General features: G+C 59.4%; 85 protein-coding genes, 3 pseudogenes and 1 CRISPR repeat array (1 of these 89 cut by a window edge). Of the genes and pseudogenes, 51 read left to right on the forward strand and 37 right to left on the reverse strand.

The genetic code is table 11. The features are described 5' to 3' along the window. The 4 genes from gudP to GVK32_RS04420 form a co-directional block, all read left to right on the forward strand. A protein-coding gene (gudP, locus tag GVK32_RS04405) for a galactarate/glucarate/glycerate transporter GudP (protein ID WP_159865570.1) crosses the window boundary here: on the forward strand, window positions 1-1020 show its 3' portion. 333 nt of this gene lie to the left of the window's left edge; 1020 of the gene's 1353 nt are visible here — the last part of the coding sequence; the start codon falls outside the window, past its left edge; it ends in the stop codon at window positions 1018-1020. A 2-nt stretch (window positions 1021-1022) separates the two neighbouring features. Continuing rightward, window positions 1023-2363 (forward strand): enolase C-terminal domain-like protein, encoded by a 1341-nt coding sequence (locus GVK32_RS04410; protein WP_159865573.1) that lies wholly within the window; start codon window positions 1023-1025, stop codon window positions 2361-2363. A gap of 18 nt (window positions 2364-2381) precedes the next feature. Beyond that, complete coding sequence (gene gudD / locus GVK32_RS04415; protein ID WP_045857523.1) at window positions 2382-3722, forward strand: glucarate dehydratase; 1341 nt, start codon at window positions 2382-2384, stop codon at window positions 3720-3722. A 70-nt stretch (window positions 3723-3792) separates the two neighbouring features. Next, a complete protein-coding gene (locus GVK32_RS04420; RefSeq protein WP_159865576.1) occupies window positions 3793-4932 on the forward strand; it encodes a glycerate kinase in 1140 nt (379 codons plus the stop codon). Window positions 4933-4983: 51 nt separating this feature from the next. Here GVK32_RS04420 and barA read toward each other — a convergent pair whose 3' ends face one another. Continuing rightward, the gene (gene barA / locus GVK32_RS04425) at window positions 4984-7737 is read right to left on the reverse strand and encodes a two-component sensor histidine kinase BarA (RefSeq protein ID WP_159865579.1); all 2754 of its coding nucleotides are present in this window, start codon (window positions 7735-7737) and stop codon (window positions 4984-4986) included. Between the two features lie 57 nt (window positions 7738-7794). Here barA and rlmD point away from each other — a divergent pair, with 57 nt between their 5' ends. The 5 genes from rlmD to eno all read left to right on the forward strand — a co-directional run bounded on the left by rlmD (window position 7795) and on the right by eno (window position 15664). After that, on the forward strand, window positions 7795-9135 hold the full coding sequence (gene rlmD, locus GVK32_RS04430; RefSeq protein WP_159865582.1) for a 23S rRNA (uracil(1939)-C(5))-methyltransferase RlmD: 1341 nt from the start codon (window positions 7795-7797) through the stop codon (window positions 9133-9135). Between the two features lie 115 nt (window positions 9136-9250). Continuing rightward, a complete protein-coding gene (gene relA, locus GVK32_RS04435) occupies window positions 9251-11488 on the forward strand; it encodes a GTP diphosphokinase (protein ID WP_041146976.1) in 2238 nt (745 codons plus the stop codon). A gap of 143 nt (window positions 11489-11631) precedes the next feature. Continuing rightward, window positions 11632-12423 (forward strand): nucleoside triphosphate pyrophosphohydrolase, encoded by a 792-nt coding sequence (gene mazG / locus GVK32_RS04440; protein WP_045857532.1) that lies wholly within the window; start codon window positions 11632-11634, stop codon window positions 12421-12423. A gap of 224 nt (window positions 12424-12647) precedes the next feature. After that, a complete protein-coding gene (gene pyrG / locus GVK32_RS04445; protein ID WP_159865585.1) occupies window positions 12648-14285 on the forward strand; it encodes a glutamine hydrolyzing CTP synthase in 1638 nt (545 codons plus the stop codon). An 80-nt stretch (window positions 14286-14365) separates the two neighbouring features. After that, the gene (eno, locus tag GVK32_RS04450; protein ID WP_159865588.1) at window positions 14366-15664 is read left to right on the forward strand and encodes a phosphopyruvate hydratase; all 1299 of its coding nucleotides are present in this window, start codon (window positions 14366-14368) and stop codon (window positions 15662-15664) included. Window positions 15665-15732: 68 nt separating this feature from the next. On the opposite strand, the gene GVK32_RS04455 is transcribed toward eno, so the two are convergent. Continuing rightward, on the reverse strand, window positions 15733-16842 hold the full coding sequence (locus GVK32_RS04455; protein WP_159865591.1) for an SDR family oxidoreductase: 1110 nt from the start codon (window positions 16840-16842) through the stop codon (window positions 15733-15735). A 480-nt stretch (window positions 16843-17322) separates the two neighbouring features. Between GVK32_RS04455 and queE the strand changes: the two genes are divergently transcribed. Then, the gene (gene queE, locus GVK32_RS04460) at window positions 17323-17994 is read left to right on the forward strand and encodes a 7-carboxy-7-deazaguanine synthase QueE (protein ID WP_041147731.1); all 672 of its coding nucleotides are present in this window, start codon (window positions 17323-17325) and stop codon (window positions 17992-17994) included. Between the two features lie 38 nt (window positions 17995-18032). Here queE and GVK32_RS04465 read toward each other — a convergent pair whose 3' ends face one another. After that, entirely contained in the window at window positions 18033-19511 is a 1479-nt protein-coding gene (locus GVK32_RS04465; protein ID WP_159865594.1) for an FGGY-family carbohydrate kinase, read from the reverse strand. A gap of 25 nt (window positions 19512-19536) precedes the next feature. Further along, the gene (locus GVK32_RS04470; protein ID WP_159865597.1) at window positions 19537-20835 is read right to left on the reverse strand and encodes a nitrate/nitrite transporter; all 1299 of its coding nucleotides are present in this window, start codon (window positions 20833-20835) and stop codon (window positions 19537-19539) included. Between the two features lie 318 nt (window positions 20836-21153). On the opposite strand from GVK32_RS04470, the gene GVK32_RS04475 reads away from it, so the two are divergent. The 5 genes from GVK32_RS04475 (at window position 21154) to GVK32_RS04495 (ending at window position 26721) form a co-directional block, all read left to right on the forward strand. Then, window positions 21154-21939: an SDR family oxidoreductase gene (locus GVK32_RS04475; RefSeq protein WP_159865600.1), complete on the forward strand. Its 786-nt coding sequence runs from the start codon at window positions 21154-21156 to the stop codon at window positions 21937-21939. A 193-nt stretch (window positions 21940-22132) separates the two neighbouring features. Then, the gene (locus GVK32_RS04480) at window positions 22133-23587 is read left to right on the forward strand and encodes an FAD-binding oxidoreductase (RefSeq protein ID WP_159865603.1); all 1455 of its coding nucleotides are present in this window, start codon (window positions 22133-22135) and stop codon (window positions 23585-23587) included. Window positions 23588-23760: 173 nt separating this feature from the next. Beyond that, window positions 23761-25110, forward strand: coding sequence for an MFS transporter (locus tag GVK32_RS04485; RefSeq protein ID WP_200842827.1), 1350 nt, complete (start codon window positions 23761-23763; stop codon window positions 25108-25110). Continuing rightward, the gene (locus GVK32_RS04490; RefSeq protein WP_159865606.1) at window positions 25088-25870 is read left to right on the forward strand and encodes an electron transfer flavoprotein subunit beta/FixA family protein; all 783 of its coding nucleotides are present in this window, start codon (window positions 25088-25090) and stop codon (window positions 25868-25870) included. Before GVK32_RS04485 ends, GVK32_RS04490 begins: the two co-directional genes overlap by 23 nt. Beyond that, on the forward strand, window positions 25867-26721 hold the full coding sequence (locus GVK32_RS04495) for an electron transfer flavoprotein subunit alpha/FixB family protein (RefSeq protein WP_159865609.1): 855 nt from the start codon (window positions 25867-25869) through the stop codon (window positions 26719-26721). Before GVK32_RS04490 ends, GVK32_RS04495 begins: the two co-directional genes overlap by 4 nt. Here GVK32_RS04495 and GVK32_RS04500 read toward each other — a convergent pair. The 4 genes from GVK32_RS04500 to queD all read right to left on the reverse strand — a co-directional run bounded on the left by GVK32_RS04500 (window position 26718) and on the right by queD (window position 29345). Beyond that, entirely contained in the window at window positions 26718-27293 is a 576-nt protein-coding gene (locus GVK32_RS04500; RefSeq protein ID WP_041146964.1) for a glycerol-3-phosphate responsive antiterminator, read from the reverse strand. The two genes, GVK32_RS04495 and GVK32_RS04500, sit on opposite strands and share 4 nt — an antisense overlap. Window positions 27294-27379: 86 nt before the next feature. Next, window positions 27380-27640: a ferredoxin family protein gene (locus tag GVK32_RS04505; RefSeq protein ID WP_133600399.1), complete on the reverse strand. Its 261-nt coding sequence runs from the start codon at window positions 27638-27640 to the stop codon at window positions 27380-27382. Continuing rightward, window positions 27631-28902, reverse strand: a complete 1272-nt coding sequence (locus GVK32_RS04510; RefSeq protein ID WP_159865612.1) for an FAD-dependent oxidoreductase — start codon at window positions 28900-28902, stop codon at window positions 27631-27633. The genes GVK32_RS04505 and GVK32_RS04510 overlap by 10 nt, the downstream gene beginning before the upstream one ends. A gap of 80 nt (window positions 28903-28982) precedes the next feature. Next, entirely contained in the window at window positions 28983-29345 is a 363-nt protein-coding gene (gene queD / locus GVK32_RS04515; protein ID WP_041146961.1) for a 6-carboxytetrahydropterin synthase QueD, read from the reverse strand. A 319-nt stretch (window positions 29346-29664) separates the two neighbouring features. On the opposite strand from queD, the gene cysJ reads away from it, so the two are divergent. From cysJ to cysH, 3 genes are all read left to right on the forward strand, one after another. Next, entirely contained in the window at window positions 29665-31464 is a 1800-nt protein-coding gene (gene cysJ / locus GVK32_RS04520) for an NADPH-dependent assimilatory sulfite reductase flavoprotein subunit (RefSeq protein WP_159865615.1), read from the forward strand. Continuing rightward, window positions 31464-33176 (forward strand): assimilatory sulfite reductase (NADPH) hemoprotein subunit, encoded by a 1713-nt coding sequence (gene cysI, locus GVK32_RS04525; protein WP_045857559.1) that lies wholly within the window; start codon window positions 31464-31466, stop codon window positions 33174-33176. Before cysJ ends, cysI begins: the two co-directional genes overlap by 1 nt. A gap of 78 nt (window positions 33177-33254) precedes the next feature. After that, window positions 33255-33989: a phosphoadenosine phosphosulfate reductase gene (cysH, locus tag GVK32_RS04530; protein ID WP_159865618.1), complete on the forward strand. Its 735-nt coding sequence runs from the start codon at window positions 33255-33257 to the stop codon at window positions 33987-33989. 42 nt (window positions 33990-34031) lie between these two features. On the opposite strand, the pseudogene cas3 reads toward cysH, so the two are convergent. Both cas3 and GVK32_RS04540 read right to left on the reverse strand, forming a co-directional pair. After that, window positions 34032-35054, reverse strand: a pseudogene (cas3, locus tag GVK32_RS04535) (CRISPR-associated helicase Cas3'); the annotation flags it as partial. A gap of 17 nt (window positions 35055-35071) precedes the next feature. Beyond that, a CRISPR array of direct repeats spans window positions 35072-35588; the repeat unit is 29 nt; unit sequence GCGTTCCCCGCGCCAGCGGGGATAAACCG. A gap of 63 nt (window positions 35589-35651) precedes the next feature. Further along, a complete protein-coding gene (locus GVK32_RS04540) occupies window positions 35652-36695 on the reverse strand; it encodes an aminopeptidase (protein WP_159865621.1) in 1044 nt (347 codons plus the stop codon). A gap of 247 nt (window positions 36696-36942) precedes the next feature. Between GVK32_RS04540 and cysG the strand changes: the two genes are divergently transcribed. The 13 genes from cysG (at window position 36943) to rpoS (ending at window position 48158) form a co-directional block, all read left to right on the forward strand. After that, complete coding sequence (gene cysG, locus GVK32_RS04545; protein WP_200842829.1) at window positions 36943-38349, forward strand: siroheme synthase CysG; 1407 nt, start codon at window positions 36943-36945, stop codon at window positions 38347-38349. A 32-nt stretch (window positions 38350-38381) separates the two neighbouring features. Beyond that, window positions 38382-39290 carry a sulfate adenylyltransferase subunit CysD gene (gene cysD, locus GVK32_RS04550; protein ID WP_159865627.1) on the forward strand — a complete coding sequence of 303 codons (909 nt, stop codon included), beginning with the start codon at window positions 38382-38384 and terminating at the stop codon, window positions 39288-39290. 9 nt (window positions 39291-39299) lie between these two features. Continuing rightward, complete coding sequence (gene cysN / locus GVK32_RS04555) at window positions 39300-40727, forward strand: sulfate adenylyltransferase subunit CysN (RefSeq protein WP_159865630.1); 1428 nt, start codon at window positions 39300-39302, stop codon at window positions 40725-40727. Further along, window positions 40727-41332 carry an adenylyl-sulfate kinase gene (gene cysC, locus GVK32_RS04560; protein WP_041146947.1) on the forward strand — a complete coding sequence of 202 codons (606 nt, stop codon included), beginning with the start codon at window positions 40727-40729 and terminating at the stop codon, window positions 41330-41332. The genes cysN and cysC overlap by 1 nt, the downstream gene beginning before the upstream one ends. Window positions 41333-41380: 48 nt before the next feature. Continuing rightward, a complete protein-coding gene (locus GVK32_RS04565; RefSeq protein ID WP_041146946.1) occupies window positions 41381-41707 on the forward strand; it encodes a DUF3561 family protein in 327 nt (108 codons plus the stop codon). A gap of 140 nt (window positions 41708-41847) precedes the next feature. After that, complete coding sequence (gene ftsB, locus GVK32_RS04570; protein ID WP_045857570.1) at window positions 41848-42159, forward strand: cell division protein FtsB; 312 nt, start codon at window positions 41848-41850, stop codon at window positions 42157-42159. 19 nt (window positions 42160-42178) lie between these two features. Beyond that, window positions 42179-42889 carry a 2-C-methyl-D-erythritol 4-phosphate cytidylyltransferase gene (gene ispD, locus GVK32_RS04575; protein WP_159865633.1) on the forward strand — a complete coding sequence of 237 codons (711 nt, stop codon included), beginning with the start codon at window positions 42179-42181 and terminating at the stop codon, window positions 42887-42889. Beyond that, window positions 42889-43368, forward strand: a complete 480-nt coding sequence (ispF, locus tag GVK32_RS04580; RefSeq protein ID WP_041146943.1) for a 2-C-methyl-D-erythritol 2,4-cyclodiphosphate synthase — start codon at window positions 42889-42891, stop codon at window positions 43366-43368. The genes ispD and ispF overlap by 1 nt, the downstream gene beginning before the upstream one ends. Next, window positions 43365-44414 carry a tRNA pseudouridine(13) synthase TruD gene (gene truD, locus GVK32_RS04585; RefSeq protein ID WP_159865636.1) on the forward strand — a complete coding sequence of 350 codons (1050 nt, stop codon included), beginning with the start codon at window positions 43365-43367 and terminating at the stop codon, window positions 44412-44414. Before ispF ends, truD begins: the two co-directional genes overlap by 4 nt. Continuing rightward, window positions 44395-45156, forward strand: coding sequence for a 5'/3'-nucleotidase SurE (surE, locus tag GVK32_RS04590; RefSeq protein WP_041146941.1), 762 nt, complete (start codon window positions 44395-44397; stop codon window positions 45154-45156). The genes truD and surE overlap by 20 nt, the downstream gene beginning before the upstream one ends. Next, on the forward strand, window positions 45150-45776 hold the full coding sequence (locus GVK32_RS04595; protein ID WP_159865639.1) for a protein-L-isoaspartate(D-aspartate) O-methyltransferase: 627 nt from the start codon (window positions 45150-45152) through the stop codon (window positions 45774-45776). Before surE ends, GVK32_RS04595 begins: the two co-directional genes overlap by 7 nt. A 124-nt stretch (window positions 45777-45900) precedes the next feature. Continuing rightward, on the forward strand, window positions 45901-47013 hold the full coding sequence (nlpD, locus tag GVK32_RS04600; RefSeq protein ID WP_159865642.1) for a murein hydrolase activator NlpD: 1113 nt from the start codon (window positions 45901-45903) through the stop codon (window positions 47011-47013). A 152-nt stretch (window positions 47014-47165) separates the two neighbouring features. After that, window positions 47166-48158, forward strand: a complete 993-nt coding sequence (gene rpoS, locus GVK32_RS04605) for an RNA polymerase sigma factor RpoS (protein ID WP_159865645.1) — start codon at window positions 47166-47168, stop codon at window positions 48156-48158. A 65-nt stretch (window positions 48159-48223) separates the two neighbouring features. Here rpoS and GVK32_RS04610 read toward each other — a convergent pair whose 3' ends face one another. Continuing rightward, entirely contained in the window at window positions 48224-48601 is a 378-nt protein-coding gene (locus GVK32_RS04610; RefSeq protein WP_159865648.1) for a DUF4440 domain-containing protein, read from the reverse strand. Next, window positions 48598-49002: pseudogene (locus GVK32_RS29040) on the reverse strand (MFS transporter); the annotation flags it as partial. The pseudogene GVK32_RS29040 and the gene GVK32_RS04610, both read right to left, overlap by 4 nt. On the opposite strand from GVK32_RS29040, the pseudogene GVK32_RS04620 reads away from it, so the two are divergent. Then, window positions 48950-49346 (forward strand): annotated as a pseudogene (locus GVK32_RS04620) (LysR substrate-binding domain-containing protein); the annotation flags it as partial. The pseudogenes GVK32_RS29040 and GVK32_RS04620 overlap by 53 nt on opposite strands. Window positions 49347-49430: 84 nt before the next feature. Here GVK32_RS04620 and mutS read toward each other — a convergent pair. From mutS to GVK32_RS04650, 6 genes are all read right to left on the reverse strand, one after another. Continuing rightward, window positions 49431-51992, reverse strand: coding sequence for a DNA mismatch repair protein MutS (gene mutS / locus GVK32_RS04625; RefSeq protein WP_159865654.1), 2562 nt, complete (start codon window positions 51990-51992; stop codon window positions 49431-49433). A gap of 184 nt (window positions 51993-52176) precedes the next feature. Continuing rightward, the gene (locus GVK32_RS04630) at window positions 52177-52956 is read right to left on the reverse strand and encodes a heme ABC transporter ATP-binding protein (protein ID WP_159865657.1); all 780 of its coding nucleotides are present in this window, start codon (window positions 52954-52956) and stop codon (window positions 52177-52179) included. Next, the gene (locus tag GVK32_RS04635; protein ID WP_159865660.1) at window positions 52949-53944 is read right to left on the reverse strand and encodes an iron ABC transporter permease; all 996 of its coding nucleotides are present in this window, start codon (window positions 53942-53944) and stop codon (window positions 52949-52951) included. Before GVK32_RS04635 ends, GVK32_RS04630 begins: the two co-directional genes overlap by 8 nt. Then, window positions 53944-54762, reverse strand: a complete 819-nt coding sequence (locus GVK32_RS04640; protein WP_159865663.1) for a hemin ABC transporter substrate-binding protein — start codon at window positions 54760-54762, stop codon at window positions 53944-53946. Before GVK32_RS04640 ends, GVK32_RS04635 begins: the two co-directional genes overlap by 1 nt. Further along, window positions 54759-55799: a hemin-degrading factor gene (locus GVK32_RS04645; protein WP_159865666.1), complete on the reverse strand. Its 1041-nt coding sequence runs from the start codon at window positions 55797-55799 to the stop codon at window positions 54759-54761. Before GVK32_RS04645 ends, GVK32_RS04640 begins: the two co-directional genes overlap by 4 nt. 72 nt (window positions 55800-55871) lie before the next feature. Then, complete coding sequence (locus GVK32_RS04650) at window positions 55872-58244, reverse strand: TonB-dependent receptor domain-containing protein (RefSeq protein ID WP_159865669.1); 2373 nt, start codon at window positions 58242-58244, stop codon at window positions 55872-55874. Between the two features lie 241 nt (window positions 58245-58485). On the opposite strand from GVK32_RS04650, the gene GVK32_RS04655 reads away from it, so the two are divergent. Both GVK32_RS04655 and GVK32_RS04660 read left to right on the forward strand, forming a co-directional pair. Beyond that, window positions 58486-58767: a SelT/SelW/SelH family protein gene (locus GVK32_RS04655; protein WP_128877340.1), complete on the forward strand. Its 282-nt coding sequence runs from the start codon at window positions 58486-58488 to the stop codon at window positions 58765-58767. Window positions 58768-58843: 76 nt separating this feature from the next. Beyond that, entirely contained in the window at window positions 58844-59188 is a 345-nt protein-coding gene (locus GVK32_RS04660; protein ID WP_159865672.1) for a nitrous oxide-stimulated promoter family protein, read from the forward strand. A 24-nt stretch (window positions 59189-59212) separates the two neighbouring features. Here GVK32_RS04660 and sitD read toward each other — a convergent pair whose 3' ends face one another. From sitD to GVK32_RS04705, 9 genes are all read right to left on the reverse strand, one after another. Beyond that, window positions 59213-60067, reverse strand: a complete 855-nt coding sequence (gene sitD / locus GVK32_RS04665) for an iron/manganese ABC transporter permease subunit SitD (protein ID WP_115192039.1) — start codon at window positions 60065-60067, stop codon at window positions 59213-59215. Then, entirely contained in the window at window positions 60061-60909 is an 849-nt protein-coding gene (sitC, locus tag GVK32_RS04670; RefSeq protein ID WP_041146920.1) for an iron/manganese ABC transporter permease subunit SitC, read from the reverse strand. The genes sitD and sitC overlap by 7 nt, the downstream gene beginning before the upstream one ends. Next, window positions 60906-61727 (reverse strand): manganese/iron ABC transporter ATP-binding protein, encoded by an 822-nt coding sequence (locus GVK32_RS04675; RefSeq protein ID WP_159865675.1) that lies wholly within the window; start codon window positions 61725-61727, stop codon window positions 60906-60908. Before GVK32_RS04675 ends, sitC begins: the two co-directional genes overlap by 4 nt. Continuing rightward, a complete protein-coding gene (locus GVK32_RS04680) occupies window positions 61724-62641 on the reverse strand; it encodes a metal ABC transporter substrate-binding protein (protein ID WP_159865678.1) in 918 nt (305 codons plus the stop codon). The genes GVK32_RS04675 and GVK32_RS04680 overlap by 4 nt, the downstream gene beginning before the upstream one ends. Before the next feature lie 260 nt (window positions 62642-62901). Next, complete coding sequence (locus GVK32_RS04685; RefSeq protein WP_159865681.1) at window positions 62902-63864, reverse strand: LacI family DNA-binding transcriptional regulator; 963 nt, start codon at window positions 63862-63864, stop codon at window positions 62902-62904. Window positions 63865-63920: 56 nt separating this feature from the next. Further along, entirely contained in the window at window positions 63921-64835 is a 915-nt protein-coding gene (locus tag GVK32_RS04690) for an ROK family protein (protein WP_159865684.1), read from the reverse strand. An 86-nt stretch (window positions 64836-64921) separates the two neighbouring features. After that, on the reverse strand, window positions 64922-65236 hold the full coding sequence (locus GVK32_RS04695; RefSeq protein ID WP_041146915.1) for a PTS lactose/cellobiose transporter subunit IIA: 315 nt from the start codon (window positions 65234-65236) through the stop codon (window positions 64922-64924). A gap of 23 nt (window positions 65237-65259) precedes the next feature. Further along, window positions 65260-66582: a PTS sugar transporter subunit IIC gene (locus GVK32_RS04700; protein ID WP_041146914.1), complete on the reverse strand. Its 1323-nt coding sequence runs from the start codon at window positions 66580-66582 to the stop codon at window positions 65260-65262. A gap of 10 nt (window positions 66583-66592) precedes the next feature. Beyond that, window positions 66593-66907 carry a PTS sugar transporter subunit IIB gene (locus tag GVK32_RS04705; RefSeq protein ID WP_159865687.1) on the reverse strand — a complete coding sequence of 105 codons (315 nt, stop codon included), beginning with the start codon at window positions 66905-66907 and terminating at the stop codon, window positions 66593-66595. A gap of 174 nt (window positions 66908-67081) precedes the next feature. Here GVK32_RS04705 and GVK32_RS04710 point away from each other — a divergent pair, with 174 nt between their 5' ends. From GVK32_RS04710 to GVK32_RS04725, 4 genes are all read left to right on the forward strand, one after another. Then, on the forward strand, window positions 67082-68353 hold the full coding sequence (locus GVK32_RS04710) for a PTS sugar transporter subunit IIC (RefSeq protein ID WP_123708590.1): 1272 nt from the start codon (window positions 67082-67084) through the stop codon (window positions 68351-68353). A 265-nt stretch (window positions 68354-68618) separates the two neighbouring features. Next, window positions 68619-69956 (forward strand): carbohydrate porin, encoded by a 1338-nt coding sequence (locus tag GVK32_RS04715; protein ID WP_132513087.1) that lies wholly within the window; start codon window positions 68619-68621, stop codon window positions 69954-69956. Window positions 69957-69967: 11 nt separating this feature from the next. Then, window positions 69968-72163, forward strand: coding sequence for a CBM35 domain-containing protein (locus GVK32_RS04720; RefSeq protein ID WP_159865690.1), 2196 nt, complete (start codon window positions 69968-69970; stop codon window positions 72161-72163). A gap of 55 nt (window positions 72164-72218) precedes the next feature. Beyond that, a complete protein-coding gene (locus tag GVK32_RS04725; RefSeq protein WP_123708587.1) occupies window positions 72219-73619 on the forward strand; it encodes a glycoside hydrolase family 1 protein in 1401 nt (466 codons plus the stop codon). 59 nt (window positions 73620-73678) lie between these two features. On the opposite strand, the gene GVK32_RS04730 is transcribed toward GVK32_RS04725, so the two are convergent. The 8 genes from GVK32_RS04730 to hypA all read right to left on the reverse strand — a co-directional run bounded on the left by GVK32_RS04730 (window position 73679) and on the right by hypA (window position 81255). Next, window positions 73679-74626: an alpha/beta hydrolase gene (locus GVK32_RS04730; RefSeq protein ID WP_159865693.1), complete on the reverse strand. Its 948-nt coding sequence runs from the start codon at window positions 74624-74626 to the stop codon at window positions 73679-73681. Window positions 74627-74742: 116 nt separating this feature from the next. Further along, window positions 74743-75171: a molybdopterin-binding protein gene (locus GVK32_RS04735; RefSeq protein WP_159865696.1), complete on the reverse strand. Its 429-nt coding sequence runs from the start codon at window positions 75169-75171 to the stop codon at window positions 74743-74745. A 38-nt stretch (window positions 75172-75209) separates the two neighbouring features. Then, window positions 75210-77282 (reverse strand): formate hydrogenlyase transcriptional activator FlhA, encoded by a 2073-nt coding sequence (flhA, locus tag GVK32_RS04740; RefSeq protein ID WP_159865699.1) that lies wholly within the window; start codon window positions 77280-77282, stop codon window positions 75210-75212. Window positions 77283-77553: 271 nt separating this feature from the next. Then, the gene (gene hypE / locus GVK32_RS04745) at window positions 77554-78564 is read right to left on the reverse strand and encodes a hydrogenase expression/formation protein HypE (protein ID WP_159865702.1); all 1011 of its coding nucleotides are present in this window, start codon (window positions 78562-78564) and stop codon (window positions 77554-77556) included. After that, on the reverse strand, window positions 78561-79682 hold the full coding sequence (hypD, locus tag GVK32_RS04750) for a hydrogenase formation protein HypD (protein ID WP_159865705.1): 1122 nt from the start codon (window positions 79680-79682) through the stop codon (window positions 78561-78563). The genes hypE and hypD overlap by 4 nt, the downstream gene beginning before the upstream one ends. Further along, window positions 79682-79954: a HypC/HybG/HupF family hydrogenase formation chaperone gene (locus tag GVK32_RS04755; protein WP_159865708.1), complete on the reverse strand. Its 273-nt coding sequence runs from the start codon at window positions 79952-79954 to the stop codon at window positions 79682-79684. Before GVK32_RS04755 ends, hypD begins: the two co-directional genes overlap by 1 nt. Next, window positions 79945-80817, reverse strand: a complete 873-nt coding sequence (hypB, locus tag GVK32_RS04760) for a hydrogenase nickel incorporation protein HypB (protein ID WP_159865711.1) — start codon at window positions 80815-80817, stop codon at window positions 79945-79947. The genes GVK32_RS04755 and hypB overlap by 10 nt, the downstream gene beginning before the upstream one ends. A gap of 87 nt (window positions 80818-80904) precedes the next feature. Beyond that, window positions 80905-81255, reverse strand: coding sequence for a hydrogenase maturation nickel metallochaperone HypA (hypA, locus tag GVK32_RS04765; RefSeq protein ID WP_041146902.1), 351 nt, complete (start codon window positions 81253-81255; stop codon window positions 80905-80907). Between the two features lie 214 nt (window positions 81256-81469). On the opposite strand from hypA, the gene hycA reads away from it, so the two are divergent. The 9 genes from hycA to hycI all read left to right on the forward strand — a co-directional run bounded on the left by hycA (window position 81470) and on the right by hycI (window position 89291). After that, window positions 81470-81919 (forward strand): formate hydrogenlyase regulator HycA, encoded by a 450-nt coding sequence (hycA, locus tag GVK32_RS04770; RefSeq protein ID WP_159865714.1) that lies wholly within the window; start codon window positions 81470-81472, stop codon window positions 81917-81919. A gap of 82 nt (window positions 81920-82001) precedes the next feature. Next, window positions 82002-82610 carry a 4Fe-4S dicluster domain-containing protein gene (locus tag GVK32_RS04775; protein WP_041146900.1) on the forward strand — a complete coding sequence of 203 codons (609 nt, stop codon included), beginning with the start codon at window positions 82002-82004 and terminating at the stop codon, window positions 82608-82610. Continuing rightward, window positions 82607-84433, forward strand: a complete 1827-nt coding sequence (gene hycC / locus GVK32_RS04780) for a formate hydrogenlyase subunit 3 (protein WP_159865717.1) — start codon at window positions 82607-82609, stop codon at window positions 84431-84433. The genes GVK32_RS04775 and hycC overlap by 4 nt, the downstream gene beginning before the upstream one ends. A gap of 2 nt (window positions 84434-84435) precedes the next feature. Beyond that, window positions 84436-85359, forward strand: a complete 924-nt coding sequence (locus GVK32_RS04785) for a respiratory chain complex I subunit 1 family protein (protein WP_123708575.1) — start codon at window positions 84436-84438, stop codon at window positions 85357-85359. An 18-nt stretch (window positions 85360-85377) separates the two neighbouring features. After that, window positions 85378-87087 carry a formate hydrogenlyase subunit HycE gene (gene hycE, locus GVK32_RS04790; RefSeq protein WP_159865720.1) on the forward strand — a complete coding sequence of 570 codons (1710 nt, stop codon included), beginning with the start codon at window positions 85378-85380 and terminating at the stop codon, window positions 87085-87087. A gap of 9 nt (window positions 87088-87096) precedes the next feature. Then, the gene (locus GVK32_RS04795) at window positions 87097-87639 is read left to right on the forward strand and encodes a formate hydrogenlyase complex iron-sulfur subunit (RefSeq protein WP_159865723.1); all 543 of its coding nucleotides are present in this window, start codon (window positions 87097-87099) and stop codon (window positions 87637-87639) included. Then, window positions 87639-88406 carry an NADH-quinone oxidoreductase subunit B family protein gene (locus tag GVK32_RS04800; RefSeq protein WP_159865726.1) on the forward strand — a complete coding sequence of 256 codons (768 nt, stop codon included), beginning with the start codon at window positions 87639-87641 and terminating at the stop codon, window positions 88404-88406. The genes GVK32_RS04795 and GVK32_RS04800 overlap by 1 nt, the downstream gene beginning before the upstream one ends. Beyond that, complete coding sequence (locus tag GVK32_RS04805) at window positions 88403-88813, forward strand: formate hydrogenlyase maturation HycH family protein (RefSeq protein ID WP_041146894.1); 411 nt, start codon at window positions 88403-88405, stop codon at window positions 88811-88813. Before GVK32_RS04800 ends, GVK32_RS04805 begins: the two co-directional genes overlap by 4 nt. Next, window positions 88806-89291 carry a hydrogenase maturation peptidase HycI gene (gene hycI, locus GVK32_RS04810; RefSeq protein ID WP_159865729.1) on the forward strand — a complete coding sequence of 162 codons (486 nt, stop codon included), beginning with the start codon at window positions 88806-88808 and terminating at the stop codon, window positions 89289-89291. The genes GVK32_RS04805 and hycI overlap by 8 nt, the downstream gene beginning before the upstream one ends. Window positions 89292-89384: 93 nt before the next feature. Here the strand turns inward: hycI and GVK32_RS04815 are convergent, their stop codons facing one another. Together GVK32_RS04815 and ascF are read right to left on the reverse strand one after the other, a co-directional pair. Beyond that, window positions 89385-90809: a 6-phospho-beta-glucosidase gene (locus tag GVK32_RS04815; protein WP_159865732.1), complete on the reverse strand. Its 1425-nt coding sequence runs from the start codon at window positions 90807-90809 to the stop codon at window positions 89385-89387. A gap of 27 nt (window positions 90810-90836) precedes the next feature. Further along, entirely contained in the window at window positions 90837-92279 is a 1443-nt protein-coding gene (gene ascF / locus GVK32_RS04820; protein ID WP_159865735.1) for a PTS cellobiose/arbutin/salicin transporter subunit IIBC, read from the reverse strand. Window positions 92280-92544: 265 nt separating this feature from the next. On the opposite strand from ascF, the gene GVK32_RS04825 reads away from it, so the two are divergent. From GVK32_RS04825 to GVK32_RS04840, 4 genes are all read left to right on the forward strand, one after another. Continuing rightward, on the forward strand, window positions 92545-93558 hold the full coding sequence (locus GVK32_RS04825) for a LacI family DNA-binding transcriptional regulator (protein WP_159865738.1): 1014 nt from the start codon (window positions 92545-92547) through the stop codon (window positions 93556-93558). Between the two features lie 134 nt (window positions 93559-93692). Continuing rightward, complete coding sequence (gene hydN / locus GVK32_RS04830) at window positions 93693-94220, forward strand: electron transport protein HydN (RefSeq protein WP_159865741.1); 528 nt, start codon at window positions 93693-93695, stop codon at window positions 94218-94220. 12 nt (window positions 94221-94232) lie between these two features. Further along, window positions 94233-96467: a carbamoyltransferase HypF gene (gene hypF / locus GVK32_RS04835; protein WP_159865744.1), complete on the forward strand. Its 2235-nt coding sequence runs from the start codon at window positions 94233-94235 to the stop codon at window positions 96465-96467. Beyond that, entirely contained in the window at window positions 96464-97477 is a 1014-nt protein-coding gene (locus GVK32_RS04840; RefSeq protein ID WP_159865747.1) for a HoxN/HupN/NixA family nickel/cobalt transporter, read from the forward strand. The genes hypF and GVK32_RS04840 overlap by 4 nt, the downstream gene beginning before the upstream one ends. Window positions 97478-97859 lie beyond the last annotated feature (382 nt).

Raw genomic sequence — 97859 nt, forward strand, 5'->3', positions numbered from 1 at the left:
GGCATCATCGTCGCGCTGTTTACCCTGCGATTCCTCGTCGGCTTAGCGGAAGCGCCATCCTTCCCCGGCAACAGCCGCATCGTCGCGGCCTGGTTCCCGGCGCAGGAGAGGGGTACCGCGGTCTCTATTTTTAACTCCGCCCAGTACTTTGCTACCGTTATCTTCGCGCCGATCATGGGCTGGCTAACCCATGAAGTCGGCTGGTCGCACGTCTTCTTCTTTATGGGAGGATTAGGGATTGTGATTAGCTTCGTGTGGTTGAAAGTGATCCACGAGCCGAATCAGCACCCCGGTGTGAACCAAAAAGAGCTGGACTATATCGCCGCCGGCGGGGCGCTGATCAATATGGATCAGAAGAAAAGCGTGCAGAAGGTGCCGTTCAGTGAAAAGTGGGGACAGATCAAACAGCTGATCGGATCGCGAATGATGGTCGGGATCTACATCGGCCAGTACTGCATCAACGCGTTGACCTACTTCTTTATCACCTGGTTCCCGGTCTATCTGGTGCAGGCGCGCGGCATGTCGATTCTGAAAGCCGGGTTTGTCGCCTCCGTTCCCGCCATTTGCGGCTTTGTCGGCGGCGTCTTAGGCGGCATTATCTCCGACTGGCTGATGCGCCGCACCGGCTCGCTGAATATTGCCCGCAAGACCCCCATCGTGCTTGGTATGCTGCTGTCGATGGTCATGGTGTTCTGTAACTACGTTAACGCGGAATGGATGATTATCGGCTTTATGGCGATGGCCTTCTTCGGCAAGGGTATCGGTGCGCTGGGCTGGGCGGTGATGGCGGATACCGCTCCGAAAGAGATAAGCGGCCTCTCCGGCGGTCTGTTCAATATGTTCGGCAATATTTCCGGTATCGTCACGCCTATTGCTATCGGCTACATCGTCGGGACGACGGGCTCGTTCAACGGGGCGCTGATTTATGTCGGGGTGCATGCGCTGGTGGCGGTACTGAGCTACCTGGTGTTGGTGGGGGATATTAAACGTATTGAACTGAAACCTGTTGGAGAACGCTAACGATGAATACTCAATCTACCCCGATCGTCACCGACATGAAGGTGATCCCGGTAGCCGGGCATGACAGCATGCTGTTGAATATCGGCGGCGCGCACGGCGCCTGGTTTACCCGCAATATCGTGATACTCACCGACAGCGCCGGCAACACCGGTATCGGTGAGGCCCCCGGCGGCGAGGTTATCTATCAGACGCTGGTAGACGCTATTCCGCAGGTGCTGGGGCAGGAAATTGCGCGCCTGAACAAGGTGGTTCAGCAGGTGCATAAAGGCAATCAGGCGGCGGATTTCGACACCTTCGGAAACGGCGCCTGGACCTTCGAACTGCGGGTTAACGCGGTCGCGGCGCTGGAGGCCGCGCTGCTGGATCTGCTGGGCAAAGCGCTGAATGTCCCGGTGTGCGAGCTGCTGGGGCCGGGCAAACAGCGCGACGCGGTGACCGTTCTGGGCTATCTCTTCTATATTGGCGATCGCCAGAAAACGGATCTGCCGTACCTTGAGACGACCCCTGGCCAGCACGACTGGTACCACCTGCGGCATCAGGAAGCGCTGAGCAGCGAAGCGGTGGTTCGCCTCGCTGAGGCCGCCCAGGACCGCTACGGCTTTAAAGATTTCAAGCTTAAGGGCGGCGTGCTGCCGGGCGAGCAGGAGATTGACACCGCTCGCGCGCTGAAAAAACGGTTCCCGGATGCGCGTATTACCGTCGATCCGAACGGCGCCTGGCTGCTGGATGAAGCCATTAATCTCTGCAAAGGCCTGCAGGACGTGCTGACCTACGCCGAGGATCCCTGCGGCGCCGAACAGGGCTTTTCCGGTCGCGAGGTGATGGCGGAATTCCGCCGCGCCACCGGGCTGCCGGTAGCAACCAATATGATTGCCACTAACTGGCGTGAAATGGGGCACGCGGTGATGCTCAACGCAGTGGATATCCCGCTCGCCGATCCGCACTTCTGGACCCTGTCCGGCGCGGTGCGGGTCGCGCAGCTGTGCGATGACTGGGGGCTGACGTGGGGCTGCCACTCAAATAACCACTTCGATATTTCACTGGCTATGTTTACCCACGTCGGCGCGGCGGCGCCGGGCAATCCGACCGCCATCGATACCCACTGGATTTGGCAGGAGGGCGACTGCCGCCTGACCAAAAATCCGCTGCAGATTGAAAACGGCAGGATTGCCGTACCGGACGCGCCGGGCCTGGGCGTGGAACTGGACTGGGAGCAGGTGCAAAAGGCGCACGAGGCCTATAAGACGCTGCCCGGAGGGGCGCGTAACGACGCCGCCCCAATGCAATACCTGATCCCAGGTTGGAAATTTGACCGCAAACGTCCCGTTTTCGGCCGCAATTAATTAGAAAAGGATTCAATCATGACGACGCAATTCTCAACGCCGGTAGTCGCCTCTATGCAGGTTATCCCGGTGGCCGGTCACGACAGCATGCTGATGAATCTCAGCGGCGCGCACGCACCGTACTTCACCCGCAATATCGTGATTATTAAAGATAACTCGGGTCACACCGGGGTGGGCGAAATTCCTGGCGGCGAGAAGATCCGCCAGACCCTGGAGGATGCCGCGGCGCTGGTTGTCGGCAAAACTCTCGGCGAATACAAAAACGTGCTGGGCGCCGTTCGCCAGCAGTTTGCCGACCGCGATGCCGGCGGCCGCGGTTTGCAAACCTTTGACCTGCGTACCACTATTCATGTGGTGACCGGGATTGAAGCGGCGCTGCTGGACCTGCTTGGGCAGCACCTTGGGGTGAACGTGGCTTCGCTGCTGGGCGACGGGCAGCAGCGTAGCGAAGTGGAAATGCTTGGCTACCTGTTCTTCGTCGGCAACCGCCAGGCCACGCCGCTGGCCTACCAGAGCCAAACGGATGAGAAGTGTGACTGGTATCGGCTGCGCCACGAAGAGGCCATGACCCCGGACGCCGTTGTGCGCCTGGCGGAAGCGGCCTATGAGAAGTACGGCTTCAACGATTTCAAACTCAAAGGCGGCGTGCTGGCCGGCGAGGAGGAGGCCGAGTCTATCGTCGCGCTGGCAAAGCGCTTCCCGCAGGCGCGGGTGACGCTTGACCCGAACGGCGCCTGGCTGCTCGACGAAGCCATCGCCATTGGTAAACAGCTGAAAGGCGTTCTGGCCTACGCGGAAGATCCGTGCGGGGCCGAGCAGGGCTACTCCGGTCGGGAGGTGATGGCGGAATTCCGCCGCGCCACCGGTCTGCCGACGGCGACCAATATGATTGCCACCGACTGGCGGCAGATGGGGCACACCCTGTCGCTGCAGTCGGTTGATATCCCGCTGGCCGATCCGCACTTCTGGACCATGCAGGGATCGGTGCGCGTTGCCCAAATGTGCCATGAGTTTGGCCTGACCTGGGGTTCGCACTCCAATAACCATTTTGATATCTCGCTGGCGATGTTCACCCACGTTGCGGCGGCGGCACCGGGTAAGATCACCGCCATTGATACCCACTGGATCTGGCAGGAAGGGAACCAGCGTTTGACCCGACAACCTTTTGAGATCAAAGGTGGTATGGTGCAGGTACCCTCGACGCCAGGCCTTGGCGTAGAGCTCGACATGGACCGCGTTATGCTGGCCAATGAGCTGTATAAAAAGCACGGCCTGGGCGCTCGCGACGATGCGATGGCGATGCAGTACCTGATCCCAGAGTGGACGTTTAATAACAAGCGCCCGTGCATGGTGCGCTGAGGACATACCGGCTCCTGCGGGGGCCGGTCGTTTTTTGATAACGGGCTTGTGTTCATGTTAAGGACAGCTGATGAAAATAGTCATTGCACCAGATTCATACAAGGAGAGCCTGAGTGCGCTGGGCGTAGCGACCGCGATTGAGCAGGGGTTCAGGGAGATTTATCCCGATGCAGAATACCTCAAGCTACCGGTCGCCGACGGCGGGGAGGGGACCGTCGAAGCGATGGTCGCCGCCACTCAGGGGCATCTGGTGCGGGTTGTCGTTACCGGCCCGCTCGGCGAGCCGGTGAACGCGTTTTATGGCCTTTCCGGCGACGAACGCTGCGCCTATATCGAAATGGCGGCGGCCAGCGGCCTGGAAAGCGTACCGCCGGCGCGCCGTAATCCGCTGCTCACCACCAGCTGGGGGACCGGGGAGCTTATCCGCCACGCGCTGGACAGCGGCGTGAAGCAGATTATTATCGGTATCGGCGGCAGCGCCACTAACGACGGCGGCGCCGGGATGGTGCAGGCGCTGGGCGGCAAGCTGCTGACGGAAGATAATCGGCAGCTAGCGGCCGGCGGCGCGGCGCTGGAGCAGCTGGCGAAGATTGACCTCAGCGAGCTGGATCAACGCTTAACGGATTGCCGCATCGAGGTTGCCTGCGACGTGACCAACCCGCTCACTGGCCCGGAAGGCGCGACGGCGGTATTTGGCCCGCAGAAAGGGGCGACGGAGGAGATGATCGCCCGCCTCGATCGCGCTCTGACGCATTTCGCGCAAATTATTCATCGCGATCTCGGCATTGATGTCCTGCACCTTGAGGGCGGCGGCGCGGCGGGCGGAATGGGCGCCGCGCTCTACGCGTTTTGCGGGGCGAAGCTGCGCCCGGGGATTGAGATTGTAACCGACGCCCTGCACCTCGCTGAGCGGGTGGCGGACGCTGACCTGGTTATCACCGGAGAGGGGCGCATTGACAGCCAGACTATTCACGGCAAGGTGCCGGTTGGGGTGGCTAGGGTGGCAAAAAGCTACAACATCCCGGTGATTGGCATTGCTGGCAGCCTGACTGCGGACGTGGGCGTTGTTCATCAGCACGGGCTGGATGCGGTTTTCAGCGTACTCTATTCGGTCTGCACCCTCGAAGAGGCGCTGGGAAATGCCGCCGATAACGTGCGCATGACGGCGCGCAACGTGGCGGCGATACTGAAAATGGGGCAAAAGCTGTAAGCCGCGCTCCGCGGGGCCGGGCTGGAGCCTGGACCCGCAGAGCTGCCGGGGCTAGATGCCCATTAGCTTGCAGGCTTCCCGCGTGACGTTGTTCATCTCATCCAGCAGTTCCAGAAGCTCGGGCTCAAGATCTTCGGCGGCGGTTCCTGCGCGCAGCTGGCTCTCGATAGTCTGACACAGCTTCTTCAGCCGCGGCACGCCGCTGTAGCTGCAGCTTCCGTGAAGCTTATGAATCAAATCCAGCAGCCCTTTCGGCGCTTCGCCCACCAGCTGCTCTTCAACCTTGTTACGAACCTCTGGCATAAAGGCGATCAGCATCTGCAGCATCTCCCGCGCCAGGTCCGGCTTCATCGCCGCCTGCCGCAGCGCCAGCTGCCAGCTGAGGGTAACGTTATGATCGACCGGGGGTTCAACCACTTCGGCCGCCAGCGGGGCGGCGGCGTGCATCCCCGGCTGATAGCGCAGCAGCAGGCTGTGCAGCTTATCCTCTTCAATCGGTTTTGCCAGGTAATCGTTCATGCCAGCGCTCAGCAGCTTCTCTTTCTGTCCCTCCAGCGCATGGGCCGTGACCGCGATGACCGGCGTTTGCTGGTGGTGAGGGAGATGGCGGATGAGCTCGCAGGCGCGAATGCCGTCCATGTCCGGCATCTGAATATCCATCAGCACCAGATCCAGCTGCATCTGCTTGGCCAGCTCTACCGAGCGCTGGCCGCTCTCGCAGAGCGTAACGTTCTGGACCAGGTCTTCCAGCAGCACGCCGATAAGCTTCAGGTTGGCCGGATTATCGTCAACCGCCATCACCGTCATCGGCAGCTTGCTGCTGTCCGTATGCGTCAGCATCACCGCGGGCTGCGTCCGACAGGAGGCCGTCAGCGCAGGGAGGAGCCGGGTTGAGGTCAGCGGTTTAAGCAGGCAGGCGGCCACGCCCTCGCGCTTCAGCGCTTCGGCGTTGATCTGCGCGTGGCAGGGGAGCGCGAGAAGTAAGTTATCGGCCATCGAACAGGCTTTGGTGAGCTTATCCTTTTGCTGGTTAAGGTCGCGCATGGAAACCGGAATACCGGCCAGCAGAATGTCGTAATGCGCCTCCGGCAGAGCGGAAAACGTCGGGCTGTAGACCACCTCCAGCGGCGTGTTGGCCAGCAGCTCCATCGTGCACTGGGCCGCCGCGGCGTTGGCTTCGATATAGGCCAGCGTTTTCCCGCGCAGGCAGTCGGTCAGCGGGCTGTCGGGAATGGCGTTCGGGTTAAGGTCGAGGCTGATATGGAACCAGAAGGTCGAGCCGCGATTAGGCTGGCTGTGGAAGGAGATATCGCCCCCCATCTCCTTCACCAGCCGCTGGGTAATGACCAGCCCCAGCCCGGTGCCGCCGTGGCGGCGAGAAATGCTGGCATCGGCCTGGCGGAAAGCCTGGAACAGCCGCGACTGGTCGCGCTCCGGAATGCCGATCCCGGTATCGTGGATTTGGATTTCGATCTGCACCCTGGAGTTGCTGATGGCGCGCTGCTCCACCAGCACGTCAATATTCCCGTGCTCGGTGAACTTGATGGCGTTACCCACCAGGTTGGTGATGATCTGCTGCAGGCGCAGCGGGTCGCCGATAATATTATCCGGCACGTCATTTTTGATATTGAGCGTCAGCTCCAGGCCTTTATCGTGCGCCGAGTGCGCCAGCAGGGTCACTACCTCATCCAGCGAATTGCGCAGCAGGAACGGGATGCTCTCGAGAATAAGCTTCCCGGCCTCCAGTTTGGAGAAGTCCAACACGTCGTTGATGATCGCCAGCAGGTTGTTGGCGGAGCGCTCGATGGTGGTCAGATGATCGCGCTGGGTGGTGTTTAAATCGGTTTTCAGCGTCAGGCGGGTAAAGCCAATCACGCCGTTCAGCGGCGTACGCAGCTCGTGGGACATATTGGCGAGGAACTCTGACTTGATACGCGCGGCTTCCTGAGCGCGTTTTTTCGCCAGATCCAGCTCCACGTTTTGGATCTCCATCTGCTCGAGGGTTTCGCGCAGATCGGACGTCGCCTGATCGATATTGTGCTGCATCTCTTCATGGTAGGCCGCCAGCGACATTGCCATGGAGTTGATGCCGTTCTTCAGCATATCCAGCTCGCCGAGCATAAAACCTTCGACGCGGCTATCCAGCTGCCCGCGGCGAATGCGGTCAACGGTATTGACCATATTGCGGATCGGCCCGGTGACGTCCCGCATCAGCCGCCAGCCGAAAATCAGCGCAATGCCGATACAAAACAGCATCATGACGCTGGAGATAAAAATCTCTTTGTACTGCTGCAGGCGTACCGATTTCAGATCCAGCTCGAGGGCCACGTAGCCCAGCATGTTGCCGGGCATTTTGGCATCGGTCACCGGCGACTCATCGGGCGAATAGCTCTCCGAGATGATAGGGGTACGCAAAATCATCACGTCGCCTTTGCGGGTCACGCTGAGCTGGTGGGGGAACTTTGCCCCTTTTTCCAGCCGCAGCTCGCTGGGGTTAAGCTGAAAATTGGACGTCACAAAGAGCTTATTTTGCGAATCATAGATCGAAATTGCGCGCACAATATCCGAGTGGCGGCGGTGCAGCACGCTTATCAGCTGGCCGATAGATTCGCGGTTCTGCAGATTCATGCCATATTCACTGGAGACCGCCAGCGGCTCGATAATACTGGCTCCGGCGTCTTCCAACTGCCGCTGCAGGTCGTGATAGCGATGTGCGACGAAGAAAATACTGAGCAGCAAACCAATAAGTACGGTGGGTGCCAGAATAAGAATCATCATGCGAGCACGTAGGCTGTAGTTGGTCATGCGGTTCCGTTATGGGAGAATAAGAGTCAGTATATTTGATTGAGACAAATCTCTACGATGGCGCAATTCTACTCTGCAAAACGGCGTGTGACGACGCGCCAGATCATAACCGTTACAGTCAATGACCTCGATCCCTTTGGTCAGGGCGTTGCGCGTCACCAGGGAAAAGCGCTGTTTGTTCGCGGCCTGCTGCCGCAGGAGCAGGCCGAGGTCGTGCTGGTTGACGAGAAAAAACAGTACGCGCACGCCACGGTAAAACGCCGCCTCAACGACAGCCCGCAGCGCCAGACGCCGCGCTGCCCGCATTTTGGCGTCTGCGGCGGCTGCCAGCAGCAGCATGCCAGCGTTGAGCTGCAGCAGCAAAGCAAACGCGCCGCGCTCGGTCGCCTGATGAAACGCGATGTCGATGAGATTATAGCCGCTTCGCCGTGGGGCTATCGTCGACGCGCGCGCCTGAGCTTGAATTATCAGCCAAAGACCCAACAATTACGCATGGGCTTTCGCCAGGCCAGCTCTAACGACATTGTCGAAGTGGTGCAGTGCCCCGTTTTGGTGCCCGCTCTTGAGGCATTGCTGCCTGCGGTACGCGAATGTCTGAGCAGCCTGAAATCCGTGCGTCAGCTGGGCCACGTTGAGCTGGTGCAGGCCGATAACGGGCCGCTGATGGTATTGCGTCATACCGCAGCGCTGCCCGCCGGCGATAAAGAAAAACTGGAACGATTTTCGCAATCTCACGGTCTTTCCCTGTTCCTGGCGCCGCAAAGCGAGATACTTGAACATATTAGCGGCGAAGCGCCATGGTATACGTCAGACGGACTACGCTTAGTGTTCAGTCCGCGCGACTTTATTCAGGTTAACGACGGCGTTAATCAGCTGATGGTGCGCACGGCCCTCGAGTGGCTGGATATTCAGCCGCAGGACCGGGTGCTGGATCTGTTCTGCGGAATGGGCAATTTTACCCTACCGCTGGCGCAGCGCGCCGCGCAGGTTGTGGGCGTTGAGGGCGTTCCTGCTCTGGTGGGAAAGGGGCGCGAGAACGCCGCGCTTAACCATCTGCATAACGTCACATTCTTCCATGAAAATCTGGAAGAGGACGTCACGCGCCAGGCCTGGGCGCAGCATGGCTTTGATAAAATACTGCTCGATCCGGCAAGAGCCGGTGCGGCTGGCGTGATGTTACACATTATAAAATTAGCCCCGCAGCGCGTAGTCTATGTCTCCTGTAACCCGGCGACGCTGGCGCGCGATAGCGAACTGCTTTTAGCGGCGGGGTATGAGATCCAACGCCTGGCGATGCTGGATATGTTCCCGCATACCGGGCATCTGGAATCAATGGTGCTGTTTGAGCACAAGCTTGCACAAAATCATACGAATCGCATCGAGGCGGCAGTAGAGTAAATCCTCAGCGGCCCGCTTAGCCCAGAAACTGAGGTGAGCGACACGATTTGCAGGATGACGTGTAAAAGTTGAGGCTTGCCGACTTCGGCAGGCCAGGTCCCTTAAGGAGAGGACAATGGTTGCGGTAAGAAGTGCACATCTAAATAAAGCTGGTGAATTTGACCCGAATAAATGGATCGCGAGTCTGGGAATTTCCAGCCAGCAGTCGTGTGAACGCTTAGCCGAAACCTGGGACTATTGTCGCGAGCAAACGCAGGGGCATCCGCGTGCGGATATCCTGCTATGGCGCGGCGTGGAGATGGTAGAAATCCTCTCCACATTGAGCATGGACATCGATACGCTGCGGGCGGCGATGCTGTTCCCTCTGGCGGACGGCGAGGTCGTCAGCGAAGAGGTGATGCAGGAGAGCGTCGGTAAATCGGTGGTGACCCTGATCCACGGCGTACGCGATATGGCGGCCATCCGCCAGCTCAAGGCCACCCATACCGACTCCGTCTCCTCAGAACAGGTGGATAACATTCGCCGCATGCTGCTGGCGATGGTCGACGATTTCCGCTGCGTGGTCATCAAGCTCGCCGAACGTATCGCCCACCTGCGGGAAGTCAAAGACGAGCCTGAAGATGAGCGTGTACTGGCGGCAAAAGAGTGCACCAATATCTACGCCCCGCTGGCCAACCGCTTAGGGATCGGCCAGCTGAAGTGGGAGCTGGAGGATTACTGCTTCCGCTACCTGCATCCGGACGAATATAAGCGCATCGCCAAACTGCTGCACGAGCGGCGAATCGACCGCGAACACTACATTGACGAATTCGTCGGCCACCTGCGCTCGGAAATGAAAACGGAAGGCGTTAAGGCCGAAGTGTACGGCCGGCCGAAGCACATCTACAGTATCTGGCGCAAAATGCAGAAAAAACATCTCACCTTTGATGAGCTGTTTGACGTGCGGGCGGTGCGTATTGTCGCTGAGCGCCTGCAGGACTGCTACGCCGCGTTGGGGATAGTACATACTCACTATCGTCATCTGCCGGATGAGTTCGATGATTACGTTGCTAACCCAAAACCGAACGGCTACCAGTCTATTCATACCGTAGTGCTGGGTCCCGGCGGCAAAACGGTGGAAATTCAAATTCGTACTCGCCAGATGCATGAAGATGCCGAGCTGGGCGTCGCCGCGCACTGGAAGTACAAAGAGGGCGCTGGCGCAGTGGTGGGCGGCGGCCGCGGTTACGAAGATCGTATCGCCTGGCTGCGTAAGCTGATCGCCTGGCAGGAAGAGATGGCGGATTCTGGCGAAATGCTGGATGAAGTGCGTAGCCAGGTCTTTGACGACCGGGTTTACGTCTTTACGCCGAAAGGTGACGTTGTCGATTTACCCGCCGGCTCGACGCCGCTCGATTTCGCCTACCACATCCACAGCGATGTCGGGCATCGCTGCATCGGGGCGAAAATCAGCGGACGCATTGTGCCGTTTACCTATCAGCTGCAAATGGGCGATCAGATTGAAATCATCACCCAGAAGCAGCCCAATCCAAGCCGCGACTGGCTGAACCCGAACCTTGGCTACGTTACCACCAGCCGCGGGCGCTCGAAAATTCACGCCTGGTTCCGCAAGCAGGATCGCGACAAAAATATTATCGCCGGGCGGCAGATCCTTGACGATGAGCTTGAGCATCTCGGTATCAGCCTGAAGGACGCAGAAAAGCATCTGCTGCCGCGCTACAACTTCAACGAGCTGGATGAGCTGCTGGCGGCCATTGGCGGCGGAGATATTCGCCTTAACCAGATGGTCAACTTCCTGCAGGCGCAGTTCAATAAGCCGAGCGCGGCCGAGCAGGATGCGGCGGCGCTGAAGCAGCTGCAGCAGAAGAGCTGGGCGCCGCAGAATCGCAGCAAAGACAACGGTCGGGTGGTTGTGGAAGGCGTCGGCAACCTGATGCACCACATCGCACGCTGCTGTCAGCCGATCCCCGGCGATGAGATCGTCGGCTTTATCACCCAGGGGCGCGGGATCTCGGTGCACCGGGCGGATTGCGATCAGCTGGCGGAGCTGCAGTCGCACGCGCCGGAGCGGATCGTTGATGCGGTCTGGGGAGAGAGCTATTCGGCGGGCTACTCGCTGGTGGTGCGCGTGGTCGCTAACGATCGTAGCGGGCTGCTGCGCGATATCACCACTATCCTCGCCAACGAGAAGGTCAACGTGCTGGGCGTTGCCAGCCGTAGCGATACCAAACAGCAGCTGGCCACCATCGATATGAATATCGAAATCTATAACCTGCAGGTGCTGGGCCGCGTGCTCGGCAAGCTGAATCAGGTGCCGGACGTTATTGATGCCCGCCGTCTGCACGGCGGCTAATTTCTCTTCTCTTCACCACCAACCTCTCCCGGCAGGGAGAGGTTGCCTCTGGCTCGGACCCGGCGCTCCCGGCATCGGGCTGCAGTTTTCTGACTAAACGGGGTGGGTGAGGGGAAATACGCGTAATTTTGCAAGGAATCACCATGACTCAAATCGACCGCCTGCTCGGCATTATGCAACGTCTGCGCGACCCGGAAACCGGCTGCCCGTGGGACAAAGAGCAGACCTTTGCCACCATTGCCCCCTACACCCTCGAAGAAACCTACGAAGTGCTGGACGCTATCGCCCGCGAAGATTTTGACGATCTGCGCGGCGAGCTGGGAGACCTACTGTTCCAGGTGGTGTTCTACGCCCAGATGGCGCAGGAAGAGGGACGCTTTGCCTTTGACGACGTTTGCGCGGCTATCAGCGACAAGCTGGAGCGCCGCCATCCGCATATCTTCGGCGATGCCAGCGCCGGTACCAGCAGCGAGGTGCTGGCGCGCTGGGAAGAGATAAAAAGCGCCGAGCGGGCGGAAAAATCCCAGCACTCCGCGCTGGATGATATTCCGCACAGCCTGCCGGCGCTGATGCGCGCGCATAAAATACAGAAGCGCTGCTCGGGAGTTGGCTTTGACTGGACCTCGCTCGGCCCGGTGCTGGACAAGGTGCACGAGGAGATCGATGAGGTGATGCACGAAGTGCAGCAGGCGGTGGTAGATGAAGCTAAACTGGAGGAGGAAGTGGGCGACCTGCTGTTTGCGACGGTCAATTTATCCCGTCACTTAGGCGTCAAAGCTGAGGTTGCTCTGCAAAAAGCCAACCTGAAATTTGAGCGTCGCTTCCGCGAAGTTGAGCGCATTGTGAGCGCGCGCGGGCTGGAGATGACCGGCGTGGACCTCGATACCATGGAAGAAGTGTGGCAAGAGGTAAAGCGGCAGGAAACTGATCTCTAACGAGTTTTCGTGATCAAGCGCTATTTGTGTGATTTTTTAAATGACAAGCGCTTGATTTGCGTCAAAAACATTTACCCAAAAGGGGCTATTTTCTCACTCCCTATGTTTGTCATGACCTGGAAAGGAGACGGAGTAATGAAAGTTTGTGGCGCTCGTCGTGTTCGGGTATACTACTTTCCCGTCCTGGTTATTCCATCGTTTCACCCTAACTTCTCAGGTTCAGCATGACAACGAACTATATTTTTGTGACCGGCGGGGTCGTATCCTCTCTGGGTAAAGGCATTGCCGCAGCATCCCTCGCAGCTATTCTCGAGGCCCGTGGGCTTAACGTGACCATGATGAAACTGGATCCGTACATCAACGTCGATCCGGGTACCATGAGTCCTATCCAACACGGGGAAGTGTTCGTTACTGAAGACGGCGCTGAAACCGACCTGGACCTGGGCCATTACGAGCGTTTCATCCGCACCAAAATGAGCCGCCGCAATAACTTCACTACGGGTCGTATTTACTCCGACGTCCTGCGCAAAGAGCGCCGTGGTGATTACCTGGGCGCAACCGTACAGGTTATTCCGCACATTACGAATGCGATTAAAGAGCGCGTGCTTGCCGGTGGCGAAGGTCACGACGTGGTGCTGGTTGAAATCGGCGGTACCGTCGGTGATATCGAATCCCTGCCGTTCCTCGAAGCTATCCGTCAGATGGCGGTAGAAATTGGCCGCGAGCATACCCTGTTTATGCATTTGACCCTGGTGCCGTACATGGCAGCAGCCGGTGAAGTCAAAACCAAACCGACTCAGCACTCCGTAAAAGAGCTGCTTTCTATCGGTATTCAGCCAGATATTCTGATCTGTCGCTCCGATCGGGCGGTCCCGGCGAACGAACGTGCTAAAATTGCATTGTTCTGTAACGTCCCGGAAAAGGCCGTTATTTCTCTGAAAGATGTCGATTCCATTTATAAAATTCCGGGCCTGTTGAAATCTCAGGGTCTGGACGATTATATTTGTAAACGATTCAGCTTGAACTGTCCGGAAGCAAACCTGGCCGAATGGGAACAGGTTATCTACGAAGAAGCTAACCCGGCAGGCGAAGTCACCATCGGTATGGTCGGTAAGTACATTGAGCTGCCGGATGCCTACAAATCGGTGATTGAAGCGCTGAAACACGGCGGTCTGAAAAATCGCGTGACCGTTAGCATCAAGCTGATTGATTCGCAGGATGTGGAAACGCGCGGCGTCGAAATTCTGAAGAATTTAGATGCTATCCTGATCCCGGGCGGCTTCGGCTACCGCGGCGTTGAAGGTAAGATTGCCACCGCGCGCTTTGCGCGTGAAAACAATATTCCATATCTGGGTATCTGCCTGGGTATGCAGGTTGCGCTGATTGAGTTCGCGCGCAACGTAGCGGGGATGGAGAACGCCAACTCCACGGAATTTGTGCCAGACTGTAAGTTCCCGGTTGTGGCGCTGATTACCGAATGGCGTGATGAAGAAGGCAACGTCGAAGTCCGTACCGAGAGAAGCGATCTCGGCGGCACCATGCGCCTGGGCGCGCAGCAGTGTCAGCTGGACGAAGATAGCCTGGTACGCCAGCTGTACGGCGAGCCGACAATCACCGAGCGCCATCGTCACCGTTATGAAGTCAACAACATGTTGTTGAAACCTATTGAAAATGCGGGCCTGCGCGTTGCGGGCCGTTCCGGGGACGATCAGTTGGTCGAGATCATCGAGGTGCCGAACCATCCGTGGTTTGTTGCCTGCCAGTTCCACCCGGAGTTTACTTCTACGCCGCGTGATGGTCATCCGCTGTTCGCTGGTTTTGTGAAAGCGGCAAGCGAGTACCAGAAGCGTCAGGCGAAGTAAAAGAGTTAGAACGGCAATGCACCCATCCGGGTGCATTGTTTGTCTGGAGTTTTAGTTTAACTTGTACTGAGGAAAATCTAATGTCCAAAATCGTTAAAGTCATCGGTCGTGAAATCATCGACTCCCGTGGTAACCCGACTGTTGAAGCCGAAGTACACCTGGAAGGTGGTTTCGTTGGTATGGCAGCAGCTCCGTCAGGTGCTTCTACTGGTTCCCGCGAAGCGCTGGAACTGCGCGATGGCGACAAATCCCGTTTCATGGGCAAAGGCGTACTGAAAGCTGTTGGCGCGGTTAACGGCCCGCTTGCTCAGGCAATCCTTGGCAAAGACGCCAAAGACCAGGCTGGCATCGACAAGATCATGATCGATCTGGACGGTACTGAAAACAAATCTAACTTCGGTGCGAACGCAATCCTGGCCGTGTCCCTGGCGAACGCCAAGGCAGCAGCAGCTGCTAAAGGTCAGCCGCTGTTCGAACACATCGCTGAGCTGAACGGTACTCCGGGCAAATACTCCATGCCGGTTCCGATGATGAACATCATCAACGGCGGCGAGCACGCGGACAACAACGTCGACATCCAGGAATTTATGATTCAGCCGGTTGGCGCTAAATCCCTGAAAGAAGCCGTACGTATGGGTTCTGAAGTGTTCCATAACCTGGCTAAAGTTCTGAAAGCTAAAGGCATGAACACTGCAGTAGGTGACGAAGGCGGCTACGCGCCGAACCTGGGCTCCAACGCTGAAGCTCTGGCAGTTATCGCTGAAGCGGTTAAAGCTGCTGGCTACGAGCTGGGCACCGACATCACTCTGGCGATGGACTGCGCGGCTTCTGAATTCTACAAAGACGGTAAATACGTTCTGGCCGGCGAAGGCAACAAAGCGTTCACCTCTGAAGAGTTCACTCACTTCCTGGAAGACCTGACCAAACAGTACCCGATCGTCTCTATCGAAGACGGTCTGGACGAATCTGACTGGGACGGCTTTGCATACCAGACTAAAGTTCTGGGCGACAAAATCCAGCTGGTTGGTGACGATCTGTTCGTAACCAACACCAAGATCCTGAAAGAAGGTATCGACAAAGGCATCGTTAACTCCATCCTGATCAAATTCAACCAGATCGGTTCTCTGACCGAAACTCTGGCTGCGATCAAAATGGCGAAAGACGCTGGCTACACTGCCGTTATCTCTCACCGTTCAGGCGAAACTGAAGACGCTACCATCGCTGACCTGGCTGTTGGTACCGCTGCAGGCCAGATCAAAACCGGTTCTATGAGCCGTTCTGACCGCGTTGCTAAATACAACCAGCTGATTCGTATCGAAGAAGCTCTGGGCGAAAAAGCACCGTACAACGGTCGTAAAGAGATCAAAGGTCAGGCATAAGCCCGTCTTTATCTGATATAAAAATGCCAGTCTGCGGACTGGCATTTTTTTTGTCCGCAGACCGGCAATTATTTAAAGTCGACGGCCATCTGCTGCGGAATAGAAAGCCCGCGGGTCGTTTGCACACAGCGGTCAATGTAATCGGTAAAGCGCGGCGGTTTGGGCATCCCCATACTCAGCAGCTTATCGTTACTGAAGCGGACGTTAAGCGTGGCGAACGCGCCGTACAGGCGCATGGCTTTGAGCATCAGGCGCTCATTGCACGGACCAAAGATATCTTTTAGCTCACGGCGCATCTTAACCAGCGTCTCATAGCTCACCTGGGCATAGCTATCGCCAACCGGCAGACGCTCCAGGGCTGAGGCCATCGCGCTGTCAATCTCCCCAAACTTGACGCTATTTTCTTCCCCCGCTGAAATATGCACCACTTCTCCACGAGCCAGCGAGCTGTCGAGCAGCATCAGCAGCGCGTCGGCACAGTAATCAACGGGAATAACGTCAATCCTGTCCTCCATCGAACACATGAACTTTTGCAGCATCAGGCCCATGCTGAATACCCAGAAGATGCTGCTTGAGGGCTGGCAGCCGTGATGGGTATGGCCGACAACGATAGAAGGGCGGGCGATAACCAGCGGCAGCGTCGGGCACGTCTGCTGCATCAGCCTCTCGATGGTCGATTTAGAGTGCGTGTACTCCACAAGGTGCTCGGCGCGTTCGCGGAATTCGGCGCTTTCGGCAACCAGAGAATCAGGATCCGGCGAGCACGACATTGCCGTACCTACGTGCAGGAAGCGCTGCAGCCCGGAGACCTCGGCCATGCGTTGGGCAAAGCGGAGCGTCCCCTCAACGTTGACTTTCCAGATCAGCGGATTGTTGCCGAACGAGGCGACGGCGGCGCAGTTGAGCACGTGGGTGACGCCGTCGAGGCGCGGATCGGCAAGGAATTCTTCAGGATTCGCCAAATCACCCAGCAGGATGTGCCGGGTGCTCAGCGTCGCCAGCGCCTCCTCGGCGATATTGAATTTACGCAGATTGTCTTTAACCCGGGCAAGCGCTGCTTCACCATTACTGGCACGAACTAAAAGCAGCAGATTAACCCTATTTTTTTGATTGAGGATATTCTCTAAAACTGCTCCACCCAGAAATCCGGTAACGCCTGTTATTAATAATGTCTTCATGAATACAGTCTCATCATGGTTAGTGGAGTGGATTCTAGGTGGGCTAAACTAAACGGTGGGTAAATGGCAAATGGGCCATTTAGGCCAATCCTTAAGACGGTATTAAGGTTATGAGCGGGCGCGGATTGGATTTGACATCAAACTATTTATAAAGATTCTAACTTTCATGTGTAAATTTGTATTTTGCTGATTTTGTTGATTATTTTATTTATTGTTAAATTTTTTATATTTTTCATTAATGTAATCATTAAAATTTTTTGTTACATCAAAGACGGGAGTCTAAAAAATAAAATGAGTTATTACCAGGCAGCGGATAGTTTATAAACTGGCGGCGCGAAGAGGAACAATAACCGCAGTTTTATCCTCCGCTGGTTGGCCTGAGGGCCGAGGGGAGTGAAGCGCGCGCCATCGCAGCTGAGGACAAGACCTGGGCGTGCAAATCTGCGATAATGATCGTTTAGAGCCTAAACAGAGATGATTATGCAGTACCCGATTAACGAGATGTTCCAGACCTTGCAAGGCGAGGGTTACTTTACCGGCGTGCCCGCCATTTTTATTCGCCTGCAGGGATGCCCGGTTGGTTGCGCCTGGTGCGATACCAAACATACCTGGGACAAACTTGCCGATCGGGAAGTGTCGCTGTTTAGCATTCTGGCGAAAACCAAAGAGAGCGATAAATGGGGCCCGGCCAGCGGCGAAGATCTGCTGGCGATCATTGGCCGCCAGGGGTGGACCGCACGTCACGTAGTGATCACCGGCGGTGAGCCCTGCATCCACGATCTCACCCCGCTGACGACCCTGCTTGAGCATAACGGCTTCAGCTGCCAGATTGAAACCAGCGGCACCCATGAAGTGCGCTGCAGCCCGCGGGCCTGGGTGACGGTTTCCCCTAAGGTCAACATGCGCGGCGGTTACGACGTGCTGTCGCAGGCGCTGCTGCGCGCGGATGAAATCAAGCATCCGGTGGGCCGCGTGCGCGATATCGAAGCGCTCGATGAACTGCTGGAAACGCTGACCGACGACAAGCCGCGGATTATCGCTCTGCAGCCTATCAGCCAGAAAGAGGATGCGACGCGTCTCTGTATCGAGACCTGCATTGCCCGCAACTGGCGGCTGTCGATGCAAACGCATAAGTACCTGAATATTGCCTGATTAATTGCCGGGTAGCTACGTACTACCCGGCGAGTCCGCTACGCGTTCGACCAGCTTTGAATCGCGTCAACATTTTTCAGGCTACCGTGGGTGACCGCATACGACTTTTTCAAAATCGTATCCGTATAGGTGGTTAACTCCCTGAAAATTCCCTTATTTAACGCCTCATATCTGCTGGCATTCTTCTCTAACGGCATAAAGGTATCTTTTACCCGCACCATATTTTCAACCGCTGCCTGGTATGAGGGATATAAACCCAATCCCACCGCGGCGTTGATTGCCGCCCCGAGGCTGGCGCAGCCGTTAATCGCGTTGCGCCTGGCCGGCAGGTTAAAGACGTCGGCGAAGATCTGCATAAAGAGGTCGCTGTTCGAACCGCCGCCGGTAATGATGATATGTTTAGCGAAGTGGTTCATTTCATTGCACATATTGTCGTAGTTATTTTTCAGCGTCAGCGCAACGCTCTCCAGGATGGAGCGATAAATCCACGCGTAGTCCATGCTGGAATCAAAACCGATCATGATCCCGCGTTTATAGGGCTCCCAGGGGTTCGTTAACCAGTCCAGCACGGTCATTAAACCGTTGCAGCCCGGCGGCACCGCTGCGGCCTTTTTATTTAACAGATCTTCCGGCGACAGGCCCTGGGCCCCAGCGTCCTGAATTAAGGATTCGCCCAGCATGTCCCGCAGCCAGCTCACCGTCCACATCCCCTTGCGAATACCGTATCCCTCGTACAGCAGAGTCTCGGGAATGGAGGACATAATCGGCCAGTAGGCGACGGGATCTTTCGGCAGCGCTTTGCCGTTCATCATCAGGGCGATATAGGTGCCCAATGAGATAACCGCCGTTTCGTCATTCAGCAGCCCTGCGCCGAGCGCCTCAACCGGCTTATCGCTGGTGGTACAGATAACGGGCAATCTTACCGGGAAGCCGGTTGCGTGGGACGCCTGGCCGGTGAGGTGACCCAGAATCGTTCCGGGCATCTGCACATCGAATAGCATCCGGCGCGGAATATTAAACTGCTGAACAACCGCCTCATTGTCGCTCCACGCCCAGGTTTTATAATCCACCGGCCACTGGCCAAAGTAGTTGGCGATATTGTCCTTAAACTCGCCGGTTAAGCGGTGCGACAGATAGCCGGAAAATGAGGTGACCCAGGCCACGTCGGGATTGGTGTGCTCATAAGGCCGGGTGACGCGGGCGTCCTGCCAGCTAATCAGCGGTTCCGCGGGCGTACCATCGGCTTTAAGGAGCGCTCGGCAGCAGCGGATGGAGCCGAGACCGATGCCGACAATATCCTCTTTCTGGCCGGTAAACCGGCTCATCAGATCTTTCCCGGCGAGGCAAAGCGAGGTCCACAAATCATCATCAGGATGCTCCGCCGTATCGGCGTCCGGGGTGTGCATGGGCTGCAGCAGGCCTTTTCCCTCACAGACCACATTTCCCTGCAGGTCGTACATCACGACCTTGGTGCTCTGGCTCCCGCCATCGATTCCAATGATGTATTTATTCGACATTATTATTCTCCTTTAATTTTCACCCTCACTCGCCGGCAGTCTCTGCGGCAAGCGATGCCTCGCGTGCTGTCGCGGCGTCGGTGCGGCGTATTTTTCGAAACAGCAAAAAGGTAAAGAGGATCACCATGCACAGCGCAGCAAGGCCCATCAGCCACATGTTGCGATAGGCGTCTGCGGCGGGGAGAGTGTCCTGCCAGTGGCCGACGATCGGATAGACAAAAACGTCGGGCAGGAAGCCAATGACCGAGCAGATACCGACGGTTGTTCCCATAATATAGCCCGGCGTCCTCGCTTCGCCGGGGCAGGCCCAATAGAGCCCGCGCGAAGCGTAGCAGGTGAAGCCCAGCAGCAGAATCAGACCGATCCCCATCACCACGGACTGCGGGTTTGAATTGGTGGCCAGCAGGGCGACAAGCGCCAGAACCCCCACGACCGACAGCAGTTGAATGACGCGGGTCGGGGATTTGACTTTGCTGTAGGTGGTAATAATGCCGCCCAGCGGGCCGCAAATCGCACGGAATATTTTGTTGATGACGATCCCCATATAGCTCGCGGCCACCAGCGACATACCGTACATTTCCGTCAGGTAGTTGGTGGAGTAGCTGAGGATGGCGTAGATGGTAAAGACGCCAAAGATGACCATGCTGCAGTACCAGGTGGTGCTGATGCGCAGGACGGCGAGGATATCGCTTAGCTGAAACGCTTTTTTCTCTTCCTGCGCTGCGCCGCTGCGCTGGGGGGCGTCGCTGACAAAGAACCAGCACAATATCCCCAGCAGGATGTAAACCACGCTGTAAATCAGGATAACGACCTTCAGGCTGTTGCTATCGTCGGGCGCGAAGCGGGAAAATGCCCACATGGTAAATACCGCCAGCGACATAACGCCAACGCCGCGCAGCCCCTCCATCCAGCCCATGATTTTCCCCTGCTCGCTATGATCGCCGAGCAGCGAGGCGGCTTTAATTGAAACGGACCACAGCATCAGAATGGTGGTGATGGCAAAGGCAACCTGAATACAAAGCATGGCCCACAGCGGCGGATAGGTTGCCATTATTAAACCGAGCAGGCCGGTCACGATCATCGCCGAAGTAATCATTTTGCGGTGCGAGAATTTATCGGCAATAACCCCGCTGGGTGCATAGAGAATAATAGCGGTAATACCAAAGGTGCTCATTATTAAGCCTATTTCAGTATTGCTAAATCCCATAAATTTTGCCATTGGGATTTGATAGATATAGCGTAAATAGGCAAGGTCAAAGCTGACTCCGCCGCTAAAGCTAATAATGGCAAGCGTTATCCAACGGCGATATGAATTCTGTTGCATATCGTGATCTCATTTTGAATAGACGAAAAAAAGAGAAAAGTAAACCGCCTTTGCAGGTGGATTACTTTTCTCTGGTCTCTAGTAATTGCGATTAGGAATAACATGCCAGCGTCGGTTTTAGTGTGAGAATAATCACGCTTCGTAGTTTTACGCGTAATTTATGCGTGAAATATTTATCTGTGATTGTGATCACATTAGCTGCCTGAGCGCTGTGCTAAAAATTTATCCCAGTTACCAGAGACAATGAGAAAGGTAACTTCCCTCTCGTGGGGGAAGTTACCTTTCTTTTTTTTTGCCTAAAGGAATTTGGAGCCAACTATGTCAATCGAATCTCTTAACGCATTCTCAATGGATTTCTTCTCTCTGAAAGGTAAAACGGCAATTGTCACCGGCGGCAATAGCGGGCTGGGTCAGGCCTTTGCCATGGCGCTGGCGAAAGCCGGCGCGAATCTATTTATTCCAAGCGTTGTCAAGGACAACGGAGAGACAAAAGAAATTATTGAAAAACAGGGGGTTGAAGTTGAGTTTATGCAGGTGGATATTACCGCCAAAGGTGCGCCGCAGCGGATCATCGCCGCCTGCTGTGAACGCTTTGGCACGGTCGATATCCTGGTCAACAATGCCGGGATTTGTAAGCTCAATAAGGTACTGGACTTCGGGCGGGCGGACTGGGATCCGATGATCGATGTTAACCTGACGGCGCCGTTCGAGCTCAGCCATGAAGCGGCAAAAATTATGATCCCGCAAAATAGCGGCAAAATTATTAATATCTGCTCGTTATTTTCTTACCTCGGCGGCCAGTGGTCTCCGGCTTATTCGGCAACTAAGCACGCGCTTGCCGGTTTCACTAAGGCCTATTGCGACGAGCTAGGTCAGTATAATATCCAGGTCAACGGCATCGCCCCTGGCTATTATTCTACCGATATTACGCTGGCTACCCGCAGCAATCCGGAAACCAATCAGCGCGTGCTGGACCATATTCCGGCAAACCGCTGGGGTGATACTCAGGATCTCATGGGGGCAGCCGTATTTTTAGCCAGCCAGGCATCCAATTATGTTAACGGCCATCTGCTGGTGGTCGATGGCGGTTATCTGGTGCGTTAATTTTCAATCGGTGGTTTCTGTATTTTTATTTATTTTTTTACGTAATATCACTCAATATGCATCGAGGCTGAAATAAAATAATCACCCGTGAACATCGCACCCGATGTCATTGGGGTTTATGCCAGCCGTTAATAAAGAAGTAGCTTGAGTGATGCCGCGTCTATTCCGAATTAATTATCAGGAAGGTATTACTATGTCTTTATCCCGTGAAGCGATTGTTGATCAGTTAAAAGAAATTGTTGGTTCCGATCGCGTGATTACCGATGAAACCGTTTTAAAGCGCAACAGTATTGACCGCTTTCGTAAATATGCCGATATCCACGGCGTCTTTACGCTGCCGCTGCCTGCCGCGGTCGTCAAGCTAGGCTCCACTGAACAGGTTTCAAGCGTGCTGTCCTTTATGAACCAGCATAAGATCAACGGGGTCCCTCGTACCGGCGCTTCGGCGACAGAAGGTGGCCTTGAAACCGTCGTGGAAAATTCCGTGGTGCTGGACGGCGCCGGGATGAACCAAATCCTGAACATTGATATCGAAAATATGCAGGCAACCACGCAGTGCGGCGTGCCGCTGGAAATCCTCGAAAACGCGCTGCGGGCGCAAGGCTACACCACCGGGCACTCGCCGCAGTCTAAGCCGCTGGCGCAGATGGGTGGCCTGGTGGCAACCCGCAGCATCGGCCAGTTTTCCACGCTCTACGGGGCGATCGAAGATATGGTGGTCGGGCTGGAAGCCGTGCTGCCCGACGGCACTGTCACCCGCATCAAAAACGTTCCGCGCCGCGCCGCCGGGCCGGATATTCGCCATATCATCATCGGCAACGAAGGTGCGCTGTGCTATATCACCGAAGTGACGGTGAAAATCTTCAGGTTCACGCCGGAAAATAACCTGTTCTACGGCTACGTTCTGGACGATATGAAAGTGGGCTTCAGCATCCTGCGCGAGGTCATGGTGGAGGGCTATCGTCCGTCGATTGCCCGCCTGTACGATGCCGAGGATGGCACCCAGCACTTTACCCATTTTGCCGATGGCAAATGCGTGCTGATCTTTATGGCCGAAGGCAACCCGCTGATAGCGAAAGCCACTGGCGAAGGGATTGCGCAGGTCGTTGCGCGCTATCCGCAGTGCCAGCGCGTAGACAGCAAGCTGATTGAAACCTGGTTTAACCACCTCAACTGGGGCCCGGAAAAGGTAGCCGCCGAACGCGTGCAGATCCTCAAAACCGGCAATATGGGCTTTACCACCGAGGTATCGGGCTGCTGGAGCTGCATCAATGAGATCTACGAAAGCGTTCTCAACCGCATCCGCACCGAGTTCCCGCACGCCGACGACATCACCATGCTGGGCGGCCACTCTTCTCATAGCTATATGAACGGCACCAACATGTACTTCGTCTACGACTACAACGTGGTGGACTGCAAGCCGGAGGAGGAGATTGATAAGTACCACAACCCGCTCAACAAGATCATTTGTGAAGAGACCATTCGCCTCGGCGGCTCGATGGTGCATCACCACGGGATTGGTAAACACCGCGTTCACTGGAGCAAGCTGGAGCACGGCAGCGCGTGGCCGCTGCTGGAAGGGTTAAAGAAGCAGTTTGATCCAAACGGTATCATGAATACCGGAACGATTTACCCGATTGAAAAATAATAGCGATAGCCAAAATAGTTCGGCTCGCCCGCGGGCCCTAAAAGCGCCCATCCCCTGGAGCAACGATTGCGATGTGACAGGGGAAAGCAAACGCAGCGGGCGGCTTGAAGTAGGAGGGCTATATACGGCTTCTCAACCGGGAAGCCGTTTTGCCAGACCATGAAGGGGGAGAAATGAACGCTTCACCGGTGCGAATGGACGACCTGCCGCTTAACGGCTTTCACTGCCGCATTGCCGCACTAACCTTCGGCGCGCATCTGGTTGACGGCTATGTCCTCGGCGTCATCGGTTACGCCATTATCCAGCTGACCCCCGCCATGCGCCTGACGCCTTTTATGGCCGGGATGATCGGCGGGGCGGCGCTGCTTGGCCTGTTTATCGGCAGCCTGATCCTCGGGTGGGTCTCGGATCATATTGGCCGGCAGAAGATTTTCAACCTCAGCTTTGTCCTGATTACCGTCGCCTCTTTTCTACAGTTTTTTGCCACCACGCCTGAACAGCTCATTGGCCTGCGGATCCTCATAGGCATTGGCCTGGGCGGGGATTACTCCGTGGGCCATACGCTGCTGGCCGAATTCGCGCCGCGCCGGCATCGGGGCATCCTGCTCGGCGCGTTTAGCGTGGTGTGGACCATCGGTTACGTTCTGGCAAGCCTCGCCGGGCACCATTTTATTAGCGACAACCCGGAGGCCTGGCGCTGGCTGCTGGCCTCGTCCGCGCTGCCGGCCCTGCTAATCACGCTGCTGCGCTGGGGGACGCCGGAGTCTCCGCGCTGGCTGTTGCGCCAGGGCCGCTTCGCCGAGGCCCATGCCGTGGTGCGCCGCTGTTTTGGCCCGCACGTGCTGCTCGGCGATGAGGTGGTGGCGGCAACCAATAAACGGATCGGAACGCTATTTTCACCGCGCTACTGGCGGCGAACGGCATTTAACAGCATCTTCTTCGTCTGCCTGGTGATCCCGTGGTTCGTTATCTATACCTGGCTGCCCACTATCGCGAAAACCATCGGTCTTGAGGATGCGCTGACCGCCAGCCTGCTGCTGAATGCGCTGCTGATCGTTGGCGCGCTGCTGGGGCTGGTATTAACCCATCTGCTGGCCCACCGTCATTTCTTGCTCGGCAGCTTTCTGCTGCTGGCGACGACGCTAATCGTCATGGCCTGCCTGCCGGCGGGCAGCCACTGGACGCTGCTGCTTTTTATCTTATTCAGCACCACGATTTCGGCGGTCAGCAACCTGGTGGGGATTTTACCGGCGGAAAGCTTTCCTACGGATATCCGCTCGCTGGGCGTTGGCTTCGCAACCGCCATGAGCCGGCTTGGGGCCGCCATCAGCACCGGCCTGCTGCCCTGGACCCTGGCGCAGTGGGGGATGACGGTTACCCTTTTGCTATTGGCCAGCGTACTGCTGATCGGCTTTGTGGTGACCTGGCTGTGGGCCCCGGAAACCAAAGCGCTGCCGCTGGTGGCCGCCGGGAGCGGCGATAAAAGACAAGGAGGAGCGAATGAACATTCTGTTGGCGTTTAAGCCGGAGCCGGACGCCGGCATGCTGGCGGAAAAGGACTGGCAGGCCGCCGCGCTGGATACCCGCGGGCCGGATGTCTCACTATTGCGCAGCGCCATCGGAGCCGATGAGCAGGCCGCCGCCGCGCTGCTCCTGGCTCAGCGCAATGCGGGCTGCGGGATGACCTTGAGCGCATTAAGCATTGGTGACGAACGCGCGTTGCACTGGCTGCGCTACTTTGCCGCGCTGGGCTTTGACCAGCGGGTGCTGCTGGAAGCGGCTGCGGATCTGCGCTTCACGTCCTCGTTTATCGCCGGACAGATTGCCGCCTGGCAGCGCAGCCACGGTGGAGAGCTGATCGTGACCGGCTGTCAGAGCAGCGAAGGGCAAAATGGCCAGACGCCGTTTCTGCTGGCGGAAATGCTCGGCTGGCCCTGTTTCACCCAGGTTGAACGCTTTACGCTCGAACCGCCTTTCGCCGTTGTCGAGCAGCGAACGGACGCCGGTATCCGCCGCTGCCGGGTGCGCCTACCGGCGGTGATTGCCGTCAGGCAGTGCGGCGAAGTGGCGCTCCCGGTGCCCGGCATGCGCCAGCGCCTGGCGGCGGCGAAGGCGGATATCGTGCGTCAGGCGGCGACCGCGGAGGCGACGCCCGACGTTCGGTGCCTGCGTCTGACTCGCCCGGCGCAGCGGCGCGCGGCCGCTATCGTCGAGGGCGCGACGGCGCAGGAGAAAGCCAGGGCGCTGTGGGAGAACTATTTATGCCAGAGGATGCGGCCATGAAGATGGCGATAGTGATGGCGGCAGGCGACAGCACCGCGATAGGCGGCTGGCTGGCGGCAAACGATCTCGCTTCGGCGGATCTCGAGCGCTGGACGACAGACGCCGGGGTGGAGGTTGCCGGGCAGCTTCTGGATGGGCTGGTCGCTCAGTGGCGGCAGACGCCGGTGGATATCGTGCTGTTCCCGGCGGGGGCATTGGCCGATGAGCTGGCCACGCGGCTTGCCTGGCGCCTGCGGGGAAGCTGCGTATGCCAGGTGCAATCGCTGAACGCGGTGGAAGGTTGGGTGACGAAGCCTCATTGGGGTAACGCGCTCACGGCCACGCTGGAGGTGAGCGCCAGGCCGCTGTGCCTCTCGCTGGTGCGCCAGCCCGGGGGGAATGCGTCCGGGGATTTTCCTTGCGGCCTGCCGGAGCGCCGTATCGTCCCCGCGGCGCTGCCCGACTGGCTGACGGAGATTGAGCGCGTAGAGCGCGCGGGCGCGCATCCTTTAACCACGGTGGAGCGGGTGCTGGTTGTCGGGCAGGGCGGGGAGGAGGCCGATGCGGGAAGCATCGCGGCGCTTGCGCGGCGGCTGGGCGCGGAAGCGGGCTACAGCCGAGCGCGGGTGATGAACGGCGGTCATGAAGCCGATCGCCTGGTGGGGATATCCGGCCATCTTCTGGCCCCGGATATTTGCATTGTGGCGGGGGCATCGGGGGCGGCGGCGCTGATGGCGGGAGTGCGCGACAGCCGATTTATCGTGGCGATTAATCATGACGCCGGCGCGCCGGTGTTCTCCCAGGCAGATGTCGGCATCGTGGATGACTGGCTACCGGTGCTTGAAGCACTGGCAGCCAGCGCGCACGATTAGTTAAGCTGCTTCGCTAATTTCCAGACGCCGGTGTTGGTGGTTGAAAGGGCCGCCACGCCGGCTTTCATCGCATTACGCGCATCTTCTTCGTCGCAGACCAGGCCGCCGGCAATCAACGGCTGGTGAATCTTCTCCGTCACCCATCCCAGCACTTTTGGCATGCAGCCCGGCAGGATTTCAATACAGTCCGGGTTGGACTGCGCCACCTGCTTGTCGATATTGTGAAAGGAAATAGAGTCGACGATAAACAGGCGATGAATGCAGAAAAAGCCCTCCGCCCTGGCCGCTTTAAGCATCGGCGCTTTGGTGCTGATGATCCCGTCCGCTTCGGTCACCAGCTTCAAAAACTGAATCACCACCTCTTTATTTGACGCCCCCTCCAGCAGGTCGACATGAATAAACGCGTATTTACCGGCGTTTTTGATTTTCTTCACGATGTTGCTGATGGTGCAGATATTGCCGTACAGCACAGAGATAAACTGGCACTCGGAATCGATGGCTAATTGCAGGCTGGCGTTATCTTTGACGGCCGCGATGACCGGATTTTGTCGTAGCAGGTGTAGCAGGGGCATGGTGTGTCCTTCGTATTTTTCTCGTCATCATTCAGGCTGCGAATGCGCTAGCCTTCCTGCAACCTGAATTATTTAGCGTCGTTTTATTAGCCAAAACGGAATGTAATACCAAATCCAGAGTCAGGATAGCGCCATTCTTTGAGCGTTGCCTCATCGCATAATAGCCGGCAGGTGCCGCACTCCAGACATCCTCGGTAGTCGACCTGCACGCCGCCTTCCGCCGTTCGTGAAAAAAGCCCGGCGGGACAAGATGCAATGAGCCGTTCGACGACTTCCCGGTCGGGCGCCGCGGTCGGGACAATATGCGGGTCGGCGGCGGGGCGCCAGACGTTACGTGCTACAGACATCGTAAGCTCCTGACAAGATCGCCTGCCAGATGATGCAGGCCGTGACGGCGAAGATGACGCCAGACTATCTGACGCAGTGGCGGGACGGGGCCTTCGCCCTGCTGCCAGAGTTCGCGGGAGATATCGTCCATCAGCGCGGGCCAGCGGCGATACCAGCCGGGGCGCTGCAGCAGCGCGGGAACGTGCCGATAGCGCTGGAGCACCTCCCACAGCAGGCTGCGCTCGATCTCCTGATGATATTGCGCAAACAGATTTTGCGGCGCGCCGTGCCGACAGGCGTGGATTAACGTTTGCGCCGCCGCCTGGGCGCCGATTAACGCCATGTCCATTCCGCGCACGGTGAAGCCGGTATTGACGCAGGTGCGCAGCGCGTCGCCGACCAGCAGCCAGCCATCCCCGGCATACCGCGTCGGCATGCCGTGCAGGCCGCCTTCAGGTACCAGATGCGCGCCGTATTCCAGCGTTTCGCTGCCCTGCAGCAGAGGGCGCAGGGCCGGATGGGATTTAAGCCGGTCCAGTAGTCCGGAGGCAGGTACCCTCCCTTTGCCCAGCGAGGAGAGCGGGCAGACGATACCGAATGAGAGCGTCTCCTGATTGGTATAAAGGAACGCGCCGCCGGGTAAATCTCCGCAGACCCCGCCGGTGAATATCATGGCCGCTCCCTCATTGCCCTCGAGGCGGAAACGATCTTCCAGCGTCTTTCGTTCCATCGCCAGCACCGCTTTGATCCCCAGCGCCATGGCGGTTGAGGATGGGCGCGGGAGTAAACCGTGACGCTCCGCCAGCTCGCTGTTGGCCCCTTCCGCCAGCACAACATAGCGGGCGCGCAGGGTTTCGTTATCGCAAATGACCCCGCAAATCCGGCCGTTTTCACGATGCAGCGCCGTGACCGTCGTGCCGGTAATACACTGTACGCCTTCATCTTCGGCTTGGTTAACCAGCCACGGATCGAAACGGGCGCGCAGTAAACTCCAGGAGTCTCCGTCCGGCTGAAGGCTGGAATAGGTTGTGGCACCATCGTCAGTCAGCAGAGTCAGGTTTTCCTGGGTGATACGGCGTTCAAGCGGGGCGGATTGTTGAAAATGAGGGAGAAGTTCGGCGAGCGCGCGGCAATACAGGCGCCCGCCGGAGAGATTTTTACTGCCGGGAAGTTCGCCGCGTTCGAGCAGCAGGACCGAAAGTCCTGACCGCGCGCAGCGTAGGGCACAGGCGGTGCCGGCTATCCCTGCACCGATGATAATAATATCAAAATCGTCAGCCATATTGCGCCCCAGATACCGAGAGCGTCTAGGCTAACATGGCGTTATCTAAGGAATATTGACCATCGACACAAAGGCTTTAATCACTCGCCGCGATAGATGCAGCCCGCCGTGCAGGTCTCTTTAATCATCACCGCGCTCAGCAGCGGCACAACGGGCTTAACCTGTTGCCAAATCCAGCGCGACAGCACTTCGCTGGTCGGGTTTTCCAGCCCTGGAATATCGTTTAGATAGTAGTGATCCAGGCGGTCGTAGGTCGGCTTGAAGGCGGCCTTAAGCTCGGAAAAATCCATGATCCAACCCGTATGCGGATCGACTTCGCCGGTGATCTCCAGACGCACCATAAAAGAGTGACCGTGCAGGCGACCGCACTTATGACCTTCCGGTACGTGGGGCAGGTGGTGGGCGGCTTCGAAGATAAAATCTTTAAACAGGGTGGTGGACATCTTTTACTCTCAATAAGACAAAAAAACCGCCGTAGGGTACCGGAAAGTACATTTTTTAGCATTAACTAAAACGGCCCTGAGTGGAAAATCGCCACAGTCACCGAACTGATGTATATTATCTCTTTATATTTCATGTGGTTATTTAATCGATTTTGTTGTTAATAACTATAGATAAAACAGGTTAGTCCATTTGGTTATTTGTTATTTCCATCCCTTCTTTAATTGTTACTATCTGCGCCGTTAACCTTACATTCTCTTCTGTTTTTGCCGCGCTGACAGGGTGCGAATAACAGCTTTGCTTACTGGAACATAACGACGCATGACGACACAGGTCCCATCTTCCAATTTGCTCCCGCTCAACCCGGAGCAAATGGCGCGCCTGCAGGCGGCCACGACAGACTTCACACCGACCCAGCTTGCCTGGGTTTCCGGCTATTTTTGGGGCGTGCTGAATCAGCATCCCGGCGCGGTGGCTGCCGCTCCGGCTCAGGCTGCGGAAGTTCCGAGCATTACGCTGCTTTCCGCCTCGCAAACCGGCAACGCCCGCCGCGTGGCCGAAGCGCTGCGTGACGACCTTCAGGCAGCGCAGCTGAACGTCAAGCTGGTTAACGCAGGCGACTATAAATTCAAACAAATAGCCTCCGAAAAACTGCTGATCGTCGTGACCTCAACCCAGGGAGAAGGTGAGCCACCGGAAGAAGCCGTCGCGCTGCATAAATTCCTGCTCTCGAAAAAAGCGCCGAAACTCGAAGGTACCGCCTTTGCGGTCTTTGGTCTGGGCGATACCTCCTACGAATTCTTCTGCCAGTCGGGTAAAGACTTCGACAGTAGGCTGGCCGAGCTGGGCGGGGAGCGTCTGCTCGATCGCGTTGATTCCGACGTTGAATATCAGGGCGCCGCGGCCGAATGGCGCACCCGCGTGGTCGAGGTGCTGAAAGCCCGCGCCCCGGCGGCGACGCCGGCTCAGCTGGCGACAGGCGGTGCGGTCAATGATATTCACACCAGCCCCTATACCAAAGAAGCGCCGCTGACCGCGACGCTTTCGGTAAACCAAAAAATCACCGGCCGTGATTCCGAAAAAGACGTGCGCCACGTTGAAATCGATCTTGGCGACTCCGGCCTGCGCTATCAGCCCGGCGATGCGCTGGGCGTCTGGTATCAGAACGATCCGGCGCTGGTCAACGAGCTGGCTGAACTGCTGTGGCTGAAGGGCGACGAGCCGGTTAGCGTAGACGGCAAGACGCTGCCGCTGGCCGAAGCGCTGACGTGGCACTTTGAGCTGACGGTGAACACCGCCAACATCGTGGAGAACTATGCCACCCTAACGCGCAGCGAAACGCTGCTGCCGCTGGTGGGCGATAAAGCGCAGCTGCAGCACTACGCGGCCACCACGCCGATCGTCGATATGGTGCGCTTCTCTCCGGCACAGCTCGATGCCCAGGCGCTGATTGACCTGCTGCGCCCGCTTACGCCGCGCCTGTACTCGATTGCCTCGTCGCAGGCGGAAACGGAAAACGAAGTTCACGTGACCGTTGGCGTGGTGCGCTATGACATTGAAGGCCGCGCGCGCGCCGGCGGCGCTTCCAGCTTCCTCGCCGACCGCGTGGAAGAAGATGGCGAAGTCCGCGTCTTTATCGAACACAATGACAACTTCCGCCTGCCTGCTAACCCGCAGACGCCGGTCATCATGATCGGCCCGGGTACCGGCATTGCGCCATTCCGCGCATTTATGCAGCAGCGCGCGGCGGAAGGCGCCGAGGGCAACAACTGGCTGTTCTTCGGCAACCCGCACTTTACGGAGGATTTCCTTTACCAGGTTGAATGGCAAAGCTACGTCAAAGAGGGCGTACTGAGCCGCATCGATCTGGCCTGGTCCCGCGATCAACAACAAAAAGTCTACGTTCAGGACAAGCTGCGCGAGCAGGGGGCCGAACTGTGGCGCTGGATTAATGACGGTGCCCATATTTATGTCTGCGGCGACGCCAATCGTATGGCGAAGGACGTTGAGCGGACGCTGCTGGAAGTGATTGCCGAATTCGGCGCGATGGACGCCGAAGCGGCGGACGAATTTTTAAGTGAGCTGCGCGTTGAGCGCCGTTATCAGCGAGATGTCTACTAATGAGCGAAAAACATCCAGGACCGCTGGTGGTCGAAGGTAAACTGACCGACGCCGAGCGTATGAAGGTAGAGAGCAACTACCTGCGCGGCACCATCGCAGAAGACTTAAACGACCCCCTCACCGGCGGCTTTAGGGGCGATAACTTCCTGCTGATCCGCTTTCACGGCATGTATCAGCAGGATGACCGCGACATCCGCGCCGAACGCGCGGCGCAGAAGCTGGAGCCGCGTCACGCGATGCTGCTCCGCTGCCGCCTGCCGGGCGGGGTGATCACCACCAAACAGTGGCAGGCGATTGATAAGTTTGCCGCCGATAACACCATCTACGGCAGCATTCGTCTGACCAACCGTCAGACCTTCCAGTTCCACGGCATTCTGAAGAAGAACGTCAAGCCGGTGCACCAGATGCTGCACTCGGTGGGGCTGGACGCGCTGGCGACGGCCAACGATATGAACCGTAACGTGCTGTGCACCTCTAACCCGAACGAGTCTCAGCTGCATGCTGAAGCCTACGAGTGGGCGAAAAAGATCTCCGAGCACCTGCTGCCGCGCACCCGCGCCTACGCGGAGATCTGGCTCGATCAGAAGAAGGTTGCCACCACCGACGAAGAGCCGATCCTTGGCCAGACCTATCTGCCGCGTAAGTTCAAAACGACCGTGGTTATCCCGCCGCAGAACGATATCGATCTGCACGCCAACGATATGAACTTCGTGGCGATTGCCGAAAACGGCAAGCTGGTGGGCTTTAACCTGCTGGTTGGCGGCGGTCTGTCCATTGAGCACGGCAACAAGAAAACCTACGCGCGCACCGCCAGCGAATTCGGCTACCTGCCGCTTGAGCACACCCTGGCCGTAGCAGAAGCGGTAGTCACGACCCAGCGCGACTGGGGCAACCGTACTGACCGCAAAAATGCGAAAACGAAATACACCCTGGAACGCGTTGGCGTTGAAACCTTCAAGGCCGAAGTTGAGCGTCGTGCCGGCATTAAGTTTGAGCCGATCCGTCCGTATGAGTTTACCGGTCGCGGCGATCGGATTGGCTGGGTAAAAGGTATCGATAATAACTGGTACCTGACGCTGTTTATTGAAAACGGTCGTATCCTTGACTATCCGGGGCGTCCGCTGAAAACGGGTCTGCTGAAGATTGCTAAGATCCATAAAGGCGAGTTCCGCATCACGGCCAACCAAAACCTGATCGTTGCCGGCGTGCCGGAAGATCAAAAGGCGAAGATCGAGAAGCTGGCTCGCGATCACGGATTGATGAATAGCGTCACCCCGCAGCGTGAAAACTCGATGGCCTGCGTCTCCTTCCCGACCTGCCCGCTGGCGATGGCCGAGGCGGAACGCTTCCTGCCGTCATTTATTGATAAGGTGGACGGCGTGATGAGCAAGTACGGGGTGGGCGAGGAGCATATCGTCACCCGCGTGACCGGCTGCCCGAACGGCTGCGGCCGCGCCCTGCTGGCGGAGGTTGGCCTGATCGGTAAAGCGCCGGGCCGTTATAACCTGCACCTTGGCGGCAACCGCAGCGGAACGCGTATTCCGCGCATGTATCGCGAAAATATTACCGAGTCGGAGATCCTCGACTCGATAGACGAACTGGTCGGGCGCTGGGCGAAAGAGCGCGAAGCGGGTGAAGGCTTCGGCGACTTTACGGTGCGTGCGGGTATCGTGCGCCCGGTGCTCGATCCAGCCCGTGATTTCTGGGAATAAACGTCTTTATCCACGCCTGACGATCCCCTCTCCGTTGACGGGAAGGGGATAAGGTGAAGGGAAAATAACGAGGTAACTATGTCCGTACTCGATCTCAACGCGCTAAATGAACTGCCGAAAGTTGAACGCGTACTGCAGCTGGCAGAAATCAACGCTCAGCTGGAGAAGCTCAGCGCCGAAGAACGCGTGGCGTGGGCGCTGGAAAATCTGCCCGGCGACTACGCGCTCTCCTCAAGCTTTGGTATTCAGGCGGCGGTTAGCCTGCATTTGGTTAACCAGATCCGTCCAGATATTCCGGTGATCCTCACCGATACCGGCTACCTGTTCCCGGAAACCTATCAGTTTATCGATGAGCTAACCGACAAGCTGCAGCTGAACCTGAAGGTTTACCGGGCGCAGACCAGCCCGGCCTGGCAGGAAGCCCGCTACGGCAAGCTGTGGGAGCAGGGCGTTGATGGCATTGAGAAATACAATGACATCAACAAAGTTGAGCCGATGAACCGCGCCCTACAGGAGTTGAACACCCGCACCTGGTTTGCCGGCCTGCGCCGCGAGCAGTCAGGCAGCCGGGCAACGCTGCCGGTGCTGGCGATTCAGCGTGGGGTATTTAAGCTGCTGCCGATTATCGACTGGGATAACCGCACCGTTTATCAGTACCTGCAGAAGCACGGCCTGAAATACCATCCGCTGTGGGATCAGGGTTACCTTTCGGTGGGGGATACCCACACCACCCGCAAATGGGAGCCGGGGATGGCTGAAGAAGAGACGCGCTTCTTCGGCCTGAAGCGCGAGTGCGGGCTGCACGAAGGTTGAGAAAATCCCCGGACGGCGCATCGCGCCGCTTCCGGGAATATTTTACCCAGGGATATTGCTAGCCAGCCCCTCCCGTTTACTGTAATAACTCGCTTCGCCCTCTGACGATACCAGTACCACCTGCGCGGACGGCCGATGTTGTTTCTTACGAAAACGTTCAAGCGCCTCCTCGTCGAGGAGTAAAAATCCTGCCGACCTCTTCTTCCACCATGATAGACGTACCGATAACCGGCTCATTTCCCAGCGGAATTCGCCCTCCGCCACGATGGGATGCAGTTCATCTTCTTCATCTTGCCAGGCGAGGTAGATATCAACGCTCTCTTCGCCCAGGCGGGTTGAAAACTCCCGATCTTTATCCCATAAGAAATCGCTGGCCTCTCGATCGTAGCCGATATCGTGGCGTAGCAGGTTTTGCGTTGCGACGGAACGTTGGCTCAACACCTTGCCGAAATCGACGTCAGAAAGTGCCTGTAAGCTGGCCGGGGCGGGAATTTTCTGTTCATAGACGCCATCGACCAATGCCCTGGCATTTTCCGGCATCCTGATTTCGCCATATTGACGCAGCAGCGCCTGAGTGCGCCATAAGCAGGCGTGGTCGGAATAAACGAAGCCGGTTCCTCGCAGCTCTTTTCCCAGCCAACCTTGCCCGGCCTGTTCCTGCCATTCTGGCGCTAAAATATGCAGTATCGGTGGCTGACGTTCATCGGGCAGTATCGCTTTGCGTTCCCCACCGGCAGTGCGGATATGGCGCTGAAGTCGACCGGCGCGCTGGATCAACAAATCTATTGGCGCCAGATCCGAGATCATCCAGTCAAAATCCAGATCGAGGCTTTGTTCGACAACCTGAGTGGCGATTAACACTTTCCCCCGCCGCGCTGAAACGGGGGCATCTTTACCGAACCAGCCGAGGGTTTTATTCTCAATGGCAATACGATCGGCAAAGGCGAAGCGGCTGTGGAAAAGTAGCAGATCCTGTTCAGGGATGCGCTTTTCATGCAACAGCTGCTGATAATCTTCGCGTGCTTCATCAACCGTATTACGGATCCAACATACGCATTGCCCGGCTTCGACTGCACGATAAAGCGTTCCCCGCGCCAGCGGGGATAAACCGGCCCCGTTGACCTGCTTATCGTCCTTTTTCGCGCGTTCCCCGCGCCAGCGGGGATAAACCGATTGTTTTTCTTAAAATGTTTACGTTGGATCAGCGTTCCCCGCGCCAGCGGGGATAAACCGCGCGATGTTGAATTTGCGTCAGGATGAAAGCCGCGTTCCCCGCGCCAGCGGGGATAAACCAGCTCCATAAAAATCGCGCCGAGGAAATCATGAGCGTTCCCCGCGCCAGCGGGGATAAACCGTGATGATTCAGGATGCGTTTATTCGATTACGAGCGTTCCCCGCGCCAGCGGGGATAAACCGACACTCACACCGGTTCAGATCGCTGACGCAGAGCGTTCCCCGCGCCAGCGGGGATAAACCGGCGACTGTTAACCAGCGGCTGGATACATTAACGTGTTCCCCGTGCCAGCGGGGATAAACAGATGATCTGGATAAACTCCGCGAAGAGTATGAATGGTTCCCCACCCCAGCGGATATAAACCGCATTGTGCATTACTGCCAGATAACGTAGGAACGTACTCTTCCACGGCTGCAGCAAAACGCCGGCTAGCCGTGCTTATTGGCCTTCGCCAGCTCTTTCACCAGCGGCAGCATCACCTTGACGACGTCGCGGCTGCGGCGCTCGATGCGGCCGGGCAGCGCTTTGTCGATATGCTGCTGATTATCCAGCTGCACGCTGTGCCAGCTGGAGCCGTCAGGGAAGGCAGATGATTTTGCCCGCTGCTGGAAACCATCTTTCTTACCGAGCGACCAGTTGGTGGCCTCCACCGACAGCACCGGGATCCCGGCGCTATCAAAAACGCTGGCGTCGTTACAGCAGTCGGTGCCCTGCGGATAGTCGCGGTTCAGCCCCGGGTTGCTGAAGGCGGCAACGCCTTTGCTACGGGCGATGGCCAGCGCCCGGTCGCGGGTCAGCTTGCGAATCGCCGCCGGTGTGCTGCGGCCGCTATTAAAATAGAGCTTGTCGCCGACCACCAGGTTATCGAGGTTGATCACCAGCAGGGTGTTTTTCTTCTCCGTGTCGCTCATCCGCTGCAGCAGATTCTGTGCCCCGAGGCGGCCCTCTTCTTCACCGCTGGACGCGATAAAGCGAATGCCGTAATGGGTAGGCACGTTCTTAAGACGCTCGGCCAGCTCCAGCATTACGCCAAGGCCAAGGGCGTTGTCGTCGATCCCCTGCAGGGTCAGGCCGCCGAGGTTCTTTTCCACGTCGCTATCGCTCATTGGGGCGTAGGTATCGAGGTGCGCCATGATGATGATCTGCTGGCGCGCCTTGCCCTCGTGGGCGGCAATCACCGTGCTGCCGGTGACGTTTTGCCAGTTCTGCCGCTGGTTTTTAGTGGTGTAGATATAGCGGGTATTAAAGCTGCGGATATCGCTCTGGTAGCCCATCTGCGCGAACTGCTGACGCAGGTAGTCCGCCGACAGCATCTCTGCTGGCGATCCGGTCATTCTTCCGGGGAAAACGGTGGCGATATGGCGAGCCTGCGTATTGGCGGTTTCGCCCATAGCGCTAAAAGCCGGGGCGGAGAAGACAAAACCTGCGCCAAGCGCCAGTGGAAGCAGGCGGCGGCACAACGCGGAAAACATATGAGGGTCCTTACGGGAACATAACAATTTGACCCGCTTAGTATGAAACTGTGACCGCGGTTAAACAATTTCATTTGCTCTTAAATAGCGGAAAAGTCGCATGTTAAGCACTTTTTGAACTTAGCTTTCCCATGCCGTTATTCCTTTGAGTAACAACTCATTCCATTTCGTAATTTCATTTGCTCTAAGTGGCACCCTATAGTCGCACTATGACTGATTGTAAGTGAGTTGTTGCATCGTGGACTATTTGCCCCTATTTGCCGAATTAAAAGCGCGGCCGGTGCTGGTTATCGGCGGCGGTGAGATTGCCGCGCGCAAGATAATGTTTCTGCGTCGGGCGGGGGCGAAGGTGCAGGTTGTGGCCGCTGCGCTGTCCGATGAGCTTGCTGAACAGGTCGAACGCCAGGAGATCGCGTGGCGCGCGCAGGAGTTTCAGGAACAGCAGATCGACGATGTTTTCCTGGTGATTGCCGCCACCGAAGACGACGCGCTGAACCAGCGGGTTTCTGCCGCGGCGAACGCCCGCTTTCGCCTGGTTAACGTGGTGGATAACCAGCCGCTTTGCTCGGTGGTCTTCCCCTCCATTGTCGATCGCTCGCCGCTGCTGGTGGCGGTCTTTTCCGGCGGATCGGCGCCGGTACTGTCGCGGCTGATCCGCGAAAAAATTGAAGCCCTGCTGCCGACCAACCTCGGACGCGTTGCCGAAGCGGCAAGCTACTGGCGGCATCATATTAAAACGCATCTCACCACTACCGCGGCGCGACGTCGTTTCTGGGAGCGCGTTTTCAACGGCCGCTTTGCCAGCCTGATGATTGCCGGAAATAAAGCCGCTGCGGATAAGGTGCTGGAGGATGAGCTCCATCAGCCGGAAAAGCGGTCGGGTGAAATCATACTCGTCGGCGCCGGGCCGGGTGATGCCGGACTCCTTACCCTGCGCGGTCTGCAGGCGGTGCAGCGGGCGGACGTGGTGTTTTACGACCATCTGGTGACGCCGGAGATCCGCGAACTGGTGCGCCGCGATGCGGAGATGATCTGCGTCGGTAAACGCGCCAGCGAGCATTCGGTACCGCAGCATGAGACGAATCGGATGCTGGTCGAGGCGGCGAAAGAGGGCAAAACGGTGGTGCGCCTGAAGGGTGGCGATCCGTTTATTTTCGGCCGCGGCGGCGAGGAGCTGCAGGCGGCAGCGGCGGCGGGGATCTCCTTTCAGGTTGTTCCCGGCGTGACCGCAGCGGCGGGGGCGACGGCGTACGCCGGGATCCCGCTGACCCACCGCGATTACGCGCAGAGCGTGACCTTTGTCACCGGCCACTACAAGGCGGACAGCGCGGCGCTCGACTGGACGCTGCTGGCGCAGAGTCGGCAAACGCTGGCTATCTACATGGGCACGATGAAGGCGGCAGAAATTAGCGCGCAGCTGATCGCGCACGGGCGCGACAGAAACACGCCGGTGGCGGTTATCTCCCGCGGCACGCGCGCCGATCAGCAAACGACGATCGGCACGTTAGAACAACTGGAACACCTGGCGAAAGATGCCCCAATGCCGGCACTGCTGGTGGTGGGTGAAGTGGTGCAGCTCCATCAGCAGCTCGCCTGGTTTCAACACACAACGAACGCAGAGGGCTTTGACTCTTCTGTGGTCAATCTGGCTTAGGCCCGGTGCAACAGGCCTTATAAGGAACGGTAATGGACCAAAAACGACTCACTCACCTGCGACAACTGGAGGCGGAAAGCATCCATATCATTCGCGAGGTGGCCGCCGAATTTTCAAATCCGGTGATGATGTACTCCATCGGTAAAGATTCCAGCGTGATGCTGCACCTGGCGCGTAAAGCGTTTTATCCGGGAACCCTGCCGTTCCCGCTGCTGCACGTTGATACCGGCTGGAAATTCCGTGAGATGTACGAGTTCCGTGACCGTACCGCGAAGGCCTACGGCTGCGAGCTGCTGGTGCACAAAAACCCGGAAGGGGTGGCGATGGGCATCAACCCGTTTGTCCACGGCAGCGCCAAGCATACCGATATCATGAAGACCGAAGGCCTCAAGCAGGCGCTGAACAAATACGGTTTTGATGCGGCCTTCGGCGGCGCCCGCCGCGATGAAGAGAAGTCCCGCGCCAAAGAGCGTATCTACTCGTTCCGCGACCGTTTCCACCGCTGGGATCCGAAAAACCAGCGCCCGGAGCTGTGGCACAACTACAACGGCCAGATTAACAAAGGCGAAAGCATCCGCGTCTTCCCGCTCTCTAACTGGACCGAGCTGGATATCTGGCAGTACATTTATCTGGAACATATCGAAATCGTGCCGCTGTACCTGGCGGCAGAGCGCCCGGTTCTCGAGCGTGACGGCATGCTGATGATGATCGATGACGACCGTATCGACCTGCAGCCGGGCGAGGTTATTAAACAGCAGATGGTGCGTTTTCGTACCCTTGGCTGCTGGCCGCTGACCGGCGCGGTGGAGTCCAACGCGCAAACGCTGCCGGAAATTATTGAAGAGATGCTGGTCTCCACGACCAGCGAACGTCAGGGTCGCATGATTGACCGCGATCAGGCAGGCTCGATGGAGCTGAAGAAACGTCAGGGGTATTTCTAAGGAGCCGCCATGAATACGACAATTGCACAACAAATTGCTGATGAAGGCGGCGTTGAAGCCTACCTGCACGCGCAGCAGAACAAAAGCCTGCTGCGTTTCCTGACCTGCGGCAGCGTCGATGACGGCAAAAGCACGCTAATTGGCCGCCTGCTGCACGATACCCGCCAGATCTATGAAGATCAGCTCTCATCGCTGCACAATGATAGCAAGCGTCACGGAACCCAGGGCGAGAAGCTGGATCTGGCGCTGCTGGTGGATGGCCTGCAGGCGGAGCGCGAACAGGGCATCACTATCGACGTGGCCTACCGCTATTTCTCTACCGAAAAGCGCAAGTTTATTATTGCCGATACGCCGGGGCACGAGCAGTACACCCGCAATATGGCGACCGGCGCCTCGACCTGCGATCTGGCTATCCTGCTGATTGACGCGCGCAAAGGCGTACTGGATCAGACCCGTCGTCACAGCTTTATTTCGACGCTGCTGGGGATTAAAAACCTGGTAGTGGCGGTGAATAAAATGGACCTCGTGGCGTTCAGCGAAGAGCGGTTCAATCAGATTCGCGAGGAGTATCTGACCTTTGCCGAACAGCTGCCTGGCGACCTCGATATTCGCTTCGTGCCGCTTTCCGCGCTGGAAGGGGACAACGTTGCCAGCCAGAGCGACAAGATGGTTTGGTACAGCGGCCCGACGCTGCTGGAAGTGCTGGAAACCGTAGAGATCCATCACCCGGTCGAAAGCCAGCCGCTGCGTTTCCCGGTGCAGTTTGTTAACCGCCCCAACCTCGATTTCCGCGGCTTCTCCGGTACCGTAGCCTCCGGCAAAGTGACGGTTGGCCAGCGTCTGAAGGTGCTGCCGTCGGGCGTGGAATCCAGCGTCGCGCGCATCGTGACCTTTGACGGCGACCTGCTGGAAGCCGGTGCCGGGGAAGCGATCACCATCGTGCTGAAGGATGAGATTGATATCAGCCGCGGTGACCTGCTGGTCGATGCGCAGGTATCCCTGCCTGCCGTGCAGAGCGCCAGCATCGACGTGGTGTGGATGGCTGAACAGGCGCTCTCTGCGGGCCAGAGCTTTGATATCAAAATTGCCGGCAAGAAAACCCGCGCCCGCGTGGACGGCATTCGCTACCAGGTTGATATTAACAATCTGACCCAGCGGGAAGTGGAATCGCTGCCGCTCAACGGCATCGGCCTCGTGGATTTGACCTTTGATGAGCCGCTGGTGCTGGACAAATACCAGAACAACCCGGTGACCGGGGGGCTTATTTTTATCGACCGCCTGTCGAACGTGACCGTCGGCGCCGGCATGGTGCGCGAACCACAGGAGCATGCCCAGGCGTCCGCTTCGTCGTTCAGCGCGTTCGAGCTGGAGCTAAACCAGCTTATCCGTAAGCATTTCCCGCACTGGGACGCTCGCGATCTGCTGGGAGGCAAGTAATGGCGCAGCATGACGAAAACGTCGTCTGGCACGCCCATCCGGTCACTCAGCAGCAGCGCGAGCAGCGCCACGGCCATCGCGGCGTGGTGCTGTGGTTTACCGGGCTATCCGGCTCCGGTAAATCGACCGTTGCCGGCGCGCTGGAGGAGGCGCTCCAGCAGGCCGGCGTCAGCACCTATCTGCTGGATGGCGATAACGTTCGCCACGGCCTGTGCAGCGATTTGGGCTTTAGCGACGACGATCGCAAAGAGAACATCCGCCGCGTGGGTGAAGTGGCTAAGCTGATGGTTGAGGCCGGGCTGGTTGTCCTGACGGCCTTTATCTCCCCGCACCGCGCCGAGCGGCAGATGGTGCGCGAGCGACTGGGGGAAGGGCGCTTTATCGAAGTGTTCGTCGATACGCCGCTGGCCATCTGCGAGGCGCGAGATCCAAAAGGGCTCTACAAGAAGGCGCGCGCGGGCGAATTACGCAATTTCACCGGGATTGACTCCGTTTATGAAGCACCGGAAAAGGCGGAAATTCATCTGGATGGTGAACAATTGGTAACAAATTTGGTGCACCAACTATTAGACCTGCTCAGACAGCGAGATATTATCAGATCCTGAAACGGTGGCGGCACTGAGCTGCTGGTCGCCCGGTGAACAGGATTCGATATGCGTAATACCCAGAACCTCAGTATGATTCGTTCAGAACCACCTCCGGTGGCGAATGACGAGACCACCTGGTCTTTGTCAGGCGCCGCCGTGGGATTTATCTCGTGGCTGCTGGCGCTGGGTATTCCCTTCCTCATCTATGGCAGCAACACGCTGTTTTTCCTTCTCTACACCTGGCCGTTCTTCCTTGCACTGATGCCGGTCGCCGTTGTGGTCGGTATTGCGCTGCATTCGCTGTTGAATGGTAAACTCCTCTATAGCTCCTGCGCGACGATTTTGACTATCGGACTGATGTTCGGCCTGCTGTTTCTCTGGCTGCTGGGATAGTCCTTTTGGCGTATGAATCAAGCCTGGGTATCGACGACAAAAATGTGGTACAGTCCCCGCGTTACGCGGCATCGTCCGCGCGTCGGAGTAAAACGCTCGGGCGAGTTATCGGATGATGATGCCGTTTTTCAGGGGGCAGGATGGGTAAATTAACGCTGCTATTATTGGCTTTGCTGGTCTGGCTCCAGTACTCGCTGTGGTTCGGCAAAAATGGTCTACATGACTATAGTCGGGTTAATGACGATGTCTCCGCCCAGCAGGACACTAACGGTAAATTAAAAGCGCGCAACGATCAGCTGTTTGCGGAAATCGACGACCTCAACGGCGGTCAGGAAGCGATCGAAGAGCGCGCGCGCAACGAGCTAAGTATGACCCGCCCGGGTGAAACGTTTTATCGTCTGGTCCCGGATGCGTCTAAGCGCAATCAGGGTTCGGCGCAGAATAATCGATAAATAAGCCCAGGATTACGACATGGCAGCCACTTTTCCGGGCGTTTGCGCCGTGGTGCCGGCGGCCGGTTTTGGCCGTCGTATGCAAACGGAATGCCCGAAACAATATCTCTCAATCGGTAACAAAACGATTCTCGAGCACGCGGTCGCCGCGCTGCTGGCCAACGCCTGCGTCCAGCGCGTGGTGATTGCCGTCAGCCCCGGCGATGTCCGCTTTAGCCAGCTGCCGTTGGCCTCCCACCCGCAGATTACCGTCGTTGACGGCGGCAGCGAACGCGCCGACTCCGTTCTTGCTGGCCTGCAGGCGCTGCCCGATGCGCAGTGGGTGCTGGTGCATGACGCCGCGCGCCCGTGCCTGCATCAGGACGACCTCACCCGCCTGCTGGCGCTGCGCGAAACCAGCCGCGTTGGCGGCATCCTGGCGGCACCGGTTCGCGATACCATGAAGCGCGCTGAACCCGGCAAGGTCGCCATTGCCCATACCGTCGATCGCAACGACCTGTGGCATGCGCTGACGCCGCAGTTTTTCCCGCGTGAATTACTCTTTAACTGCCTGACGCGTGCGCTCAACGAAGGCGCAACCATCACCGACGAAGCGTCGGCGCTGGAGTACTGCGGCTTCCATCCCGAACTGGTAGCCGGACGCGCTGATAATATCAAAGTGACGCGCCCGGAAGACCTGGCGCTGGCAGAATTTTACCTTACCCGTTCCCGACACCAGGAGAAGGCTTAATGCGAATTGGACATGGTTTTGACGTACACGCTTTTGGCGGTGAAGGCCCAATCATTATTGGCGGGGTGCGCGTTCCTTACGAGAAGGGGCTGCTGGCCCACTCTGATGGCGACGTTGCGCTGCATGCGCTAACCGATGCCCTGCTGGGCGCGGCGGCGCTGGGGGACATCGGTAAGCTGTTCCCGGACACCGATCCGGCCTTCAAAGGCGCCGACAGCCGCGCGCTGTTGCGCGAAGCCTGGCGCCGGATTCAGGCGAAAGGCTATACCCTCGGCAACGTCGACGTCACCATCATTGCCCAGGCGCCCAAAATGCTGCCGCATATTCCGCAGATGCGCGTTTTCATCGCCGAAGATCTTGGCTGCCATATGGACGACGTCAACGTGAAGGCGACGACCACCGAAAAGCTCGGCTTTACCGGGCGCGGCGAAGGCATTGCCTGTGAAGCGGTGGCGCTGCTGCGTAAGGCGGCGCAATGATCGCCTTCAACGAACTCACCTGGCTGCACGGTAAACCGCAGGGGCATGGGCTGCTGAAAGCCAGCCCGGAAGACTTCGTGGTAGTAGAAGACCTCGGCTTTGAGCCCGATGGCGAAGGCGAGCACGTGCTGGTGCGGATCCTCAAAAAGGAGTGCAACACGCGCTTTGTCGCGGACGCGCTGGCAAAATTCCTTAAAATCCATGCCCGGGAGGTCAGCTTTGCCGGGCAGAAGGACAAGCATGCGGTAACCGAACAGTGGCTCTGCGCCCGGGTGCCGGGTAAAGAGATGCCTGACCTCAGCAAGTTTCAGCTCGAAGGCTGTCAGGTGCTGGAGTACGCGCGCCATAAGCGCAAGCTGCGCCTTGGGGCGCTGAAGGGCAATCAGTTCACCCTGATCCTGCGCGAAGTCAGCCAGCGCGATGATGTCGAGCAGCGCCTGCAGGCCATCGCTGCCGGCGGCGTGCCGAACTATTTTGGCGCTCAGCGTTTTGGGATTGGCGGCAGCAACCTGCTGGGCGCGCTGCGTTGGGCAGAGAGCGGAGCCCCGGTACGCGATCGAAATAAACGCAGTTTTTGGCTCTCGGCGGCGCGTAGCGGCTTGTTTAATCAGCAGGTCAGTATTAGATTAAAAAAAACAGAATTTAATCAGGTTGTTGATGGCGATGCGCTACAATTAGCGGGGCGCGGCAGCTGGTTTGTCGCTGCGCCTGAAGAGCTGGCGGAACTGCAGGGGCGGGTTGATAATCGCGAGCTGCTGATTACCGCTGCGCTGCCGGGTAGCGGCGACTGGGGCAGCCAACGCGATGCGCTGGCTGCCGAGCAGGCGGCGGTGGCTGAAGAGACGCAGCTCCAGGCGCTGCTGGTGCGTGAAAAAGTAGAGGCGGCACGCCGGGCGATGCTGCTCTATCCGCAGCAGATGCGCTGGAACTGGTGGGATGACGTCACCGTTGAACTGCGTTTCTGGCTGCCAGCGGGCAGCTTCGCCACCAGCGTGGTAAGGGAACTTATCAATACAACGGGTGACTATGCGAATATTGCTGAGTAACGATGACGGGATTCATGCGCCGGGCATTCAGACCCTGGCGAAGGCCTTACGGGAATTCGCTGAGGTCCAGGTTGTCGCACCCGATCGTAACCGCAGCGGCGCATCGAACTCCCTGACGCTGGAGTCTTCACTACGTACCTTCACCTTTGACAATGGCGATATCGCCGTCCAGATGGGCACGCCCACGGACTGCGTCTATCTCGGCGTTAACGCCCTGATGCGCCCTCGTCCGGATATCGTGGTCTCCGGTATCAACGCCGGGCCGAATCTTGGCGATGACGTTATCTACTCCGGTACCGTTGCTGCCGCGATGGAAGGCCGTCACCTTGGCTTTCCGGCGCTGGCCGTTTCGCTAAACGGCCATCAGCATTACGCCACCGCGGCGGCCATCACCTGCACCATTCTGCGCGCGCTCAGCCGCGAGCCGCTGCGCACCGGGCGCATTCTCAATATCAACGTCCCCGATCTGCCCCTTGAGCAGATTAAAGGCATCCGCGTGACCCGCTGCGGCAGCCGCCATCCGGCCGACCAGGTTATCCCGCAAAAAGATCCGCGCGGCAATACCTTGTACTGGATTGGCCCGCCGGGCGAGAAGCACGATGCCGGGCCCGATACCGACTTTGCGGCGGTAGATGAAGGCTACGTTTCGGTGACGCCGCTGCACGTTGATTTAACCGCCCACCAGGCCCATGAGGTGGTCACCGACTGGCTCGATCGCGTCGGAGTAGACAGCCAATGGTAAGCAAACGTGTTGAAAGCCTGCTGAATCAGCTCCGCACTCAGGGCATCGTTGACGAGCGCGTGCTCGAAGCGATTTCTCTGGTGCCGCGGGAAAAGTTTGTCGATGAGGCCTTCGAACATAAGGCGTGGGAAAACACCGCGCTGCCGATTGGTCAGGGGCAAACCATTTCGCAGCCCTACATGGTGGCGCGGATGACGGAGCTTCTGACGCTGACGCCGGAGTCACGGGTGCTGGAAATTGGCACCGGCTCGGGCTATCAGACGGCGATCCTGGCGCAGCTGGTGCATCACGTCTGTTCGGTCGAGCGAATTAAGAGCCTGCAGTGGCAGGCGAGGCGTCGCCTCAAACAACTTGATTTACATAATGTTTCAACCCGTCATGGCGATGGATGGCAGGGTTGGAAGGCGCGAGCACCTTTTGATGCGATTATCGTCACCGCCGCGCCGCCGGAAATTCCGCCGGCCCTGCTGGCGCAGCTTGATGAAGGTGGCGTGCTGGTTTTACCGGTAGGTGAAGATCATCAGTTTCTGAAACGGATCCGTCGTCGCGGTAATGAGTTTGTCATTGATACCGTCGAAGCCGTTCGCTTCGTTCCCCTGGTACAAGGGGAGCTGGCGTGAGACCCGGATTATTCCAGGTTTTTTTTGCCTGATTTTAGGCGTAGGGTGGACACATTTTCAGTGTCCTGGCCGGGCGTTGCCCGGTAAGCAAGATATTGGTAGTTAACCTATTCCTGGGGGATAAATGAGCGCGGGAAGCCCAAAATTTACCTTAAGCCGTATTGCGGCACTATCGCTGGTTTCGCTGTGGCTGGCAGGCTGTACAAACACGAATAATCCGCCTGCACCGGTCAGTACGGCGGGAGGAGCCTCCTCCTCCGGGACCAGCTCCGGGATGCTGATTACCCCGCCGGCTAAAACGGGATCCACCGCCGTGCCTCAGGCGCAGCCGGTTCAGACCCAGCCGAGCCAAATTCAGCCGATGGCCCAGCAGCCGGTGCAGACCATGAACGGCAAGATCGTTTATAACCGCAAATATGGCGATATTCCGAAAGGCAGCTATACCGGCGGCAGCAGCTACACCGTCAAACGCGGCGATACGCTGTTCTATATTGCCTGGGTGACCGGCAACGATTTCCGTGACCTTGCGGAGCGCAATAATATCCCGGCTCCGTACGGCCTGAACGTCGGCCAGACGCTGCAGGTCGGCAACTCCGCGGGCCAGCCAATCACCGGCGATAACGCCGTTGCTCAGGCCAGCGCTCAGGCAAGCGGAGGTGCGACGGCGGCCGCACATCCTGCACAAAAATCAACCGCAGTGGTTGCGTCGCAACCAACTATTACGTATTCTGAATCCTCAGGTGAACAGAATGCTAATAAGATGTTGCCGAACAATAAGCCAGCAACGACGGTCGTTGCGCCGGTTACGGCTCCAGCTATTAGCAGCAACCAACCGACTGCAAGCAGCACGTCAACCAGTTCGCCGATCTCTTCATGGCGCTGGCCGACTGATGGCAAGGTTATCGAGAACTTTAGCGGCGCCGAGGGCGGTAATAAAGGTATCGACATTGCAGGCAGTAAAGGACAGGCTATCGTCGCGACCGCTGATGGACGCGTCGTCTATGCCGGTAACGCACTGCGCGGTTACGGTAATCTTATTATCATCAAACACAACGATGATTACCTGAGTGCCTACGCTCATAACGATACCATGCTGGTCCGGGAGCAACAGGAAATTAAAGCGGGGCAGAAAATCGCTACCATGGGTAGCACCGGAACCAGCTCGACAAGATTACATTTTGAAATTCGTTACAAGGGGAAATCCGTCAACCCGCTGCAGTATTTACCGCAGCGATAATTTGGCGAAGTACGCATAAGCATAACGTCAGTTAAAAGGCGCCGGGGCGGTCAATGCCGCTCTGCATTGGGGCTAAAAAGCTGTCCTGGCGACGTTTAAATGATATTTAGCGAAGGTGCTTTGCTCAGGGATCACGGGTAGGAGCCATCTTTATGAGTCAGAATACGCTGAAAGTTCATGATTTAAATGAAGACGCGGAATTTGATGAGAACGGAGTTGAGGTTTTCGACGAGAAAGCCTTAGTAGAAGAGCAACCCAGTGATAGCGATCTGGCCGAGGAGGATCTCCTGTCGCAAGGCGCAACGCAACGCGTGCTTGATGCGACACAGCTCTATCTTGGTGAGATTGGTTATTCCCCGCTGCTGACGGCTGAAGAAGAGGTCTACTTCGCCCGACGCGCGTTGCGTGGTGATGTCGCTTCACGCCGCCGGATGATAGAAAGTAACCTGCGTCTGGTGGTAAAAATTGCCCGTCGTTACAGCAATCGTGGTCTGGCGCTACTGGATCTGATTGAAGAGGGCAACCTGGGGCTGATCCGCGCGGTTGAAAAGTTTGACCCGGAACGTGGGTTCCGTTTTTCAACTTATGCAACCTGGTGGATTCGTCAAACGATTGAACGGGCGATTATGAACCAAACCCGTACCATTCGTTTACCTATCCATATTGTTAAAGAGCTGAACGTCTATCTGCGTACCGCGCGTGAGTTGTCCCATAAGCTGGACCACGAGCCGAGTGCGGAGGAGATTGCCGAACAGCTGGATAAGCCGGTTGATGACGTTAGCCGTATGCTGCGTCTGAACGAGCGCATCACCTCGGTGGATACGCCGCTGGGCGGTGATTCGGAAAAAGCGCTGCTGGATATTCTGGCCGATGAAAAAGATAACGGCCCGGAAGACACCACGCAGGACGATGATATGAAACAAAGCATCGTCAAATGGCTGTTCGAACTGAACGCCAAGCAGCGTGAAGTCCTGGCGCGTCGTTTTGGTCTGCTGGGCTATGAAGCCGCTACTCTTGAAGATGTAGGTCGTGAAATTGGCCTGACCCGCGAACGCGTGCGTCAGATCCAGGTTGAAGGCCTGCGCCGCCTGCGTGAAATCCTGCAGGGTCAGGGGCTGAACATCGAAGCGCTATTCCGCGAATAAGACATTTTTCTAAAAAAAGGCCCGATCCTTCGATTGGGCCTTTTCCTTTTTTAGCCCGCCTTACTCTACCCCTGCCATGTCTCCTGCAGGTGGCGCCACAAAATCCGCTCATCCTCCTGCCTGAACACCACCGTTGACCAGCGTACCGTCGGCGCCTGTCCGGGAAGGGTCTGCGTTTCGCGATAGAGAACCGCCGCGCCGTCGTGCCAGCGGGCAAGCTCCGTGAGGCTATCAATGGCGATGGTCAGGCCCGCGCGGCTGCCGCCGGCCTGGCGGAAAAAATCGCTGACCGTTGGATGATCCATACGGGCGCCGCCGGTGGCGACCAGCGTAAAATCTGGGGTAAAACGCGCCATTAACGCCTGCGCGCTCCCTTCCTTGCGGCCTAACCAGCTTTCAATAACCACGTGGGCATCAAGAGCTTCCTCAAAATATGCGCTCATTTCTTCTCCATTTTGCTATGCAGGCGCAGAATCAGCGCCCGGTTGTCGAATCGCAGGCAGCTCAGCAGGGGGATAAGGGTTACCCCGGCTGCGGTAATAAACACCCCGCGCCACGCCAGCGCGGTGGGGTAGTAGTGGAGCAGGACGCTGAGCAGCGTCGCCAGCAGCGCCGCGCCGGCTAAAAAGCGGAGCTGGCGGTTGATATTCCACAGTGCGCTGGCGTCCGGCAGGTGGTGATTGGCGATATTCAAAAAGGCGCTGCTTTGCGCCGTGCTGCTGCACAGGCTGCCGCCCGTGCCCATCAGCGTGAAGGCGCTTATCAGGGTGCTCGCCGGGGTCTGCGGGCCTATGCCGATCAGCAGCAGGATCCCCGCCGCCTGGAGCAGGCATCCGCTGACAACCCTTGAAGAGCTGGCCCAGGCCGAGTGGATTATTCATGAGCGCCTGCAAACCCCGCTGCGCTGGCAGCTCAGCGGTCGGGATCGCAAGGCTATCGGCTTTGAAATTAAAAAGACCCCGCGCCTGTCGGCGGATAGCGCCAACGCGCTGATGGCCTTCGCCCTGGCCGGCAGCGGCGTGGCGTGAGTGGCTGGTGGCCTCATCGTTGGCTCAGGGGCGTTTGGTCCATCTGCTGCCGGAGCTCAGCTTTCCGCCGCAGGGGGTCTATGCGGTCTATCCGGATGCGCGGCACGTGCCGACCAGGGTGCGGGCGTTTATCGATTTTTTACGTCAGCGGGTGGGGTAACATGCCGGTTTCTTCGGCCACTTCTGCGGTTCACTCCCGGGCAACGCGCTGCCGCACGGGAGTGACGTTCAGAGGATAAGAGGATTACGCCAGGCTTTTCAGCCGATAGATCCACTCCAGCGCCTGACGAGGCGTCAGCGTATCGGGGTCAAGCTGCTCCAGCGCTTCGAGAGCCGGGGAGGTCTCCTCCGGAGCCGACAGCAGCGACATCTGCGTGCCGTCAACCTGGGTCGCCGCGGCGTTGGGCGAAATGCTCTCCAGCTCGCGCAGCTTCTGGCGCGCGCGCTTGATCACCTCTTTTGGCACCCCCGCCAGCGCCGCGACCGCCAGGCCGTAGCTTTTGCTCGCCGCGCCGTCCTGAACGCTGTGCATAAAGGCGATGGTATCGCCGTGCTCCAGCGCGTCCAGATGAACGTTAGCCACCCCTTCCATTTTCTCCGGCAGCTGGGTGAGCTCGAAGTAGTGGGTGGCAAACAGGGTCAGCGCTTTTATCTTATTCGCCAGGCTCTCGGCGCAGGCCCAGGCCAGCGACAGGCCGTCGTAGGTTGAGGTGCCGCGGCCAATTTCGTCCATCAGCACCAGGCTGTGCTCGGTGGCGTTATGCAGAATATTGGCGGTTTCGGTCATTTCGACCATAAAGGTTGAGCGGCCGCTAGCCAGATCGTCCGCCGCGCCGACGCGCGTAAAGATGCGGTCAATAGGGCCGATGTCGACCTTCTCTGCCGGAACGTAGCTGCCGATCCAGGCCAGCAGCGCAATCAGCGCGGTCTGGCGCATATAGGTACTTTTACCGCCCATATTCGGACCGGTAATAATCAGCATCCGCCGCTGCGGAGAGAGGGTGAGCGGGTTGGCGATAAACGGCTCTTTTAGCACCTGCTCCACCACCGGGTGGCGGCCTTCGACAATGCGGATGCCCGGCTTATCGCTAAAGGTCGGGCAGCAGTAGTTGAGGGCTTCGGCGCGCTCGGCGAGGTTAATCAGCACGTCCAGCTCCGCCAGCGCGCTCGCGCTCTGCAGCAGGTCGGCGAGATGCGGCAGCAGCATATCAAACAGGCGGTCGTAGAGCTGTTTCTCCAGCGCCAGCGCCTTGCCCTTCGAGGTCAGCACCTTATCTTCATACTCCTTGAGTTCAGGAATAATGTAGCGTTCGGCGTTTTTTAGCGTCTGGCGACGGACGTAGTGAATCGGCGCGTGCTGGCTCTGGCCGCGGCTGATCTGGATGTAGTAGCCGTGAACCGCGTTGTAGCCCACTTTAAGCGTATCCAGCCCCAGCCGTTCGCGTTCGCGAACCTCGAGCTTATCGAGGTAGTCCGTGGCGCCATCGGCCAGCGCTCGCCACTCGTCGAGCTCTTCGTTATAGCCCGGGGCAATCACGCCGCCGTCGCGTACCAGTACCGGAGGCGCCTCGATAATGGCCTTTTCCAGCAGCTCGCGCAGCTCGGCGAACTCGCCCATTTTATCGCGCAGCTGCTGCACCGGATCGCAGGGGACCTCGGCCAGCATGTCGCGCAGCGCCGGCAGCTGTTGGAAGGCATGGCGCATGCGGGCTAAATCGCGCGGCCGCGCGGTGCGCAGCGCCAGGCGCGCCAGAATACGTTCGAGATCGCCGACCTGACGCAGTACCGGCTGCAGTTCGCTATAGTGCTCCTGCAGGGCGCCGATGGTCTGCTGGCGCTCGATCAGCACCGCGCTATTGCGGATTGGCATATGCAGCCAGCGCTTAAGCATCCGGCTGCCCATCGGGGTAACGGTGCAGTCGAGTACCGAGGCGAGGGTATTGTCGGTGCCGCCGGCCAGGTTCTGGGTGATCTCGAGGTTACGGCGGGTGGCGGCATCCATGATGATACTGTCCTGCTCACGCTCCATGGTAATCGAGCGGATATGCGGCAGGGAGGTGCGCTGGGTATCCTTGACGTACTGCAGCAGGCAGCCCGCCGCGCACAGGCCGCGCGGGGCGTTCTCAACCCCGAAGCCCACCAGGTCGCGGGTGCCAAACTGTAAGTTCAGCTGCTGACGCGCGGTGTCGATTTCAAATTCCCACAGCGGACGGCGGCGCAGGCCGCGGCGGCCTTCAATCAGCGCCGCTTCGGCAAAATCTTCGGCATACAGCAGCTCTGCCGGGTTAGTGCGCTGCAGCTCCGCCGCCATGGTTTCGCGATCGGCCGGCTCGCTGAGGCGAAAACGCCCGGAGCTGATATCCAACGTCGCATAGCCAAAGCCTTTGCTGTCCTGCCAGATGGCGGCCAGCAGATTATCCTGACGCTCCTGCAGCAGCGCTTCATCGCTGATGGTGCCGGGCGTGACGATGCGCACGACTTTCCGTTCGACCGGCCCCTTGGTGGTGGCCGGATCGCCAATCTGTTCGCAAATCGCCACCGACTCGCCCTGATTCACCAGCTTCGCGAGGTAGTTTTCCACCGCATGGTGGGGGATCCCGGCCATCGGGATCGGCTCGCCCGCCGAGGCGCCGCGTTTGGTCAGGGAGATATCAAGCAGCTGCGAGGCGCGCTTAGCGTCGTCATAGAACAGCTCGTAAAAGTCGCCCATGCGGTAGAACAGCAGGATTTCCGGATGCTGCGCTTTCAGCTTAAGATACTGCTGCATCATCGGAGTGTGGGCGTCGAGATTGTCGATTGTACTCATAGAAAGTTATCCAGCTCCCTGGGTTTTAATGGGTTGCGATCTTTTTTGTTTTCGTTGGTATCACATAGGAGAGACATCATAACGGAGATACGACTTTCAGGGAAAGTGACGAAACGAGATGTAGCGACCCGCGTTCCAGTTGCGCAAGCGGAGCGCGCGGACGGCCGCGCGCCTCGTGGAGGGCTTAGGGCGCCAGATAGACCTGCGGAATGGCGTGGTCGGGGTGCTGGCCGGTGCGCACGTCGGCGCCGTACCAGCGGCTGATAATCGGCTGCTGTATCACCTCATGCGGCGTGCCTTCCGCCACCAGCTTTCCCTGATGCATCAGCAGGATATGGTCAGCCCACAGCGCGGCGAGGTTAAGATCGTGCAGCACGATGCAGACGTGCAGCAGGCCGCTGCGGGTCAGGCGTTTCAGCAGGCGCAGCAGGTGCTGCTGATAGTAAAGGTCCAGCGCCGAGGTCGGCTCATCAAGAAACAGCCAGCCCTGCGGCGCGTCGTCGCGCCACAGCTGGGCGAGACAGCGGGCCAGCTGCACCCGCTGCTGCTCGCCGCCGGAAAGCGAAGGGTAGCGCCTGCCGGCCAGATGGTCGCAGCCGGTCTCCGCCATCACCCTGCGCAGAGTCTGGAGGTCCGGGGTTTTGCCCCACGGCGAGCGTCCCATGGCGATCACCGTCTCAACGGGCCAGTCGGCGTGCAGCTGGGTGCGCTGCAGCATCACCGCCCGGCGGCGGGAGAGCGCCTCCGGCGTCCAGCTTTCCAGCGGCTGGCCCTCCACGCGACGTTCGCCGCTGTCCGGAGTTAAAAAGCCGGTCAGCAGGCGGAGCAGGGTCGATTTGCCCGCGCCGTTCGGGCCAATCAGCGCGGTCATTCCGGCCGCGCTTAGCTGCAGAGAAATATCGTCAATCAGCAGGCGTTGGCCGATGCGCAGCGACAGCGAGCGGGCGATATAGCTGTTATCCATTGATCGTCCTTTGCTGGCGGAAAATAAGCCATAAAAACCACGGGGCGCCGAGCATGCTGGTCAGCAGGCCGACCGGCATTTCGGCGGGCGCGGCGACGGTGCGGGCGAGGGTATCGGCGAGGAGCAGTAAAATCGCGCCGGCGAGCAGCGAGCCGGGGACCAGGCCGCGATGGTCCGGCCCCAGCCACATCCGCATTAGATGCGGAACCACCAGGCCAATAAAGCCGATCACCCCGCTGATGGCGACCGATGCCGCTACCAGCAGGGCGCTGCACAGCAGCAGAAGCCGCTGCAGCGCCCGGACGTTGACCCCGAGGTAGTGCGCTTCCTCATCGCCAAGCTGCAGCAGGTTGAGGCGCGAGGCCATCAGCCATACCGCCGCCGACGCCGGGACCATCAGCGTGGCCGCCACCAGCAGCGTAGACCACTCCGCCTGGCCGAGGCTGCCCATTCCCCACAGGGAAAGCTGGCGCAGCTGAGTATCGTTGCTTACCCACGCCAGCGCACCCACCAGCGCGCCGCACAGCGCGTTGATGGCAATCCCGACCAGCAGCAGGCGCGACAGAGAGCCGTCGCCGGCCCGACTGAGGATAAAAATCACCACCATCACCGCCATGCTGCCGATAAAGGCCGCCAGCATCGGCGCATACAGCGCCACCAGTACCGGCACCGACAGCGGCAGCACCAGCCAGCAGGCCACCGCCAGCGCCGCGCCGCTGCTGATCCCCAGCAGGCCGGGGTCGGCGAGAGGGTTGCGAAATAGCCCCTGCATCACGCAGCCGGAGAGCGCCAGCGCGGCGCCGACCAGCAGCGCCAGCAGCACGCGGGGCAGGCGGATCGTCAGCCAGATATGGCGCAGCATCTCATCTCCGGACGGCCACAGGCTGGCGAGCGGCAGACGCATCGCCCCAAGCGTGGTGGCGAACAGCGTCAGCCCAGCCAGCAGCAGCAGCATCAGCCACAGAGTACGGGCGGGAGCGGCACGCATCAGGGCAGCTGCTCCGCTTTCTGCCGCAGCGTGATGACCGCCTGCGGGGTGCGCGGGCCAAACCCGAGCAGCGCCATATCGTCGATCACCAGCACCTGCTTATGGCGGCCCGCCGGGGTTTGCGCGAGGCCGGGAAGCTTCCACAGTCCCGCTTCGCCCCCCATGCCCTTGAGCCCATCGGCAGAAATCACCACCAGGTCCGGCAGGCTGGCGACTACGCCCTCCTGGGACATGCTGCGATAGTGGTCGAAGCCCTGCATCGCGTTCTGCAGGCCTGCGGCGCGGATCGCCCCGTCGGCTGCGGTCTGCTTCCCGGCGACCAGGGTGTTCATCCCGCCGTGGCTGAGAATAAACAGCACCCGCTTGTTAAGCGGTTGGGTAGGGATCTGCGCGATCTGCTGGTGCACCTTCTGCAGCAGCGCATCGCCCTGCGTCTGTTTACCTAAGGCCGCGGCAATCGTGGCGACCTTGCTATCGATTGACGCCAGGCTGTAGCCCCCCGGTACGTCAACGACCTTCACGCCGCTTTCCTGTACCTTTTTTAGCACCAGCGAAGGCTGGGCCTGGGCGCTGGCCAGCACGAGGGTCGGGCGCAGCGAGAGGATCCCTTCGGCGTTGAGCTGGCGCAGATAGCCGACGTCCGGTAGCGACTGGGCCTCGGCGGGCCAGGTGCTGGTGCTGTCTTTGGCGACCAGCTGCTGCTGGGCATCAAGGGCGTAAACCACTTCGGTGACGTCGCCGCCGAGAGAGATGATGCGCTCGGCGGCGGCGCTGGCAAACAGCGGCAAGGCCATCAACAGTACAAGCCAGCGTTTCATGCGGTCTGTCCTTCCGTCGTCAGACGGTCAACCTGGCTGCGCCACTGCTCCTGCTCCGGGTGGCCTTCGCTGCGCTGGCCGAAGAGCTGGGCTATCTGCGTGCCGTCTTTAGCGAACAGCTCGACGCTGGTGACGTGACCGTCAGTGGTCGGTTTGCGGGTCACCCAAACTTCATCAACGCTGTCTTCGCGCAGGTGCAGCGTAAAGGTGCTGTTGAAAATATTGAGCCAGCCGCGCATCGGCAGCAGCTTTTCGAGCGCGCCGGTGAAGATTTGCACGCAGCCGCGGTTGCCGACGAAAATCATAATTTCGTTGCCCTCTTCGCGGATGGTGCCCAGCAGGCGCGGCAGGGCATCGTTTTCGATGCGGCAGGCGAGGTCGTCGCTCACCGCCCGGAAAGCCTGCTGGCGCGACAGGTTATGCTTTCTCAGCAGGACGAAGAACTGGTGCACGTCGGTCATCGCGCGCCACTCGCTCTCCAGCGCGGCGCCGTCGACGGCGTCAGCATATTTTGCTGCCTCGACCGGACGGATCGCCAGCGGCGTCGGCGCGCTCTGGGTGTGCCCGGCAATCAGCGCATCCCAGGCGGCCATATCGGTTTGTTCGGTGGCGTAGACCTTCAGCAGCGCGTCGCCGTGATGATCGAAGAACTGAATGCTCTGACGATCGTTATCGGTCAGGTGGAAAGCGCTGGCCCACTGGCTGAGAAACAGGCGCAGGTCGAGAGCCCGCGGGTTGAGCACCAGCCCGGCGTGGCCGTTGAGGTGCTGGTGGGTAAATTCGCCGACCTGCTCGTGAACCGCGTATTCGTTGCGGCAAATGCACTTCGTTTCGCCGACCGCTTCCAGCGCGGCCAGGATCGCGCGCGCGTCGTCCTGCAGACGCACGGCATCGTAGCCGAGGCGGGCTTCGGTCAGCTCGGCTTCGCTAATCCCCATTTCGGCGGCGATATCGCGGGCGTATTTGGCGGAGGATTGCGCTTTAGTGGTCAGATAGCGCTGCCACAGCGGGGCATGTTGATGTTGAGCGTCTCGCATAATTCACATCCTTCTCTACGATGAGTATCCCCGGCATCGCGGCCGGGGGCAGGTTTCTTATTATTGGATCTATCAAAAATCGACGTTCACGCCCAGCTGCCAGGTACGGCCAGGCATCGTCGCCAGCGCTTTATCGTTGGCATCCTGGTTGGTCGATGTCTCGATATTGCGGCTGCTCAGGTAATCCCAGTATTTACGATCGGTAATGTTGTAAACCCCGCCGTTCAGGCGCACGTTCTTCGCCACCTGCCAGTAAGCGGTCCAGTCGAGCATACCGTAGCCAGGCACGCGCATATATTCGCTGGTGGAGTCGGTAATCGCCGAGCCGGTGTTGGTATAGCTTTCGCGGCTGGTGGTGCTGGCGCGTTTGCCCTTCACAAAGGTCGCGGTCAGCGCGGTACCGTAGACTTTTGCCGGGTCGTCCCAGGCGACGCCGACGATCGCCTTCATTGGCGCGACGCTATCGAGGTCGACGTACTTGTCGCCGTTATAGCTGGACTTCGATTTCCCTTCGCTGTAGCCGTAGGCGAGGGTGGCGCTCAGGCCGTTAACTTCTTCAAACCAGGTGCCAAAGTTAAATTTAGCGCTGATTTCGCCGCCGTAGATATAGGCCTTATCGCGGTTTTCCGCCTGATAAATGGTATAGATATTTGACGGTACGTTGGTGAAGTTATCCGGGTTGCCGGAGCGCGTGTAGCGGCTATAGGCGATAAAGTTTTTATAGCTGTTGTAGAACAGGGCGGTGCGCATGGTGATGCCTTCCGTCACTTCGCCCTTCATGCCCCACTCGAAGTTATCGCTGGTTTCGGTTTTCAGATCGGTATTGCCGATCAGCGCGTACTGCGCCCGTCCGGCATAGCTTGAGCCGAGGTTCCACGAGCCGTACAGCTGGCTGGCGTTCGGGAACTGCGCCCCGCGCTGGTACTGCAGGTAGGTCATCAGGCGCGGAGTCATATCGTACTGCAGGGTCAGCGACGGCAGCGCCTGGGTGTCGGAGTTCTTACCGTACAGCGTCGAGACGGCGGAGCCGGTCAGCACGCTGCTGTTGGTGGTCAGATCCGAGAGGTTCTCCGGCTTGGTCGACTGATGTACGACGCGAATGCCCGGGATCACGGCGAAGTTATGGCCGTCAAGATCGAAATTAATCTTATCCTGCGCGAAGCCGGCGATGATGTAGCCGCGGCTATCCGCTTCCGGCTGCATGATCGCACTGTAGACGCTCGGCACCGGCGACTGGCTGAACGGACGCTGGGTTTTGGTGGTGCTGGCGTTGAGGCCGCCGCTCAGGTCGTGACGGCCCACGGATTTGGCCAGCGCGGTCTGGAACCCCCAGGTGTCGGTGTCAAAGTTCGAGTTCACGGTCTCCATGGAGAGGGCGGTGCTATCCGGCATATAGGTCCAGTCGTGGGCCTCGGTATGCTGGTAGTAGACCTTAGTCGACACGCTATCGATATAGTCGTTCATCGGCGTCCAGTCGTCTTTCAGGCTCAGCCCCCAGCGGCGCGTCTGGCTGGTCTGGTTGGCGGTGCCGATCGTGCTGTTGCCGCTGGAGTCCCAGGCGTCGTAATGCGTATGGTTGGTTTTATGGTAGTAGTCGAAGGTGCCGGTCAGCTTATGCTCTTCATTTGGCTGCCAGATCCCGGAGGTCATAAAGGCGTCGGAGTGCCAGTTGGCCGGATACGAATCGACGGTTCCGCTGTTATTTTCCGTTTCCTGGCCGTCGCGACGGCTATAGACGAAGATCCCGCGCAGGGTCTCGTCGCCGCCGGCGATGGTGACGCCGTTGTGCCAGCTGCGGTCGGCGGAGTCGTAGCCGCTCTGGTAGCCGAAGGCGCTGGTTTTACCCGGATGCAGATAGTCATCGGCAGATTTCGGGCGGAAAGAGACGTTGCCGCCGATGGAGCTGTTGGCCGTTTCGGTGGAGGTGGCGCCGGACTGAATATTGATACTGCCGTACATGTACGGGTCAATGTAGTCGCGGCCGATACCGAAGGTGTTGAGACCCGCTCGGCTGACGTAGCTGCGTCCGGTGGCGTTCGGCTGGGCGATGCCGTCGACGTCGATACCGACGCGGTTGCTCTCCATGCCGCGAATGTTGTAGCCGGTGTAGCCGCCGCGGTCGAAGCCGCTTTTACCGTTGCCCGATCCACCGCTGGCGCCGGTAGCGCCAATCAGCGGCTCATAGCGCATGATGGAGCCAAAATCTTTGGCACCTTTGTCCTGCAGATCCTGAGCGCTAATCGCGTGTTCGCTGCCGGCTTTCAGCACGGGGGCGGGGGCGGTCACGGTCATCAGCTCCGAGCTATCATCGGATAGCGCATCGCTGGTAAGGTTTTTATTGGTACTGTCAGCCGCCCCGGCGGAGGTCTGATAAATTGCTGCGAGCAAAGAAGTCACCAGCAGGCTTTTTTTAAACCATGCCGTTGATTGAGTGGATTTGTACATAGTAGCCACGCCTTGATAATTATTAGTATCGGCTCACGCGTTACTTCCAGATTTGTCGATTCACCCCGTTATTTCCCTGCGTTGGCGAATTCATTCCCTTTAATTTTGCGAATACTAATGATAAGTATTACCATTTGCAACTAATTCATTATATCTCCACATTTTATTCATAAAGTTGATTACAATTCGGCTTAACGATTAACGAACCTGATCATTCGGGTGGAAACCATTGAGGACAACAATGACTAAGCGTGCCATTACCATCACCTACTGCTCCCAGTGTAACTGGATGCTGCGCGCCACCTGGATGGCGCAGGAGCTGCTGCACACCTTCAGCACCGACATCGGCTCGGTCACGCTGGTGCCGGGAACCGGGGGAATATTCACCATCACCGTAGACGATGTGCAAATCTGGGATCGCAAGCAGGATGAGGGCTTCCCCGACGCGGCGGAGCTTAAGCGCCGGGTACGCGACGTCTGCTTCCCGGAAAAACCGCTGGGACACCTGGATAAACCGGCCTAATCCTCAGGGAGTAACCGGCTGCACCGCGCTGCCTGAAGGTGTATTATACGTGCATCTTTATTGCCGGGGAGTGGCTATGGCGGGTAAACGTATCGATCGCGAAAAAGAGACCATCAGCAGGATGATTTCGCTCTATCAGCGCCGCTGCCCCGATGCCACGGCCGACGCGGAGCACTATCAGGCGCTCAACGCCTATGCCGATAAGCGGCTGGATAAATGCGTGTTCGGTGAAGAGAAACCGGCCTGCAAGCAGTGCCCGGTGCACTGCTATCAGCCGGTAAAACGCGAAGAGATGAAGCAGATCATGCGCTGGGCGGGGCCGAGAATGCTCTGGCGCCACCCGATATTAACTATCCGTCATCTGATTGATGACCGGCGCCCGGTCCCCGAGCTGCCGGAAAAATACCGGCCTAAAAAATAGTCGGCACCTTTCCGGGCCCTGGCGCTAGCCGCGGCCCGACGCCTCTGCGGAATCGGCCTGCGTCCGGCTGTCGCGGATCGACGTATAAACGAACGTCACGATGAACAGCGCGGTGAACAGCACCACGATGGTCGGCGCCGGGGCGCTATCGAGATAGAACGACAGCCAGACGCCGCCCAGCGAACAGCTCACGGCAAGCGCCACCGCCAGCAGCAGCGCGCTGATAAAGCGCCGCGTCAGCAGCAGCGCGATGGCGCCCGGGGCGATCAGCAGCGAAATCGACAGAATAATCCCCACCGCTTTCAGCGTTGCGACGATCGTCAGCGCAATCATGCACAGCAGCCCGTAGTGCAGCAGCCCACAGCGCAAACCGCTGGCCTTAGCCTGATGCGGGTCGAAGGCGTGCAGCAGAAAATCGCGCCACTTCAGCCCAATAATCAGCGCAATAGCCAGGGCGATCGTCGACGTTTGCGCGATATCGCTGGCGGAGATGCCCAGCATATCGCCGAACAGAATATGGTCGAGATGCACCTCGGACTGAATGGCGACGTACAGCACCAGCCCGGCGCCAAACATGCCGGAAAAGACGATCCCCATGATCGTATCGCGCTTGATGCGGCTATTGTCATCAAGATAGCCGGTGGCGATAGCGCAGAACAGCCCGGCAATAAAGGCGCCGATGGCGAAGGGAATGCCGACGATATACGCCACCACCACCCCGGGAAATACCGCGTGGCTCATGGCGTCGCCCATCAGCGCCCAGCCTTTCAGCACCAAAAACACCGACAGCAGGGCGCAGGGAACGGCAACGATCGCCGCCACCAGCATGGCGTTGATCATGAAAGAGAACTGGAACGGTTCGAGCAGAGCGGTCAGCATGAGGCCTCCCTGGCGCGACGGCGGCTGGCAAGCAGGCCGTGCTTTGGCGCGAAGACAAATGCCACCAAAAACAGCAGCGTTTGGGCCACCACGATGATGCCGCCGGTGGCGCCGTCCAGATAGTAGCTCAGCCAGGCGCCGAAGAAGCTGGTCAGGCTGCCGATGGCGACGGCAATCGCCAGCAGGCGCGGAAAGCGGTCGGTGAGCAGCCAGGCGGTGGCGCCGGGGGTGACCACCAGGCAAATCACCAAAAACGCGCCCACGGTCTGCAGCGCCGCTACGGTACAGGCCGCCAGCAGGGTGAAGAACAGCAGCTTGAGGCCGGTGGTGTTGAGGCCGATGGAGCGCGCGTGGCTTTCATCGAAAAAGGTGACCATCAGATCTTTCCACTTCAGCAGCAGGATGATTATCGAAATAAAGCCAATCGCCGCCAGCTGGATAATATCCTCCGGGGCAATCGCCAGAATATTGCCAAGGATGATGGTTTGAATATTGACCGAGGTTGGGTTGAGCGACACCATAAACAGCCCGATACCGAAGAAGGAGGAGAAAATCAGCCCGATAATGGCATCCTCCTTGAGCTTTGAGCGCTGGTTGAGAAACAGCATGCTGCCCGCCGCCAGCCCGCCGGAGAGAAAGGCGCCCAGCGCAAAGGGCAGGCCGAGCATATAGGCGCCCGCCACGCCGGGGACGATCGAGTGGGAAAGGGCGTCGCCAATCAGCGACCAGCCTTTAAGCATCAGGTAGCACGAGAGAAATGCGCACACGCCGCCGACCAGGGCGGAGACCCACATCGCGTTCAGCATATACTGATAGCCAAACGGCTCCATCAGCCAGCTCATCCTTCGCCTCCCGTTGCCCGGCGGCTGATAAACGGCCGCTCATCGTCGGTAATAATGCGATCCTCGCCGCCTTTGAGCACCACGTGGCGCAGCACGCCGCTAAAGGCAAGCTCCAGATTCTCGGCGGTAAAGGTGGTTGCGGTTGGGCCGCTCGCGAGGACGGTGCCTTTGACCATCACGGTGTAGTCGCAAAACTCGCTCACTGAGCCGAGGTTGTGGGTTGAGACCAGCATGGTGCAGCCCTCATCGCGCAGCTCCCGCAGCAGGGCGATGATCCGCGCTTCGGTCTGCACGTCAACGCCGGTAAAGGGTTCATCCAGCAGGATCACTTTGCCCTGCTGGGCGATGGCTCTGGCAAGGAACACGCGCTTCTTCTGGCCGCCGGAGAGTTCGCCGATCTGCCGATGGCGGTATTCGCTCATGCCTACGCGCGCCAGCGCCGCGTCAACGATCTCGTGGTCGCGGGGCTTTGCCCGCCGCAGCCAGCCCATATGGCCGTAGCGGCCCATCATCACCACGTCTTCCACCAGCACCGGGAACGACCAGTCGACCTCCTCGGACTGCGGGACGTAGGCCACGAGGTTTTGCCGCAGCGCGCGGTTGACCGGCTGGCCGAGGATCGCAATCTCGCCGCGCGCCAGGCGCACGAAGCCCATCAGTGCCTTAAACAGGGTTGATTTCCCCGAGCCGTTCACCCCAACCAGCGCGGCAATCGAACCCTGCGGGACGCTGAAGGAGGCATCCCGCAGTGCGGTATGGCCGTTGCGGTAGGTTACGCTGACCCTGTCGATGACCAGCCCCGCCGTCGCTGTGCTCATGACTGTTTCCTCAGGCCATCGTTGATGCCCTGGACGATGGTTTGCGTGGTTACCCGCAGCAGATCGAGATAGGTCGGCACCGGGCCATCGGCGGTGCTCAGGGAGTCAACGTAGAGCACGCCGCCGTAGTGGGCGCCCGCTTCACGTGCGACCTGGCGCGCCGGTTTATCGGAGATGGTGCTTTCGCTAAAGATGGTCGGGATGTGCTCTTTTTTCATGGTATCGATGGTTTTACGCACCTGCTGCGGCGTGCCCTGCTGGTCGGCGTTAATCGGCCAGAGGTAGCGCTCCTGCAGGCCGTTATCGCGGGCGAGATAGGAGAATGCGCCTTCGCTGGTGACCAGCCAGCGCTTATCCTCCGGCAGCTTCGCCAGCTTCGCTTTCAGCGGCGCCATGGTCTGGCGGATTTTTTCCTTGTAGGCCTCGGCGTTGCGGCGATAGACGTCGGCGTTGTCCGGATCGTATTTCGCCAGCGCGTCGCGGATGTTATCGACGTAGATTAGGGCGTTGTCCGCCGACATCCACGCGTGCGGGTTGGGCTTGCCGTTATAGGGGCCATCGCTGATGCCCATCGGCTGAATCCCGTTGCTGACCACCACTTCCGGCACGCCGTTTAAATGCTGGTAGAAGCGGGCGAACCACAGCTCGAGGTTCAGACCGTTGGCAAGAATAAGCTGCGCCCCCTGGGCGCGCTTGATATCGCCCGGCGTCGGCTGATACTCATGGATCTCGGCCCCCGGCTTAGTTATTGAGCTCACCTCGGCGGCATCGCCGGCCACGTTCTGCGCCATATCGGCGATCACCGTAAAGGTGGTGATGACCTTAAATTTCTCTTTCGCCTGCGCGGGGGCGACGGCGAGGATCGCCAAAGTGGCGGCAAACATCAGGTGTTTCAGCGGTGGCAGGTGCAGCATAGGATCCCTCACAACGTCGCGGTTAATTAATCATCATTTATAGCCTGTGCTATGTTATATAGCACAGGCTATTGATAAATGAAAATGATTATTATTTAGATGGCGAGCGAATAATGAGCGTGGGAACGATAGCGCGGCGGAGCAGATGAGCGGCGCAGGGAAAAAGAGAAAGAAAAGAGAAAGAGAAAAGAGAAAAGAGAAAAGAGAAGCAGCAAAAGCCGGGAGCGAGTCCGGCCACCGTGAGCGGCCGGGGGAGATCGTCAGGAGATATCGGCTACCGACTGGCGCGGGATCAGGCGGCCCGCCAGCGTACGGCCCTCGGCGCTAAACGCCGGGCGTTCGTCAATCAGGCTGCGGATCCGCTGAATACAGCTCTCCATCAGCTGCTCCAGCGGCCACGAGATGCAGGTCAGCGGCGGATTGAGCAGCGAAGCGAGCGGGGAGTCCTCGAGGCTGAGCAGCGACACCTCCTGCGGCACGGCGACGTTAAACTCGCGCAGCAGGCGCATGGCTTCCGCCGCGTAGCGATCGCGCTTGACGATAATGACCGAATACTTACTGAAGCTGTTAATCAGCGTCAGCAGCGCCTGCTCAACGTCATCGTTAGCCGCCAGCATCAGCTGACGGTTAAAGGGAATGGAGTAGTTTTGCAGCACGTTCCGGTAGCCTTCGAGCATTTGGCGGCTGGCGTCATCGTCGGCGTTATCGGTCAACAGCGCGATATTGCGATGGCCCTTGCCGATGACGTAGCGGCAGGCGCTTTCGGTGGCAAAGGCGTAGTCGTAGCCTTGGTTGTTGATCCCCGCCACGCTGAAGCGGTCGAAGGAGATAACGTTGCGCGGGGCGTCCGGCGAGACCGCGCCGAGCACCACCACCGCCACGCACTGGCGCTGAAGGTCGTCCACCACCGCGGCCTGTTCCACCCCGTCGGTGACGTACTGCACCAGCAGATTTTTGTTTAATCCCTTGAGGGCCTGCGACAGCTGGGGAAGCAGGCGCGCTCCGCTGCTCTCGTCGCGCGTTGGGATAACCAGGCCAACGTGATTTGATGTCTGACTGGCGAGGTTTTGCGCGGCAAAGCTCGGGCGATAGTTGAGCTCTTCAACGGCTCGCAGCACGGCTTCCCGGCTCTCCTCACGAACGCCACGGGTGCCGGTCAGCACGCGAGAAACCGTCGCTCTGGAGACATTCGCTAATCTTGAAACATCATCAATGGTTGGCATAGTCTTTTCTGTCTGGATATTTTCGCCTAGCTTAGCATACCTGCTGAAAAAAGTGTCTATCGCCACCGGCCTTCAGCGCCCGCCAGAACCGGGAGCCAGGCCGCGCCGCGCACGCCACTGGCGTCGCCGAAGCGGGCCTGTTTGAGCGCGGTATGGCAGCTATCGGAGAACAGATAGGGCACGATGGCGGGGGGCAGATCGCGATAAATTTGCCCGACGTTGGACAGGCCGCCGCCCAGTACGATCGTCTGCGGATCGAGGATGTTAATCACCGAGGCCAGGCTGCGGGCAAAGGCGTCGATAAAGTGCCGCCAGTGGGCGAGCGCCTGCGGATCGCCTTTTTGTGCGGCCTCAACTATCGCTTCCGCCTGCGCCTGCTCGCCGTATCGCCGGGAAAATCCGCTGCCGGAGATAAAGCTCTCAATGCAGTTTTGCTTCCCGCAGTAGCAGGCCTGAGCGGGGCCATCCCGCTGCGGCGTATAGCCCGGCAGCGGGTTGTGCCCCCACTCGCCGGCGATAGCGTTGGGCCCGCTTAGCAGCTGCTGATTGACGGCAATGCCGCCTCCGCAGCCGGTACCGATAATCACCCCAAAGACCGTCATAGATCCTGCGCCCGCGCCGTCTACCGCTTCGGAAAGGGTGAAGCAGTCGGCGTCGTTGGCGATCCACACCGGCTGGCCGAGCCGCTGCATTAGATCGCTGCGCAGATCGCGGCCGTTCAGCACCAGGCAGTTGCAGTTTTTGATCAAACCGCTCTGCGGGTCGATAGCGCCGGGCAGGCCGACCCCAATCGAAAACGGGCGCTCGCTCCAGTCACTCACGGTCTCGATCAGGCCGAGCAGCTGGTGGATGAACGCCTCGTAGCTTTCTTTATGCGTTGGGCGGCGCTGGCGATAGACGCACTCGCCCTGGGGGGTGAGCAGAACGGCTTCCATTTTGGTGCCGCCGATATCTAAACCAAGATGTAGCATAGTTGCCTCAATACGGGATGGCGTAGGCTGCCCGCAGCCCCGGCGCAGCGCGACCGGGGCTGCAGGCTAACGGTGCCGGGTAAACGCTACGCCTGCAGCGGCCGTGAGCGATAAACGGCGATCAGTTCGGCGATCAGCTCTTTCGCCAGAATTGAGGTCATCAGATGGTCCTGGGCGTGAACCATGACCAGCGTCATTTTGGTTTTGCCTTCGCCCTCGTCGGCCTCAATCAGCTGGGTCTGAACCAGATGCGCTTCGCGGGAAAAATGGGCCGCTTCTTTCATCTTTGCATCGGCAGCGTCAAAATCACCCTCTTTGGCGCAGCTCAACGCTTCGTAGCACAGGCTGCGCGACTGGCCGGCATTGATAATAATGCCCATGACCTGTTCTTCTAATTCCATGACTTACCTCTGAATAACCTAAATTATGCGGATTGCGTCGCGGTCTGCGACCCGGTTTCGGCGTTATGACTTTCCTGGCTCAGCAGCTGTTTTTCATAAGCGCGCAGGAACGGCAGGTACATCACCATCGCGGTTCCCATACAGATCAGGCACATGATCACCGGGCTAAAGCTCCAGTTTGCCGCCCAGGAGGCGCCAATAGGGGCCGGAGTGGTCCACGGCGTCATCGAGACCACGCGGCTCACCAGATCCAGCTTCAGCGCAAACCAGGCGAGGGTGGCGTTAATCATTGGAACCAGCACGAACGGCAGGAAGAACAGCGGGTTCATGATGATCGGCGCGCCGAACAGAATCGGTTCGTTGATGTTAAATACGCCCGGCACCACGCCCATCCGGCCAATGGTTCGCAGATGAACGGCCTTGCTGCGCAGCAGCATCAGCGCCAGCGGCAGGGTCGATCCCACGCCGCCGATCAGCAGATAGTGATCCCAGAAGCCCTGCACGTAGATGTGCGGAATGGCGGTGCCTGCGGCCATTGCCGCCTGGTTGATCGACAGGTTAGCCATCCAGAACGGGTTCATAATTCCGGTGACGATCAGCGCGCCGTGGATCCCGGCGAACCACAGGACCTGGCATACCAGCACCGAGATCAGGATCGCCGGCAGAGTATCGGAGGCCGCGACCAGCGGTTTCACCAGCGACATGATCGCTTCCGGAATGATCATCCCGAGCTGCGCTTCGATAAACAGGTTGAGCGGATGGAGGGTCAGCACTACTGCCAGCACCGGAATAAGGATTTCAAACGAACGCGCAACGCCCGCTGGCACCTCCGGCGGCAGGCGAATGGTCACGTTGTGGCGCTTGAGGAAGGCGTACAGCTCGGTAGAGTAAATGGCCACCAGAATAGCGGTAAAGATCCCCTGGCCGGAGAAATAGGCGGTGGAGATCTGCCCGTCTTTCAGCGGCGCGGCAACCAGCAGGAATGACATCAGCGACAGCATGCCGGCGGTCAACGAGTCCAGATTATGGTGCTTCGCCAGGCTTGCCGCGATGCCGACGGCAATAAACAGCGTCATGACCCCCATGCTGAAGTTAAACGGCAGCATCAGCGCTTCACGATGATCGAGGGAGAACTGCAGCCAGGCGCGGGCAAAGCCCCAGCTGGTGTCCGGAGAAAACGGCGGAAAGATAAAGACCAGCAGGAAGGAGCCGACGATCATAAAGGGCAGGGCGGTAATAAAGCCGTCGCGAATCGAGGTGACGTACTTTTGCTGGCCGATGGCGCCGGCCATCGGGGTAATTTTTTGCTCGATCACGGCGATCAGTTTGGCGTACAGAGAGCTCATCTTCTTTCCCTTAATGCTTGTTATCGATCAGAGCGAGCGCGAAATCGAGCACGGCACCGCCTTTCTGCATGCCGTAATCCATCATGTTGATGGGCTCCACGAGGATCCCGTAGCGGTCGGCCTGTTTTTGCAGATCTTTTTGCATGTATTTGACCTGCGGGCCCAGCAGTACGACCTGGTAGTGCGCAACCTGCTCGGCGAACTCCGCCACGCCGAAGGCCCTGATCTCAACCGCCAGGCCGCGTTTCTCCGCTTCGTCGAGCATTTTCTTCATCAGCAGGCTGGTGGACATCCCCGCAGAACAACACAACATTATCTTTTTCATATACGGCTCCCGATGGGTTAGATGTCCGGACTATAGTCATCGGGATACAAAACGGAAAGCGCTTTCCGTTTGTGGATTTATTAATTGTGACAACGATCACCTATGGCAGGCTTTTACTTTATGTGGTTGTGCGCCATCATCGCGGCGTAAATACACATCTCAAAAGGTAGCACTATGAACTTTCAGTTGATGAATGTTGCCGTCGACATCATCGAGCAGCGGCTGGCGCCGCTGGCCAACGTTCTGACGCGCAATAACCACATTACGGCGATGCGCGATAGCTTCGCGCTGGCCATGCCGTTTGTGATTGTTGGTAGTTTGCTGGTACCCATTTTGTTTCCGCCCGTTTCCATTAACGGCGCATCGGCGTTTGGCCAGTTTTACCTGCAGCTGCGGCCGATCTTGCTGCCGACGTTTGAGCTGACCATTGGTCTGGTGGCGCTGATCGTGGCCTTCGGCGCCAGCGCCAGCCTTGCCAAGCAGTATCGCCTGCCGGAACGGCTGTGTGGCCTGACCGGCTGCCTGGCCTTCCTGCTGTTTATCGGCTTTCGCGATAACGGCGCAACCAATATCTTCCTCGGCGGGATGGGGATATTCACTGCGCTTATTTCAAGCGTCTATTCAATTGAAATAATTCGTTTTTTCTACAAAAAAGGCTGGTGCATCCGGCTGCCGGAAGAGGTCCCGTTGATGACCCGCAACGGTTTTCAGCTGCTGATACCGCTGCTGGTGGTGATGCTCTCCATTAGCATCATCAACGCCGTCCTGCTGCAAACCAGCGGGAGAATATTGCCGGAGCTCATCAGCGAAGCGGTACGGCCGCTGGTTATCGCGTCTGATACCCTGACGGCGGTACTTATCTCTTTATTTATCTGTAACTTACTTTGGTTTGTCGGCATTCACGGCGCCCTGATTATTACCGGCATCATGAATCCCTTCTGGATGACCTATCTCTTTGAAAACCAGCAGGCCCTGGCCTCAGGCGCCGCGACGCTGCCGCATATCTATCTCCAGGGATTCTGGGATTTCTACCTGCTGATTGGCGGCATTGGTTCCACCTTGCCGCTGGTATTTATGGCGATGCGCAGCCGCTCCCGGCAGCTGAAAAGCGTAGGAAAAATCGGCCTGCTGCCGTCACTGTTTAACATCAATGAGCCGATACTGTTCGGCTTTCCGATCATTATGAACCCGGTATTCCTGCTGCCGTTTATTTTCGTGCCGCTGATAAATGCCTGTATCGCATGGTATTTAACGCACCTTGGCATCCTCGATCGCGCGGTGGCGATGCTGCCCTGGTCGATGCCGTCGCCGCTCGGCGCGGCGTGGTCGGCGAACGGCAGCTGGAAAAATCTGTGCATGAGCCTGTTCGCCATTTTCAACTCGTGGATGCTGTACCGTCCCTTCTTCAAGGTCTACGAGCGCCAGCTCGCCGACGCTGAACGCTAGCCCGTTCCCGCAATGAAAAAAGCCCGCGAATGGACTGCACCCCAAAAGTTGGACACCCAACTGAGTAAGGTGCAGTTTTTTATGTTGAAGCTATTTATGTGACGAGAGTCACGAATTCTCGCTGGTTATAATCAATTTTGTGAACTAATCCGGCAATTACGGAAAGCGCTTTCCGTTTGTGGATGTACATTTCCGTTTTTGAGACGTAAATTTCCTGACGTTCCAGACCCTGTTAATAAAAAATAACGAACGAAGGAAAAAAATAATGATAAGGCTTAACCAATCAATACCTCTGTCTTTGCTCGCTTTGGCGGTAATGAGCGACTGCGCCAGCGCCGATCCGCAGTATGATTTTGCGCTGCACGGCTATATCCGATCCGGTATTCTTGCCAACTCTGACGGCAACCGCGCCGACTCCGTCGGCCTGATGCCGGACGGGAAATGGCGCCTCGGCAACGAAGAGGACACCAAGATCGAGCTGATCCCCACCGTAACGCTGAAGTCTGACTCCGGCGCGGTGGCGCGGATCCAGGCCAATATTACCCACCAGTCGAAATGCACCTCTGACTGGAACTGTCAGGATGACGACGGCCACGATGTGCAGTTCCGTGAAGGCTTTGCCGAGCTGTCGAATCTTGATTTCGCGCCGGAGATGACCTTCTGGGGCGGTAAGCGCTACAGCAGCTCCAACACCTCCAGCCACCAGTTCGACTGGGAGTACATTCAGTACAACGGCACCGGCGGCGGCTTCGATAACATGGATCTGGGCTTCGCCCGCTTCGATGCCGGGGTCTACGCTTTCTCCCCAACCGATGAAACCAAAGCCTACCCGGTCGATAAGGGCGATCAGGGCTATCCGGACGACTACTCCCTCAACCTGTGGTTTAAAAAGATTGCCGGTACCGGCCTCGACCTGGAGCTTATCGGCCACCATATGAACCGCAATGAGAACCACCCGACGGCGGCCGAAAAAGGCTACGGTATTACCGGCGTCTATAACTTCGATGGTTTCTACGGCCTGACCGGCGGCTACTCGCGGGTGGTCTTCCAGTACGGACGCGGCCTCGCGGCGGGCGATTCGCTGGGGAAAAACGGCTGGGGATGGGCCAACCTCGAAGATACCCAGTCCTGGCGCGTGGTGCTGGATAACCTTGCCTCGATGGGGGACTGGGAGGTTTCCACCTTTGCCTACTACCAGAAGGATAAGAACTACCGGTGGTGGACTGACGATGCGAACGGTTGGGGCCGTTCAAGCTGGGTCGCCGGGATCCGCCCGTATCAGCAAATTACCAAAAACTTCGCTATGCAGTACGAGCTGGGCTACGAATATCTCGATGATAGCAACTACAAAGGGGTTGATGGCAAAGGAAAAGGTGGCCTGACCAAAGTCACTATCGCCCCGACGTTAACCTTTGATTCCGGCTACTGGACCCGACCGCAGCTGCGCTTTTTTGTCACCTACGCGAAATGGGATAAAGGCGTCTCCGACGCCCTCGACGGAAACTATGACTGGAGCACCAATACCATTTCTGCCGGCGGCTATTCGCGCAGCGGTGACACCGACACGCTGAATTTTGGCGTCCAGGCCGAAGTGTGGTTCTAAGGAGCGAAACGATGATTTATCCCGTGAAAAAGGTCGTGCTGATAGCGCTGCTGTCGGCCCTGGGAAGCGCCGGGGCCATGGCGGCAGAACGCTCACACTTCGAGAACTTTATTACCCGCGATGGCGCGATGCTGAAGGATGGCGACAGGGTTTTCCGCTTTGCCGGAATTCATGCACCGGAGCTACACCGCATTGAGGACGATGCCCGCGGCCCGTGCCAGGCCGATACCCGCGGCTGGGGGCAGTATTTCAGATGGCCGACTGCCGACGAGCAGGAGAACTGGATCAGGGCGATGGTGCAGACCGGCGCGAAAGCGCAGCGCGTGTACGTCCTCTCCGTTCAACAGGAGTTTGATAAAGCCTGCGGGCGCGAAACGCATATCCTGGCGCCGGCAACCGCGGACGGCATGCCGCGCCTGAACGAAAAGGCGATGCGGGTTTACGACAATATGATTGCCGAAGCGGACAAGCAGGGGCTGCGCCTGATCCTGCCTTTTATCGATCACTGGTGGTGGTGGGGCGGCCGCGAGCAGCTGGCGGCGTTTTATCATGAAAAGCCGGCAGATTTTTATCGCACCGACAGTCAAACCTACCGGGCCTATCTCGACGTGATCCGTCAGGTGATCACGCGGACCAACAGCGTGACCGGCCGCGCCTACTATGACGAAAAGGCCATTATGGCCTGGGAAACCGGTAACGAACTGGAGGATACCAACGCGGCGTTCCTGCAGCAGACCGCCGCGTGGATCAAAAAGTGGGCGCCGCATCAGCTGGTCGTTGACGGCACCTATAAGAAAATCAACGACTTTGCTCTAAACGATCCCAACGTCGATATCGTCAGCAACCATTACTACACCAACGCCGAGAACAACCATCCTGAGCAGGTGAAGAAGGACCTGCGGTCGGCTGGCGGCAAAAAAGCGTACATGGTCGGCGAGTTCGGCCTGCTGGATGCGCAGCAGCTCAACGCCATTATGCAGTCGATTGTCCACAGCGAGGTCGACGGCTCGCGAGCGGCGGGCGGGCTGATCTGGGGCTTCCGCGGCCATCGTCATGACGGCGGCTTCTACTGGCATAAAGAGTCAACCGGCCACTATAGCTACCATCTGCCGGGCTTCCCGGTGGAGGGAAAATCCAACCAGGAGATGGAGGTGGTGAACCTGGTGCGTACCGCCTCGGCGCAGATGGCCGGGCAGGAGAGCGCGCCGCCGCTGCCGAAGCCGGACGCACCGAAGCTGCGGGAGACGGAGTCGCCGTTTGCCATCAACTGGATGGGGGCGGCGGTGGGACGCGCTTATGACGTGGAGCGCGCCTGGTCGGCAAAAGGACCGTGGAAGGTGGTGGGGAGCGATATTTCCGATGGCGTGAACGAGTGGGATCCATTAACCATGAATCTGTTCCGCGATAGCTATCGCACTTTGCAGCTGGGTCATACCTACTTTTATCGAGTGGTGGCTAAAAATGAGAGCGGGACCTCAGCCCCCTCCAACGTGATTAGCGTTAAGCACACTCAGGAGAATCAGCCGCCGGTGGTGGATCTGCCCGAGGCCTTAACCACCACCCAGGACCGGGGGCTGCTGCTTGCCGGCAGCTGGCGCGATGACGCCCTTCCGGACGATAGCGTCAAGGTCAGCTGGAGCAGCGGCGGCAACGAGCAGGCCCATTTCTGCGCCAGCGATAGGGCGGAAACCCGCGCCTGGTTCAGCGCCCCCGGCGAGTACGCCCTGACCCTGACCGCCGACGACGGCCTGCTTAAAAGCCGTAAAACCGTCAGGGTAACGGTAGCGCAAGCCGCGGGCAAAGCGCCCGCCGACTACTGCCGTTTTACAGGCGCAACCTTTGACGTCAGCCGGGGCAAGATTGCGGCGGCCAAAAGCGAGAAAGATGCGCTGACGACCGGCGCCGACGGCTTCCTCGGGCCCTTTGCCAACGATGGCGACAGGGTGAGCTGGCAGGTGCCGGCGCCGTGGAGCGGCAAGTATCAGCTGCGGGTGACCTTTAACGGCAAATGGGGCGGTAAGAAAAACTCGTTTATCGTTAACGGCGGCGTGCCGATAGCGGTCGAATTCCCGGCAACCGATGAGCAGGGCCAGCAGCTGCAGGTGCCGGTGGAGCTGAAAGCCGGCGACAACCGCATCGACTTTGGCAAATTCGCCGGCGACTGGGGATATATGTTTATCAAATCGATCGAAGTGATTGCAGAGTAGTACCTATTGGCTGCGCCTGTTGCGCGCAGCCTTTTTTTAACTTACAGGAGGCGTTATGACCCGGTATCAGTTTCCGGACGGTTTTTTTTGGGGCGCGGCGGCATCCGGTCCGCAAACGGAAGGCGTAACCGACAAGCCGCATCGTTCCATCTGGGACAGCTGGTTTGCCGCTCAGCCGGAGCGTTTTTATCAGCAGGTGGGCCCGCAGGTCGTCTGCGATACCTACCGCCAGTATCCGCAGGACGTGGCGTTGATGAAGCAGACGGGCTTCAACTCCTTTCGCACCTCGATTCAGTGGTCGCGGCTGATCGCCGATTTTGAAACCGGCGCCCCCGACGCGGCGGCGGTGCGTTTCTATAACGACTACCTTGATGAGATGATCGAGAGCGGCATCGAGCCGATGATCAACCTCTACCACTTCGATATGCCGGAAGCGCTACAGGAGCAGTATGGCGGTTTTGAATCGGCCCATGTCGCCGAGCTTTTCGCCCGCTTTGCCCGCACCGCGTTCGAGCTGTTCGGCCATAAGGTGAAGTATTGGATAACCTTCAACGAGCCGATTGTCCCGGTGGAGGGTGGCTATCTGTACGATTTCCACTACCCGTGTAAAAAGGACGGCAGGCTGGCGGCGCAGGTGGCGTTTAACATCATGCTGGCCCACGCGAAGGCGGTGGGCGCGTTCCGTGAGCTGGCGCTTGAGAGTCAGATCGGCGTGGTGCTGAACCTGACGCCCTCCTATACCCGCAGCGACAGCGCGGAGGATAAAAAAGCCGCCTGGTATGCGGATCTGTTCTTTAACCGCAGCTTCCTCGATCCGCTGGTTAAGCACCAGTTTCCTAAGGAGCTGTGCGAAATTCTTGCCGTACACGGCTGCCTGCCGGAAATCGCAAAAGGGGATGCCGAGCTGATAACCTCCTCGCGCATCGATTTTCTCGGCGTCAACTACTACGTTCCTCGCCGGGTCCAGGCGCGTGAGAGCGACTACACGCTGGACTATTTTACCCCCGAGTTTTACTTCGAAAACTACGTTAATCCGCAGGGGCGCTTTAACCCCTACCGCGACAATAACGAAATTCTGCCGCAGGCGATTTACGATATTGCCCTTAATATCCGCGACAATTACCGCAATATCCCGTGGTATCTCGCTGAAATCGGCATTGCTATGGATCTGCAGTCCGAAGGGGAGCCGGGGGAGGATGGGGTGATTGATGACGCGTTTCGTATCAACCTGATGGAGGAGCATCTGGTTGAGCTGCATCGGGCCATCGCCGACGGCTCCAGCTGCTTTGGCGTGCATCAATGGACCTTTATCGATAACTGGTCGTGGATTAACGCCTTCAAGCGGCGCTACGGTTTCTGGCGGCTCAATCTGCAAACCGGCGAGCGGCAGATCAAGCGCAACGCGCTGTGGTTTGCCGAGCTGGCCGCCGGTAACGGATTTACGGTCGAAAAATAGCCCTGCGCACAGGCCCCGGATTGCGGCAACGCCCTCTCCGGGGTGTGGTCAGAAAGGGGCTACTTTTTTACCCCCGGCAGCGAGGCTATCCAGTTCATCGCCAACTGGGGCCATTCGGCGGCGGGCAGTCCCCGGGCTCCGCGAATCCCGAAGCCGTGCTTGCCCTCGGCGAACAGATGCAGCTCCGTCGGCACCCGCTGGGCGCGCAGCGCGTTAAACATCTCCAGCGAGTTATCTACCGGCACGGAGGGGTCGTCCACCGCGTGCAGGATAAAGGTCGGCGGCGTCTCCGGGGTGACGTTCTGCTCCGGCGAATAGCGGCGCAGCCGTTCCTCCGTCGGTTCCTCGCCAATCAGCGCCCGGCGCGAGCCGGGGTGGGCAATCGTGGGATCCATGGAGATCACCGGATAGCCGAGCACCACGAAGTCCGGGCGCGCGCTCTGCCCGTCGATAGCATCCACGGCGGTATATACCGGCTCGTCATAGCGGGTCTCCAGGCTGGCCGCGACGTGGCCGCCGGCGGAAAAGCCCATGACGCCAATTTTGTGCGGGTCGATGTGCCAGTCGGCGGCACGCGCCCGCAGGAGACGCAGCGCGCGCTGGGCATCGGCCAGCGGCGCGTCGCTGCCCTCCGCGTGGCCATCTGCCGGCATCCGATAGGTCATCACAAACAGGGTGTAGCCCTCGGCGTTGAAAACGGGGGCGAGGTCGCTGCCCTCTTTATCCAGCACCACCCGCTGATAGGAGCCGCCGGGGGTGACCAGCAGCGCAATGCCGTTGGGTTTTTCCGCCGCATAGACGGTAATTTCCGGCGCCCGAATTCCCGTGACGGCGCGGTCGGGCAGCGCCGGGTCCTGGCTGCGATCGACGAGGGAGTAGCGGGCAGGGCTGTTTTTGGCGCCGGGGGCTTCGCCGTCGGGCCAAACCGTCAGCGTCGGCAGCGCGGCCAGTGCCGCCTGAGAAGATAAAAGCAGCGCGACGGCCGCCGCTGTGGGTAAACGCGTCATGAGCATCTCCGTTATGGAAAATGCTTATTTATCATTGATTAGCGGCGGTTAACGCGAGTTTCCTCACAGAACGCCGTTTCACTTAAAGTGAAATGAAACGGCGTTTCTGATCTGACCTAAGCGCGAGTGGCGATCAGAATCGCCGAGGCCTTGATCAGTGCGATGACGCGGCTGCCCTGGGCGAGCTGCATCTCCTGCTGGCTTTCGTTGGTGACAACCGCGACAACCTCAAAACCGGCATCGGTTTGAATATGTACGGTGTCGTTGACCGCGCCTTCCGTTACGCGGGTCACGCTGCCGGCAAACTGGTTGCGTGCGGAGAACTTCAGGCCACAATCCTCGGTCGCGAGGGTGACCCACGGCGCTTTAATCAGCGCAATGGCCTCCTTTCCTGCGACCAGGCCCAGCGCCTCCCTGCTGCTGTGGGTAACAATAGCCACCAGCTTTGCGCCGCCCGCGAGGGTTAATTCAACCTCATCGTTAACTGCGCCCGTGGCTACCGCGCTCACCGTGCCGGTGAGCTGATTACGTGCTGATACCGTCATAGAATCTCCTTGTGTAGCTGGTTGAGTGCTTATTGAATCTATACCAGTTCATCTTTGGTGATGCCCAATCTTTTCATTCGCGACAGCAGGGTGGTGCGCTTTAAGCCCAGCCGCTGGGCGGCGCCTTTGGGGCCGGCAACCACGCCGTTGCTCTCTTTCAGCACCCGCACGATGAGCTGATACTCGTCTTCGCCCTCCTGCGGCAGAATTTCTGCCGCCATCGGCTCCGGCTCGATGTTCAGCTCGGGCATCGACAGCTGCAGCACGCTGCCGCGGGTCAGCAGCACCGCGCGCTCAATGACGTTTTCCAGCTCGCGGACGTTACCCGGCCACTCCATGCGGCTCAGGGTGCGCAGGGTTTCCGCCGGAATACTGTCGATATTGCGCCCCAGACGGCGGGCAATCTTAAAGGTGAAGGCTTTGACCAGCAGCGGGATATCGTCCGGACGCTCGCGCAGCGGCGGAAGATGGATCGGGAAAACGTTGAGCCGGTAGTAGAGATCGCTGCGGAATTCGCGATCGGCGACCATCTGCTTGAGATCGCGGTTGGTCGCGGCGATCAGCCGCACGTCGGTGCGGATCAGCTTATTGCTGCCGAGGCGCTCAAACTCCTGCTCCTGCAGCACGCGCAGCAGCTTCGGCTGGAGCTCGACCGGCATATCGCCGACCTCATCGAGAAACAGAGAGCTTTTGTCCGCCAGCTCAAAGCGACCGATGCGCTGGGCGCTGGCGCCGGTAAAGGCCCCGCGCTCGTGGCCAAACAGGTCGCTCTCCAGCAGCCCGGCGGGCATCGCCGCGCAGTTCATTTTCACCATCCGCCGGGCGTTGCGGTCGCTGAGGTTATGGATCGCGCGGGCAATCAGCTCTTTACCGGTGCCGGTTTCGCCGAGGATCAGCACGGTGCTGTCGCTGTGCGCCACCATTTCGACCTGCTTGAGCACGCTGTGCATCGCTTCGCTGCGGCCGATTATCTCGCCAAACTCGCTCTCGACGTTGTTGAGCTGTTCGGTCAGCGCGAGGTTCTCATCCACCAGCCGCTCTTTCAGGCGCTGGATCTCGCGGTACGCCAGCGCGTTATCGACGGCGATCGACACGCGCTCGGCGATCTGGCGCAGCAGCTTAAGGTTGGTGGTGGTGAAGACCTTCTCATCGCACTGCGCCAGCTTCAGTACCCCAAGCAGGGTATTGCCGGACATCAGCGGCAGCAGGCACAGGGTCTGAATCTGGTTATCCCACATCTCGAAGAGCATTTTTTCGTACGGCGCCAGGGAGTCGTGCTCGTGCAGATTGAGCAGCAGCATCTCTTTGCTTTTGAACACCCGCTCGGTCAGCGTCCCGGCCTCGTTGACCTCGCTTTGGTCGTGCACCGGATGGCTGGCGTCGAGGTAGTGGGTCGAGTAGATATTCAGCTTGCCTTTGCGGCCGCTGCGCAGCACCACGCTGATGGCGTCGATGCGGAAATAGCGGTGGATCTCTTTGGCGACCTCGCTGACCAGCTCGTCGATATCCAGCCGGGAGAGCACGGCGTTGGTGATGGCAACCAGAATGCGAAAGTTATCGCGCTCGTGGCACAGCAGATCGTAATCAACGTTATTGCTGACCCGACTCTGGATCTGCTCGGTGACCACGGCGACGATCTGCGTGAAGGTGTGCAGGCGCTGATACTCTTTTTCCGTCCACGGACGGGCATCGTTGCGGATAAATTCGCAGCCGCCGAAGATGCGGCCCTCTGCCGCCAGCGGCAGCAGGCAGTAATGGCCGAACGACGGGTAGAGGCCGCTATTGGCCAGCTGCGGCCAGGCTTCGACAAAGGTGGCGCGGTCGCAGTGCAGCGCGTCGGGGCGCGAGAGCAGGCGCCGTACCGGCCCGTGGGCCAGCACGGTCTCATCTTCGTAGCTCACCGGCAGGCCTGCTTCGTCGCAGGAGTATCTGGCTGCGCGGTGGTTGCCGGCGTTCCAGAGAAGAATAGCGGCGCGATCCGCCAGCGCGGACTGTCTGACCAGACGTGTCAGCGTTTCGCTCAGCGCGGCCAGATCGGGCTGCTGTAATAAAACACGGGTGATGTCGAACAGACCCTGCTGCCCGAAATCGCCCAACGGTGTATACGACATTGCTTACGTCCAAAAAGCACCGGCAAAGCGGTGCATAAGAAAGTGATGACACAAATATGCCCGTCATACTTCAAGTTGCATTTGCGTTGGTTGCGTTCAGTCACCCGAACCACTTACTTGAGTAAGCTCATCGAGATTCCCTCGCTTGCCGCCTTCCTGCAACTCGAATTATATAGGGTATAATAGTATGTTAATAAAGCGCTTGTTGCGCCCGCGGATATCTGCCCGCCAGGCGCGTTCCGCCATCACGCTACCCTGGCGGCCGGGGAGACTAGCAAATTCGCGGCAGCGGCTCGGCGTGAGGAAGATCGAGGGTGCGCTTGACGCCGTACAGGCCGACGGACCGCACGCCGCTGCGGGTAACCGTTTCGCCAACTATCGCCGCGTGGCGGCCGAGTGGGTGCGCCCGCAGCCGGGCCAGCGCCGCTTCCGCCGCATCGCGAGCGACGGCGATAACCAGCTTGCCTTCGTTGGCAAAGTTAAGGGCATCGAGCCCCAGCAGTTCGCAAACGCCGCGAACGGTATCGTTGATCGGCAGCTCGCGTTCGTGCAGCTCAATCCCGCAGCCGCTGGTGGCGGCAAACTCATGGGCCACCGCGTTAACGCCGCCGCGGGTGGCATCGCGCAGCGCTTTCACTCCGGGAAGGTCGCGCAGCGACTGAATCAGCGGGGTGAGTACCGCACAGTCGCTGGAGAGCGCGCCGTCCAGACCGAGACCTTCGCGTAAATTGAGAATAGTGGCACCGTGGTCCCCCAGCGTGCCGCTGACCAGCAGCACGTCGCCGGGCGTAATCTGCCGTGCTCCCCAGCGGATCTCCGAGGGGATCGCGCCAATCCCGGCGGTATTGATAAACAGCTTATCCGCCGCCCCGCGCGGCACGACTTTGGTATCGCCGGTAACGATGGCGATGCCCGCCGCCCGCGCGGTCTGCGCCATGCTGTTAACCACCTTCTCGAGGGTGGCCATCTCCAGCCCCTCTTCGAGAATAAATCCGCAGGAGAGGTAGCGCGGCAGGGCGCCGCTCACCGCCACGTCGTTTGCGGTGCCGCAGACCGCCAGCTTGCCGATATCGCCGCCGGGAAAGAACAGCGGATCGATAACGTAGCTGTCGGTGGAGAAGGCGAGGCGATCGCCCTGGGCGGCAAGCTGCGCCAGGTCAAGCCGCGCCTGATCCTCCTGCTCCGCCAGCCACGGGTTGGCGAAGGCCTGCATAAACAGGGAGGCGATCAGCTGCTGCATCGCCTGACCGCCGCTGCCGTGGGCTAACTGGATGCTTTTCATTCTTCGTTTTCCTGACTGCGATATTGATACCAGGCGGCGCAGGCGCCTTCTGATGAGACCATCAGCGCGCCGAACGCGCTTTGCGGATTACAGACCTGGCCGAAGAGCGGACACTGATGCGGTTTGCAGCGCCCGGTCAGCACCTCGCCGCAGCGGGCTCGCGGGTCGTCGCAGACGCGCTGCGGCGTCGGGCGAAAATGGGCTTCGGCGTCGAAACGCTGATACTCAGGCGTCAGCCGTACGCCGGAATCGCTGATAACCCCAAGCCCGCGCCATTCGCTGTCGCCGGAGAGGCAGAACACCTCGGCAATCGCCCGCTGCGCCAGGGGGTTACCTTCATCAGGGACCACGCGACGATACTGGTTCTCGACCTGACTGCACCGGGCTATTGTCTGCTCAACCAGCATCACCGCGCCTTGCAGTAGATCAAGAGGTTCGAATCCAGCCACCACTAACGGTCGGCGGTAGTCGCTGGCGATAAACCCGTAGGCTTCGGTACCAATGACCATGCTGACGTGACCGGGGGCGAGGAAGGCGTCGATCCCGTTGTCCGGCGTATCGAGCAGGCTGCGCAGGGTCGGGAGCAGGGTGATGTGCTGGCAGAAAAAGAAGAAGTTCTCGACGCCGCGTTCGCGCGCCTGGCGCAGGGTCAGCGCGGTGGCGGGCATGGTCGTTTCAAAGCCGAGCCCGAAGAACACCACCTCGCGGTCGGGGTTCCGCTGCGCCAGCCTGAGGGCATCGACCGGCGAATAGACGATGCGCACGTCGGCTCCGCGCGATTTTGCCTGCAACAGGGAGCCATTTTTTCCCGGGACGCGCATCGCGTCGCCGAAGGTGCAGAAAATAACCCCCGGGCGGCCGGCAATCTCAATGCAGGCGTCAATGCGGCCCATCGGCAGGACGCAGACCGGACACCCGGGACCGTGGATAAATTCGATATTTTCCGGCAGCAGCTGGTCGAGACCGAACTTAAAGATGGCGTGGGTATGGCCGCCGCAGACCTCCATAATCCGCAGCGGGCGGGTGGCGGTATGCGGCAGCAGGCGAGCGCGATCCTGCAGGTGTTCCACCAGCTGCAGCACCTGCTCCGGCGCGCGGTATTCATCAACGAAACGCATTATCGCTCCTCGCCGAACAGCAGGGCGCCGACGTCCGGCTCGACCTCAAACATATTTTGCAGCGCCGCGAGGGTGTCGCGGGCCTCGGCTTCATTAATGACGCTCATGGCGAAGCCGACGTGCACCAGCACCCACTGGCCGAGCCGCGGCTGGCCCTGCTCATCGACGGCGCCCACCAGAGTTAGGTCGACCTCGCGCTGGATGCCGCAGACCTCGACCCTGGCCTGGTTGCCCTCAATGGCGCAAATTTGTCCCGGAACGCCTATGCACATTGCTGCGCCTCCAACCAGCTGATCCACTGCTCCATGCCCTCGCCGCTGGTGGCGGAAAGCAGGATTATCTCAATCTCGGGGTTCACCTCCCGCGCGCAGGCGAGGCACTGCTCAACGTCAAAGTTGAGGTACGGCAGGAGATCGATTTTGTTCAGCAGCATCAGGCTGGCGGCGGCGAACATATGCGGGTACTTCAGCGGCTTGTCCTCACCTTCGGTTACCGACAGGACCGCGACCTTGTGCCGCTCGCCGAGATCGAAGCTCGCCGGACACACCAGGTTACCGACGTTTTCGATAAACAGGATGCCGCCATCGGCAAGCTCAAGGCGCGGAGCGGCCTCGGCGATCATCTGCGCGTCGAGGTGGCAGCCCTTGCCGGTGTTGACCTGAATGGCCGGCGTGCCGGTGGCGCGGATGCGCGCCGCATCGTTGACCGTTTGCTGGTCGCCTTCAATCACCGCGCAGGCGGTTTTCGCCTTCAGGCGCAGCAGGGTTTCGCTCAGCAGGGTGGTTTTACCGGAGCCGGGGCTGGAGACCAGGTTCAGCACCAGCTGGCCTTTGGCCGCAAAGCGGGCGCGGTTGCGGGCGGCCAGGCGGTTGTTCTTATCCAGCACGTCAATTTCAACCTCCAGCATTCTACGCTGGCTCATTCCCGGCGCGTGGGTGCCCGCCTCGCCGTGGCCGTAGTGCAGGTCGCCCTCGGCGGAGCGGCTGGGGGTAAAGCCGTCGGTTTTGACGTTGGTAATGGTCATCGGCCGGCGGGTGGCCGGCGCGAAGGGGGCGCTGCGAAACGCCGAGTGGGGGTTGCGTTCGTCACCTTCTATATAAAGGTTGCCTTCCCCACAGCCGCAGGTGGTACACATAGTTTTACTCCTGGTCTATCCCGTCATACTGCACGTTGTTTCTGTGCTGGCCGCGCTCGCGCGTCGGCCGCCGCGATCCCGGCCGAATCAGGCGGGGATCACTTCTATTCTCTGAATCTGTAGGCCATCGTCCGCCACGATCTGTAGCCCGTCGCTCTGACACTGCGGGCAGCGCCGCACGTGCTGAGAGATCAGCTGCACGTACTGCTGGCAGGACTCACACCAGCATTCAGCCTGCTGCTCGGCGATATGCAGCTCGCAGCCTTCCGCCAGCGTGCCGCGGCACACCAGCTCAAAGCAGAAGGTCAGCGCGCTGGCCTCGACGCAGGAAAAGGCCCCGACCTTGAGCCACACGCCGCTGACCCGCCGCGCGCCGGCCTGCTGCGCTTGTTGTTCAATAATTTCCAGCGCCCGCTGGCTCAGAGTGATTTCGTGCATGGTGGCCTCCACATCGCCGCAATTGACCGTATATGCAATAACGATGCCAGGGAATCGGTATAGCCGGAGAAACTGTCGATGACGATGGCCTGATGACGTCATCGACATGTCGCTGAAGGCCTCTGTTTTTATTAATTTATTTAAATATCAAATACATAAAAATTGGCATGGAAAATGCTTGTGCAGTGCATCTCATGCAACCGGGGGATCCGAGATGACTATTTGGGAAATAAGTGAAAAGGCGGACTACATCGCCGATCGTCACCGCCAGCATCAGGAGCAGTGGCACACCTACTGCAACTCGTTGGTTCAGGGTATCACCCTGTCGAAAGCGCGCCTGCATCATGCGATGAGCTGCGCGCCGGACAAAGAGCTGTGCTTCGTGCTGTTCGGCCACTTTCAGGTGTTTGTCGCGCTGGCGGAAGGCTTTAACAGCCACACCATCGAATACTACGTACAAAGCAAAAATGGCGAAGATAAGCGCCTGATTGCGCAGGCGACGCTGGCCTCCGACGGCACCGTCGATGGGCGCATCAGCAACCGCTTCCGCGAGCAGGTGTTGGAGCACTATCTGGCGATCGTGGCGACCGTGTACGACCGCCTGTATGAGGCCATGGAACAGGACCAGCCGGTGGATTTAAGCCATCTGCGGCTGGCCCACTAAGCGCAAGGTGTCGACGAGTGTCGAAAATGACATCTGCACCACCTGATTTCGTCAAAAATGACTTTCACCCGAGGAAGACCCGGTGAACCGTTTTGTAATTGCTGACTCCACCGTCTGTATCGGCTGCCGCACCTGCGAAGCCGCATGCGCTGAGACGCATCGCCAGCAGGGCCTGCAGGCGATGCCGCGACTGCAGGTCATGCGTAATGAAAAAGAATCTGCGCCGCAGATGTGCCACCACTGCGAAGACGCCCCCTGCGCCGCGGTGTGTCCGGTTAACGCCATTAACCGCATCGACGGCGCGGTCCAGCTAAACGAAAGCCTGTGCGTAAGCTGCAAGCTTTGCGGCATCGCCTGCCCGTTTGGCGCGATCGAATTTTCCGGCAGCCGGCCGTTGGATATTCCGGCAAACGCGAATACGCCGCTGGCGCCCGCCGCGCCGCCCGCGCCCGCCCGCGTCAGTTCGCTGCTCGACTGGGTACCCGGCGTGCGCGCCATCGCGGTGAAATGCGATCTGTGCCATTTCGATGAGCAGGGGCCAGCCTGCGTGCGTACCTGCCCGACAAAGGCGCTGCTGCTGGTGGATATCCGCGATATCGCCCAGGCCAGCAGGCGCAAGCGCGAGCTGACTTTTAATGCCGACCTCGGCGATTTGTCGCTGTTTCAGGCGCAACAGGGGGGCGTGAAGTGAACATCATCTCTTTAGTTAATCAGGCGGTGGTTTGGTACACCGTCAGCGCCGTGCTGGCGCTGCTCTTTAGCCTGAGAAAGCCGCTCAGCGGCGCGATTGCCGGGATCGGCGGGGCGGTGGCCAGCGCGATGCTGATCGCTGTGGGCATCGAAACGCTGCTGATGCCGGGCCGGGTGAGCAGCGGCGTGCTGCAGATGCTCTCCCTGCCGATTCGGATTAGCGGGATTAACGCCCTGTGGCTGCTGGCCATCGGCCTCTCTGCATTACCGATTTCACTGTTCAATATTTCCTGGCACCGCCATCCGCAGGTAAAAGCAAACGGCCTGCTGGTCAACCTGCTGCTGGCGGCCGCCACCTGCGCCGTCGTGACGACCAGCTTCGGCAGCCTGGTGGTGATGGCGGAAATTATGGCCCTGTGCGGCGCCTTCCTCACCGGTTGTGCGCAGTCCGGCAAGCTGTGGTTTGCGCTGGGCCGCTTCGGCACGCTGCTGCTGGCGTGGAGCTGCTGGCTGGTGTGGTCGTTTTACGGCACGCTCGATCTGGCGCAGATTAGCCTGCTGGCCGCCGGCGCCCCGCAGCAGATGCTGCTGTGGCTCCCGGCGCTGGCGGGCTTTGCGCTGCTGTCGGGGGTTATTCCGCTGCACGGCTGGGCGCCGCAGGCCCATGCCGACGCCAGCGCGCCGGCCGCCGCGCTGTTCTCCACGGTAGTGATGAAGGTGGGCCTGTTCGGCATCCTGACGGTCTCCCTGGCTGGCGGCGTGCCGCCGCTGTGGTGGGGCGTGCTGCTGCTGGCGCTGGGGATGATTACCGCCTTTATCGGCGGGCTGTACGCGCTGATGGAGCACAACATCCAGCGCCTGCTGGCGTACCACAGCCTGGAAAATATTGGCATCATCCTGCTGGGGCTCGGCGCCTTCGTCACCGGCGTGGCCCTCAATAACGCCAGCCTGATGGTGCTGGGCTTTATCGGCGGGATGTATCACCTGATCAACCACGGTCTGTTCAAAACCACGCTGTTCCTTGGCGCCGGGGCGGTGTGGTTCCGCACCGGCCACCGCGATATCGAAAAGCTCGGCGGCATCGGTAAAAGAATGCCGCTGATTTCGCTCTCTATGCTGGTGGGCCTGATGGCGATGGCGGCGCTGCCGCCGCTGAACGGCTTTGCCGGCGAGTGGGTTATCTATCAGTCGTTCTTTAAGCTCAGCACCGGCGGGGCGTTTATCGGCCGCCTGATCGGGCCAATGCTGGCGGTAGGCCTGGCGATTACCGGCGCCCTGGCGGTGATGTGCATGGCCAAAGTCTACGGCGTCACCTTCCTCGGCGCGCCGCGGAGCCAGCAGGCGGAAAACGCCACCTGCGCCCCGCGGCTGATGACCTTCAGCGTGGTGCTTTCCGCGCTCTGCTGCGTGATTGGCGGGGTGGCCGCGCCGTGGCTTCTGCCGCTGGTAGGCGGCGTGGTGCCGGCCCAGGCTCAGGTCGCGAGCGTGGTGTCGCAGCCGCCGATCGCCATTCTGCTGATTGCCTGCCCGCTGCTGCCGCTGTTGCTGATGATTTTCTTCAAAGGCGACCGCCTGCCGTCGCGCTCCCGCGGCGCGGCCTGGGTCTGCGGCTACGACCATGAGAAATCGATGGTGGTGACCGCTCACGGCTTCGCGATGCCGGTCAAAGAGGCCTTTGCCCCGCTGCTCAAGCTGCGCCACTGGCTAAACCCGGTACGCCTGATCCCCGGCTGGCACAGCGGCTCCGCGCCCGCGCTGCTGCGCAGCGTTGCGCTGATTGAGCTGGCGGTGCTGGTGGTTATTGTCATTTCACGAGGAGCCTGAGAATGAGCGTATTCGTTGCATTGTTGCAGGCGCTGGTGCTGTTTGCCGCCGCGCCGCTGCTGTCCGGCATCACCCGCGTCGCCCGCGCCCGCCTGCATAACCGCCGCGGGCCGGGGGTGCTGCAGGAGTATCGGGACATTATCAAGCTGTTGGGGCGCCAGAGCATCGGCCCCGACGCCTCCGGCTGGGTATTCCGCCTGATGCCGTACGTGATGGTTGGCGTGATGCTGACCATCGCCACCGCGCTGCCGGTGGTCACCGTTGACTCGCCGATGGCGGGGCTGGGCGACCTGATTACGCTGATCTATCTGTTCGCCATCGCCCGCTTCTTCTTTGCGATCGCCGGGCTCGACACCGGCAGCCCGTTTACCGCCATCGGCGCCAGCCGTGAAGCAATGCTCGGCGTGCTGGTGGAGCCGATTCTGCTGCTGGGCCTGTGGGTGGCGGCGCAGGTTGCCGGTTCAACCCATATCAGCAGCATCACCGACACCCTCTACCACTGGCCCGCCGCGCGCAGCATTCCGCTGCTCCTCGCGCTGGCCGCCTGCGCTTTTGCCACCTTTATCGAAATGGGCAAGCTGCCGTTCGATCTCGCTGAGGCGGAGCAGGAGCTGCAGGAAGGGCCGCTGACCGAATACAGCGGCAGCGGTTTCGCGGTGCTGAAATGGGGGATTAGCCTCAAGCAGCTGGTGGTCCTGCAGATGTTTGTCGGCGTGTTTATTCCGTGGGGGCAGATGACCAGCTTTAGCGTCGGCGGGCTGCTGCTGGCGCTGGTCGTCGCCGTCGTCAAGCTGGTGGCCGGCGTCCTGATTATTGCCCTGTTTGAAAACAGCATGGCGCGCCTGCGCTTTTGTGCCACGTCCCGCGTTACCTGGGCCGGTTTTGGCTTTGCCTTTTTAGCCTTCGTCTCCTTGCTGGTGGCGTGATTTAAGAGAGTTTTATATATGAACGAAGAAAAACCGGGTCAACGCTATCTCGCCGCGCTGCATCAGGCCTTCCCGGGCGTGGTGCTGGACGAGGCCTGGCAGACCAACGATCAGCTCACCGTCACGGTGAAGATCAACTATCTCCCGGAAGTGGTGGAGTTTCTCTACTACCAGCAGGGCGGCTGGCTGTCGGTGCTGTTCGGCAACGACGAGCGCAAGCTCAACGGCCACTATGCTGTTTACTACGTACTGTCGATGGAGCAGGGGACCAAATGCTGGATAACCGTGCGTGTGGAAGTGGATGCCAATAAGCCGGAATATCCGTCGGTGACGCCGCGGGTGCCCGCGGCGGTATGGGGCGAGCGCGAAGTGCGCGACATGTACGGCCTGCTGCCGGTTGGCCTGCCGGACGAGCGCCGTCTGGTGCTGCCGGACGACTGGCCGGACGAACTCTACCCGCTGCGCAAAGACAGCATGGACTACCGTCAGCGCCCGGCGCCGACCACCGATGCAGAAACCTACGAGTTCATTAACGAGCTGGGCAGTAAGAAGAATAACGTGGTGCCGATTGGCCCGCTGCACGTCACCTCCGATGAGCCTGGCCATTTCCGCCTGTTCGTTGACGGCGAAAATATTATCGACGCCGACTACCGCCTGTTCTACGTCCATCGCGGGATGGAGAAGCTGGCGGAAACCCGGATGGGCTACAACGAAGTGACCTTCCTCTCCGATCGGGTGTGCGGCATCTGCGGCTTTGCCCACAGCACCGCTTATACCACCTCGGTTGAGAACGCGATGGGCATCGTGGTGCCGGAACGCGCGCAGATGATCCGCGCCATTTTGCTGGAGGTAGAGCGTCTGCATTCGCACCTGCTCAACCTCGGCCTCGCCTGCCACTTCACCGGCTTTGACTCCGGCTTTATGCAGTTCTTCCGCGTGCGCGAGACGTCGATGAAAATGGCGGAGATCCTCACCGGAGCGCGTAAAACCTACGGCCTGAACCTGATTGGCGGCATCCGTCGCGACCTGCTGAAAGAGGATATGATCCAGACCCGCCAGCTGGCGCAGCAGATGCGCCGCGACGTGCAGGAGTTGGTGGAGATGCTGCTCAGCACGCCAAATATGGAGCAGCGCACCGTCGGCATCGGCCGCCTCGACCCGCAAATCGCCCGCGACTTCAGCAACGTTGGCCCGATGGTGCGCGCCAGCGGCCACGCGCGCGATACCCGCGCCGACCATCCGTTCGTCGGCTACGGCCTGCTGCCGATGGAAGTGCACAGCGAGCAGGGCTGCGACGTGATTTCGCGCCTCAAGGTGCGCATTAACGAGGTTTACACCGCGCTGAATATGATCGACTTTGGCCTCGACAATCTGCCGGGCGGCCCGCTGATGGTGGACGGCTTCACCTATATCCCACACCGTTTTGCGCTGGGCTTCTCGGAAGCGCCGCGCGGGGATGATATCCACTGGAGCATGACCGGCGACAACCAGAAGCTCTACCGCTGGCGCTGCCGGGCGGCGACCTACGCCAACTGGCCGACCCTGCGCTATATGCTGCGCGGCAACACCGTCTCCGATGCGCCGCTGATTATCGGCAGTCTCGATCCCTGCTACTCCTGTACCGACCGAATGACCGTGGTCGACGTGCGGAAGAAGAAAAGCAAAGTGGTGCCGTACAAAGAGCTGGAGCGCTACAGCATCGAGCGTAAAAACTCGCCGCTGAAATAAGGAGCCGCCATGTTTACCTTTATCAAAAAAGTCATTAAGACCGGCACCGCGACGCACGCTTATCCGCTGGAGCCGATGCCGGTGGATAAAAACTTCCGCGGCAAGCCGGAGCACAATCCGCAGCAGTGCATCGGCTGCGCGGCCTGCGTTAACGCCTGCCCGTCGAATGCCCTGACGGTGGAGACCGACCTCGCCGCCAACCAGCTGGCGTGGCAGTTCAACCTCGGTCGCTGCATCTTTTGCGGCCGCTGCGAGGAGGTGTGCCCGACGGCGGCGATTAAGCTCTCGCAGGAGTACGAGCTGGCGGTGTGGAAGAAAGAGGATTTCCTCCAGCAGTCGCGCTTTGATATGTGCCGCTGCCGGGCGTGCGCGCGTCCTTTCGCCGTGCAAAAAGAGATCGATTACGCCATCGCGCTGCTGGAGCACAACGGCGATACCCGCGCCGAGCTGCACCGCGAAAGCTTCGAGACCTGCCCGGAGTGCAAGCGCCAGAAGTGCCTGGTGCCGTCCGATCGTATTGAACTGACTCGCCATATGAGAGAGGCCAGCTGATGAACAATTTACTGGGCCCGCGCGATGAGAACGGCATTCCTGTGCCGATGACGGTAGATGAGTCTATCGCCAGCATGAAGGCATCACTGCTGAAGAGTATTAAGCGTTCCGCCTACGTGTACCGCGTGGACTGCGGCGGCTGCAACGGCTGCGAGATTGAGATTTTTGCCACCCTTTCGCCGCTGTTTGATGCCGAACGCTTCGGAATAAAGGTCGTTCCGTCGCCGCGTCACGCCGATATCCTGCTGTTCACCGGGGCGGTGACCCGCGCCATGCGCTCACCGGCGCTGCGTGCCTGGCACTCCGCGCCGGACCCGAAAATCTGCATCTCCTACGGCGCCTGCGGCAACAGCGGCGGCATCTTCCATGACCTGTACTGCGTCTGGGGCGGCACCGACAAAATTGTGCCGGTCGACGTCTATATTCCCGGCTGCCCGCCGACGCCGGCGGCGACGCTGTACGGCTTTGCGATGGCGCTGGGCCTGCTGGAGCAGAAAATTCACGCCCGGCTGCCGGGCGAGCAGGATGACAAAGCGGCGGAAATTCTGCATCCGAATATGGTCCAGCCGCTGCGGGTGCGCATTGACCGCGAAGCGCGCCGTCTGGCGGGCTATCGCTACGGTCGGCAGATTGCCGATGACTATATGCGCCTGCTCGGCCAGGGCGACAGCCAGGTCGTGCGCTGGCTGGAGGCGGAAAAAGATCCGCGTCTGACCGAGATCGTCACCCATCTCAATCAGGTGGTTGAGGAGGCGCGCATCCGATGAGCGAAACGGTAGTGTTCAGCCAGCTGAGCCGTAAATTTATCGATGAGAACGACGCCACGCCTGACCAGGCGCAGCAGGTTGTCTACTACAGCCTGGCGATTGGCCACCATCTCGGGGTTATCGACTGCCTGGAAACGGCGCTGAGCTGCCCGTGGGATGAGTACCTGGCGTGGATCGCCACCCTTGAGGCGGGCAGCACCGCCCGGCGTAAAATGGAAGGCGTGCCGAAGTATGGCGAAATCGTTATCGACAGCAATCACGTCACCATGCTGGCCAACGCCTTCGATAAGGCGCAGGCCGGGCAGACGCCGGCGCAGCAGGCGTGGAGCAGGCTGATGCTCAGCATGCTCCACGATATTCACCAGGAAAGCGCCATCTATCTGATGGTGAGGAGACTCCGTGACTGACGTTTTACTCTGCGTGGGCAACAGCATGATGGGCGACGACGGCGCGGGTCCGCTGCTGGCGGAAACTTGTGCGGCAAACCCGACGGGCGGCTGGGTGGTGATTGACGGCGGCAGCGCCCCGGAAAACGACGTCGTCGCGATCCGCGAGCTGCGCCCCGACCGCCTGCTGATCGTCGACGCCACCGATATGGGGCTTAACCCCGGCGAGATCCGCATCGTCGATCCCGACGACATCGCCGAGATGTTTATGATGACCACCCACAATATGCCGCTCAACTATCTTATCGATCAGCTGAAAGAGGACGTTGGTGAGGTGATTTTCTTAGGTATTCAGCCGGATATCGTCGGCTTTTACTACCCGATGACCCAGCCGATTAAGGACGCGGTGGCCGAGGTTTACCGACGGCTGAACGGCTGGCAGGGACAGGGCGGCTTTGCCGCGCTGGAAGCGCCGGAAGACGAACGCCTTCAGGGATAATCTACCCGGGACAGCCCCCGGTTACAGGGGGCTCTATCTCGTAGCCCGGATAAGCCACTTGTGGCGCAATCCGGGGCCGGTAGGCAGGCGGCCTTACGCCAGGTCTTCGCCGTTGCTGGCAATGACCTTTTTATACCACCAGAACGACTTCTTGCGCTTACGGTCGAGGGTGCCGTTGCCGGCGTCATCGCGGTCAACGTAGACGAAGCCGTAGCGTTTGCTCATCTCGCCGGTGGAGGCGGCCACCAGGTCAATACAGCCCCAGCTGGTGTAGCCCATCACCGGAATACCGTCTTCGATAGCGTCGCCCATCGCTTTGATGTGCTCGCGCAGATAGCTGATGCGGTAGTCGTCGTTAATCTCGCCGTTGGCGTCGATTTCATCCCGCGCGCCGAGGCCGTTTTCCACGAGGAACAGCGGCTTCTGGTAGCGGTCATACATCATATTCATGGTGATGCGCAGGCCGAGGGGGTCGATTCCCCAGCCCCATTCGCTGGCCTGAATATAGGGGTTTTTTAACGACTTCACGATATTGGCCGCGTTGGTATTGCTGGCGTTCATCTCCGCCGAGGCGCAGCGCGAGGCGTAGTAGCTGAAGGAGACAAAATCGACGGTGTTGCGTAGGATCTCGTCGTCGCCCGGCTCTTTGACAATCGTCACGCCCTTCTCGCGGAACATCCGCGCCGCCCATACCGGCCAGGCGCCGCGCGCCTGCACGTCGATAAAGAGCAGGTTTTCGCGATCTTTTTCCAGCGCCATCCACACATCTTCCGGCTTGCAGGAGTAGGGGTAGAAGTTGCCGCCCGCCAGCATGCAGCCCACCTGGTTCTGCGCGTTCACCTCGTGGGCGATTTTGGTCACCTGGGCGCTGGCAATCAGCTCGTGGTGCGCGGCCTGATACTTCACCTGATCCTGATTCTCCCCCTCTTCGAACGCCAGGCCGGCGCCGGAGTAGGGGCTATGGAGCATGATGTTGATTTCGTTGAAGGTCAGCCAGTACTTCACCAGCCCATCGAAGGCTTCAAAGCAGGTGCGGGCGTAGTGGGTGAAGAACCCGACCATTTTGCGATTGCGCCAGGAGCCGTACTCGGTCACCAGATGCATCGGCACGTCGAAGTGGCACAGGGTCACCAGCGGCTCGATATTGTGCTTTTTACACTCCTCAAACAGCGAGCGGTAGAAGGCGATCCCCTGCGCATTCGGCTCCTGCTCGTCGCCGTTGGGGAACAGGCGGCTCCAGGCGATGGAGGTGCGAAATACGCTAAAGCCCATCTCCGCCATCAGGGCGATGTCCTCTTTATAACGATGATAAAAGTCTATCGCCGTATGGCTGGGGTAGAACTCATCGTCACGCAGCTGAAAGCGCTTTTCCAGCCCCAGCTTGACCGGCAGGCGCCTGGCGCCGTGGGGAAGGGTATCGACGGTGGTCAGCCCTTTGCCGCCCTCCAGATATGCCCCTTCAGCCTGGTTGGCGGCCAGTGCGCCGCCCCATAAAAATCCGTGTGGAAAAGTCGCCATGCGTTACCTCTGTGTCAAAAATTATGTTCAGGCGTGCGATGCTTCGCTCGTCGCCTGGCGCTGTCGGGCATCGGCGGCGGCATCTTCCACCGGAATATCCTCAAAGCCGAGCAGCAGGGTCAGCACAAACGACAGCACCACCGCCAGCGCCATCACGCCGAAGACCCAGACGAGGGTCATCGGATTCGCCGGATCGAAGAACTGGACGCTGGTAAATAGCCCCGGCGCCGCCATTGAGTGGCTGGCAAGCCCGGCGATGCCGGCAACCGCGCCGCAGATAAAGCCGCTGATCAGGCTGGCGATCAGCGGGCGTTTAAGCCGTATTGCGACCCCGTACAGCGCCGGCTCGGAGATCCCGGCCAGAATAGCCGAGGCCGCCGCCGCCAGCGCCGTCTGGCGCAGCTCCGGGTTTTTCGTTTTCCACGCCACCGCCAGCGACGAGCCGCCCAGCGACAGGTTGGCGCCGATTTCTGACGGCATCACCATCCCCTCTTTGCCGGTTTCGGCAATGGTCTGAATGATAGTCGGCGTAAAGACGCGGTGCATCCCGGTCATCACCAGCAGCGGCCACAGGGCGCCCATAATCGCCACCGACAGCCAGCCGAGGTAGTGGTGTACGGTGTAAACCAGCGCCGAGATAGCGCTGCCGATCCAGATCCCCAGCGGGCCGATCAGCAGAATGGCCAGCGGCGCGGCGATCAGCACGATCAGCATCGGCTTAAGGAAGTTTTTCGTCACCGCCGGGGTGATCCTGTCGACCCAGCGCTCGATATAAGAGAGGCACCAGGTCATCACCAGCGCCGGGATCACGGTGTAGGTATATTTCACCGCGGTAACCGGAATAAAGGCGAACTCGACGTGTTCGCCCTGAGCGGCCTTAGCCATCAGCTCGATAAAGCTCGGGTGCACCAGCACCCCGGCAATGGCAATCGCCAGCGACATATTGGTTTTGAATTTGACCGCTGCGGAGGCGGCGACCATCAGCGGCAGGAAGAAGAAGGCGCCGTCGCCAATCACCGTTAGAATGGTGAGCGTCGGCGCGCCTTTCGGCAGGACGCCGCTCATCTCGAGGATCATCGCCAGCAGCTTGACCATCGATCCGCCGATAATCGCCGGGATCAGCGGCGACATGGTACCGATCAGCGCATCGAGGATCCCGGCGCCGACCCGCCTGAAGGTCAGCGGCGGCTTGCCCACGGGCTCCGCCGGGCGCATCTCACCCGGCAGCAGGCTCACGACTTCGCGGTACGCCTGGGAGACGGTGTTGCCGACGATCACCTGGCACTGATTATCGCTGCGCACGACGCCCAGTACGCCTTTCAGCCCTTTTAGGGTCGCGCTATCCACCCGCTCGTTGTCTTTGACCACGAAACGAAGGCGGGTCATGCAGTGGGTAACGGCGGTGACGTTCTCAACGCCGCCGATCGCCGAGACGATCTGCTGTGCCAGGGCTGCATAATTTTTAGACATCGGATTTTATCCTGTTTATCAATGGGGTACTGGCTTTTCACCGCGCCGCAAAGCGGCAGGGCAGCGTACATAGATAGGAAACCGGTTCCACAAAATCATGATGAGTTTCACCTTCGCAAACAAGATATAAAAAAATCATATTTCCGTTTTGTGATTTTGATCGGATTATGCCGCAGAAAAGAATCTGCCCGGCGCGCGCGTCAAGGCTGTAAAACGGCAGGGCGTGCAGTACACTGCGGGCATCTTTTGCAAGAGGAAGAACGACATGGCAACGATGCTGGAGGTCGCTAAGCGCGCAGGGGTGTCGAAGGCGACGGTGTCGCGGGTGCTATCGGGCAACGGCTACGTCAGCCAGGAGACGAAAGATCGCGTGTTCCAGGCCATTGCCGAAAGCGGCTACCGGCCGAACCTGCTGGCGCGCAACCTCGCCACCAAAAAGAGCCAGACCCTGGGGCTGGTGGTCACCAATACCCTCTATCACGGGGTTTACTTCAGCGAGCTGCTGTTTCAGGTGGCGCGGATGACCGAAGACAAGGGGCGCCAGCTGATCCTCGCCGACGGCAAGCACAGCGCCGATGAAGAGCGGGAGGCGATTCAGTACCTCCTCGACCTGCGCTGCGACGCGATTATTATCTACCCGCGCTTTCTGAGCGTCGATGAAATGGACGCCATCGTTGAGCAGCACGAAAGGCCCATCATGGTGCTTAACCGCCGCCTGCGGCGCAACGCCAGCCACTGCGTCTGGTCCGATCAAAAAGCGTCGGCCCTGGCCGCGGTACGGCAGCTCATCGCCCGCGGCCATCGCGAGATTGCCTTTATCACCGGCTCGCTGGATTCGCCGACCGGTATCGAGCGTCTCGCCGGTTACAAAGAGGCGCTGGCTCAGCACGATATCGCGCTCAACGAAGCGCTGATCGTGAAGGGCAGATGGACGCCGGAAACCGGCGCGGCCGGGGTTGAGACGCTGCGTCAGCGCGGCGTCAGCTACAGCGCTCTGGTGGCGAGCAACGACGATATGGCGATTGGCGCGATGAAGCAGCTGCATCTGCACGGCGTGAAAGTGCCGGAGCAGGTCTCGGTGATTGGCTTCGATGACATCGTTCTGGCGCCCTATATGATCCCGGCGCTGTCCAGCGTCAAAATTCCGGTGACGGAGATGATCAAAGAGAGCATTAACCGGCTGATTTTTATGCTCGACGGCGGCGATTTAAAATTCCAGCAAACCTTCCCCGGCGAGCTGATTGAGCGCGACTCTCTTACCGCTGGCCCCGGCGTCTGAGATCGTCATCTGTCATCGTCACATCTGACGATGACAGAAATCAGCTAATTAATTCCTTTTACTATCAATGTGATAAAAACTGGAACGTATTATGCATACTCCGGCGCGTAACCTTCTTACTGCTGGAGAAATGGATGAACCGTTTCATTATTGCCGACGCGAGCAAATGCATCGGCTGTCGCACCTGCGAAGTAGCCTGCGTGGTCTCTCATCAGGCTAATCAGGACTGCGCCGTGCTGACGCCAAAATCTTTTTTACCGCGTATCCATGTGATCAAGGGCGTCAACGTGTCGACCGCCACCGCCTGTCGTCAGTGTGAAGACGCGCCCTGCGCTAACGTCTGCCCGAACGGGGCCATCAGCCGCGATAAGGGTTTTGTCCACGTGATGCAGGAGCGCTGTATCGGCTGCAAAACCTGCGTCGTGGCCTGCCCGTATGGGGCGATGGAAGTGGTGGTGCGTCCGGTGATCCGCCATAGCGGCGCCGGCCTGAACGTAGCGGCGGAAAAAGCCGAAGCCAATAAGTGTGACCTTTGTCATCATCGCGAAGAGGGACCGGCCTGTATGGACGTCTGCCCGACGCACGCGCTTATCTGCGTTGACCGCAATAAGCTCGAGCAGATGAATATTGAAAAACGTCGTCGTACGGCGCTGGCCTGGTAGGACGATAGCGGCATGAACGGGGTGGAAATCCGCATCCGCGGCAAGGTGCAGGGGGTGGGATTTCGCCCCTTCGTCTGGCAGCTGGCGCAGCGCTTAGGGCGCCTCGGCGACGTGTGCAACGACGGCGACGGCGTGCTGGTGCGCCTGCTGGGCGACGAGGCGGAGTTTATCCCCGAGCTGGCTCGCCACTGTCCGCCGCTGGCGCGAATCGACAGCGTGCGGGTCGCACCGTTTGTCTGGCAGGCCCTGCCGGCGGCGTTCACCATCAGCCGGAGCGCAGGCGGGACCATGCGCACGCAGATTGTTCCCGATGCCGCCACCTGTCCGGCGTGCCTGGCGGAGATGAACGATCCCGACGAGCGCCGCTACCGCTATCCGTTTATCAACTGCACCCACTGCGGGCCGCGCTTTACCATTATTCGCGCCATGCCCTACGACCGCCCGTTTACCGCGATGGCGCCGTTCCCGCTGTGCCCGTCCTGCGAAGCCGAATACCGCAATCCTGCCGACAGGCGTTTTCATGCCCAGCCGGTGGCCTGCGAATCGTGCGGGCCGCGGCTTGAGTGGCGCAGTGGGGAGGAGAGCTGCTACGGCGAGGCGGCGCTGCGGGCGGCAGCGGAGCGGCTTGCTGCCGGGCACATTGTGGCGATTAAAGGGCTTGGCGGCTTCCATCTCGCCTGTGACGCCGGAAACGCGGACGCCGTGGCGACCCTGCGCCAGCGCAAGTATCGCCCGGCTAAACCGCTGGCGGTGATGCTGCCGACGGCGGAGGGATTGCCGGCCGAGGCGCTGGCGCTGCTGTCGTCGCCCCCCGCGCCGGTGGTGCTAGTGGATAAAAAGCGGATCGACGGCCTGTGCGACGATATCGCGCCGGGGCTGGCGGAAGCTGGCGTCATGCTGGCGTCGAACCCGCTCCAACACCTGGTGCTGCAGGCGCTGGCGCGCCCGGTGGTGATGACTTCCGGCAACCTCAGCGGGCGCCCTCCGGCGCTGACTAACGAGCGGGCGCTGGCGGATTTAGCCGGGATTGCCGACGGATTTTTGCTGCATAACCGCGATATCGTGCAGCGGATGGATGATTCCGTGGTGCGGCAGAGCGGGGAGATGCTGCGCCGTTCGCGCGGCTACGTGCCGGACGCGCTGCCGCTGCCGCCGGGGTTTCACGACCTCCCGCCGCTGCTGTGCCTCGGCGCGGATATGAAAAATACCTTCTGCCTGGTGCGCGGTGGTGAAGCGGTGCTGAGCCAGCATTTTGGCGACCTCGGCGATGAGGGCGTGGAGGCGCAGTGGCGTGAGGCGCTGCGCCTGATGCAGGAGATTTACGCTTTTACCCCGCAGGGGATCGTGATCGATGCGCATCCGGGCTACCGTTCGGCAAAGTGGGCGGCGTCGATGCCGCTGCCGATCGAGCGGGTGCTGCACCACCACGCCCACGCCGCCGCCTGCCTGGCGGAGCACGGCTGGCCGCTGGCGGGCGGGGACGTCATCGCCCTGGTGCTGGACGGCATCGGCATGGGGGAGGACGGCGCGCTGTGGGGCGGCGAATGCCTGCGGGTGAACTACCGCCAGTGTGAGCATCTGGCGGGCCTGCCGGCGGTGGCGCTCCCCGGCGGCGATCTGGCGGCGCGTCAGCCGTGGCGCAACCTGCTGGCCCACTGCCTGGCCTTTGTGCCGGAGTGGCAACGCTATCCTGAAACCGAGGCTCTGCTCCGACAGGCGTGGCCGCTGGTCGCCCGCGCCGTCGAGCGGGGAATTAATGCGCCTAAGGCCTCTTCCTGCGGACGGCTGTTTGATGCCGTGGCCTGCGCGCTGGGCTGCGCGCCGACCACGCTGAGCTACGAAGGGGAAGCGGCCTGCCGGCTGGAGGCGCTGGCGGCGACCTGCGAGGGTGTCGATCATCCGGTTAGCCTGCCGTGGCGCGACGGTCAGCTGGATCTCGCCACCTTCTGGCGCTTGTGGCTAGGCTGGCAGGCGCAGCCAGCGCACAAGGCCTGGGCTTTTCACGATGCGCTGGCCCGCGGGCTGGCGGCAATGGTGCGCGACCACGCCGTCAGGCGCGGCATCTCTACGCTGGTGTTTAGCGGCGGGGTGCTGCACAACCGGCTGCTGGTTTGCCGATTGACGTTTTATCTGGCGGATTTTACTCTGCTGTTTCCGCATCAGCTGCCTGCCGGTGATGGAGCGATAGCGTTTGGTCAGGCGGCGGTCGCCGCCGCCCGCTGGCAGGCTCACAGGACACCATCATGATAGTGACGATTTTACGCCAGCAGCCGCGCGCCGCAGCGCTGGTGCTGGGGCTTATTGTGGCCAACCTGATCGCCTGGGTCTGGGCGTGGCAGGCCTTTGGCGATAGCGGCGCGCTGATGGCCGCCAGCCTGCTGGCCTGGGGATACGGCCTGCGTCATGCGGTCGATGCCGATCATATTGCGGCGATTGATAGCGTGACGCGCAAGATGATGCAGCAGGGGCGGCGCCCGTTCGGCGTGGGCGCCTGGTTCTCGCTGGGGCACTCGTCGATTGTGGTGCTGGCCTCCGCCGCCATTGCCGCCACCGCGACGACGTTCGGCCAGCAGATGAGCTGGTTTCACGATACCGGCAGCGCGATCGGTACCGCCGTTTCGGCGCTGTTTCTGCTGCTAATGGCCTTTATCAATCTGGTTATTCTGCGCAGCGTCTGGCGCAGCTTTCAGGCGTGGAAGCAGGGGGAGAAGGTGAGCGATGAGGTGGCGGCGGGCGGCGGGATGATGAGCTGGCTGTTCGGCAAAACCTTCCGTCTGATCAGCCGCAGCTGGCAGATGTATCTGGTCGGCTTTTTGTTCGGCCTCGGGTTTGATACCGCGACCGAGATTGGCGTGCTGGGGATCTCCGCCGCCAGCGCCTCGAGCGGCATCTCTATCTGGTCGATTATGGTCTTCCCGGCGCTGTTTGCCAGCGGCATGGCGCTGGTGGATACCCTCGATAACGTGCTGATGGTCGGCGCCTACGGCTGGGCGTTCAGCAAGCCGCAGCGCAAGCTCTATTACAATATGACCATTACCGGGACTTCGGTGGTGGTGGCGCTGTTTATCGGCGGCATGGAGGCGCTGGGTCTGCTGATGGATAAGTTTGCGCTCAGCGGCGGGCCGTGGCGCTGGGTGGCGGCGCTGAACGATAATCTCGGCAACGCCGGCTTCGTAGTCATCGGGCTGTTTGTCGCCTGCTGGGTGCTGTCGGTGATTAACTATCGCTGGCGCGGATACGATAATCTGGCGCAGTAGGTCAGGCCTTTTAATGGTTCGGGGTCCCGGGTCGCGCATTATTCACCAGAGCCGGGAAACGCAGCTATTTAGATGAGCGCAAAGCCCGTAAGTCACCTACTGCAGGTCCGGATTGATCTTTATAACAACCCCGGCCGCCTGAGCCGGGATTTTACCTTAAGGGTCAGTCGCGGCTTCGCTTCAGGCAATCATAGCCGGGCTTCTCCCGCTGGATGACCGGCAGGTCACCGGTATCGTTAAGCGCACCGGGGAACGCGGTAAGTGTCAAGATAGTTGGCACCCCCGGTTAATTTAGGCTGCCTGTTTTCCCCGCTCTGGATTCAGCATTACCTCGCCTATCGGTTGCCAGTTCCGTGTCCTGCCGGACCAACGCTCAGGGCGT

The sequence above is a fragment of the Klebsiella sp. 18074 genome, from assembly GCF_902705905.1.
Classification (GTDB): Bacteria; Pseudomonadota; Gammaproteobacteria; order Enterobacterales; family Enterobacteriaceae; genus Klebsiella; species Klebsiella terrigena.

Coding starts and splice junctions, on each gene's coding strand:
- GVK32_RS04840 (WP_159865747.1), top strand. CDS start 96,464: ATGATAGTGACGATTTTACGCCAGCAGCCGCGCGCCGCAGCGCTGGTG.
- sitC (WP_041146920.1), bottom strand. CDS start 60,909: ATGAGCTGGCTGATGGAGCCGTTTGGCTATCAGTATATGCTGAACGCG.
- cysH (WP_159865618.1), top strand. CDS start 33,255: ATGTCCGTACTCGATCTCAACGCGCTAAATGAACTGCCGAAAGTTGAA.
- queE (WP_041147731.1), top strand. CDS start 17,323: ATGCAGTACCCGATTAACGAGATGTTCCAGACCTTGCAAGGCGAGGGT.
- GVK32_RS04690 (WP_159865684.1), bottom strand. CDS start 64,835: ATGCTACATCTTGGTTTAGATATCGGCGGCACCAAAATGGAAGCCGTT.
- GVK32_RS04825 (WP_159865738.1), top strand. CDS start 92,545: ATGGCAACGATGCTGGAGGTCGCTAAGCGCGCAGGGGTGTCGAAGGCG.
- hycA (WP_159865714.1), top strand. CDS start 81,470: ATGACTATTTGGGAAATAAGTGAAAAGGCGGACTACATCGCCGATCGT.
- ftsB (WP_045857570.1), top strand. CDS start 41,848: ATGGGTAAATTAACGCTGCTATTATTGGCTTTGCTGGTCTGGCTCCAG.
- GVK32_RS04650 (WP_159865669.1), bottom strand. CDS start 58,244: ATGTACAAATCCACTCAATCAACGGCATGGTTTAAAAAAAGCCTGCTG.
- GVK32_RS04805 (WP_041146894.1), top strand. CDS start 88,403: ATGAGCGAAACGGTAGTGTTCAGCCAGCTGAGCCGTAAATTTATCGAT.
- GVK32_RS04480 (WP_159865603.1), top strand. CDS start 22,133: ATGTCTTTATCCCGTGAAGCGATTGTTGATCAGTTAAAAGAAATTGTT.
- GVK32_RS04710 (WP_123708590.1), top strand. CDS start 67,082: ATGAACTTTCAGTTGATGAATGTTGCCGTCGACATCATCGAGCAGCGG.
- GVK32_RS04595 (WP_159865639.1), top strand. CDS start 45,150: ATGGTAAGCAAACGTGTTGAAAGCCTGCTGAATCAGCTCCGCACTCAG.
- hypE (WP_159865702.1), bottom strand. CDS start 78,564: ATGAAAAGCATCCAGTTAGCCCACGGCAGCGGCGGTCAGGCGATGCAG.
- truD (WP_159865636.1), top strand. CDS start 43,365: ATGATCGCCTTCAACGAACTCACCTGGCTGCACGGTAAACCGCAGGGG.
- GVK32_RS04465 (WP_159865594.1), bottom strand. CDS start 19,511: ATGTCGAATAAATACATCATTGGAATCGATGGCGGGAGCCAGAGCACC.
- hydN (WP_159865741.1), top strand. CDS start 93,693: ATGAACCGTTTCATTATTGCCGACGCGAGCAAATGCATCGGCTGTCGC.
- GVK32_RS04655 (WP_128877340.1), top strand. CDS start 58,486: ATGACTAAGCGTGCCATTACCATCACCTACTGCTCCCAGTGTAACTGG.
- GVK32_RS04815 (WP_159865732.1), bottom strand. CDS start 90,809: ATGGCGACTTTTCCACACGGATTTTTATGGGGCGGCGCACTGGCCGCC.
- cysJ (WP_159865615.1), top strand. CDS start 29,665: ATGACGACACAGGTCCCATCTTCCAATTTGCTCCCGCTCAACCCGGAG.
- GVK32_RS04470 (WP_159865597.1), bottom strand. CDS start 20,835: ATGCAACAGAATTCATATCGCCGTTGGATAACGCTTGCCATTATTAGC.
- GVK32_RS04490 (WP_159865606.1), top strand. CDS start 25,088: ATGAACATTCTGTTGGCGTTTAAGCCGGAGCCGGACGCCGGCATGCTG.
- GVK32_RS04485 (WP_200842827.1), top strand. CDS start 23,761: ATGAACGCTTCACCGGTGCGAATGGACGACCTGCCGCTTAACGGCTTT.
- hypF (WP_159865744.1), top strand. CDS start 94,233: ATGAACGGGGTGGAAATCCGCATCCGCGGCAAGGTGCAGGGGGTGGGA.
- relA (WP_041146976.1), top strand. CDS start 9,251: ATGGTTGCGGTAAGAAGTGCACATCTAAATAAAGCTGGTGAATTTGAC.
- GVK32_RS04505 (WP_133600399.1), bottom strand. CDS start 27,640: ATGTCTGTAGCACGTAACGTCTGGCGCCCCGCCGCCGACCCGCATATT.
- GVK32_RS04795 (WP_159865723.1), top strand. CDS start 87,097: ATGTTTACCTTTATCAAAAAAGTCATTAAGACCGGCACCGCGACGCAC.
- rpoS (WP_159865645.1), top strand. CDS start 47,166: ATGAGTCAGAATACGCTGAAAGTTCATGATTTAAATGAAGACGCGGAA.
- GVK32_RS04495 (WP_159865609.1), top strand. CDS start 25,867: ATGAAGATGGCGATAGTGATGGCGGCAGGCGACAGCACCGCGATAGGC.
- GVK32_RS04785 (WP_123708575.1), top strand. CDS start 84,436: ATGAGCGTATTCGTTGCATTGTTGCAGGCGCTGGTGCTGTTTGCCGCC.
- GVK32_RS04630 (WP_159865657.1), bottom strand. CDS start 52,956: ATGGATAACAGCTATATCGCCCGCTCGCTGTCGCTGCGCATCGGCCAA.
- hypD (WP_159865705.1), bottom strand. CDS start 79,682: ATGCGTTTCGTTGATGAATACCGCGCGCCGGAGCAGGTGCTGCAGCTG.
- mutS (WP_159865654.1), bottom strand. CDS start 51,992: ATGAGTACAATCGACAATCTCGACGCCCACACTCCGATGATGCAGCAG.
- hypB (WP_159865711.1), bottom strand. CDS start 80,817: ATGTGTACCACCTGCGGCTGTGGGGAAGGCAACCTTTATATAGAAGGT.
- gudD (WP_045857523.1), top strand. CDS start 2,382: ATGACGACGCAATTCTCAACGCCGGTAGTCGCCTCTATGCAGGTTATC.
- GVK32_RS04565 (WP_041146946.1), top strand. CDS start 41,381: ATGCGTAATACCCAGAACCTCAGTATGATTCGTTCAGAACCACCTCCG.
- sitD (WP_115192039.1), bottom strand. CDS start 60,067: ATGCTGACCGCTCTGCTCGAACCGTTCCAGTTCTCTTTCATGATCAAC.
- GVK32_RS04730 (WP_159865693.1), bottom strand. CDS start 74,626: ATGACGCGTTTACCCACAGCGGCGGCCGTCGCGCTGCTTTTATCTTCT.
- GVK32_RS04645 (WP_159865666.1), bottom strand. CDS start 55,799: ATGCGAGACGCTCAACATCAACATGCCCCGCTGTGGCAGCGCTATCTG.
- GVK32_RS04540 (WP_159865621.1), bottom strand. CDS start 36,695: ATGTTTTCCGCGTTGTGCCGCCGCCTGCTTCCACTGGCGCTTGGCGCA.
- nlpD (WP_159865642.1), top strand. CDS start 45,901: ATGAGCGCGGGAAGCCCAAAATTTACCTTAAGCCGTATTGCGGCACTA.
- hycE (WP_159865720.1), top strand. CDS start 85,378: ATGAACGAAGAAAAACCGGGTCAACGCTATCTCGCCGCGCTGCATCAG.
- GVK32_RS04510 (WP_159865612.1), bottom strand. CDS start 28,902: ATGGCTGACGATTTTGATATTATTATCATCGGTGCAGGGATAGCCGGC.
- ascF (WP_159865735.1), bottom strand. CDS start 92,279: ATGTCTAAAAATTATGCAGCCCTGGCACAGCAGATCGTCTCGGCGATC.
- GVK32_RS04695 (WP_041146915.1), bottom strand. CDS start 65,236: ATGGAATTAGAAGAACAGGTCATGGGCATTATTATCAATGCCGGCCAG.
- GVK32_RS04635 (WP_159865660.1), bottom strand. CDS start 53,944: ATGCGTGCCGCTCCCGCCCGTACTCTGTGGCTGATGCTGCTGCTGCTG.
- surE (WP_041146941.1), top strand. CDS start 44,395: ATGCGAATATTGCTGAGTAACGATGACGGGATTCATGCGCCGGGCATT.
- GVK32_RS04410 (WP_159865573.1), top strand. CDS start 1,023: ATGAATACTCAATCTACCCCGATCGTCACCGACATGAAGGTGATCCCG.
- GVK32_RS04725 (WP_123708587.1), top strand. CDS start 72,219: ATGACCCGGTATCAGTTTCCGGACGGTTTTTTTTGGGGCGCGGCGGCA.
- GVK32_RS04800 (WP_159865726.1), top strand. CDS start 87,639: ATGAACAATTTACTGGGCCCGCGCGATGAGAACGGCATTCCTGTGCCG.
- ispF (WP_041146943.1), top strand. CDS start 42,889: ATGCGAATTGGACATGGTTTTGACGTACACGCTTTTGGCGGTGAAGGC.
- GVK32_RS04420 (WP_159865576.1), top strand. CDS start 3,793: ATGAAAATAGTCATTGCACCAGATTCATACAAGGAGAGCCTGAGTGCG.
- flhA (WP_159865699.1), bottom strand. CDS start 77,282: ATGTCGTATACACCGTTGGGCGATTTCGGGCAGCAGGGTCTGTTCGAC.
- GVK32_RS04705 (WP_159865687.1), bottom strand. CDS start 66,907: ATGAAAAAGATAATGTTGTGTTGTTCTGCGGGGATGTCCACCAGCCTG.
- GVK32_RS04475 (WP_159865600.1), top strand. CDS start 21,154: ATGTCAATCGAATCTCTTAACGCATTCTCAATGGATTTCTTCTCTCTG.
- mazG (WP_045857532.1), top strand. CDS start 11,632: ATGACTCAAATCGACCGCCTGCTCGGCATTATGCAACGTCTGCGCGAC.
- cysN (WP_159865630.1), top strand. CDS start 39,300: ATGAATACGACAATTGCACAACAAATTGCTGATGAAGGCGGCGTTGAA.
- GVK32_RS04660 (WP_159865672.1), top strand. CDS start 58,844: ATGGCGGGTAAACGTATCGATCGCGAAAAAGAGACCATCAGCAGGATG.
- cysI (WP_045857559.1), top strand. CDS start 31,464: ATGAGCGAAAAACATCCAGGACCGCTGGTGGTCGAAGGTAAACTGACC.
- pyrG (WP_159865585.1), top strand. CDS start 12,648: ATGACAACGAACTATATTTTTGTGACCGGCGGGGTCGTATCCTCTCTG.
- cysD (WP_159865627.1), top strand. CDS start 38,382: ATGGACCAAAAACGACTCACTCACCTGCGACAACTGGAGGCGGAAAGC.
- GVK32_RS04755 (WP_159865708.1), bottom strand. CDS start 79,954: ATGTGCATAGGCGTTCCGGGACAAATTTGCGCCATTGAGGGCAACCAG.
- GVK32_RS04610 (WP_159865648.1), bottom strand. CDS start 48,601: ATGAGCGCATATTTTGAGGAAGCTCTTGATGCCCACGTGGTTATTGAA.
- GVK32_RS04640 (WP_159865663.1), bottom strand. CDS start 54,762: ATGAAACGCTGGCTTGTACTGTTGATGGCCTTGCCGCTGTTTGCCAGC.
- GVK32_RS04720 (WP_159865690.1), top strand. CDS start 69,968: ATGATTTATCCCGTGAAAAAGGTCGTGCTGATAGCGCTGCTGTCGGCC.
- GVK32_RS04680 (WP_159865678.1), bottom strand. CDS start 62,641: ATGCTGCACCTGCCACCGCTGAAACACCTGATGTTTGCCGCCACTTTG.
- rlmD (WP_159865582.1), top strand. CDS start 7,795: ATGGCGCAATTCTACTCTGCAAAACGGCGTGTGACGACGCGCCAGATC.
- GVK32_RS04685 (WP_159865681.1), bottom strand. CDS start 63,864: ATGCCAACCATTGATGATGTTTCAAGATTAGCGAATGTCTCCAGAGCG.
- GVK32_RS04700 (WP_041146914.1), bottom strand. CDS start 66,582: ATGAGCTCTCTGTACGCCAAACTGATCGCCGTGATCGAGCAAAAAATT.
- hypA (WP_041146902.1), bottom strand. CDS start 81,255: ATGCACGAAATCACTCTGAGCCAGCGGGCGCTGGAAATTATTGAACAA.
- GVK32_RS04455 (WP_159865591.1), bottom strand. CDS start 16,842: ATGAAGACATTATTAATAACAGGCGTTACCGGATTTCTGGGTGGAGCA.
- cysC (WP_041146947.1), top strand. CDS start 40,727: ATGGCGCAGCATGACGAAAACGTCGTCTGGCACGCCCATCCGGTCACT.
- GVK32_RS04675 (WP_159865675.1), bottom strand. CDS start 61,727: ATGAGCACAGCGACGGCGGGGCTGGTCATCGACAGGGTCAGCGTAACC.
- eno (WP_159865588.1), top strand. CDS start 14,366: ATGTCCAAAATCGTTAAAGTCATCGGTCGTGAAATCATCGACTCCCGT.
- barA (WP_159865579.1), bottom strand. CDS start 7,737: ATGACCAACTACAGCCTACGTGCTCGCATGATGATTCTTATTCTGGCA.
- GVK32_RS04715 (WP_132513087.1), top strand. CDS start 68,619: ATGATAAGGCTTAACCAATCAATACCTCTGTCTTTGCTCGCTTTGGCG.
- queD (WP_041146961.1), bottom strand. CDS start 29,345: ATGTCCACCACCCTGTTTAAAGATTTTATCTTCGAAGCCGCCCACCAC.
- GVK32_RS04500 (WP_041146964.1), bottom strand. CDS start 27,293: ATGCCCCTGCTACACCTGCTACGACAAAATCCGGTCATCGCGGCCGTC.
- GVK32_RS04735 (WP_159865696.1), bottom strand. CDS start 75,171: ATGACGGTATCAGCACGTAATCAGCTCACCGGCACGGTGAGCGCGGTA.
- ispD (WP_159865633.1), top strand. CDS start 42,179: ATGGCAGCCACTTTTCCGGGCGTTTGCGCCGTGGTGCCGGCGGCCGGT.